Annotated in this window: 111 protein-coding genes, 1 other RNA gene, 1 riboswitch and 1 other annotated feature (1 of these 114 cut by a window edge); of the genes, 69 read left to right on the top strand and 43 right to left on the bottom strand. The window is 53.3% G+C overall.

Features of this window, described 5'->3' with window-relative positions:
• Positions 1 to 436 carry the end of a LysR family transcriptional regulator gene (locus ON16_RS11810; protein ID WP_144032114.1) on the top strand. It extends 533 nt beyond the left edge of the window, so 436 of the gene's 969 nt are visible here — the last part of the coding sequence; the start codon falls outside the window, past its left edge; its stop codon occupies positions 434 to 436.
• A 457-nt stretch (positions 437 to 893) separates the two neighbouring features.
• Here ON16_RS11810 and ON16_RS11805 read toward each other — a convergent pair whose 3' ends face one another.
• Positions 894 to 2,219, bottom strand: coding sequence for a sodium-dependent transporter (locus tag ON16_RS11805; RefSeq protein ID WP_040662693.1), 1,326 nt, complete (start codon positions 2,217 to 2,219; stop codon positions 894 to 896).
• Between the two features lie 66 nt (positions 2,220 to 2,285).
• Positions 2,286 to 2,523: a binding site (T-box leader), on the bottom strand.
• A gap of 371 nt (positions 2,524 to 2,894) precedes the next feature.
• A riboswitch (glycine riboswitch) is annotated at positions 2,895 to 2,975 on the top strand.
• A 199-nt stretch (positions 2,976 to 3,174) separates the two neighbouring features.
• Here ON16_RS11805 and gcvT point away from each other — a divergent pair.
• The 5 genes from gcvT to lpdA all read left to right on the top strand — a co-directional run bounded on the left by gcvT (position 3,175) and on the right by lpdA (position 10,486).
• Positions 3,175 to 5,823, top strand: coding sequence for a glycine cleavage system aminomethyltransferase GcvT (gcvT, locus tag ON16_RS11800; RefSeq protein ID WP_040662690.1), 2,649 nt, complete (start codon positions 3,175 to 3,177; stop codon positions 5,821 to 5,823).
• Positions 5,824 to 5,897: 74 nt separating this feature from the next.
• Positions 5,898 to 6,275: a glycine cleavage system protein GcvH gene (gcvH, locus tag ON16_RS11795; RefSeq protein WP_040662687.1), complete on the top strand. Its 378-nt coding sequence runs from the start codon at positions 5,898 to 5,900 to the stop codon at positions 6,273 to 6,275.
• Positions 6,276 to 6,277: 2 nt separating this feature from the next.
• Positions 6,278 to 7,594 carry an aminomethyl-transferring glycine dehydrogenase subunit GcvPA gene (gene gcvPA / locus ON16_RS11790; protein ID WP_040662684.1) on the top strand — a complete coding sequence of 439 codons (1,317 nt, stop codon included), beginning with the start codon at positions 6,278 to 6,280 and terminating at the stop codon, positions 7,592 to 7,594.
• Positions 7,591 to 8,994, top strand: coding sequence for an aminomethyl-transferring glycine dehydrogenase subunit GcvPB (gene gcvPB, locus ON16_RS11785; RefSeq protein WP_040662678.1), 1,404 nt, complete (start codon positions 7,591 to 7,593; stop codon positions 8,992 to 8,994). The genes gcvPA and gcvPB overlap by 4 nt, the downstream gene beginning before the upstream one ends.
• A 91-nt stretch (positions 8,995 to 9,085) precedes the next feature.
• Positions 9,086 to 10,486: a dihydrolipoyl dehydrogenase gene (gene lpdA / locus ON16_RS11780; RefSeq protein ID WP_040662676.1), complete on the top strand. Its 1,401-nt coding sequence runs from the start codon at positions 9,086 to 9,088 to the stop codon at positions 10,484 to 10,486.
• Between the two features lie 435 nt (positions 10,487 to 10,921).
• Here the strand turns inward: lpdA and ON16_RS11775 are convergent, their stop codons facing one another.
• The 6 genes from ON16_RS11775 to ON16_RS11750 all read right to left on the bottom strand — a co-directional run bounded on the left by ON16_RS11775 (position 10,922) and on the right by ON16_RS11750 (position 17,739).
• Positions 10,922 to 13,459, bottom strand: a complete 2,538-nt coding sequence (locus tag ON16_RS11775; RefSeq protein ID WP_040662673.1) for an ABC transporter permease — start codon at positions 13,457 to 13,459, stop codon at positions 10,922 to 10,924.
• A complete protein-coding gene (locus tag ON16_RS11770; RefSeq protein WP_040662671.1) occupies positions 13,452 to 14,132 on the bottom strand; it encodes an ABC transporter ATP-binding protein in 681 nt (226 codons plus the stop codon). Before ON16_RS11770 ends, ON16_RS11775 begins: the two co-directional genes overlap by 8 nt.
• A gap of 114 nt (positions 14,133 to 14,246) precedes the next feature.
• On the bottom strand, positions 14,247 to 15,164 hold the full coding sequence (locus tag ON16_RS11765) for a sensor histidine kinase (protein WP_040662668.1): 918 nt from the start codon (positions 15,162 to 15,164) through the stop codon (positions 14,247 to 14,249).
• A gap of 1 nt (position 15,165) precedes the next feature.
• A complete protein-coding gene (locus ON16_RS11760) occupies positions 15,166 to 15,843 on the bottom strand; it encodes a response regulator transcription factor (protein ID WP_040662665.1) in 678 nt (225 codons plus the stop codon).
• Positions 15,844 to 16,210: 367 nt separating this feature from the next.
• The gene (locus tag ON16_RS15100; protein WP_051131725.1) at positions 16,211 to 17,509 is read right to left on the bottom strand and encodes a GGDEF domain-containing protein; all 1,299 of its coding nucleotides are present in this window, start codon (positions 17,507 to 17,509) and stop codon (positions 16,211 to 16,213) included.
• On the bottom strand, positions 17,506 to 17,739 hold the full coding sequence (locus tag ON16_RS11750) for a DUF6485 family protein (RefSeq protein ID WP_040662662.1): 234 nt from the start codon (positions 17,737 to 17,739) through the stop codon (positions 17,506 to 17,508). The genes ON16_RS15100 and ON16_RS11750 overlap by 4 nt, the downstream gene beginning before the upstream one ends.
• Positions 17,740 to 18,254: 515 nt before the next feature.
• Here ON16_RS11750 and ON16_RS11745 point away from each other — a divergent pair.
• A complete protein-coding gene (locus ON16_RS11745) occupies positions 18,255 to 19,982 on the top strand; it encodes a methyl-accepting chemotaxis protein (RefSeq protein ID WP_081579681.1) in 1,728 nt (575 codons plus the stop codon).
• A 330-nt stretch (positions 19,983 to 20,312) separates the two neighbouring features.
• Here the strand turns inward: ON16_RS11745 and ON16_RS11740 are convergent, their stop codons facing one another.
• From ON16_RS11740 to ON16_RS11710, 7 genes are all read right to left on the bottom strand, one after another.
• Positions 20,313 to 20,993, bottom strand: a complete 681-nt coding sequence (locus ON16_RS11740) for a GntR family transcriptional regulator (protein WP_040662659.1) — start codon at positions 20,991 to 20,993, stop codon at positions 20,313 to 20,315.
• Positions 20,994 to 21,105: 112 nt separating this feature from the next.
• Positions 21,106 to 22,377, bottom strand: coding sequence for a TRAP transporter large permease (locus ON16_RS11735; protein ID WP_040662654.1), 1,272 nt, complete (start codon positions 22,375 to 22,377; stop codon positions 21,106 to 21,108).
• The gene (locus ON16_RS11730) at positions 22,374 to 22,907 is read right to left on the bottom strand and encodes a TRAP transporter small permease (RefSeq protein ID WP_040662651.1); all 534 of its coding nucleotides are present in this window, start codon (positions 22,905 to 22,907) and stop codon (positions 22,374 to 22,376) included. The genes ON16_RS11735 and ON16_RS11730 overlap by 4 nt, the downstream gene beginning before the upstream one ends.
• A gap of 69 nt (positions 22,908 to 22,976) precedes the next feature.
• Positions 22,977 to 24,029, bottom strand: a complete 1,053-nt coding sequence (locus tag ON16_RS11725) for a TRAP transporter substrate-binding protein (RefSeq protein WP_040662648.1) — start codon at positions 24,027 to 24,029, stop codon at positions 22,977 to 22,979.
• A gap of 34 nt (positions 24,030 to 24,063) precedes the next feature.
• Positions 24,064 to 24,465, bottom strand: coding sequence for an aconitase X swivel domain-containing protein (locus ON16_RS11720; protein WP_040662645.1), 402 nt, complete (start codon positions 24,463 to 24,465; stop codon positions 24,064 to 24,066).
• 2 nt (positions 24,466 to 24,467) lie between these two features.
• The gene (locus tag ON16_RS11715) at positions 24,468 to 25,676 is read right to left on the bottom strand and encodes an aconitase X catalytic domain-containing protein (RefSeq protein WP_040662637.1); all 1,209 of its coding nucleotides are present in this window, start codon (positions 25,674 to 25,676) and stop codon (positions 24,468 to 24,470) included.
• A gap of 65 nt (positions 25,677 to 25,741) precedes the next feature.
• Complete coding sequence (locus tag ON16_RS11710) at positions 25,742 to 26,713, bottom strand: C-terminal binding protein (protein ID WP_040662632.1); 972 nt, start codon at positions 26,711 to 26,713, stop codon at positions 25,742 to 25,744.
• 936 nt (positions 26,714 to 27,649) lie between these two features.
• Here ON16_RS11710 and ON16_RS15825 point away from each other — a divergent pair.
• Both ON16_RS15825 and ON16_RS11705 read left to right on the top strand, forming a co-directional pair.
• A complete protein-coding gene (locus ON16_RS15825) occupies positions 27,650 to 27,793 on the top strand; it encodes a hypothetical protein (RefSeq protein ID WP_158441624.1) in 144 nt (47 codons plus the stop codon).
• Between the two features lie 669 nt (positions 27,794 to 28,462).
• Entirely contained in the window at positions 28,463 to 29,101 is a 639-nt protein-coding gene (locus tag ON16_RS11705; RefSeq protein ID WP_040662630.1) for a hypothetical protein, read from the top strand.
• Here the strand turns inward: ON16_RS11705 and ON16_RS15645 are convergent.
• Positions 29,061 to 29,378, bottom strand: coding sequence for a hypothetical protein (locus ON16_RS15645; protein WP_144032113.1), 318 nt, complete (start codon positions 29,376 to 29,378; stop codon positions 29,061 to 29,063). The genes ON16_RS11705 and ON16_RS15645 overlap by 41 nt on opposite strands.
• 252 nt (positions 29,379 to 29,630) lie before the next feature.
• On the opposite strand from ON16_RS15645, the gene ON16_RS15640 reads away from it, so the two are divergent.
• Together ON16_RS15640 and ON16_RS15635 are read left to right on the top strand one after the other, a co-directional pair.
• Complete coding sequence (locus ON16_RS15640; RefSeq protein ID WP_144032112.1) at positions 29,631 to 30,227, top strand: hypothetical protein; 597 nt, start codon at positions 29,631 to 29,633, stop codon at positions 30,225 to 30,227.
• Between the two features lie 203 nt (positions 30,228 to 30,430).
• Positions 30,431 to 30,697: a hypothetical protein gene (locus tag ON16_RS15635; protein ID WP_144032111.1), complete on the top strand. Its 267-nt coding sequence runs from the start codon at positions 30,431 to 30,433 to the stop codon at positions 30,695 to 30,697.
• Between the two features lie 313 nt (positions 30,698 to 31,010).
• Here ON16_RS15635 and ON16_RS11685 read toward each other — a convergent pair whose 3' ends face one another.
• Complete coding sequence (locus ON16_RS11685; RefSeq protein WP_040663033.1) at positions 31,011 to 31,373, bottom strand: metal-dependent transcriptional regulator; 363 nt, start codon at positions 31,371 to 31,373, stop codon at positions 31,011 to 31,013.
• 306 nt (positions 31,374 to 31,679) lie between these two features.
• Between ON16_RS11685 and ON16_RS11680 the strand changes: the two genes are divergently transcribed.
• The 19 genes from ON16_RS11680 (at position 31,680) to ON16_RS11590 (ending at position 52,926) form a co-directional block, all read left to right on the top strand.
• Positions 31,680 to 32,489 (top strand): class I SAM-dependent methyltransferase, encoded by an 810-nt coding sequence (locus ON16_RS11680; RefSeq protein ID WP_040662618.1) that lies wholly within the window; start codon positions 31,680 to 31,682, stop codon positions 32,487 to 32,489.
• A gap of 113 nt (positions 32,490 to 32,602) precedes the next feature.
• Positions 32,603 to 32,854 (top strand): heavy-metal-associated domain-containing protein, encoded by a 252-nt coding sequence (locus tag ON16_RS11675; protein ID WP_040662615.1) that lies wholly within the window; start codon positions 32,603 to 32,605, stop codon positions 32,852 to 32,854.
• Positions 32,855 to 32,887: 33 nt separating this feature from the next.
• Positions 32,888 to 33,922 carry a helix-turn-helix domain-containing protein gene (locus tag ON16_RS11670; protein WP_051131724.1) on the top strand — a complete coding sequence of 345 codons (1,035 nt, stop codon included), beginning with the start codon at positions 32,888 to 32,890 and terminating at the stop codon, positions 33,920 to 33,922.
• A 121-nt stretch (positions 33,923 to 34,043) separates the two neighbouring features.
• Entirely contained in the window at positions 34,044 to 34,331 is a 288-nt protein-coding gene (locus tag ON16_RS11665) for a DUF6110 family protein (protein ID WP_040662613.1), read from the top strand.
• Between the two features lie 59 nt (positions 34,332 to 34,390).
• Positions 34,391 to 36,460, top strand: coding sequence for a heavy metal translocating P-type ATPase (locus ON16_RS11660; RefSeq protein WP_040662612.1), 2,070 nt, complete (start codon positions 34,391 to 34,393; stop codon positions 36,458 to 36,460).
• 149 nt (positions 36,461 to 36,609) lie between these two features.
• Complete coding sequence (locus ON16_RS11655) at positions 36,610 to 36,900, top strand: DUF2325 domain-containing protein (protein ID WP_040662610.1); 291 nt, start codon at positions 36,610 to 36,612, stop codon at positions 36,898 to 36,900.
• Between the two features lie 210 nt (positions 36,901 to 37,110).
• Positions 37,111 to 38,346 (top strand): GLUG motif-containing protein, encoded by a 1,236-nt coding sequence (locus ON16_RS11650; RefSeq protein ID WP_040662608.1) that lies wholly within the window; start codon positions 37,111 to 37,113, stop codon positions 38,344 to 38,346.
• Positions 38,347 to 38,691: 345 nt separating this feature from the next.
• Positions 38,692 to 40,467, top strand: a complete 1,776-nt coding sequence (locus ON16_RS11645) for an ABC transporter ATP-binding protein (protein ID WP_040662606.1) — start codon at positions 38,692 to 38,694, stop codon at positions 40,465 to 40,467.
• Positions 40,460 to 42,187 (top strand): ABC transporter ATP-binding protein, encoded by a 1,728-nt coding sequence (locus ON16_RS11640; protein ID WP_040662604.1) that lies wholly within the window; start codon positions 40,460 to 40,462, stop codon positions 42,185 to 42,187. Before ON16_RS11645 ends, ON16_RS11640 begins: the two co-directional genes overlap by 8 nt.
• A gap of 562 nt (positions 42,188 to 42,749) precedes the next feature.
• Positions 42,750 to 43,244, top strand: coding sequence for a low molecular weight protein-tyrosine-phosphatase (locus tag ON16_RS11635; RefSeq protein ID WP_040662602.1), 495 nt, complete (start codon positions 42,750 to 42,752; stop codon positions 43,242 to 43,244).
• Positions 43,207 to 44,721, top strand: a complete 1,515-nt coding sequence (locus ON16_RS11630; RefSeq protein WP_040662601.1) for a Y-family DNA polymerase — start codon at positions 43,207 to 43,209, stop codon at positions 44,719 to 44,721. The genes ON16_RS11635 and ON16_RS11630 overlap by 38 nt, the downstream gene beginning before the upstream one ends.
• On the top strand, positions 44,718 to 45,149 hold the full coding sequence (locus ON16_RS11625; protein ID WP_040662599.1) for a YolD-like family protein: 432 nt from the start codon (positions 44,718 to 44,720) through the stop codon (positions 45,147 to 45,149). Before ON16_RS11630 ends, ON16_RS11625 begins: the two co-directional genes overlap by 4 nt.
• A gap of 353 nt (positions 45,150 to 45,502) precedes the next feature.
• Positions 45,503 to 45,988, top strand: coding sequence for a sigma-70 family RNA polymerase sigma factor (locus ON16_RS11620; RefSeq protein ID WP_040662597.1), 486 nt, complete (start codon positions 45,503 to 45,505; stop codon positions 45,986 to 45,988).
• Positions 45,989 to 46,003: 15 nt separating this feature from the next.
• The gene (locus ON16_RS11615) at positions 46,004 to 46,852 is read left to right on the top strand and encodes a DUF4179 domain-containing protein (protein ID WP_040662596.1); all 849 of its coding nucleotides are present in this window, start codon (positions 46,004 to 46,006) and stop codon (positions 46,850 to 46,852) included.
• The gene (locus ON16_RS11610) at positions 46,833 to 47,555 is read left to right on the top strand and encodes a hypothetical protein (RefSeq protein WP_051131723.1); all 723 of its coding nucleotides are present in this window, start codon (positions 46,833 to 46,835) and stop codon (positions 47,553 to 47,555) included. Before ON16_RS11615 ends, ON16_RS11610 begins: the two co-directional genes overlap by 20 nt.
• 432 nt (positions 47,556 to 47,987) lie before the next feature.
• Positions 47,988 to 48,200 (top strand): 4Fe-4S binding protein, encoded by a 213-nt coding sequence (locus ON16_RS11605; RefSeq protein ID WP_040662594.1) that lies wholly within the window; start codon positions 47,988 to 47,990, stop codon positions 48,198 to 48,200.
• Complete coding sequence (locus ON16_RS11600; protein ID WP_040662592.1) at positions 48,197 to 48,781, top strand: 4Fe-4S binding protein; 585 nt, start codon at positions 48,197 to 48,199, stop codon at positions 48,779 to 48,781. Before ON16_RS11605 ends, ON16_RS11600 begins: the two co-directional genes overlap by 4 nt.
• A gap of 62 nt (positions 48,782 to 48,843) precedes the next feature.
• Positions 48,844 to 50,757 (top strand): glycerophosphodiester phosphodiesterase family protein, encoded by a 1,914-nt coding sequence (locus tag ON16_RS11595; protein WP_243441827.1) that lies wholly within the window; start codon positions 48,844 to 48,846, stop codon positions 50,755 to 50,757.
• Positions 50,758 to 51,063: 306 nt separating this feature from the next.
• Positions 51,064 to 52,926, top strand: coding sequence for a DUF4914 family protein (locus ON16_RS11590; protein ID WP_243441826.1), 1,863 nt, complete (start codon positions 51,064 to 51,066; stop codon positions 52,924 to 52,926).
• 192 nt (positions 52,927 to 53,118) lie between these two features.
• On the opposite strand, the gene ON16_RS16020 is transcribed toward ON16_RS11590, so the two are convergent.
• From ON16_RS16020 to ON16_RS11565, 7 genes are all read right to left on the bottom strand, one after another.
• On the bottom strand, positions 53,119 to 53,469 hold the full coding sequence (locus ON16_RS16020; protein ID WP_193372959.1) for a hypothetical protein: 351 nt from the start codon (positions 53,467 to 53,469) through the stop codon (positions 53,119 to 53,121).
• Positions 53,470 to 53,576: 107 nt separating this feature from the next.
• Positions 53,577 to 55,097, bottom strand: coding sequence for a recombinase family protein (locus ON16_RS11585; RefSeq protein ID WP_040662588.1), 1,521 nt, complete (start codon positions 55,095 to 55,097; stop codon positions 53,577 to 53,579).
• 65 nt (positions 55,098 to 55,162) lie between these two features.
• The gene (locus ON16_RS15935; RefSeq protein WP_162829304.1) at positions 55,163 to 55,315 is read right to left on the bottom strand and encodes a hypothetical protein; all 153 of its coding nucleotides are present in this window, start codon (positions 55,313 to 55,315) and stop codon (positions 55,163 to 55,165) included.
• Positions 55,316 to 55,461: 146 nt separating this feature from the next.
• Positions 55,462 to 56,886, bottom strand: a complete 1,425-nt coding sequence (locus ON16_RS11580) for an alanine/glycine:cation symporter family protein (protein WP_040663026.1) — start codon at positions 56,884 to 56,886, stop codon at positions 55,462 to 55,464.
• 341 nt (positions 56,887 to 57,227) lie between these two features.
• Complete coding sequence (locus tag ON16_RS11575) at positions 57,228 to 59,030, bottom strand: methyl-accepting chemotaxis protein (protein ID WP_040662586.1); 1,803 nt, start codon at positions 59,028 to 59,030, stop codon at positions 57,228 to 57,230.
• Between the two features lie 355 nt (positions 59,031 to 59,385).
• Positions 59,386 to 60,447, bottom strand: a complete 1,062-nt coding sequence (locus tag ON16_RS11570) for an HD-GYP domain-containing protein (RefSeq protein ID WP_040662584.1) — start codon at positions 60,445 to 60,447, stop codon at positions 59,386 to 59,388.
• A gap of 337 nt (positions 60,448 to 60,784) precedes the next feature.
• The gene (locus ON16_RS11565; protein ID WP_051131721.1) at positions 60,785 to 61,183 is read right to left on the bottom strand and encodes a polysaccharide deacetylase family protein; all 399 of its coding nucleotides are present in this window, start codon (positions 61,181 to 61,183) and stop codon (positions 60,785 to 60,787) included.
• 375 nt (positions 61,184 to 61,558) lie between these two features.
• Here ON16_RS11565 and ON16_RS11560 point away from each other — a divergent pair, with 375 nt between their 5' ends.
• From ON16_RS11560 to ON16_RS11505, 11 genes are all read left to right on the top strand, one after another.
• Positions 61,559 to 63,139 carry a recombinase family protein gene (locus ON16_RS11560; protein ID WP_040662582.1) on the top strand — a complete coding sequence of 527 codons (1,581 nt, stop codon included), beginning with the start codon at positions 61,559 to 61,561 and terminating at the stop codon, positions 63,137 to 63,139.
• 1,109 nt (positions 63,140 to 64,248) lie between these two features.
• The gene (locus ON16_RS11550; protein ID WP_040662578.1) at positions 64,249 to 65,388 is read left to right on the top strand and encodes an acyl-CoA dehydrogenase; all 1,140 of its coding nucleotides are present in this window, start codon (positions 64,249 to 64,251) and stop codon (positions 65,386 to 65,388) included.
• Between the two features lie 120 nt (positions 65,389 to 65,508).
• The gene (locus tag ON16_RS11545) at positions 65,509 to 66,942 is read left to right on the top strand and encodes a YjiH family protein (protein ID WP_051131720.1); all 1,434 of its coding nucleotides are present in this window, start codon (positions 65,509 to 65,511) and stop codon (positions 66,940 to 66,942) included.
• 47 nt (positions 66,943 to 66,989) lie between these two features.
• Entirely contained in the window at positions 66,990 to 68,168 is a 1,179-nt protein-coding gene (locus tag ON16_RS11540) for a CaiB/BaiF CoA transferase family protein (RefSeq protein ID WP_040662576.1), read from the top strand.
• Positions 68,169 to 68,214: 46 nt separating this feature from the next.
• Positions 68,215 to 69,351, top strand: coding sequence for an acyl-CoA dehydrogenase family protein (locus tag ON16_RS11535; protein ID WP_040662574.1), 1,137 nt, complete (start codon positions 68,215 to 68,217; stop codon positions 69,349 to 69,351).
• A 76-nt stretch (positions 69,352 to 69,427) separates the two neighbouring features.
• On the top strand, positions 69,428 to 70,213 hold the full coding sequence (locus tag ON16_RS11530; RefSeq protein WP_040662572.1) for an electron transfer flavoprotein subunit beta/FixA family protein: 786 nt from the start codon (positions 69,428 to 69,430) through the stop codon (positions 70,211 to 70,213).
• Between the two features lie 16 nt (positions 70,214 to 70,229).
• Complete coding sequence (locus ON16_RS11525; protein WP_040662570.1) at positions 70,230 to 71,225, top strand: electron transfer flavoprotein subunit alpha/FixB family protein; 996 nt, start codon at positions 70,230 to 70,232, stop codon at positions 71,223 to 71,225.
• An 84-nt stretch (positions 71,226 to 71,309) separates the two neighbouring features.
• Positions 71,310 to 73,343, top strand: coding sequence for a urocanate hydratase (gene hutU / locus ON16_RS11520; protein ID WP_040662569.1), 2,034 nt, complete (start codon positions 71,310 to 71,312; stop codon positions 73,341 to 73,343).
• A gap of 209 nt (positions 73,344 to 73,552) precedes the next feature.
• A complete protein-coding gene (locus ON16_RS11515) occupies positions 73,553 to 76,621 on the top strand; it encodes an ATP-binding protein (RefSeq protein WP_040662567.1) in 3,069 nt (1,022 codons plus the stop codon).
• 577 nt (positions 76,622 to 77,198) lie between these two features.
• Entirely contained in the window at positions 77,199 to 77,501 is a 303-nt protein-coding gene (locus ON16_RS11510) for a hypothetical protein (RefSeq protein ID WP_040662565.1), read from the top strand.
• A 58-nt stretch (positions 77,502 to 77,559) separates the two neighbouring features.
• The gene (locus ON16_RS11505) at positions 77,560 to 78,456 is read left to right on the top strand and encodes a C40 family peptidase (protein ID WP_040662563.1); all 897 of its coding nucleotides are present in this window, start codon (positions 77,560 to 77,562) and stop codon (positions 78,454 to 78,456) included.
• Between the two features lie 6 nt (positions 78,457 to 78,462).
• On the opposite strand, the gene ON16_RS15620 is transcribed toward ON16_RS11505, so the two are convergent.
• On the bottom strand, positions 78,463 to 78,768 hold the full coding sequence (locus ON16_RS15620; protein WP_144032108.1) for a hypothetical protein: 306 nt from the start codon (positions 78,766 to 78,768) through the stop codon (positions 78,463 to 78,465).
• A 12-nt stretch (positions 78,769 to 78,780) separates the two neighbouring features.
• Positions 78,781 to 80,187 (bottom strand): CCA tRNA nucleotidyltransferase, encoded by a 1,407-nt coding sequence (locus ON16_RS11500; RefSeq protein ID WP_243441825.1) that lies wholly within the window; start codon positions 80,185 to 80,187, stop codon positions 78,781 to 78,783.
• Positions 80,188 to 80,433: 246 nt separating this feature from the next.
• Here ON16_RS11500 and murC point away from each other — a divergent pair, with 246 nt between their 5' ends.
• A complete protein-coding gene (gene murC / locus ON16_RS11495) occupies positions 80,434 to 81,813 on the top strand; it encodes a UDP-N-acetylmuramate--L-alanine ligase (RefSeq protein ID WP_144032107.1) in 1,380 nt (459 codons plus the stop codon).
• 122 nt (positions 81,814 to 81,935) lie between these two features.
• On the top strand, positions 81,936 to 82,478 hold the full coding sequence (locus tag ON16_RS11490; RefSeq protein WP_040662562.1) for a prolyl-tRNA synthetase associated domain-containing protein: 543 nt from the start codon (positions 81,936 to 81,938) through the stop codon (positions 82,476 to 82,478).
• A 28-nt stretch (positions 82,479 to 82,506) separates the two neighbouring features.
• On the opposite strand, the gene ON16_RS11485 is transcribed toward ON16_RS11490, so the two are convergent.
• Positions 82,507 to 83,106 (bottom strand): 4'-phosphopantetheinyl transferase family protein, encoded by a 600-nt coding sequence (locus ON16_RS11485; RefSeq protein WP_040662561.1) that lies wholly within the window; start codon positions 83,104 to 83,106, stop codon positions 82,507 to 82,509.
• A gap of 260 nt (positions 83,107 to 83,366) precedes the next feature.
• Between ON16_RS11485 and dnaG the strand changes: the two genes are divergently transcribed.
• Positions 83,367 to 85,208 (top strand): DNA primase, encoded by a 1,842-nt coding sequence (dnaG, locus tag ON16_RS11480; protein ID WP_243441824.1) that lies wholly within the window; start codon positions 83,367 to 83,369, stop codon positions 85,206 to 85,208.
• Positions 85,201 to 86,682, top strand: a complete 1,482-nt coding sequence (gene rpoD / locus ON16_RS11475) for an RNA polymerase sigma factor RpoD (RefSeq protein WP_051131719.1) — start codon at positions 85,201 to 85,203, stop codon at positions 86,680 to 86,682. The genes dnaG and rpoD overlap by 8 nt, the downstream gene beginning before the upstream one ends.
• Before the next feature lie 73 nt (positions 86,683 to 86,755).
• On the opposite strand, the gene ON16_RS11470 is transcribed toward rpoD, so the two are convergent.
• The 11 genes from ON16_RS11470 to ON16_RS11420 all read right to left on the bottom strand — a co-directional run bounded on the left by ON16_RS11470 (position 86,756) and on the right by ON16_RS11420 (position 97,634).
• The gene (locus tag ON16_RS11470) at positions 86,756 to 87,094 is read right to left on the bottom strand and encodes a hypothetical protein (RefSeq protein ID WP_144032106.1); all 339 of its coding nucleotides are present in this window, start codon (positions 87,092 to 87,094) and stop codon (positions 86,756 to 86,758) included.
• On the bottom strand, positions 87,091 to 88,818 hold the full coding sequence (locus tag ON16_RS11465) for a phospho-sugar mutase (RefSeq protein ID WP_040662558.1): 1,728 nt from the start codon (positions 88,816 to 88,818) through the stop codon (positions 87,091 to 87,093). Before ON16_RS11465 ends, ON16_RS11470 begins: the two co-directional genes overlap by 4 nt.
• A 13-nt stretch (positions 88,819 to 88,831) precedes the next feature.
• Positions 88,832 to 89,137 (bottom strand): putative signal transducing protein, encoded by a 306-nt coding sequence (locus ON16_RS11460; protein WP_040662556.1) that lies wholly within the window; start codon positions 89,135 to 89,137, stop codon positions 88,832 to 88,834.
• 65 nt (positions 89,138 to 89,202) lie between these two features.
• Positions 89,203 to 89,685, bottom strand: a complete 483-nt coding sequence (gene rlmH / locus ON16_RS11455; RefSeq protein WP_040662555.1) for a 23S rRNA (pseudouridine(1915)-N(3))-methyltransferase RlmH — start codon at positions 89,683 to 89,685, stop codon at positions 89,203 to 89,205.
• Complete coding sequence (locus ON16_RS11450; protein WP_040662553.1) at positions 89,673 to 90,458, bottom strand: MBL fold metallo-hydrolase; 786 nt, start codon at positions 90,456 to 90,458, stop codon at positions 89,673 to 89,675. Before ON16_RS11450 ends, rlmH begins: the two co-directional genes overlap by 13 nt.
• A gap of 196 nt (positions 90,459 to 90,654) precedes the next feature.
• Positions 90,655 to 91,953, bottom strand: coding sequence for a UDP-N-acetylglucosamine 1-carboxyvinyltransferase (murA, locus tag ON16_RS11445; RefSeq protein WP_040663013.1), 1,299 nt, complete (start codon positions 91,951 to 91,953; stop codon positions 90,655 to 90,657).
• A 362-nt stretch (positions 91,954 to 92,315) separates the two neighbouring features.
• A complete protein-coding gene (locus ON16_RS11440; RefSeq protein ID WP_040662552.1) occupies positions 92,316 to 93,116 on the bottom strand; it encodes a hypothetical protein in 801 nt (266 codons plus the stop codon).
• Between the two features lie 24 nt (positions 93,117 to 93,140).
• Complete coding sequence (locus ON16_RS11435; RefSeq protein WP_040662550.1) at positions 93,141 to 94,418, bottom strand: hypothetical protein; 1,278 nt, start codon at positions 94,416 to 94,418, stop codon at positions 93,141 to 93,143.
• 28 nt (positions 94,419 to 94,446) lie between these two features.
• Positions 94,447 to 96,249 carry an ATP-binding protein gene (locus ON16_RS11430; RefSeq protein WP_040662548.1) on the bottom strand — a complete coding sequence of 601 codons (1,803 nt, stop codon included), beginning with the start codon at positions 96,247 to 96,249 and terminating at the stop codon, positions 94,447 to 94,449.
• A 105-nt stretch (positions 96,250 to 96,354) separates the two neighbouring features.
• Positions 96,355 to 97,065: a response regulator gene (locus ON16_RS11425; RefSeq protein WP_040662546.1), complete on the bottom strand. Its 711-nt coding sequence runs from the start codon at positions 97,063 to 97,065 to the stop codon at positions 96,355 to 96,357.
• A 20-nt stretch (positions 97,066 to 97,085) separates the two neighbouring features.
• Positions 97,086 to 97,634, bottom strand: a complete 549-nt coding sequence (locus ON16_RS11420) for an NUDIX hydrolase (RefSeq protein ID WP_040662545.1) — start codon at positions 97,632 to 97,634, stop codon at positions 97,086 to 97,088.
• Between the two features lie 258 nt (positions 97,635 to 97,892).
• Here ON16_RS11420 and smpB point away from each other — a divergent pair, with 258 nt between their 5' ends.
• The 4 genes from smpB to ssrA all read left to right on the top strand — a co-directional run bounded on the left by smpB (position 97,893) and on the right by ssrA (position 100,213).
• Positions 97,893 to 98,297 carry an SsrA-binding protein SmpB gene (smpB, locus tag ON16_RS11415; protein WP_274531952.1) on the top strand — a complete coding sequence of 135 codons (405 nt, stop codon included), beginning with the start codon at positions 97,893 to 97,895 and terminating at the stop codon, positions 98,295 to 98,297.
• A gap of 2 nt (positions 98,298 to 98,299) precedes the next feature.
• A complete protein-coding gene (locus tag ON16_RS11410; RefSeq protein WP_081579678.1) occupies positions 98,300 to 98,839 on the top strand; it encodes a peptidylprolyl isomerase in 540 nt (179 codons plus the stop codon).
• A 39-nt stretch (positions 98,840 to 98,878) separates the two neighbouring features.
• The gene (locus ON16_RS11405) at positions 98,879 to 99,634 is read left to right on the top strand and encodes an SDR family NAD(P)-dependent oxidoreductase (protein ID WP_040662541.1); all 756 of its coding nucleotides are present in this window, start codon (positions 98,879 to 98,881) and stop codon (positions 99,632 to 99,634) included.
• Between the two features lie 214 nt (positions 99,635 to 99,848).
• Positions 99,849 to 100,213: a transfer-messenger RNA gene (ssrA, locus tag ON16_RS15380) on the top strand.
• Between the two features lie 74 nt (positions 100,214 to 100,287).
• Here ssrA and ON16_RS11400 read toward each other — a convergent pair.
• The 6 genes from ON16_RS11400 to ON16_RS15085 form a co-directional block, all read right to left on the bottom strand.
• Entirely contained in the window at positions 100,288 to 101,403 is a 1,116-nt protein-coding gene (locus tag ON16_RS11400; protein ID WP_040662540.1) for a tyrosine-type recombinase/integrase, read from the bottom strand.
• 102 nt (positions 101,404 to 101,505) lie between these two features.
• Positions 101,506 to 101,814 (bottom strand): hypothetical protein, encoded by a 309-nt coding sequence (locus ON16_RS11395; RefSeq protein WP_040662538.1) that lies wholly within the window; start codon positions 101,812 to 101,814, stop codon positions 101,506 to 101,508.
• 205 nt (positions 101,815 to 102,019) lie between these two features.
• On the bottom strand, positions 102,020 to 102,190 hold the full coding sequence (locus ON16_RS15820; RefSeq protein ID WP_158441623.1) for a hypothetical protein: 171 nt from the start codon (positions 102,188 to 102,190) through the stop codon (positions 102,020 to 102,022).
• A 24-nt stretch (positions 102,191 to 102,214) separates the two neighbouring features.
• Complete coding sequence (locus ON16_RS15095; protein WP_051131718.1) at positions 102,215 to 102,964, bottom strand: restriction endonuclease; 750 nt, start codon at positions 102,962 to 102,964, stop codon at positions 102,215 to 102,217.
• 46 nt (positions 102,965 to 103,010) lie between these two features.
• A complete protein-coding gene (locus tag ON16_RS15090; RefSeq protein WP_051131717.1) occupies positions 103,011 to 103,451 on the bottom strand; it encodes an ImmA/IrrE family metallo-endopeptidase in 441 nt (146 codons plus the stop codon).
• Complete coding sequence (locus ON16_RS15085; protein ID WP_051131716.1) at positions 103,441 to 103,827, bottom strand: helix-turn-helix domain-containing protein; 387 nt, start codon at positions 103,825 to 103,827, stop codon at positions 103,441 to 103,443. The genes ON16_RS15090 and ON16_RS15085 overlap by 11 nt, the downstream gene beginning before the upstream one ends.
• Positions 103,828 to 104,022: 195 nt before the next feature.
• Between ON16_RS15085 and ON16_RS11375 the strand changes: the two genes are divergently transcribed.
• The 20 genes from ON16_RS11375 to ON16_RS15810 all read left to right on the top strand — a co-directional run.
• The gene (locus ON16_RS11375; protein ID WP_040662535.1) at positions 104,023 to 104,232 is read left to right on the top strand and encodes a hypothetical protein; all 210 of its coding nucleotides are present in this window, start codon (positions 104,023 to 104,025) and stop codon (positions 104,230 to 104,232) included.
• Positions 104,232 to 104,441: a DUF739 family protein gene (locus ON16_RS11370; RefSeq protein ID WP_040662528.1), complete on the top strand. Its 210-nt coding sequence runs from the start codon at positions 104,232 to 104,234 to the stop codon at positions 104,439 to 104,441. The genes ON16_RS11375 and ON16_RS11370 overlap by 1 nt, the downstream gene beginning before the upstream one ends.
• The gene (locus tag ON16_RS11365) at positions 104,438 to 105,088 is read left to right on the top strand and encodes a 3D domain-containing protein (protein ID WP_040662525.1); all 651 of its coding nucleotides are present in this window, start codon (positions 104,438 to 104,440) and stop codon (positions 105,086 to 105,088) included. The genes ON16_RS11370 and ON16_RS11365 overlap by 4 nt, the downstream gene beginning before the upstream one ends.
• A complete protein-coding gene (locus ON16_RS15615) occupies positions 105,085 to 105,312 on the top strand; it encodes a hypothetical protein (protein WP_144032104.1) in 228 nt (75 codons plus the stop codon). Before ON16_RS11365 ends, ON16_RS15615 begins: the two co-directional genes overlap by 4 nt.
• A 40-nt stretch (positions 105,313 to 105,352) precedes the next feature.
• On the top strand, positions 105,353 to 105,589 hold the full coding sequence (locus ON16_RS11360; RefSeq protein WP_040662522.1) for an AbrB/MazE/SpoVT family DNA-binding domain-containing protein: 237 nt from the start codon (positions 105,353 to 105,355) through the stop codon (positions 105,587 to 105,589).
• A complete protein-coding gene (locus ON16_RS11355) occupies positions 105,586 to 107,016 on the top strand; it encodes an AAA family ATPase (RefSeq protein ID WP_040662519.1) in 1,431 nt (476 codons plus the stop codon). Before ON16_RS11360 ends, ON16_RS11355 begins: the two co-directional genes overlap by 4 nt.
• Entirely contained in the window at positions 107,013 to 107,237 is a 225-nt protein-coding gene (locus ON16_RS11350) for a hypothetical protein (RefSeq protein ID WP_040662516.1), read from the top strand. Before ON16_RS11355 ends, ON16_RS11350 begins: the two co-directional genes overlap by 4 nt.
• The gene (locus ON16_RS11345) at positions 107,234 to 107,836 is read left to right on the top strand and encodes a hypothetical protein (protein WP_040662514.1); all 603 of its coding nucleotides are present in this window, start codon (positions 107,234 to 107,236) and stop codon (positions 107,834 to 107,836) included. The genes ON16_RS11350 and ON16_RS11345 overlap by 4 nt, the downstream gene beginning before the upstream one ends.
• The gene (locus ON16_RS11340) at positions 107,836 to 108,669 is read left to right on the top strand and encodes a PD-(D/E)XK nuclease-like domain-containing protein (RefSeq protein WP_040662511.1); all 834 of its coding nucleotides are present in this window, start codon (positions 107,836 to 107,838) and stop codon (positions 108,667 to 108,669) included. The genes ON16_RS11345 and ON16_RS11340 overlap by 1 nt, the downstream gene beginning before the upstream one ends.
• The gene (locus tag ON16_RS11335; RefSeq protein WP_040662509.1) at positions 108,659 to 109,087 is read left to right on the top strand and encodes a single-stranded DNA-binding protein; all 429 of its coding nucleotides are present in this window, start codon (positions 108,659 to 108,661) and stop codon (positions 109,085 to 109,087) included. Before ON16_RS11340 ends, ON16_RS11335 begins: the two co-directional genes overlap by 11 nt.
• A 28-nt stretch (positions 109,088 to 109,115) precedes the next feature.
• Complete coding sequence (locus ON16_RS11330) at positions 109,116 to 109,577, top strand: CHC2 zinc finger domain-containing protein (RefSeq protein ID WP_051131715.1); 462 nt, start codon at positions 109,116 to 109,118, stop codon at positions 109,575 to 109,577.
• Between the two features lie 4 nt (positions 109,578 to 109,581).
• Positions 109,582 to 111,408, top strand: coding sequence for a DUF927 domain-containing protein (locus ON16_RS11325; RefSeq protein WP_051131714.1), 1,827 nt, complete (start codon positions 109,582 to 109,584; stop codon positions 111,406 to 111,408).
• Between the two features lie 295 nt (positions 111,409 to 111,703).
• On the top strand, positions 111,704 to 112,324 hold the full coding sequence (locus ON16_RS11320; RefSeq protein ID WP_040662506.1) for a DEAD/DEAH box helicase family protein: 621 nt from the start codon (positions 111,704 to 111,706) through the stop codon (positions 112,322 to 112,324).
• A complete protein-coding gene (locus ON16_RS11315; protein WP_040662504.1) occupies positions 112,300 to 113,217 on the top strand; it encodes a DEAD/DEAH box helicase in 918 nt (305 codons plus the stop codon). The genes ON16_RS11320 and ON16_RS11315 overlap by 25 nt, the downstream gene beginning before the upstream one ends.
• Positions 113,214 to 113,363: a hypothetical protein gene (locus tag ON16_RS15815; RefSeq protein ID WP_158441622.1), complete on the top strand. Its 150-nt coding sequence runs from the start codon at positions 113,214 to 113,216 to the stop codon at positions 113,361 to 113,363. Before ON16_RS11315 ends, ON16_RS15815 begins: the two co-directional genes overlap by 4 nt.
• Positions 113,353 to 113,733, top strand: coding sequence for a VRR-NUC domain-containing protein (locus tag ON16_RS11310; protein ID WP_040662501.1), 381 nt, complete (start codon positions 113,353 to 113,355; stop codon positions 113,731 to 113,733). The genes ON16_RS15815 and ON16_RS11310 overlap by 11 nt, the downstream gene beginning before the upstream one ends.
• Positions 113,726 to 114,250, top strand: a complete 525-nt coding sequence (locus ON16_RS11305; protein ID WP_040662498.1) for an NUMOD4 domain-containing protein — start codon at positions 113,726 to 113,728, stop codon at positions 114,248 to 114,250. The genes ON16_RS11310 and ON16_RS11305 overlap by 8 nt, the downstream gene beginning before the upstream one ends.
• A complete protein-coding gene (locus ON16_RS11300) occupies positions 114,243 to 114,608 on the top strand; it encodes a hypothetical protein (RefSeq protein ID WP_040662495.1) in 366 nt (121 codons plus the stop codon). Before ON16_RS11305 ends, ON16_RS11300 begins: the two co-directional genes overlap by 8 nt.
• Positions 114,592 to 114,966, top strand: coding sequence for a hypothetical protein (locus ON16_RS11295; RefSeq protein WP_040662491.1), 375 nt, complete (start codon positions 114,592 to 114,594; stop codon positions 114,964 to 114,966). Before ON16_RS11300 ends, ON16_RS11295 begins: the two co-directional genes overlap by 17 nt.
• A partial coding sequence (locus ON16_RS15810; RefSeq protein WP_040662488.1) for a hypothetical protein occupies positions 114,956 to 115,343 on the top strand: 388 nt, incomplete at its 3' end. The genes ON16_RS11295 and ON16_RS15810, both read left to right, overlap by 11 nt.

Here is a 115,343-nt window from a genome sequence, read left to right as displayed (position 1 = left end):
GGAACGCTGTCTGCCGAAACGTTGGCCTGCCTGCCGGGAGGCATTTCAGCGTGGAGTTGATCTGGTGGATATTCGTACACTGCCAATGATTATCCGCCCCTCTACCAGCCGGGTCCACCACCAGATCGTGGAATATCTGAAGGACAAGGGCTTTTCACCCAGCATTTTGCTGCAATCCACCAACACCAGCGGATTGCTGCCGTTGGTGGCCCAAGGGTACGGCGTCATATTCTGCACGCCTATGCTGCTGCGGATGTTTCAAAAAGAGTACACCGGGCGCATGGAAGGCATGAACATCTTTCCGGTGCGGAACTTTGAACATTGCCATCAGGCCATGCTGGTCTGGCACAAGCGGAAATATCTCAGCACTCCTGTCCGGGAGTGCATGGAGTTGATCCAGAGGATGTTTACATCGCAAAAGCCACAGCTATCCTGATACCCTAAAGTGACCTGAGGGAGTTCGGCACGGTGGCGATGCTACCAACGGGAATAATGTGGGATGGCCGTTCGATAAAAACAGACCTGTTCGCCGGAGAAAAGATAAAGAGATAGACTGGCGCTGTTAAATCCTTCAAGCGAACCGAAAGGCTGGCCTACATTTCAATGCGGCTTAAGACACATCGAGCAAAGGCCCTCATAGGGGTATAAAAAACTACCCACGGAGAGGGCAGTCAGGATTGGAACGTCGCAGGACGTTTATAAGGACAAGCCCAAGGGAGATCCCTTGGGCTTGTGAACAGAATGAGACACTATAAATTGTAGAGCAGTACCACAACAGGTAACGCAGCCGAACAAACCTGCTTATTGCGGCCTTAAAAATCAATAGACAAAAAGCAGAAAAGACACAGCACGAAAGTGTCTCGCGCCAACGTGGCTTTCCCATGTGGTGGACGTCAAAAGGCCACCTTCATAAACAGTGCGACGCAGCAGAGGATGATGGCGAAGGGAACATAGAGATAGCGGCCCGTCCGATACCATCCGTCACCGCGCCGGACAGAACTGCCCTTGTTGATTTCCGCCATTAGATCGTCCTTCTTCATGATCCAGAACCAGGAAATTGAACCGAGAGTTGCACCGATGGGAATGATATAGATCGACACCAGATCCATCCAAGGCCCCCATTGGAAGATGGCCTCCATGTTGAGACCAGCACCCAGACAGATCAGGCAGAGAATTCCCAGCGTGACTTTGCGCCCCAGCTTTGGAAACCGGTGCAGCAGGGATTCCGCAACGGCTTCAAACATATTTTGCAGAGAACTGATCCCTGCGAAGATCATTGCAATGTAAAGAATCACGGCAAAGCACTGCCCGAAGGGAACGTCCTGTAAAATCGTGGGCAGGGTGACAAATAGCAGGCTGGGGCCTGCCCCGACATCCACGCCGTATGAAAAACACGCAGGGATAATCACAAGCGTTGCAACCAACGCGGCAATGGTGTCAAAAAAAGCGGTATGGCGGGCAATGGAGACGACGTCCTCGTGGTCGTCTAAATAAGCGCCATAAACAATCATGCCGCTTCCGGTAATGGAAAGAGAGAAAAATGCCTGCCCCATTGCCCAGATCCACACCATCGGATCTTTTAGCGCTTCCCAGCGGGGAATCAGGAGAAAGCGGTATCCTTCCAGAACGTCGGGGAGCATTGCCACCCGAATTGCCAGAATCACGAAGATGATGAAGAAGGCGGGCATCATAATTTTATTGGTTTTTTCAATGCTCTTTGCACCAAGCAGCAGCGTCAGCAGGGTGCCGATTACGACGATGATATGGAAAGGGACTACGGAATAGGTAGAAAGGGAGAACGACTCAAACCAGGCGCCTGTCTCCACGGACATCAGCGTGCCGGTCAGCGAGTCAAACAGTGCCTTTAAAATGTAAGAAACGATGACGGCATAGCCGATGGCGATACACATGGAACCGGCCAGAGGAAGCCAGGCCAAAAGGCCGCCGGCCTTCCCAGCTCGCGCACCTCTGGTTTTCCATGCGTTTTCGTAAGATCCCAGTGTGCCAGTTTTTGCACGCCGCCCGATTGCAAACTCCGCAGGCAGACCGACATAGCTGAACACAAAAATGAAAAACAGATAGACCAGCAAAAAAGCGCCTCCGCCGTTGCTGCCCAGCTTGTTGGGGAACCCCCACACATTTGCCATGCCGACCGCCGAACCGACAGAGGCGAGAATGACGCCCCATCGACTTCGAAATCCATGTTCCTTCTGTTCCATGTTAATTGCTCCTTTTCAAATCATTCCAAATTAAAATAAAATATCGCCCTCTGTCCCGGTCTAGGGACAGAGGACGATGATTTATCGTGGTACCACCTCTGGTTTGAGCAGTTCTCGCAAAATGCTCCTCTTTGTGTGCAAACACACACGCAACGCTGTATCGGGCGCACCCGGCTTACCCTACTCCGCTCTGTTCAGGCAGCTGCTCAGGAATGTATTCAAACAGTCCGTCTGCATCCTTCCACCGACCGGATGCTCTCTGAAAGACAGATTCTGTTCTACTGGTTTCCCTCTTCGCATTTTATTCATTGCTTTAAACCATAACACATCAGAGAGAAAGAAGCAAGTGGCATTTTTCATTTTGTTTGTAACATGTTTCAAATTGTGTTGAAGTGTTTTGATATCATTCCCGGATAGATGGACAACGGGGAATTGCCCGAACAGGATTTCTGCGTGTCGTCCATCGCCAGATCAATAAACTCGTTGTTCCAGCAGTCCGAAGCTGACGCAATATACACCTTGCTGTTCGGACAGGGTACCTGTGTGATTGATATCCTTCCAAAGGCCTTGACATTGCCCAGCCACTGTGGTAATTTAGAATGCAATTGAAGCAGACGCAACTGCAATTGGCGCAGCCATCCGCTTCGGAGCAGCCTGTAAACTGAATAAGATCGAATGATTAGTCCGGGAGAGTCCGTGCTGGACACGGCACCGAAGGGGTATGCAAAATCTCTCAGGTAAAATGGGTCGGGCTATGACGATGCTTCGAAGAGTACGGCATTGATGCTGTACGCCAAAGGTGCAACTCGAGCTGCCCTCAGATCATGGGCGTGGCGGGGAATCTCTCAGGCGAATGACGGAGGCACAAAGTTCTAAAGGGAACTTTGTGTCTCTTTTTGCGCGCAAATCGGGAAATTCAAAAAAACAGAATTTTTCTTAAAGGGGGAAATCAACCATGAGCGATCTCAAACGCACCCAGCTTTTTGCGGTTCACACGGACGCCGGAGCCTCTATGGTGGACTTCGGCGGATGGGAGATGCCCATCCAGTATCCCGACGGAATCGTGGCAGAGCATTTGTATACCCGCCACGCCTGCAGCCTGTTCGACGTATCCCATATGGGCCGTCTGCTGGTGGAGGGACCGGAGCGGGTGAAGTTTTTGCAGCACGTCCTCACCAGCAATGTAATGGCGCTGGATCTGAATCAGGCCCAGTATTGTATGATTCCCGCAGAAAACGGCGGCGCTGTGGACGATGCGTATCTGTACCGCTTTGAAGAGGAGCGCTTTTTGCTGGTGGTAAACGCCGCCAATACGGACAAAGACCTCAAGCATCTGCTGGAAGCCGTGAAGGAATACGACTGCACCATCACCAACATCACGGCGGACTATGCGTCCATCGCCGTGCAGGGTCCCAAGAGCAAAGAATTGCTGATGACCCTCTCCGGCGGAGAAGCTGTGACCGAGCCGATGAAAAACGCACTGAATACCCTGCAATTTGAGGGCCGCACGGTTCGCGTCGCCAAAACCGGATATACCGGCGAACCGCTGGGTTATGAGGTGTACATAGAAAGCGGAGAGGCTGCGTGGCTGTGGAATCGCTTGGTGGAGCTGGGCGCCAAGCCTGCCGGTCTGGGCGCGCGGGACACTCTGCGTCTAGAGGCCGGCTTTCCGCTGTACGGCCATGAGATGGGAACCGACCCCTCCGGTGCGGTAATCCCAATTTTCTCCGTGCCTCTGGCGCGGCTGGCGGTGAGCTTTTCTTCGCAAAAAGGCGACTATATTGGGCGCAAAGTGCTTGAAAAACAATCCGCCGCCTATCAGAAGATCATGAACCGGGACTTCAGCGAGATGGATGTGCTGCCCAGACGCATCATGCCCATCACGCTGCTGGATCGAGGCGTCATGCGGGCGGGAATGCCGGTCTATCGCGGCGAGGAACAGATCGGCTGGGTCACCAGCGGCACCATGGTGCCCTATTACTGTCACGAAGGGGAGGGACTGTCCACTAAAATTCTGGACGATACAGCCAAGCGTTCCATCGGCCTTGCCTATCTTTCCAGTGATGTGCTGGAGGAGGACTGCGTAGAGGTGGATGTCAGGGGAAAGCGCTTGAAGGCCGTGATTCCTCCTTATCATATGCGGGTGGACGCGCCCCCCTTTGCCCGGCCGATTCTCTATAAGACCGAGCAGGAACAGTCCGCCGCAAAGGATAACGATTTCGAGGCAAAAGCACTGGAGCTTATTCAGAAGGCGTCTGACAATCACCAATGGCGGCAGAAATGCTGCATAAACCTGATCCCCTCTGAAAACAGCGCCAGCCGCGCGGTGCAGCTGCTGTGCGCGTCCGATCCCGCCTTCCGCTATGCCGAGCACAAGAAGATCAAGTCCTTCTACGATCAGGATATTTTCTATTATCAGGGAACCAAGTTTATCGACCGGGTGGAGCAGCTGCTGACCGAGCAGATGAAACAGTATCTGGGCTGCTCCGAGGCGGAAACCCGTGTCATCAGCGGACAGATGTCCAACATGGCTGTCTTCTCGGCCCTGATGGACTGGAAAAACCGTCTGGATCGGAAGCATACGCCCCAGCGGCTGGGCTATGTTTTGAATAACCACATCATCAAGGGCGGGCACCTGTCCGCCCAGCCCATGGGGGCGCTGCACGACTATATCGCTGTGGACCCGGTGACAGAGCGCTCGGCCGTGGTGAATTTCCCGGTGTGCAAGGACAACATTTATAAAATTGACGTGGACGAAACGAAGAACGTCATTGAGAAATACCGCCCGGAGTTGATTATTTTCGGCAAGAGCATGGTGCTGCACAAGGAGCCTGTGGCCGCCATCCGCCAGTTTGTGGATGAGCAGAATATCCCCACCACCATCATGTATGATATGGCGCACGTTTTGGGACTGATTGGAGATCACTTCCAGAAGCCCTTTGAAGAAGGCGCTGAAATCGTTACCGGCTCCACCCACAAGACGTTTTTTGGCCCGCAGCGGGGTGTCATTGGCGTGAATTACCAAAAAGGCGATTTGAAATACGGGCTTTGGGAGACAATCGAGAGCCGCGCATTCCCCGGCAGCGTTTCCAATCATCACCTTGGCACCCAGCTGGGGCTGCTGATGGCCGCCTATGAAATGAACGCTTTTAAGGATTCCTATCAGAAAGCCGTTGTGGAAAACGCAAAATATTTTGCCAAATGCCTGAAGGAGCAGGGGCTGGACGTGGCCGGAGATCCCGCCGTCGGATACACCGAAACCCATCAGGTCATTGTCTCCGTGGGATACGGAAGCGGCCCCGAGGTGGCCGAGCGGCTGGAGCAGAACAATATCATTGTCAACTATCAGGCCACGCCGGATGAAGAGGGATTTACTGCCTCCGGCGCTCTGCGGATGGGCGTGAGCGAGATGACTCGCTTTGGCTTTGGGAAAGAGGCGTTTTCCAGACTGGCCGGACTGATGGCGGACTGCATTCTCCGCGCAAAGGACGTCAGCGCCGAAGTGGAGAAGCTCCGCGCCTCCTATGACACTATGCACTACTGCTTCAGCGACGAAAAGATGCAAACGGCGCTGGAGAGCTTCCTCGGTCAGATTGCTCTGTAATCCGACAGACCCGGTGAAACGCAGAATCCTGCAAATCAATACAGTCAATCTATAAAATATATGGAGGTATCGTTATGAATTATCCGGCAGAACTGAACTATTCCAAGTCCCATGAATGGGTAAAAATGGATGGGGACACTGCGGTGATTGGCATTTCCGATTTCGCGCAAAACGCACTGGGCGACGTGGTCTTTGTAAATCTGCCGCAGGAGGGCGACAGCGTTTCTGTGGGAGAGGCTTTCGGCGATGTGGAATCCGTCAAAACGGTGTCCGATTTGATTTGCCCCGTTTCCGGCGTTGTGTGCGCCGTCAATGCGGATTTGCTGGACGCGCCCGAAAAGCTGAACAGCGATCCCTATGGCACGTGGCTCATTCAGGTAAAGGAACTCAGCGAGCAGGAAGAACTGATCTCCGCCAATGAATATGAGGCGCTCTGCCGCGTGGAGGGCTGAACATGGGAAGCTATGTACCTTCCACACGAGCGGAGCGGCAGGAAATGCTGGAGGCCATCGGCCTGAAATCCTATCAGGAACTGTACTGCGATGTGCCCGAGCAGATGCTGCTGGACCGCCCGCTGGAGATTCCCGCCGGAATGAGCGAACTGGAGGTTCGCCGGACGATGGAATCCATGGCGGCAAAAAACCGAGTGTTTTCCACGGTTCTGCGGGGGGCTGGTTCTTATGACCACTATATCCCCAGCATTGTAAAGTACATTCCCGCCAAGGAAGAATTTCTAACGGCCTATACCCCTTATCAGGCGGAGATCAGCCAAGGCGTGCTGCAATCCATTTTCGAGTATCAGACCATGATCTGCCAGCTCACCGGTATGGCTGTGTCCAATGCCTCCGTATATGACGGGGCCTCTGCCGCCGCCGAAGCCGCCGCCATGTGCCGCGACCGGAAGCGCCGGGTCACGTTGGTGTCCGCCGCCGCCCATCCAGACGTGATCCATACCATCCGCACTTACTGCTATGGCAGTGGGGACGAGATGCGCATTGTGCCCGCACAAAACGGCGTTACCGATTTGGCGGCCTTACGGGAAATGCTGACGGACGAGGTCGCCTGCTTCTATGTCCAGCAGCCTAATTTTTATGGACAGCTGGAGGATGCGCCGGCGCTTGGGCAGTTGGTACACGAGGCCGGCGCGCTGTATGTGATGGGCTGCAACCCCATCTCGCTGGCAATTCTGAAAACGCCGCAGGACTGCGGTGCAGACGTTGCTGTGGGCGAAGGACAGCCGCTTGGCCTGCCCATGGGCTGGGGCGGCCCGTATCTGGGGTATATGGCCTGTACCGGCAAGCTCATGCGCAAGCTGCCGGGCCGAATCGTGGGCGAGACGGCGGATAGTAACGGCCAGCGGGCCTATGTCTTGTCCCTGCAAGCGCGGGAGCAGCATATCCGCCGGGAAAAAGCGGGAAGTAATATCTGCTCCAACGAGGCTTTGTGCGCCCTGACCGCTTCGGTTTATATGGCCGCCATGGGGCCTGAAGGGATCGCGGAGGCCGCGCGGCAATCCATGTCCAAGGCCCACTATTTGGCAAAGGGCTTGTGTGCGATTCCCGGCGTTTCCATGCGTTATTCCGGCGAATTTTTCCATGAATTTGTCACGGAAATGCCGCGCATGGAAGCGGTGCTGTCTACACTGGAGGATGCGGATATCTTAGGCGGACTGCCGGTGGACGGCGGCGTTTTGTGGTGCGCCACGGAGAAAGCGTCCAAGGCGGCGCTGGACAAAACCATTTCCGTCGTCAAGGAGGTATTGGCCAAATGAAGCTGATTTTTGAAAAAAGCGTTCCCGGACGAGGATGCAGCCTGCTGCCGCCCTGCGATGTGGAAACCGTGTATCCATCGGAATACATGAACCGAAAAACCGCTCCGGCGCTGCCTGAAATCAGTGAAACGGAGATTTCCCGGCACTATACAGAGCTGTGCCGCCACACCTATGGCGTGAACTGCGGCTTTTATCCGCTGGGCTCCTGCACCATGAAATACAATCCGCGCATTGATGAGGAAATAGCTGCCCTGCCGGGTTTTGCGGGTGTTCATCCCTTGGCCCCGGCCCATGCGGCGGAAGGCTGCCGGGAAGTGCTGGATACCGCAAAAGCCTACCTGTGCGAAATCGCTGGGATGGACGATATGACGTTCCAGCCTGCCGCCGGAGCACACGGAGAGTTCACCGGTGTACTGCTGATTAAGCAGTACCACGCGTCCCGCGGAGATACAAAGCGAAACAAGATCATCGTTCCGGATTCTGCCCACGGCACCAACCCTGCCACCGCCGCCATGTGCGGCTTTGAGGTGGTGAATATTGCCTCTGCACCGGACGGCTGTGTGGATTTAGAGGCGCTGAAGGCCGTTCTAAACGAAGAAACAGCCGGATTGATGCTGACGAATCCCAATACCGTCGGCCTTTTCGATGAAAACATTCTGGAAATTACCCGTTTGGTTCACGAGGCCGGCGGCCTGTGCTATTACGACGGAGCAAACCTCAATGCCATCATGGGCGTGGTTCGTCCCGGAGACATGGGCTTTGACTGCATCCACATGAACTTGCACAAGACCTTTGCCACCCCCCACGGCGGCGGCGGGCCCGGAGCGGGTGCTGTGGGCTGCAAAGCGTTTCTTGCCGATTTCCTGCCCAAGTCTGCCTTGATGGACGGCGGGGAGCGGATACAGGTGCGCAGCTTTGCCGGGAACTTTTTGGTGGTCGTGCGGGCTTTGGCCTATCTCATGACGCTGGGTCGGGAGGGAATTCCAGAAGCCGCCCAAAACGCAGTGCTCAACGCCAACTATCTGATGCGGAGAATTCAAGGTACGTTTGAACCGGCCTTTGACCGGATCTGTATGCACGAGTTTGTATTGGACCTGTCGGAATTCAAAAAGAGAACGGGCGTCTCTGCGCTGGAGGTTGCCAAATCGCTGATTGATTACGGTATGCATCCGCCAACGATGTACTTTCCTCTCATCGTTCACGAGGCGCTGATGCTGGAGCCAACCGAAACGGAGAGTCGGGCGGCGCTGGATCGGGCTGCGGAGGGATTCTGCAAGCTGTATGCGCTGGCTGACGAAGACCCGAATTTCATGCGCAGCGCACCCCACAGCGCACAGATTGCCCGCCCAGACGAAGTGCGCGCCGCTCGGAATCCCATTTTGAGATGGCGGGAGGCATGATGCAAACTGGGCTGGCCTTTCAAGGAACGGCCAGCCCAGTGAAAAGCAATTTAAAAGTCCTGCCGGATCCCGGCGGAACAGGAGCGTTTATATGAGTGAGTACCAATTGATTGTTATTGGCGCAGGTCCCGGCGGTTATATGGCGGCACTGCGCGCCGCAAAGCTGGGCCTGCGCACCGTCGTGGTGGAGCGGCGGGAGGCGGGCGGTACCTGCCTGAACCGGGGCTGCGTCCCCACAAAAACGCTGCTCCACGCTTCGGAAATCTATCACGACGCCGTTTCCTCATCCGACATCGGCATTCAAATTGAGGGCGCGCGGGCAGACATGAGCGCCATTTTTGCCTATAAGCGCCAAATCTCTCAAAAACTCAGCGGCGGCGTGGAGGGATTATTCCAAAGCACCGGCGTTGCGTTTGTCCAGGGAACCGCCTCCGTTTCGGAGCCGTACACGGTCCATGTGACGGATAACGAGGGGAACGAAACCGTTTTAACAGCGGAACATATTTTGGTTGCCACAGGATCCGTACCCGCCCGGCCACCCATTCCGGGTTTGGAACTGCCGGGAGTTATGACTTCGGATGAGCTGCTGGAGGGGACGGATCATCTCTATCAATCCATTGTTATTATGGGCGGCGGCGTCATCGGTGTAGAATTTGCAACGTTTTACAGCGATCTGGGCTGCGACGTTACCATGATCGAGGGGATGAATCGTCTGCTGCCCACGCTGGACCGGGAACTTGGCCAAAATCTGGAAATGATTTTAAAAAAGCAGGGCGTGAAGATTTTTACCGGCTCCATGGTGCAAAACGTGGAACTGGGGGACGGTGGACTGACCGTGAACTTCACAGCCAAAGACAAAGCAGAGGCCGTCTCCGGCGAGGCCGTACTGTGCGCTATTGGCCGCAGGCCGTATCTGGAGGGGTTGTTTCCCGGAACCTTGCAGCCGGAGATGGATGGCCGCGCCATCCGGGTAGATGCGCGGTATCAAACCAGCATTCCCGGTGTTTACGCCATCGGCGACGTATCCTCTAAAGTGCAGCTGGCTCATGTGGCCTCTGCGCAGGGGGTGGCCTGTGTGGAAATGCTTTGTGGTGCGGAGCCTACCGTTCAAATGAATGTGATCCCCAGTTGCATTTATTGCCGCCCGGAGATCGCCGTGACAGGCATGACGGACGCGGAGGCCAAGACGGCAGGCATCCCCGTCAAGACCGGGAAATGCGTGATGTTCGGCAATGCGCGAACGCTGATCGTGAATTCAGGCCGGTGCTTTATGAAGCTCGTGGCAAACAGCGAAACCCATGAGATTCTCGGCGCGCAGCTGATGAGCAAAAACAGCACGGACATCATCGGCGAAATCAGCCAAGCCATTGCAAACCGCATGACCGTGGAACAAATGCTGCTGGCAATGCGGCCCCATCCCACATTTGACGAAGCTCTGACAGAGGCCCTTGAAGATCTGAAAAACAAGCTGGGCAGCCATGCCCAAATTTGAAATGGTCTGCTAGCAAAAGGCGAGTAGAAATTCGGAAATTTGCACTGGAAAAAAGAGTATAGCAAAGCAAGCCGCTGTATTTCCCAAAATTGAGAAGAAGGCCAGCTGAGCGCAGTGCGGCAGACTTAAGGCAACACCGTACAAAGAACGCCTAGCGGTTTTGCGCACAGCTCGCATGCATATTCTCCGCCATCTTGCACAGAAACTTTTTGCCATACGTCAGCATTGCGGCAAAATTCCGATACAATCTGACGAAAAATCTGACTGCGCAATCTGCACGCAATCTCTGTGCGGTGTTACCTTAATTTATACCGAGAAGCAGCCAACCCACGAACCGTAAAAAGTTCGTGGGCTGGCTTTCTTATAGAGATTCTTCATTTTTCAGCGGAGGAAACATGCTTTTTATGGCGCACAGTCCGATGCCCGTTTAGCCCATTATTCAGCCTCACGAAGCCGCTCGACAATGCTCTGGCGGTCGGTGATGCCGTACAAAACGAGCGGAACCGCCACGCCGAGCAGAAGCAGCACAGGAACCGCAACAAGCAGCGGCCATACCACCATGCGATAACTCAAAAACCAAAGCTGCGTGCAGATTGACCGCACAACAACCAGCGAAATTACAAGACCAAGCACGAGGGCGCACAGACCCGAAAGCCCTGCATAGTATGTTCCCTCATAGCACAGCATTTTTTTAAGCTGCCGCTTGGTCATTCCAACGCTTTGCAGCATAGCAAACTCTTTTTTTCGTGCAACAATACTGGTAAGTACCGCATTGATGAAATTCAGAATGCCAATCAGCCCAATGATACCTCCAAGCGCACCGCCAACCAAAAGCACAGTGCTTCTCATGCCGCCAAAGGAACTGGCGGTTGTTGCTTTGGATTCGTAATTCATCAGCGGTTCCACGCTGGAGGTATATTCCTCGAGGAAGGTTTCCGCAGCAGCCTCCTGCGGGTCAGCGACATTAAAGGCATAGCTCATCACTGCGGGAACATCAACCAGCGTTTTGTAAATCTCTGCCGGGAGGTAAAAGGTGTAACCCCAATAGGATCTGTCGCTGTTGGTATAGGTCTTTATGGCAACATGCCCAAGAACGGTGAAGGTGTGCGAGGTATCAGTCTGCTCGTCAGGTTTGGATGGGTCGGTTGCACGCCAGTTGTGCAGAACCACGGTGTCGCCCACCTCATAGTGGGCAGTCTCCATCTCCACCCGGCCGTTATCGTCCAGATGGACGCCCTCCAGAATATAATTGCCGCTCAGGAGCTTTTTCAAGTCGATTTCGCCGTCTATTAATTCCAGACGCTCCATAGGGAGCCGTTCTAAACCATAGACCGCGCTATAAATGAACCCTTCCTCAGTTTTGTTAATACTGCCGGTGTCAGCGCTGTTTTCGGCAAAAAACATGTTTTTCCGCCCGCCGTACAGCCGTCCGCCTTTTTCAAAACCGTCCAGAGCCTCCACTGTGGAAATCATTTGCTCGCTCAGCTCGTTCTCTGTGCCGTAAAAGTCATTGTTAAAATAGTCTGCATGGGCAATGAGAAAATCTGTATCGGAGAATTTAGAGAGAAACTTATCCATATCAATGCTGCCGGAAAGCGTAATCACAGTATTGAAAAGCACGATGCTCAGTGACAGGCTGATGACAACCAGAATGGTACGCTTTTTATTCCGTCCCACGTTGGACAACGCCATGCGCCCCATTCTTGCGCCGCTCACGCGCTTCTTGCGCCCGCCTTTGGGCACATCGCTCTCCGTATAGCGCACCGCCTCGATGGGAGAAACCTTGCCGGCCATTCGTCCGGGCTTTAAGGTACTGATGAACACTGTTATGAGGGCGAACAGTGCGGAGCCAATAAAAATGAGCGGATTGGGGGAAACGGAAACGGCGCTGCCGGCATAGCTGGAGTTGCCCATCAGCAGCGGCACAAGCGCTTTGCCGGAAAAGAAACCTAAAAACAGCCCAATGGGGATCCCGACGGCGGACAAAAGCAACGCCTGCCTGCGAATAATGCGGCGCAGTTGACTTGCCGTTGTTCCGATTGTTTTCAGCAAACCATAAAAGCGGATATCCCGCACAATGGAGATTTGAAAGATGTTATAAATAATCAGATAACCGGTGAATACAATCAGCAGCAGCCCGCAGCCAAGCCCCAGAATCGTCCCCGTGTCCAAACCGAAGTTGGTGGAAAGATAAGACCAGTTCACATTGCTGGCGACATAAGTGGGGTCCGTTTCGATGGAAGAAAATCCGCTCTCTGTCAGCAGCTTATCCAACTTCTCCTGCAAATTTGTGCTGTTGGGAAACATGATATAGGCGCTGATTGCCCCAGTCATGGAGTAATCGTCGTAGTAGGTGCATTGCAGTTCATCCAAATGTGCATCCACATAGGCGCGAGAGGCGAATACTTGCCCCACATTAAACGCAGGATCGCTCTCCCACCAGCCGCACAGGACAAAATCCCGCGGGATGGTTTCGCCGCGGATGTTCAGCTCCAGACGGACCGGCGCGCCAAGCTCCAGCGGCACACCCAAAAGCTCCAGCGTTTTGGAATCGGCAATCACTTCGTTTTCCTTCTTCGGAAGATGCCCAACCTTTAGCTCGATAAAGGCCAGCTTGAGGCCGATGACATCATTGTACCAGAACTCGGCGTGGCGTTTGAGAAGCGCCTCGTTGTCCACGCTGTCGCACAATGCCATGTCAAATGCGATTTCCTGAATGGAAGAGTTATCCTTTACCGCATCAAACTGCTCCTGCGTCAAATATTTCAGCATTGCGTGGCCGTCTCCGCCTGCCTGCCGCATTGTTGCTTTTTGCAGGCTTTCCACCGTCCCGATTCCCATGGTGAAAATACTGGTGAAAAGAATGGTCGTGAGCGCAATCGCGATAACGGCAATGATATTGCGGGTCTTGTTGGCGCGAAAACTTTTGGCGGAAAGAGTTGCAACGGCTTTTTTGTTGTTTACCTTAATCATGCTGCCCACCGCCTACGATTTTACCGTCCTCAATGCGGATAATACGGTCGGCAAGCTGCGCAATTTCCTCGTTGTGAGTAATCATCACGATGGTCTGGCTGAATTTCTGACTGGTCACCTTCAAAAGCCCCAGCACGTCCTGACTGGTTTTGCTGTCCAGATTGCCGGTTGGCTCGTCGGCCAGAATGATGGCGGGCTTGGCCGCCAGCGCTCTTGCAATGGCCACGCGCTGCTGCTGTCCGCCGGAGAGATTGTTCGGCAGGTTTTGCAGCTTGCTTTGCAGACCCAGTGTGTCAATAATGCTGTCAAGGTAAGCCTTATCGGGGACGTTGCCGTCAAGCTCAATGGGAAGCACAATGTTTTCATATACATTCAGCACGGGTACTAAGTTGTAGTTTTGAAAAACAAATCCGATTTTTCGGCGGCGAAAAATGGTGAGTGCCTCGTCCTTTAGTGAAAAGATGTCCTTCCTGTCCACCGTGACGCTGCCGGAGGTGGGACGGTCAAGACCGCCCAGCATATGCAGCAGCGTGGACTTTCCACTGCCGGACATTCCTACAATGGCGACAAACTCCCCCTTTTGGACAGTGAAATCCACGCCGTCCAACGCATGAACCGCCGTCTCGCCACTGCCATATATTTTCTTTAACTCCTTGGTTTCCAATATATTCATTTTTTGTTCCTCCAAAAAGAAAGTGTGTACTGCATCTCAACAATACACACTTTAACAGATGAATCTTTCCAGAATCTTTCGACAGGAAAGAAAATCTAACAGTTTTGAAAGATTCTAAGGCTGCAACGGAAGAAAAATAGAGAAACAGGCTCCTTCGCTGGGTCTGGACGACACCTTGATATACCCACCCTGCCCGGAAACGATCTGCCTTGCAAGATACAGCCCGATGCCGACCCCCTCCGCTTCACTCACGTCAGGAGAGCGATAAAATCGGCCGAAAATTTTTGCCTGCTCGTCCTCCACGATGCCAATGCCCGTATCCGCAAGATCAATTCGGCAGAAAAGATGATAGACCGTGGTTGAAACTTGGATGCTTCCACCGCGCGGCGTATACTTCACGGCATTGTCAAGAATGTTGTAGATTGCCTCGCCTGTCCACTTAACGTCAGCGCAGGCGGCGGCGTCTGTTTCCGCGCAATTGATGGTAATTTCCTTTTTTGCCGCCTTAGGCGCAATTTGCGCCAAGACGGTATTCAGCATGGGCTGCACGTTTGAAGGCTTTGGCTGAAGCTGAATCACGCCGGCTTCCAGCCGCGAGGTTTTGACCAGCGCACCGATCAGAAAGCTCAGCTTTTCCGCCTGAGTGTTCAAAGCCGCCACGCAGGGCTGGCTTTCTTCGGGCAGCGTTTGCTCACTTAATAGCTGGGCGTACAGCAGAATGTTTGCAATCGGTGTTTTTGTCTGGTGGGAAATGTCCGCAATCAGTGCCTTGATTTCCTCCTTTTCTTCTTGAAGATTTTGAGCGGATACGGTGGAGGCGGAAAGATAGTGGGCCAGTTTGGTTTCCACTGCCGAAAGCAGGCTCTCATCAAACGTCTTTTCAGAAAAACTACCGTTCATGGCAGCCGTCAGCATGGCATTCATGTGTTCTAAAAGATGCTTTGTTTTCCGGTGATAGGCGAATACAATCACGATGGAGAGCGCAGCTGCCAGCAAAGCAGTTGCCGACAAAATCATTTCAAGGGGTGTCATACTACTTCACCGCCCATGTATAACCCACGCCATAGACGGTTTTGATGTATTGAGGATGGGAGGGGGTATCCTCCAGCTTATCGCGCAAGCGCTTTATGGTAACAGAAAGTGCATTCTCGTCCACATATTCCGCGCCGTCGGTCCAAATGCGGTCAAGGAGCTTGCCGCGCTCCAAGGTGATTCCCTTATTTTCCACCAGAAGCCGCAGCAGCTTCTGTTCTGTTTTGCTCAGTTCTATCGGTGTGGTACCCTTGAAAAATTGCATCTGGTCGAAGGCAAAACAGTAGCAATCCTGCCGGAAGACAGAAGAAGTGCTGTTTTCCAGTTTTCGCAGCTGCGTATTGACTCTTGCACGGAGCACAGCGAGGCTGAAGGGCTTGGTAATGTAGTCATCCGCACCCAGTTCAAGCCCTGTTACAATGTCCGTCTCGGTGTCGTTTGCAGTCAATAGAATGACGGATGTGTCCTGCCTGTCAGACAATTCTCGCAGTAGGTCAAGGCCGCTTCCGTCCGGAAGATTGATATCTAAAATGACCAGTCCGATATGGTGGGCAGCAAGATGATTTTTCGCAGCAAACAGCGAGTGACCTTGCACCACATGGACCTGCGCACTTCGCAGAGCCATTGCAATTCCATTGCTGAGCGCAATATCATCCTCTACCACTAAAATTTCAATCACGCAAGTTGCCTCCCCTCAATTTCAATATGAAACGATTTCCGTGTACGGTACACTTGCTCCGCACTCATTGATAAATGCAAGAGCCTGCTTTTACATTCAGTATACCATGCCGTTTCCAGCCTGTTCAAGCGACTTGATTTATGCTGCACGGAATCGACGAAAATAAAATTCAACCGCCCTTTTGAGAGGGGCTGTGCAAAAGACCGATGAACCATTGTAAGCGGTTCTTGGACGTGAGCCTGCATACGGTAAAATCTAAACGGCCAAATTGACCGCTTGCGAGAACGGCTTGGAAACACAGTTCCGATTCAGGAGCATGGAGAAATCCTCTCCGCGCGAAAGAGGCGATGCGGATGCTTTTTGCCAGTCAATTCGCAATGCTTTTCATTTTATTCTTATCATTATACATATCAAAATCCGCGAGCTTTAGCAGCTCGTCCACGTTAAACTTTCCAGATGCATAGGCACACCCATGCGCCATTGAGCAAACAACGCCCGCCTGATTTAAAATGCCCAAATTTTTCTTCCATTTCTCAACAATCTCCAAGAACTCGCCCTTTGCCATATCGCAGCAAATTACTAAAAATTCATCGCCCCCCATTCGGTATCCATGAACCTTTTCCCCTGTAATGGACCGAATGCTTTTTGCCGCTTTCTGGATTAGCGTGTCTCCTGCTGCGTGGCCTTCGATGTCGTTTGTGCGTTTCAGAAAATTGACATCAAAGCTAATGACGCCGATAGAGGAACTTTTACTGTATTCGTCATACATATTATGAAATTTTCGTTTGTTATAAAGCTTTGTCATGGCGTCATGCTCCGCGTCCCAACTTGCTTTTTTGGAAAAGTCAATATATTTTCGCAATTCTGACAGCATGACTTTGATAGAAGAATACAGCAGATACACCTCGTCGTTGCCCTGAAGTGTCACCTCCCGAATTTCAAATTTTTCTACGGCGTAGTCCAGCTCTTTTACTGCCGAAGTAACCTTTTCAAGCGGGTTAATTACAATGCGGTACATCAGAAAAATAAAGGCCCCTATGATTATCGCAAAAATCCCAACAAATGAAAGCAAATACACCTGCATGGAACTCAGCATTTGCGCAGTAATGCTCTTTGTCGCCACACCGATTCCGATATCTCCAACAACATTGCTCTGCTTATCATACACGGCAGTCAGAACCACAAAGGTGTTATGGGTTTTATCACTAAAAAAATAGCTGCCTTCCTCTGCCCAAAATTCCGCATCTTCTTCTGGAATCAGCGCGACAGTTCCAGCTTCTTTCGTGTAATTGATTGCATTATCTGTGTTGACAAGCCAGTAGAGTTCATTTTCATCACCTTTTAGCGTGATATGTATATATTCGATGGATTGAAAATTTGTAATATATTTTTGAACCTCATGGTGAAGCTGCTGGTATCCCTCTGCCGAAAAATCCTTTTCAGTAACAATCTCTTTCCACTGCGCCACGGGAAGCGCTTCGATAGACATGGATATTGTCCTTGCCAGTGAGTGGACGTTTTCCTCGAAATTCTGATATGTAACACGCTGAAGATTCTTGTAGATGAAAAACATGCTGATTGCAAGCAAAACGGCAAATACACTGACCAAAGCCAGTAGTATTTTTTGCTTAATGGAAATAAAGCGTTTTTCTCTTGCTTTTTTCATGGCTGCCCTTCCTTTGAGGCAAGCTCCTTCAGGTACAGTTTAACAAAACCGTTGATTGAGAAGTCTTCGATTCCCGATAGATCATCTTTCACCAGATGGAAAAAGCAACCGGGAATTTCACCTTGCTTCAAATTCTTTTGCACACAGAGGTCACATCCTTGATCGTGGTTGATTGGATTCAACTTACACTCGATATCTCTGCAGGTGCAGAAATGCTTTCTTTTTTCCATATTTAACCCCTCCGCAATAGATGGTCTTATCCGCTGGTTTTTCAACTTTTAAAGCAGATATGCACGTATCGCCTTTTTATTGCATAATACAGTTTTTGTTATTATAACGGATAGCAAACGTTCTTTCAATACAAACGGATAGTTGATTTGTTTCGCTCATCCAATTCTTGCATCGGCCTGTATACCAAGGCTTTTTATAGGATGCCAGATCTCCTATCTGTCATGGTTTTGCCTTTTGTAAATCAGGTATTACAGGCAAGAGGCCTAACAAAAAGATGTGGGAAATATAAGAGAGATTGTGTAAGCGTTTCTTGCCAATTCGGCTTTATTTTTTGATGTTTCCTTAAGATGGTCGCATTTTTTTCGCTTTATTTGTTCTCAATAAGCACGACATTTCAGTGTACTTTACAAAAAACAAATATCATAATATAATGTGTATCCATAACTTTGTCGCATAATTTGCTGGCAAAGGGTGTGCTACATGAAAACAGAGAGATATTGTAGGAGGATATACTATGGAGAGAAAAAAGTCGTTAGCATCATCCAAAAATAAAACAATGAAGCAATCCACAGCCGTAAAAATATTGAGTGGAATTTCAATATTGTCAATTATCCTTGTTTTCGTTATGCTTCTATGGAACAGGAGTTCAAGCAATCGTTTTGACGTTGTTTTAGAAAATAAAGACGCCCTGATAACGAGTGCCGAACGATTTGAGACAGCTTCCGCTAATTTGACACGGGAGGCTCGTTCCTATGCGGCCACGGCGCATAAAGAGCACTACGATAACTATTGGAAAGAAGTAGATACCGATAAAAACAGGGAACAGGCGCTCTCTGCTATGCGTACAATTGGGATTACCGAGGAAGAAGAAGCCATGATTAGCGAAATGGCCGTTCTTTCCAACAACTTAGTTCCGTTGGAAGAGCAAGCCATGACACTGGCTAGTAGAGGAAACACAGCCGAGGCAATTTCGCTTTTATACAGTGACCAGTACGAGGGCAGTGTATCACAGATAAACGCTATCTCGACAGATTTTAATACTTCTATTGAAAATAGAATGCAAGAAAAGCTGGATTCTCTAAGCAATATTATCGACATGTCTTTTTATGCGGTGTTTTTCTGCCTGCTTGTGGTGGGGATCATCCAAATGAGTATTATCTTGTATGTTAACAAGCGCATTATTTCTCCGATATTGGCAATTAAAGAAAATATGCTGCAAATGGCGCAGGGAAATCTTGATACCGCCCTCTTTGTGGAGGCGGACCAAACAGAAATTGGTCAGCTAAGTTTTGCCGTAAAGGATACCAAAGAACGCACAGGGCGTATTATTGATGACATTGGATATGTGATGAAGGAACTTGCGGAAGGCAATTTTACTGTGGAATCAAAGTGCGAGGATACCTACATTGGGGCGTATCAGCCGATTTTGAACTCTATGAAAATACTGAAAGAAAAGCAAGGAGATACTCTTTCCAAAATCGGAATAGCGGCAAACCAAGTTTCCTGCAGCTCGGAGCAGGTTTCAAGCGGCGCTCAGGCTTTGGCACAAGGTGCAACGGAGCAGGCTTCCTCGATTGAAGAACTGTCCGGTGCTATTTCTGACATCAGCAATGAAATTAAAGCAAATACACAGCGCGTTATAGACACGACCCAACTTGTGGAAAATACCGGGGAAGAAATGATTGCTGGCAATGAAAAAATGACCGAAATGGTTTTGGCCATGAAAGAAATCAGTGAGAAATCCGCTCAAATTTCAAACATTATTAAAACCATAGATGATATTGCATTTCAAACCAACATTCTTGCTCTGAATGCGGCGGTAGAGGCCGCCCGTGCGGGAAGCGCGGGAAAGGGCTTTGCTGTTGTCGCAGATGAAGTAAGAAACCTTGCGTCAAAATCATCTGAGGCAGCAAAAAGCACTACCGATTTAATTGCCGACTCCATCTCAGCGGTAGAAAAGGGTTCCATTCTTGCAGATGAAACGGCTGAAAGACTTAAGTCTGTTGTAGGGAATACGGAAGAGATTGTTCAGACTATCAAGAAAATCGAAACTGCATCGGAACAACAATCTGCCGGAGTGGCACAGATAGCAACCGGCATCGATCAAATTTCCAGTGTTGTGCAGACAAACAGTGCTACCGCAGAGGAAAGCGCGGCAGCCAGCGAGGAATTATCAGGACAGGCAAATATGCTGAAATCCTTGGTGGCGCAATTTAAGTTGTATGATACAGCATCCCTGTAAGAAAAGCGGCCAACCCTGAGTTGCCTTCCCCATGGAGCCGCATTTGAAGTGTTTGATCGAAATGCAGACGATCAGAAATCATTTCCATTTTCTATCTTATGAATCAGAGAGCGGGGGAGCGGCTTGCCCGCGAAATAACGGGGCCGATGGGTGAGCGCATTCAGTAGAGGCTGATTCAGGAAATGACGCAGGATTCTTGATGCCAGAACAAAACGCCTATCGTATCCTCTTCCAGCGGCAGAGGATACGATAGGCGTTCTGGGTAGACAGGGGACGAACGGCAACCAGTGCAGACAATGCAGTCTAGGGCAACACCGCACAGAGATTGCCCTAGAGTTCCAGATGCTTTAGCAGGAGGTCAAGCGACCAGCTGAGATGCTTTTCAAGATTATCCTGCAGCTTTTTCAGGTCCCGCTGCTCCAAATATTTCAGCAGGTTCAAATGCTGTCTGGTGCTGTCCTCTAAATCCAGAGAGACATGGAAAGATAGCCGCCGGTAACGATCCACGTTGAAGTAGATCTGTTCCATCAGCAATTCAATATACTTATTATTGGAGCGCTGGATAATCAGGTCATGGAATTGCCCATCAATCTGGCTGAAATCTATACTTTTGATTTTCTCTCCGCTCTGCCGTCTCCGTAACAGATCCTCGAGATTTTTACGCACCTCTTGAATTTCCTCATCCGTGATTTGATAGATTGAGGTTTCGCAGGCCATCAACTCCATGGCTTTTCTGACCTCATAGATATCCTTGACATCCTTAGCCGTCAAAGGCTTCAGAAAAGTTCCGATTCCCTTTCTGATTTCAACCAGTCCCTCCGCCTGAAGTCGGCGAATCGCCTCTCTCACCGGGGTCCGGCTCATATGGAAATAATCTGCAAGCTGGTTCTCACTCAGCAACTCACCGGGTCCAATTTCCTCATTGCTGATCAGTTCCTTAATTCCATCATAGGCCACCTGTGCGTAGCTAGGCTTGTCCGCTTTTTTTACCAGTGCACCATACGTACTCACACTATACACCTCACTTCAAGGTAACCTGAGTAATAGGTTTATTTTAACATTAAAAAGGGTGCCTGTCCAGCATGACAGGCACCCTTTTACCCATATTGCCGTTTCTAATTTTTTATTTCACAAACATTTCGGTCAAAAAAGGCACATAGGTGATAAGCAGCAGCACAACCAGAAGGGCCAGCAGAGGCTTAAGTATCTTTTTTGTCATGTCTTCAATTGGAACCTTGGAGATAGAGGACGCAACAAACAGGTTGATGCCATAGGGAGGGCTGCAGAAACCGATGGCCAGGTTCATGGTCAGCATAATACCAAAGGTGACCGGGTGCATACCCACCCCAATGCAGATGGGGAGCAGGATGGGGGACAGAATAATGGTCGCCGGGATATTGTCGATGAACATGCCAACAACCAGCAGGAAAATATTAATAATCAGCAGGATCATAAACTTGTTGTCGGTAATGCCAAGAATAAGGTTGGCAACCATGGTGGGAATCTGAGCCATGGTCAGGAAGGCCGCAAACACGGTGGAGAAGCCCACCATGAAGGTGGTAGAACCGTTGACCACAATAGCGTCCTTAAACGCCTTATAGGCGCCCTTGATGTTCAGCTCTTTGTAGACAAACACGCCCACGATGAAGGAGTATACCACGGAGATCACAGCGGCCTCAGTGGGCGTAAACTTGCCCGAATAAATACCGCCTAGGATGATAACGGGAGAGAGGATTGCCCAGAAGGCATCCTTGAATGCAATCCATATCTCACGCAGGCTGGAAGCATGATCCTTACCGCCATAGCCATTCTTCTTGGAAACTAAGTAGCAGACCACCATCAGGGCAGCGCCCATCATGATGCCGGGCAGGAAACCGGCGGTAAACAGATCGGTAATAGAAGTACCGGACACCACACCGTAAATCACAAAGGGAATGGACGGCGGGATAATCACACCGATGGTTCCCGCGGCAGCTGTCAGAGCTGCGCTGAAGGACTTGCTGTATCCATGATTCACCATCTCGGGGATCATGAAAGCGCCCACAGCGGAAACGGTAGCCACGGCAGAACCAGAGATTGCGGCAAAGAACATGCACACGATAATGGTTACCATGCCCAAGCCACCGGTCAGATGTCCCACCAGAGAATCGAAGAAGTTGACCAGCCGCTTGGCGATACCGCCGCCGCTCATCAAGTTGCCAGCCAGCATAAAGAACGGGATGGCCAGAAGAGGGAAGGAATCCACGCCGGTGATCGCCTTCTGCGCAATGATGACCAGAGGGATATCAGAGAAAAAATAAATTGCAATCAGGCTTGAAAGACCAATGGCATAGCCAATGGGGACGGTCAACAGAAGCAGTACGAAAAAGCTTCCAAACAGTACGGCTGCACTCATGTGTTCATACCGCCTTTCTCAGACTCGTCAGGCTGGGGTCCAAATAAATTCTTGATATCCACCCATAGCACACTCAACAGCCGCACACAAACCAGTATGGATGCGATGGGGAATATGGAATAGACATAGGTAAGCGGCAGTCCCAATCCAGAGGATACTGCGTGTCTAGCGGCCATAGACTGCATAAGCTCCCATCCATTGACGGCCATATAGCCGCAGAACAGGAACCAAATCATGTCCGCCAAGAAACTGATAAAAGCCTGAACTCGTTTGTTCTTTAGAAAGGAGAAGATCAGGGTCACTCGAATATGCTCATTATACTTCAAGGCAATGCTGCTACCCAGCCAAATTTGCCAGATAAAAATATACCGCGCCAGTTCTTCGGACCAGGTAAGGGAATTTTTGCTCAAGCGCATGATGACTTGCACAAACACCAACAGTACATTGACGATCAGACTTCCGACCAGAAGGTATTCCTCCGCGTGGTCGTAAAAACTGCGGATTCTTCCCAATAAAGCTTTTTTCTCCATGTCAAAGCTCCTTCACATATGTTCCGGCGGGACGGTCCGCAGACCGGACCGCCCCGCCGAGCGCTCTGATTACTTGTTGTATTTATCAGCCATGTCGAAAAGTTCGTTGCCAAACTCGCCTCTGTACTTCTCGTACATGGGGGCCAGAGCGGCCTTGAACTCATTCTTCTGGTCGTCGCTCAAGTAGTTGACTTCCATGCCTTCTTCCTCGAGCTTCTTCACATAGAGGTCGGTGTCCTTCAGCTCCATGGCACGCTGTTCCTTGACAAATTCCGCGGCGGCCTCGCTCACAATTGTCTGCTGCTCGGCAGTCAGCTTGTTGTCAAAGAAGTCCTTGTTCATGATGAAACCCAGGAAGTTGTTGACGTGCTCGGTGACACTCAGGTACTTCTGGACCTCCTGAAACTTAGTGGCGTATATCAGGGAGGGGGGATTCTCCTGACCGTCAACGGTGTGCTGCTGCAAGCCGGTGAACAGCTCGCTAAAGCTCATGGGGGTGGCGCTGGCGCCCAGAGTGTTGAAGAAGTCGATAAAGACCTGATTCTCCATCACGCGCATCTTCAGGCCCTTTAGGTCGTCAGGGCAGGTGATGGGGCGGGCACTGTTGGTCATGCTTCTCAGGCCGTTGTAGGAGTAGCCCAAGCTGTGAATGCCCACGTTCTCCAACTGCTGATTGAAGTATTCGCCCAGATCGCCGTCCATAGCAGCGAAGGACTGCTCGGCGTTGTTGAAGAGCCAAGGCATGTCCATGATGCCGAATCTGGCATCATAGGCGACTAAGACGGAGGTGGAGGGCAGAGCGGCCTCCAGAGTACCCATGGCCACGGACTCGGTAAGTTCGCTGTCGCCGCCCAGTGAGCTGTTGGGATGGATGACAACCTGAATGCTGCCGTTAGAATTCTTTTCCACAGGTTCCTTGAAATACTTCACCAAAGCCTGATGGGTAGAGCGGTCCTCCGCCTCCACATGGCCAATGTCGATCGTTACAACGGAGGAACTGTCGGTATTCTCCTGACCCGCATTCGCAGGCCCCTTGTTGCCAGAGTTTCGGCCACAGGCAGTCAAGCTCATACTCATAACGCTGGCCAAGGCGAGAGCAGTCAATCTCTTAGCAAACTTCATAGCATTGCATTCCTTCCTAATATGTAATTGTTGTTTACAGAATTTCGATCACACCATTATTTGCATCCACGCGTACACGGTCGCCATCCTGAACCGTCTCATAGAACTCGGGACTCACCTTGTCCACCATGGGAACCTCCATGATGATGGCGCTGGACACCAGAACCGTCTCCGGGAACTGCACCACCATGGCGGCGGGCATGTTCTTGTGCATATTAAGCTGAAACAGGCCGTCAGCCTGAACCACGGAACTTCCCTTGCCGCCGGGGAAAATCAGGATTTTGTTGGCGACAGATTTGCCCTCCAAGTCATGAGCCTTCTCGATGACGTCGCCCGTTTCGGGATTCATCAGATAAAACATGATGTGGTCCTTGGAGACAATCGCCTCCGCCTCCACGCAGCCTTCGGAAATCTTATGACAATTGAACTTTTTCATGGTTACTTTACCTCCCCGGTCAGAGCCGCTTCAATGCAGGTGTTCAAATCACGAATGACAAAGTTGATGCCGCGGCGCTGAGGATAGTAGGCACACTTGGGAGACTCCGTTACACCAACCTTGCCCCGCAGGTGACGCCAGCAGGGCTGGTCGGGACAGGTGTCGGCCACGATGTTGCCGCCGGCGGCGGTAATGATCTCATCAAAGCCCATACGGACAGCCATATCCTTCACCAGACTGGAGGTGAGAATCCACATTTCCTTTTCCAGTTTCTTGCCCTCAATCTTGTTGGCAATGTACTTTACCTCTTCCAGAGTGAAATGGGGGCAGCCGAACATGGCAAAGTCGATCTTACGGTTGCCTTCCAGAGAGATCTCTTTGAGAATATCCTCCATGTCCTGATTCGTCAGGACCACCGTTCTCTTGGGAGCCTTGCCGCCGAAGGCGGTTTCCATATCGGGAGCCTCGGGAGTGACGCCCAGAATGTGGTACATGCCGTAAGCACCGGAGGTGTTCAGCTCCGCGCCCAGATTTCTCAGGGCCTCCTTGGTGATCGTCTCACGCGGCATACCGGTGAAAACAGGGATACCATCGCCGATTTTCTTGCCCAGCATACCGAGGATGTGGTAATCGTAGGGAGTCTTCAGGTCGGCCTGAACCTCGACCAGAATGTCGCCCTTGCGGTTCTCGTCCAGCAGCAGACCGTACTCAGGAACGAAGCCGGTCACAGCGGCGCACAATGCGCTGTTGGCGCCCTCACGGTTGCTACGGGCACCCCAAACAGCGTTGACGTAGGGGGTCGCACTGGACTCGGAAAAAGCGATGACCTCCTGATACATGGGTACGTTGGTGTCGATGTAGGGCGTGCAGTTATAGCTCAGCTCAGCGCCGATCGCCTTGTAGGCGTTGTGGGTGCGCTGCATCAAATCCGCAAACTTGGGATCGACCATATCCCTTTTAGTGAAGAAGTCATAGCAGAAACCGGGGTTGACTGTGGGGGTCACGCGGCAGTGGGCGCCCTCGTTGAGCAGCTTTTCGCAGAACCAGAGATCTGCGTCCTGATTGGAAAGAGCCACATGCGCTTTGGTGATAGGTACCATGCGTTCCGCATCAAAGCACTCGCCAATGGCGACCTGAATCTTCATGGCATAGGCAGTGCCTTTGCCATACTTTCCGTCCAGCATATCCTGCTGCATCTGTGTGAGTTTAATTGAAACCGCCTCCTAAAATAATCATTGATTGCTTTATTGGAATCTATTGCTGCTTAAATTACGGGTTAGCCATTTACCAGATCGTCCGGGCGCTCGCCCCGGTACATTTTCATGGCATTACGAAGGGTTCGCATCTTCAGTTCCTGATAGGACTCCACCGAAATATAGGAAACATGGGGCGTAACGATCAGATTTTCGTGTCCAAAAATCTTCTCGTCGGGCGCGGGAGGCTCGTGGGTGATGACGTCTACCACCGCGCCGGCAATCACACCCTGATCCACGGCAGCAATCAGATCGTCCTCCACCAGAATCCCTCCGCGGGCGGAGTTGATGAGCACCGCGCTCTTTTTCATTTGAGAAAAATGATGCATCGACAGCAGATGATGCGTTGCGGGGGTGTACTTTACGTGAACCGTCACAAAATCGGCCTGTGCCAGCCCCTCCTCCAGAGAAACCGGCTCAATGCCCGCCTTCCCCAGCGCATCCGCGGAAGCATGGGGGTCATAACCGACGACCCGCATTCCCAGTGCCTTAGCGCGCGCCGCAACCGTCTGGCCGATCCGGCCGCAGCCGACCACCGCCAAAGTGCAATTGCTCAGACGATGGATGGGGCGATCCACCGCACCGGCTCCCCACAGGCCATTTTTCAGGTTGTCGTTGAAGAAGTCCAGTTTCTTATTAAAGCGGTACATGGCAGCCATCACATAGTCGGCGATGTCCTCAGCGCAGTAACCCTGCACATTGGTAACCGGGATGCCCTTTTCCTTGGCGGCTTTTATATCAATGCGGTCATAACCGCCGCCGTAGACCGCGATTCCCTTGCAGTTCTCCAAACGGTCGATTGTCTCCTTGGGGATGCTGGCATAGACCTGTGCCAGAATTAGATCAGCCCGATAACCAAACTCCTCCAAGTCTGCCTTGTAGTCATAAGTGGAGCGGCGAATCGTACACCCGGGATACTCCTTGGGGAGGACGTCGTGTTCTACCTCGTAGTCACCCCACTCCTCATCAATAATCCAAATCAGGGGTTCTTTCATTGTTCGTCAGATCCTTTCCATCAAGCACTTTTTCTTAGGACTTGCGTTCTCTTTTCACTGCTGTGCCAACTTGTATGCTACATGTATTTTACTTGTATACTTTATCTTGCACTTACATATTACTCTCTTCACGCATTCCCGTCAATCTATTTACTCTACTAATATTTTTGAGCTGCTTTGTGCATTTTTGCCATAATCATTCTTGCTATTTAACTCTGCTTGCCGCTTCTGCACAATGTTTTTGAAATTGTGAGGAGATTCTCGCAGTGCAGGAATTACCCTTGAAAAGAAGTGCTTCTGTCACAAAATGGTATACTTTATATAAGCATCTGGCTGAAGTAATACCAGGAGTTGCACGGCATGCTTTATCCGGGCGGTTGCTTTGGCAGAATTGGTATGGGCGGATATGAGGGGGTGCTGTTTTTTGTGCGGCACTAGGAAATAGTCAGAGGAATACAGCGGTTTGATGAAGCACAGAAACAGAGATTTTCTTTCAAATGAGTCTGCCCGATAATACTTACCGAAACAGAAATCGCTTTCGTCCACAAGGTAATAAGCTGGTTTTTTCTAAGTTCTTTGAAGTATTCTGCATTTGTTACGTTCTAATGTTAGCCTCTCGCATAGGGGCGGGAGCCTTCCTATTTGGTGACGATGCGCGTTTGCTCGGCAATTGGCGCCCCACTTTTTCGGGGTGAGCCGGTAGTCAAAACGGCCTTGTATCGTCTGAACAGCGCTTATTGCCGCAGTTTTTTTATAGGACTTGATGTAGGTTGAGGCCGTGGACATCGCTTCTTATAAAGAGAAATTGCTTTTTGTTTGGACAGCATGATATAATTTACGAAATTTATTTTAAATTTTGAGATGCAACCAATAGTTGCCGGATAGTTAGTAGAGAAGAAAGTGCGGTTCGGTAGAATAGTGGCAAGAGGTGATTCTATGGAACTTGGAGAAAAACTGAAAAACCACAGAATCGAAAAAGGTTTGTCGCAGGAACGTCATACCGGACGCGGTGCTGGTTTTCATCAGGTTTGTGCTGCTGCTGTCCAGCACCATTTGGATGGCGTTTCATCTGCGATATGAGAAAGATCCGGAACAGTGCAGAAAAAACACAAAAATCGAACTGGCGTATGGCCACGGTTCTGCTCATCGTCGCCCTGTCTGCGTATTTCAGCCATTTTACATTCTTAGGATCCGTGCTGCTTCTCGCCATCTGCATCGGCTATGTCTTATGGATCAACCTCAATACATGAATCGCACCTTTGTAAAAAAGAAAACGGACGATTGAAGTTTTATTTGTAGGTAAAGAAGCGGACTGGACAGGTAACCAAGGAGCGAAAATGCTAGAGATTTTGCTTGATTCATTATGGAACGCGCCATGGAAGGCGCTGCCTCCAAAAACTTTCCAAAAGCCTTGCGCTATTTTTTATTTTGGGGAATCGTTACCGTTTTTTCTCTTGTAGCAGCTGTGCTTTATTGTTCTTCTCACTTCGTTTCATCATTATATGGATGAGGGAGAGCAGGAAAAGGTCGCGCATTTGTGCTTTTTAATGGCATATTACCTGTTTATTACCCTGACCCCACCCGGTTCATGCCAACTCGCTATGCACTATATTAAACAAGCCATTGCCTTAAATCCTCTTGAAACATACAAGGGATGGCTGCCGCTCATAGAAAAAGGCAACTAAAAACTACCTTGAAAACAGACGAAAAAGTTGCATTTATGTAATGCAGTTTAAGGAGAGAGCATCCATGAAAAAAATAGATACACAAGGAATTACCTACATAGAGACTTTGGAGGGCAGTAAAGACTGGTATTGGGGAACCGACTATACAAGTGGTGACTTGTATGAAGCAGAAGAACTTTTTAAACAAGGCCATCCTATCAATCAAAACAGGCTTTTGTTTATCCATTATCCAGACGGGAAAACAGTTCAGCCTGTGGTTGCGGGAAAAGGGCAATACTTTGGGCGACCGATTTACTACGACAACCGCATTTATATTCTGATGGTTGATTTTCCAAATGGAAAGATAAAGATACTGCAATTTAATGATGCAACGGAACAAACTTTAGCCTTGGTGGAGATTCCTCTCGCAACGGTAGAAGATTGTTATAATCTGTTGTTGAAAACATCGCCCCTCATGCTGACTAGACAGTCAAGCGATAACAAGTTCCAAATACTGTGGCCGGAGAAAGTGGAATTTAATATTGAAAATACGGAGAGTTTTTACTTTAGAATAGGGGAAAAGCTGTATTTTTCCGCGTGGTATGAAGATCCGGATTACAGAGAAGAGATAATGGTCCGAAACATGGATACAAGCAAAATTGTTGACAGAGTTTCAGGGAGTATCACAGTGATGCCAGATGGTCAAATGTGGATTTTAGGCTAAGAAAATTGCCGGTTTCTGCTTCTGCGGCTATCTTCGCAAAGGCGTAAAAGTTTGTAGAAGCAATATCTTCAGAATTATTACGAAGGGAAACCGAAACCGACGATCCCACGCCACCGGGGGTGCGAAAGGAGCGGGCCGATGCAGTAATTAAAAAAGTTGGCATAAAAGCCAAAAGCAAGCATTGTTCCGCGTTCACACGCATGTCCTTTACAAATAAAAGAAAGAGGTATACGATGATGACAAAGAAACTGGCAAGTTTAGCTTTAGCACTGGTCATGTGCCTGTCTCTGTGTGTCCCGGTGCTGGCGACTGAACAGCAGATCGGATATTCTGATTCATGTATGCTTGAGCGCGGGTATATGCTTTCAAGCAAAATTCTGGATAATGGGCATCTTTTAGTTTCATTGTCTAAAGAGATACTCTGCTTGAATCAACTGAAACTGATTATGAAAACCAAACCCTGATTACCGTTAGTTACAGCAACACAACACGAGCTGCATCGACTCAAGTAATTACTTTTGAGAGTTTTATGGGAAATAGTGCTCTTGATCAAAACAACCTCTCTGAAAATCCTAGTACCTTAGCCGTTAGGGCATACAGTCACTTTGCCGACGTTTCTTTTCGCTCACAAATTGGCACCGACTTTTTCTTTACTCCAACAGCTCAAGTTTTTGTTCGGACCAATACACCGGGTGATTTAGTCGTACAAAGAGTGCAAGTTAGCTCTCTTGGAAACAGTGTGACGCAAGTTGTTTCTTTATTTTCTGTTGTGTTGGGCGTGGTCTTTCCTGAATTATCCATAGTAAAATCTTTTCTGATTGCATTGGGTATTCTTATTGGCGGTAATGCAGTCAGTCAATCTGTTGATTATGCGGATCTTGAAAGCCGCCGATATGGAGAAAGCCTCCGGGCAACTTATAATAACCGTAGTGTTGATTACGTCGAAGGTGCCCGTATCGTTGCGTCCGGAGCAGCAAGTAATGGGAAATATGCTAATCAGACATTTTATGATGGTATGTGTTCGTATAATATTTTGAGTGGAAATCTTGCGCAAGGTCAACAAATTTTCAACAGCTTCTTTAGTGGCTACGGGACGTGCAGAAGTATGACCGTTACCGCTGTCTGACCGCTATCAAACCAGTATTTTGATTCAAAGTGGAGGGCTGTTATATGAATCGTTTCCGCCGCTGGCTTTGGCTTATGCTGATTTTTGTTGGAATTGTACTGTTTCTTTTGTGGTATCATCCAATTTTGGAAAGCGGCATTCCGAAAGATGCCTCAAACTGGGTGGAGAAGCAAACAGGGGCCGATTTTCAAGGATTCTCTTTGATGGAAACGCGACAATATGCACCCTTTCTGCTTCTTCTGGGCCACGGCAACAGCGGCGAATCCGCATATCTGCTGTCTTATGAACAGATTCTGTTTCTCCCTATTTACCGACGCTATATGCTGGTCAGCAACGCAGAGCGGGTATCCACAGGCATCGGTCTTCAGCCCTACGCCTATTCTCGTCTGGAGGCGATGCTTACGCCGCCCTACGACAAAATTCTGGTGCGGGTATGGGATACGGATGGAAGCGTTTCTCTGGTCCCTTAGTGCAACGAGCATGTTGCTCAAATAAGGGAGGTCAGGAAAGCATTCCTTCCGGTTGCCGCTCAACTGAATTCAGCACAAAGGGACAGAGCCGCGGCTCTGTCCCTTATTCTGCCCGCAGGAGCAATGGCAGACTAGTAGCTTTCGGTCCTTCGTCCGACCCACAATAATCACGATGTGAGATTCACTTTTAAACAGGGCAGAATCTCTAGGCTGAGCGGTGTTTTTGCCTCTTTCTCCGACTTGCACTTTAGTGCAAGCCCCGGAAAACACGCAAATGGCAAGCAGGGCAAGTGTGGCCAATTTACCACGCAGCTTATCTTCCTACGTGTTTGCAGAGTGCTTCGAAGGTCTTTTCGCTGATGTCGTGCTCAATTTTGCAGGCGTCCTTCCGTGCGGTTTCCTCGTCTACGCCAAGACAAATCAGATACTCGGTCAACAACTTATGCCGGGTGTACATTCGCTGGGCGATTTCCATGCCGGTCTCGGTGAGGGTGATGTGGCTGTCGCTGTTCATGGTAATATAGCCGCCCTCCCGCAGGCGTTTCGTGGCATAGCTGACGGAGGGCTTGGTCACGCCCAACTGTTCCGCCACATCAAGAGAACGGATATAGCCGTGCTTCTCCTGCATCATCAGCATGGCTTCCAGATAGTCTTCAGAGGCTCTGTGTATCGTCATGGCAAGCTGCACCAACTTTCAGTCTTTAATAGGTACAGGTTAACATACTCTAACCAAATTTTCAAGCAGCAAAGAAAATGGAAAAATAAGCCTTGACATTTTTGGTTAGGGTAGTTAAACTAAAAGACGGTTAGATATTACTAACCAATTGTTTTTCCGTCTGGTTAGTTTATGCTAATCCGCAAGAATATAGGTGGATGGAGTCGCGCCTCGGATCCGGCTATTGCGCATACAAGCGGAGTGCAAACCACTGTATTTCATTTCCACCATCGAAAAAATAGAGCTTTACGCTATGGAGGCAAGAGGATGAAACAATTATCGCAGACGCAGTTAAAACCGGAGTATTCCAACTGGGTTTCCAAATGGATACCCATTACGGGAGGCATAGCAACCGTCCTGCTCGCGGCGGGCTCGGTCACCGTTTTCAGCCTGACCAAGCAAACGACATGGCTTGGTCTGGTGCTGATTGTGCTGGCGGTTATCGCCTGCGTGGTTACCCTCTACATGTTCATTGCCCGGGGAATCCTTTCCTATCATGGCGGCGGCGTTCAGGGCAAAGTTCTGGACGGCGTGCTGTCCCAATTGGAGGCGCTGGGCTGGGACGGCAAGGGAAAGCTGCTGGACATCGGCTGCGGCAGCGGAGCGATGAGTATCAAAGCCGCGAAGAAATTTCCCGATGTGGTTGTCACCGGCATGGACTATTGGGGTGCAGGCTGGGATTACAGCAAAACTCTCTGCGAGAGCAATGCCAAGATCGAGGGCGTCGCGGAGCGGATCACCTTTCAAAAGGGAGATGCCGCAAAACTTGATTTTTCAGATGGGACCTTTGACGCGGCCATCAGCAATTTTGTGTTCCACGAGGTCATGAGCCAGCCGGACAAGTTTGCGCTGGTACGGGAGGCGCTGCGTGTAGTAAAACCCGGCGGATATTTTGTTTTTGAGGATATATTTTTCGCAAAGAGTCATTACGGGGATATTCATAAATTTGTCAAGGCATTGGAGCCTTACACCGCAGAGGTTCATTTTTTGGATATGCGCCGCCCGGACTATGCACCGGTACTTCTGAACACGCCGTTGATTTTGGGGCAGATGGGTATCATCTGCGGCAGAAAATGAGGAATCATGTCTGGAATATACTTTCTGCGAAACTTTGATGTGGCACGTCCTAGCTGGTACGCGGCTCCGCTATGCCAATCAAAGTGCAGTGAAAGAGAGAGGAGACAGGAAAAATGAACCGCATGATTCTAAAAATTGACGGGATGGCCTGCGGCATGTGTGAGTCCCATGTAAACGACGCCATTCGGCGGGCGTTTCCGGTCAAAAAGGTATCCTCCTCCCGCAGCAAGGGAGAAACGGTCATTCTGACCGAGACGGTTATTGACGAGGCGGCATTGAAAGAAGTAATCGGCAAGACCGGCTATACGCTTACCTGCGTCAAGACAGAGCCTTATGAGAAGAAAGGACTGTTTGGTCACATATAGACGGAAGAAAGCGATGCAGGAGGAGGGGATGCCGTGAGCGCAACGGAACGCGAAAAGCAAATATACGGACCCGGCGTAGAAATTGTTCGCCGCGAGAAGGGCTGCACGGTTTACCGGCTTGCCGATGAAACGGGCGAGGCCGTGATGACAAGTTATCAGGTGTTTCCCGGCGTAGATGTCATTTATAACGATGTACATAGACCGGTCTGCGGCACTGATGTACTGCCGCTGGATGGACTGCTGGAAATCGACCACTGCCGCGAGGGCCGCATGGAGTGTGAGGTTTGCGGCGAATATATTTACATGACGCCCGGTGATTTGACTATCCACAGAAAGGTTGGAAACGTTCATAACACCTATTTTCCACTTAGCCACTATCACGGTATCACCGTCGCCCTTGACACAGACTCCGCCTCCCGGTGTCTGAGTTGTATTTTGGAGGATACCCCGGTGAAGTCCTCGGAGCTGATGGAGCGTTATTGTCAAAATCACGCGTGTACCGTCATTCGTGCGCGGCCCGGCATCGAACACATTTTCTCGGAGCTGTATTCCATTCCCGAACAGATTCGGGAGGGCTATCTGAAAATCAAGGTCATGGAACTGCTGCTGTTTCTGGGTGGAACAGACCTTGCTGCCGACGCCGTATCCGATTCGAGGTACTTTCCTGCGGCACAGGTGGAGGCGGTCAAGGCGGCGAAGGAATATCTGACGCAGCACACGGAAAAGCATATCACCGTCAGTGAGCTGGCGGAACGGTTCGGTATTTCACAGACGACTCTGAAAGCCTGCTTCAGGGGTGTCTTTGGGGAATCCGTCTATACCTTTGCCCGGCAGTTCAAAATGCAGAAAGCCGCTGTGCTCTTGCGGCAGACGAATAAAAATGTGATGGAAATTGCGGGAATCTTTGGTTACGACAACGGCAGCAAATTTGCCAAGGCCTTTCGTGATGTGATGGGGGAAACCCCTGACAAATACAGGCGCGCTTCCCGTGCGGATTGGGCGCCGGAAAAAACCGTGAAAAATGTCCGAATGGAGCGGAAGCCAATCAAAAAGATTGGTATCATTTAAACATTTAAGAACAGGACGGTGATCGCATGAAGATTCATAAAACATTTGCATGGCTGACCGTGCTGTGCTTTCTGCTTGCCATCATTGCAGGCTACGAAAAGAAATAAAGGAGGCTGATCGTATGGATTGGTGCAAACTGAAGCTGGTGGCTGGCGGCGCTCTTCTGAGCACGCTGGGATACCGCATTCTCAGGAGCCGGGACGCAAAGAAACTCTATTCCTTTGCCGCCGCCACCGTGCTGCGGGAGAAGGAACACATCATGGGCATTGTGACGGACATCAAGGAGGACTGCTGCGACATTTATGCCGATGCAAAGGCGATAAACGAAAAATATGCCGAGGAAAACGACAAAATAATTGAGGATCGGGCAATCCGCCAAGCAGCTGCGGCGGAAAGCGCCGCAGAATAACCCCAAACAGTCATGGAGAGGCCGCCGCAGGGCGGCTTTTCTTTATAACGGAGGCAGCTATGAAATGCAAAATACTCCATGAATCCAAAGGCAGATTGCGCGTGCATCTGATGCAGACGCGCATGACGCTCGCGCAGGCCGATGTGCTCGAATATTATATGAAAACCGTAGATGGCGTAACGGATGTGCAGGTCTACGACCGGACAGGCGACGCTGTCATTCACTATCTCTGCGGCAGAGCCGCGATCATCAATGCACTGTCCGCTTTTTCCTATGAAAGCAGCGCCGTCTTTGCTCCCGAACATACCGGACGGGAACTGAACCGCGCGTATGAGGACAAAATCGTTTTTACGGTGCTCGGCCGCGCGGTCAGTCGGCTGTTTATTCCGATGCCTGTCCGCATCGCCGCGGCCGCTTTCAAATCCGGCGGTTATCTTTGGAAGGGCATTCGCGCCTTGCTCCGCGGCAGACTGGAGGTAGCGGTGCTGGATGCAACCGCCATCACCGTCTCCATGCTGCGGGGCGATTACGAAACGGCTTCTTCCATCATGTTTTTACTGAAGCTGGGCGGCATTCTGGAAGAGTGGACCCACAAAAAGTCGGTGGATGATTTGGCTCGCAGTATGGCGCTGAATGTGGAAAAGGTCTGGCTGCAGGTGGACGGAACGGAGGTGATGGTCCCCGTTACACAGATTCGTGTTGGCGACAGCGTGGTTATTCGAACCGGCAACATGATCCCTCTGGACGGCAAAGTCATCTCCGGCGAGGCCATGATTAATCAGGCATCTATGACCGGCGAATCCATGCCGGTGCGCAAGACTGTGGGAAGCTATGTCTATGCCGGAACCGCCATTGAGGAGGGCGAGTGCGTCGTCTGCGTGGATAAGGTTTCCGGCAGCGGGCGCTATGACCGTATCGTCAAAATGATTGAAGAATCGGAAAAGCTCAAGTCCATGACGGAGGACAAGGCCTCCCATCTGGCCGACCGGCTGGTGCCATACAGTCTGGGCGGCACCGTGTTGGTCTATCTGCTGACCCGCAATGTCACCAAAGCGCTCTCGGTGCTGATGGTGGATTTCTCCTGCGCCCTGAAGCTGTCCATGCCCATTACGGTGCTCTCCGCCATGCGGGAGTCGGGTTTTTATCACATTTCGGTGAAGGGCGGCCGCTTTCTGGAGGCGGTGTCCGAGGCGGACACCATTGTATTTGACAAAACGGGGACGTTGACCCATGCTGCCCCACAGGTGGCCCAGCTTGTCACCTTTGGCGGCCGGGACGAAAACGAAATGCTGCGCTTAGCTGCTTGTTTGGAGGAGCATTACCCCCACTCCATGGCCAACGCCGTGGTGCAGGAGGCCACAAAGAGGGGACTGCACCACGAAGAACGCCATTCCAAGGTGGAATATGTGGTGGCACATGGTATTTCCAGCCTTGTGGAAAACGAAAAGGTCATCATCGGCAGCTATCACTTTGTCTTTCAGGATGAGGGCTGCCGGATTCCCGATGAGGGGAGGATACGCTTTGACAGTCTGCCCGACGAGTATTCCCATCTCTACATGGCCATCGGCGGAGAACTGGCTGCGGTGATCTGCATTGACGATCCTCTGCGGGAGGAGGCTTCCGCCGTGATTACCAGTCTGCGGAGGCTGGGGCTTCAGAAAATTGTGATGATGACCGGTGACAATGACCGCACCGCAAAAGTTGTTGCCAAGGCCGTCGGCGTGGACGAATATCACGCCGAGGTGCTGCCGGAGGACAAAGCGGAATTTATCCGCGCCGAGCACGAGGCCGGGCGAAAAGTCATCATGATTGGCGACGGCGTTAACGATTCTCCCGCCCTCTCTGAGGCCGACGCCGGAATTGCCATTGCGGATGGAGCGGCCATCGCCCGGGAGATTGCCGATATCACCATCTCCGCCGACGACCTGTTTGCCCTTGTGACCCTCAAAGCACTCAGCGATGCGCTGATGGCCCGCATCCGCGGCAACTACCGCTTTATCATCGCCTTCAACGGTGTGCTGATTGCGCTGGGTGTGGCAGGAGTGCTGCCGCCGGCGACCTCCGCGCTGCTGCACAATGCCTCGACCCTTGGCGTCAGCCTGCACGGCATGACAAATCTTCTTGCATAATATGTCCGTTTGGAGCTTTCTCCGCCCATTTGGAGCGGAGAAAGCTCCTGCTTTTTTATATAATAGTTTCTGTAATGAAATCGTGCCATTAGGCACTGTTTTTTAGCGTTGCGGTTAAGGTTATCTAACTAAAGAGAGGAGGTGAAGCGGTGAGTGTTGTCATTCTGGGAGGAAACGAATGTATGGAGCGCCGTTATAGGGAGCTCTGTGGTGAATATGACTGTCAGGTAAAGGTGTTCACAAAGGCGGCCGGAGGACTGCGGAAGAAACTTGGCGAGCCGGATCTGTTGATCTTTTTTACAAGTACCATGTCTCACAAAATGGTGCGGGGCGCGATGAGCGAAATCAAAGGGACGAATACCATTATCGAGCGGTGTCACACCAGCTCTGCATCTGCACTGCGCGGAATATTGGAAAAGCATACCGGCTTGGAGGCGTAACAGGTCGGAAGAGCGGTTGATGCGCCATTATACGCCGGCGCGGGCGGGCATTAAAACGGGCGCTCTTTCGTCCTGTCCGTTTAAATCAAAAAGCAGATCAAAACTGTGAAAGCGCAGTCTGCAACGAAGCCCCGATGCAATTGGGGTGAAAATCCGCAAGGCGCCGGGCGCGGCTCTGGCGGAATGAGGAATGAGAAAGGAAATAAATCAATGAAAACGGAAAAAAGAGGCGCTGCTGCCCTGATTGCGGCAGTAATGGTTCTTGCGCTGGCGCTGAGTGGGTGCAGTGCGCAAAAAACAACCGTCGGCTTTGTCGGCGGCAGCGGCACAGCGGATGACCCTTATCAGATTGCGACCGCAGAGCAGTTGGAACGGGTTCGCAACGAACTGACAGCAAGCTATGTGCTGACGGCGGATATTGATCTTGTCGGCATTGAGAATTGGACGTCTATTGGAGATGTCAAGCTAAGCGCCACCGATCCGGAAACCGGTGAAGTGGATTTTTCCACAGCCTTTTCCGGCACCTTTGATGGCGGCGGCTATACGATTTCCAATTTAAACTGCACGGCGGCTGACGACAGCATTGCAGCGGGCCTCTTCGGCTGTATGACAGGAACCGTGACCAATCTGACCATGGAAAACGCCGTGGTGATCGGCAGTGAAACGAATATGGCTATCGGCGGCGTGATGGGCTACGGTATGGGAACGGTCACTGACATCACCCTGAAGGGCGATAATACCATTACCGGCATCAACTGCGTAGGTGGCATTGTTGGCGGTAATCAGGGCAGGGTGGACGGCTGCACCGTAGAAAATGCCGATATCGTCGTCATTGGCGATAACGACTTTACGGGCGGACTCATTCAGTGTGATATTGCGGAGTGCGGCGGCCTTGTGGTGGGCGGCAGCTTTATGGGCACTGTGGACAACTGCACCGCAAATGGAACGGTCACAGCCACGGGGAATGAGCCGGTGGGGCTTGGCGGTATTGCCGGATGTATTCAGTGTGCCCCCAGTATTACAGGCAACACCGTGACCGTGAGGATCAATGCAGGCAATGGACATGCCATCGGCGGCCTGTGCGGGTATGCAGGTATGGGTGACGATGGAGACGGAACCATCGATCCGCCTTGCAGCATTACCGATTGCACGGTGAATGTCACCGTCAATGCCAATGGTGCCACCCATGTGGGCGGTCTTGTGGGAACCGGGCTTTACTACTATGGCATGGAGGACCGTTTTACTGTTGAAAACTGCTCTGTGCCCGGTGCCATTAATGGCGCGGTTACCCCGGGTACAGTCGCGGGACGCGCGGTCGGCAGTGAAATCATCAGCTGCAAAACGAATGTTAAAATTGATGGAAAACAAAGCGAGAGCCAGATCGGCACAACAGACCGTATGTATCAGGGCGGCGATCAGTATAGCGACGGAAGCAGCAATGTGTAGGAATTGCTGACCGCCGTCTCCGTACTTATCGGCAGCTTTTTTAGGGTGCGACCTTCAACGCCAAGTATGACGCGTATGATTACTGCGCTGTCATCGTAGGCGGGGAGCGTGCGGACCAGGACTTTCAGACTACTTTTTGTTGATGGGGAAAAACGCCCGCAGCTTTCAAAGTTCGTCTACACCGTCAGGCAAGGAAAAAGTGCCCGACCAAACGGAGCCAAACGATGCGCAACGGAGTGGAAACAGCCGCCCCATTTGCTATAATCAAACCTGTTAGGCATCGAAAGATGCCTTCTTACAGGGCAAATGGTTAGTTGCATCTAATTAAAAAGGAGGGGATTCGGTTTGAAAAAAGAATCCGATCTAAAAAAGCTCTTTGGCTATGCCGGGGCGTACAAATACCTGACGATGTGCTCATGGATACTATCGGTGGTCAGCGCCCTGATGGCGCTGGCTCCCTTTGTGTACATTTGGCGTATCATCCGGGAGGTGTTGGCGGTTGCTCCAAACTTTGGCGCTGCGACCGGGCTTGCCCGCAACGGTTGGATGGCGGTGCTGTTTGCGGTGACGTCCATGGTGGTTTATCTGTGTGGGCTCGTGTGCTCTCATCTGGCGGCATTTCGTGTGCAGGCCAATATTCGTTCTCAGGCAATGCACCACATCGTCAAGCTGCCCATGGGCTTTATGGACGACTTCGGCAGCGGAAAGCTCAGAAAAATCGTCAACGAATCCAGCGCCGCCACAGAAACTTATCTTGCCCACCAGTTGCCGGACATGGCGGGCGCGTATGCAACGCCGGTGGGCTTGCTGGCGCTTTTGCTGGTCTTCGACTGGCGGTTGGGGTTACTGAGCCTGATACCCGTCATGCTGGCGTTTGCCATTATGGGAAGCATGACCGGGGCAAAAATGAAGAAAAAGATGGAGGAATATCAAAACTCTCTGGATACCATGTCCAACGAGGCGGTGGAGTATGTGCGTGGCATCCCGGTGGTCAAGACCTTCGGGCAGTCGGTGTTTTCCTTCAAGCGCTTCAAAAGCTCCATCGACGAATATGAAAAATGGGTGGTTTCTTATACGAAAGACCTGCGTCTTCCCATGACGATCTATACCACGGCCATCAACGCGGTGTTTGCGGTGCTGATTGCGGTGGGGCTGATTGTGACCAAAAATGGGGTCACAAACGACTTCCTTTTGAATTTGTTGTTTTACATCATTATTACGCCGGTTATTACCGTCACCCTCAATAAAATCATGTATTCCAGCGAGAATACAATGGTGGTCGCGGACGCGCTGGAACGCATCAACTCCATTATGGCGGTGCAGCCGCTGTCTGAACCCTCCGCGCCGAAGCATCCGGCGGATAACTCCGTGACGCTGGCAGACGTATCTTTCCAATATAAAGACGCCAAGGCAAACGCGCTCACCCACATTGCCCTTGCCATCAGGCCCGGCGAACACGTTGCCCTTGTGGGGCCGTCCGGCGGGGGTAAGACGACGCTGGCAAGTCTGGTGGCCCGCTTTTGGGATGCAACGGACGGAGAGGTGAAAATCGGCGGCGTGAATGTGAAAGACATGGCAAAAGAGGAGCTGATGAACACAGTTTCCTTTGTGTTTCAGGATTCCAAACTTTTCAAAAACTCCATTCTCGAAAATGTCCGCATGGCAAAGCCGGGGGCTTCCCGCGAGGAGGTGCTCTCTGCGCTCCATGCGGCCCAGTGCGGCGATATCATCGAAAAACTCCCCCATGGCATCGACACGGTGGTGGGCACAAAGGGCATCTATCTCTCCGGCGGCGAGCAGCAGCGCATCTCCATCGCGCGGGTTATGCTGAAGAATTCGCCGATTCTTATTCTCGACGAAGCAACCGCCTTCGCCGACCCGGACAATGAGGTAAAGGTGCAATCGGCGTTCACGGAGCTATTCAAAGATAAAACCGTGATTATGATTGCCCACCGTCTATCCACCGTGACGAGCTGCGACCGCATCTACGTGCTTGATAACGGCATGATTGCCGAAAGCGGAACGCATGAGGAATTGACCGCCCAAAGCGGTATCTATAACGCCATGTGGACGCAGTACGGCAAAGCTGCAAAATGGAAGGTAGGTGCTCTCAATGCTTAAATATTTGCAGCATAAATACGCACTCTCTCAAAAGGGTGCAAAGGACATGGTTTGGGCCTTTGTCTCCTGCACGCTGTCCTATCTGGTGTTGATGTTTCCTGTGGGTCTGCTGGTTTCCCTTGTAAGCGACTTGATGAGCGGAACCGGCACTACCCGGACTGCTTTTTATGTGGTTGGAATCGTAATTTGCCTTGGACTGATCTTGGTTACTACTTATCTCCAGTACAACGCCACCTTCTTCGCAACCTACAAGGAAAGTGGCGTGCGGCGGATCACGCTGGCAGAAAAGCTGCGCAAGCTCCCACTGTCCTTTTTCGGAAAGAAAGACCTTGCCGACCTGACCAGCACCATTATGGCCGACTGCGCCACGCTGGAAACGGCCTCTTCCCACTGGATACCGGAGTTAATCGGCTCTATGATTTCCACTCTGCTCATCGCCCTCAGCCTGTTTTTCTTCGACTGGCGCATGGCGCTGGCTGCTCTGTGGGTGCTGCCCGTCTCGTTTGCCGTCATCCTCACTTCCGCCAAAGCGATGAATCGCAAGCAGGCAAAGCAGATGCAAGCAAAAATGGTTTTTGCGGACGGCATTCAGGAGTGCTTGGAATCGGTGCGGGATCTGAAAGCGAACAATGCCGAGGATGAATATCTGGTGGGGCTGGATGCAAAAATCAAAGATGTAGAAAAGAAAACCATTACCACAGAGCTGGGCAACGCCGTGTTCAACGGCTCCGCCCGCATGATCTTGAAACTGGGCATTGCCTCCACCGCGCTGATGGGCGGCACACTGCTGGCAAACGGAACGCTGGATGTGCTGCCCTTCTTTATGTTTTTGCTGGTGGTTTCCCGCATCTACGACCCCATGATCACAACACTGGATAATTTAAGCGCCATCGTCTCCCTGAACATTCCCTGCGGGCGTATGAATGAGATTTTGGAGTACCCCGTACAGGAGGGCGCGGAGCAGCTTACCAATCAGGGCTGCGACATTGTCTTTGATCATGTGGGCTTCGCCTACAACCAGTCGGAGCAGGTGCTGAAGGATGTCACGTTTACCGCCCGGCAGGGCGAGGTCACGGCGCTCATCGGTCCTTCCGGCGGAGGCAAGACCACCGTATCCCGTCTGGCTGCCCGGTTTTGGGATGCCACCAGAGGTACAATTACTGTGGGAGGCATGAATGTGGCAAAAACCGACCCAGAAACGCTAATGGGGCTGTATTCCATCGTGTTTCAGGATGTGACGCTGTTTAATAATACCATTCTGGAAAATATTCGCATCGGACGCAAGGACGCCAGCGACGAAGAGGTTATTCGTGCGGCAAAGTTGGCGCACTGTGATGTGTTTGCCGATAAGCTGCCCCAAGGTTATCACACCCTCATCGGCGAGAATGGTTCGGAGCTGTCCGGCGGTGAACGCCAGCGCATTTCCATTGCCCGCGCTTTCCTGAAAAATGCACCCATTATCCTGCTGGACGAGGCCACCGCTTCATTGGACGTGGAGAACGAGACACTTATTCAGGAGTCGCTGTCTCAGCTTATCCAGAACAAAACGGTGATGATTATCGCGCATAGGATGCGGACGGTTGCCGGGGCGGATAAAATTGTCGTTCTCTCCGGTGGAGTGGTGTCCCAGCAGGGTGCGCCCGCAGAGTTGGAGGCCCAGAATGGTATCTACCGCCACATGCTGGAGCTTCAGCAGCGCACCGGCGCGTGGAAGATGTAGGCGCTTCACGCGATAAGCAAAGTTTACTCATAGAAAACGCAGAGCCAATAACCATATTTACTATGGTTATTGGCTCTGCGCAGTTACTTCGCTCGCCTATCCAATGCGCTTTTACACAGGACATCGTAACTCGGCGTTTTCCTGTGTTCTCCACAACTGTATAAATACCGCGTTCACGAAATACAAGTTTTACCCCGCCAATCACAAACAAGGTCTTGACAGGGAGAAGCATGCCGATATCCCTCTAAGTCCGAGTTTTGGATTGGAGGAATTTTTGCGTATCGACGGCCATTGCCGACCACCCTGACCGCGAATACCCTCAGCAGATGCTCCGCATACTGGCGGGTGAATCTCTGCCCAATATTCTGCATCTGATGCGCGGGCAGTTCTGTGCCATCGACGGGCACACCGTTTACCTATGGGCGTGTCTTCTCTCTCGCTACCAGAGGCAGTGCTTGCGAGCCGGACGATCCCATGCCCAAGGCAAAGCAATACCGGCTCGACTGCGATACGGATCCATGCTATACTGAGAGCATAAAAACGGAATATTCGGAGAACAACAATGAAAAAGATACTATTCATTTGCCACGGCAACATCTGCCGCAGCCCGATGGCGGAGTTTATCATGAAGGATATGATAAAAAAGGCGGGACTCTCGGACGAGTTTCGGATATCCTCGGCGGCGACCAGTGCGGAGGAAATCGGCAACCCGGTGTATCCCCCCGCGCGGCGGATGCTTACCAAACACGGCATCGACTGTACCGGAAAGACGGCGCGGCAGCTCAAAAATGCCGACTACGATTATTACGACCTGCTGATCGGTATGGAACAGGTAAATCTGCGCAACATGCAGCGCATCTGCGGCGGAGACTATGGCGAGAAGATGCATCTGCTTTTGGAGTATGCAGGCCGTCAGGGGGATATCGCGGACCCGTGGTACTCGGGCGATTTTGATGCGGCGTGGCGCGATATTGAGGCAGGCTGCCAAGGGCTGCTGAAGCGATTGAGGGAAAGAACGGATGGCACAGGAAAGGCAGAGAGTTTATGTTGCGATTGATCTGAAATCGTTTTATGCCTCCGTGGAGTGCATGGAGCGGCAGCTCGATCCCATGACCACAAACCTTGTGGTAGCGGATATGAGCCGGACGGAGAAAACCATCTGTCTGGCGGTTTCGCCGTCTCTGAAGGCATACGGCGTACCGGGACGGGCGCGGCTCTTTGAGGTTGTACAGAAGGTAAAAGAGGTCAACGCCCAGCGTAAGAGCCGGGCGCCCGGACGCATATTTACCGGCGCATCCTGCGACGACACAGAGGTAAAATGCAATCCCTCGCTGGCGCTGGACTATATCGTCGCCAAGCCCAGAATGGCGCTCTATATGAAGCGCAGTACCGAAATTTATAACATCTATTTGAACTACGTCGCACCCGAGGACATCCATGTCTATTCCATTGACGAGGTATTCATGGATGTGACCGACTATCTGCACGCCTACCACTGCACCGCTCGAGAGCTCACCATGACTATCATACAGGACGTTTTGAAGACCACCGGAATCACGGCAACGGCGGGTATCGGGACAAATCTCTATCTCTGCAAGATCGCCATGGACATCGGGGCCAAGCGCATCGTGCCTGATAAAAACGGCGTGCGCATTGCGGAACTGGACGAGGCGACTTATCACCGCCAACTCTGGAGCCACCGCCCGCTGACGGATTTCTGGCGAGTTGGCAAGGGCTACGCCAAAAAGCTGGAGGCCAACGGGATGCTCACCATGGGCGACGTGGCGCGCTGTTCTGTCCGAGACGAGGAACGCCTTTATAAGATCTTCGGCGTGAACGCGGAGCTGCTTATTGACCACGCATGGGGCTGGGAGCCCTGCACCATTGCCGACGTTAAAGCGTACAGGCCGGAATCAAACAGCATAGGCTCCGGTCAGGTGCTGCAATCCCCCTATCCTTTTGACAAGGCAAGGATAATCGTGCGGGAGATGACGGAACTGCTGGTGCTGAATCTGGTGGGCAAGGGTTTGGTAACCGATCAGATAGTGCTGACGGTGGGCTATGACATTGAGAATCTGAGCGACGAGGCGCGGCGCAAAGCCTATACCGGCCCGGTATCTGTGGACCGCTACGGGCGCGAGACGCCCAAGCACGCCCACGGCACGGCGAATCTCGGCTGGCAGACCTCCTCCACAAAGCAGATCGTGGGCAGCGTTTTGGAGCTTTTTGACCGCGTTGTGGACCCAAAACTCACGGCGCGGCGAGTTTATCTCACGGCAAACCATGTAGTGCCGGAGGGCGAGGCTGACCGGCAGCCCGACGTTGAACAGCTCGACTTATTCACGAATTACGAAGCTGAAAAGGAAAAACGTGAACGGGAGGTATCCGCTTTGGAGCGTGAAAAACGGATGCAGCGCGCTATGCTCGCTATACAGGAGAAGTTTGGAAAAAATTCCATTCTGAAGGGCACGAATTTGCAGGAGGGAGCGACGACCATCGAGCGCAATGAACAGATCGGAGGGCACAAAAAATGAGCGAACGATACGACGATATCATTGATCTGCCCCACCATGTCTCTGCCACGCACCCGCAAATGGCCCGGCTTGACCGGGCGGCGCAGTTCGCTCCCTTCGCCGCACTGACAGGCTATGAAGCGGCGGTCGAGGAAATGGCTCGACTGACAGATCGGCACATTGAACTGGACGAGAGCGCGAAGGCGGCTCTGGACGAAAGACTTCAGTTTCTTCAGGGGCATATTGGAGACGAAACCGAAGTCACAATCACATACTTTATGCCGGACAAAAAGAAAGTCGGCGGCGCTTATATTGAGGCATCCGGAACGGTAAAAAAGATTGACGGCTATGAGCGAGCCGTGATAATGTGCGACGGCACAAAAATACCGATAGACGAGATCCTCCAAATCGAAGGAAACCTGTTTCGCTTCCTTGATCCCTTTGCATGATGTGTGCGCGGTATAACAATAAGATAACAGCTTTGGGTCTGTCAGGCCGGGAATTTGAACGGCCCCTCTCGGGCCAAAATGAGTTGATAAAAAGCTGCACAGTAAAAACGCCGCGCGAAAGTGCGGTATTTTTGTATTTGTCAGGGGTTTTGACAAAAATGGGGGGCGAACAAGTTTGACTTTTAAAATCAACCAGAACCTCAACTTGCAGAATGCGTTGTCCTAATCTGCGGGCCGGTCAGCTGCTCTGCTGTAAGTTGTTTTTAAAAATCAAAATTACTTCATCGTTTTTATCATTGCCTGCGTCTAATGGATAAAGCGCTTTGATTTTCTGCGGAAAAGGAGTTCCCGATATGGTGATCAGCCAAGTTGAATATGCACGGCGGGTTCAGGCCGGACGCGGCCAATTTTACCGCATTGCGTATTGCTATGTGAAAAACACACAGGATGCACTGGACATTGTAAGCGAGGCAATTTACAAGGGCCTTTCTTCTCTGCATCAGTTGAAGCAGGCAGATTATTTTGATACATGGATGACCCGAATCGTCATCAATGCAGCGTTGACCCATTTGCGAAAGGCGGTCAATCAGCCAGCGAACAAAGGTGAACTGCCGGAGGATATCCGGGTGGATGAGGCTGCGCTTTCGGTAGAGGCGTCGTTGGATTTATATGAGGCGCTGGAACTGTTGGAGCCGAGTGAACGATCTCTTGTGATTCTTCATTATTTTGAGGATCGTCCCTTCCGTGAAATGGCAGAAATTCTGGACTTGCCGGAACCGACCGTTAAATCCAGACTATATCGAGTTTTAAAAAAACTGAAAGCACAGCTTTCTGCGTAAAAGGAGTGTAAACGTATGACAAATATCGGGAAAAGGAGATACGAAGAAATCCCTATTCCGGATGATCTTGAATGGATTGTGGCGAGAGCCTGTCGACGTAGTTCCCATCGGCGCATTGTTAAGAAATGGCTCACCGGTTTTGCCGCTGTTTTTACGCTGCTGCTTATTTGTGCAAATATAACGCCGCTCTATGCTTCCGCTGCCGAGGTGCCTATTTTAGGCCAGATGGTTCGCGTGTTGCGAATCGGCTCGGGCGGTCATGCCACCGACGATGTCTTTGTGACCGCAAAAGCAACTACAACTGGCGTGGAAATCAGTTTTCACACGAAGGGTGGAAAAGACTCGCAAGTCCCCGTCTATTCCGTCACGCGCAGGACGGCGCCCTTTCGTATGATCCTGCGGCTGCACGGAATTGAGAGCATGGATACCGAATCCCTGCTGACGGCATTTTCCTCGCTTGACGCCGTGGCGGACGTTTACCTGAATGCCTATACAACAGCTGGAGATCAGGGAATTACGGTGGTACTAAACCGGGACTGCGAGTTTTCCGTTGAGGAGAACGATTCACCGGGAACGCTGGTGGTGGACTTTTACGACGGAGAATCCGACCAAAACGCCACCTCGTACTTTTTGCGCAGCGAGGCTATGCCGCTGGGCGAAGAACTGGCTGATCTGACACAGCAGCTTTCCTGGGAAGGTGCAACGCAGGTTAAAACGGCCGCCGGCGAGTATCGCGTCGTGCTTGGAAACTATCGTACGGAGGAGCAGGCGCGCGAAGCAAAGGCTGGCATCGAGGAAAAGTTTGGCAAATCCTTGGGGCTGTCTGTGGCACACGGCGGCACCTATGAAATTCTTGAAAATTAAAGAAAAGAAGGATATTTTTATGAAAAAGCAAGTTCAAATCACGGCACTGTTTCTAACCGCATTGCTGCTTGGCGGCTGCGGAGCCACGAATTCCCCGTCAGAGAGCGCACAGTCGAACCCCGAATATTCTGAGCCGGAAGGCAGCGCATCCGCCAGCGCAAAAGACACGGAGAATTTGTTAAACGACTGGCTTCCGCAGGGCGTTAAACAGGTGATGGCAGAGACAGAGCCTTTGCCGGAACTGGCACGGGCGATTGTGGAAGAGTATGAAATTCCTGAAGAGGAATGGGCAAATACGAAATATTACTATAATTATGTTGACTTAAACGACGATGGAACGGATGAAATCTTTGCCGTAGTCATCGGACCCTACACCAGCGGCACCGGCGGCGATTCCGGAATGTGGCTGATCCCCTATGCCGGTATGGCGGTATCTCAGACGTTTACGCTTATCAGAACACCCATTATCATAAGCGATACCATGACAGGCGGCGCGCACGACCTGATTTTCCAGCGCAGTGGCGGCGGTGGCGAAACGGAATATGTTCGGTTAACTTGCTCGGACGGAACGTACAGCAACCCTTCCGATGCTGAGGTCGTTGAGGATATCAGTAAAGTTGAGGGAACGGCGATTCTTTGCAACGATGTGGCTGCGGATATGGAATCGGGCAATTATCTGACATTGGAAGACGCGAAGGGATAACACTGTGTAACTGCCATGAGGAAGTGCGGGGCGGGCTTTTACAGGAGATTCCCTACTGCTTATGCAGCAGCAATGTTTTCTCTGGCAAACTTGAATTAAAATGGCAAAGGGCCCTTTCTTCGTTATTGAGGAGAGGGCCCTTTTTTAGACTGTATTTCCCAAATTCCAGTTTTATTATTTGCTCGCGTCAAAAGGGAACCTGCGCTCACCTTGATACACGCGGCAGGGTGATGACTGTGTCGAACGCTAAAGGGATAGATCGAAAGCTGTTCCGCGTCAGGGTGGGGCGGTGAATATACCGATTGCGGCACAGCGGGAATGCCCCGAACTGCCGGGCAATATGCCTTGCACCGAATCTGATTCGTGATATTGTCACGGACGCTCCGAAAGATTTACTGTATACTTCTTTTATAAAATCTTGGAGGTGCTGTTGTGCAGAAAACGGGAACGCGCAGGAGAAAAGCGGAGGTGGCCCGGCAGGACTGCGTTGCCTGCGGATGCTGTGTCAAGGTGTGTCCCAATGCCGCCATTCGGGTGGTCAAGGGAGTTTGTGCCGTGGTGGATCAAGAGCGGTGCGTGGGCTGCGGCAGATGCGCGCGGGAGTGTCCCGCATCCGTGATCACAGTGATGGAGGTAAGCGAATGAAAAAACACTGGTATGACTATCTGTGGATCGTTTCTCTGACCTATCTGATCCTCGGCTTTTTCAATATCCTGTTTGCGTGGATCGGCCTGCTGTGCTTTTTTATTCCATTGATTATCGCCATTGCGGGCGGCAGCAAGGCTTACTGCAACCGCTTTTGCGGGCGGGGGCAGCTATTCGCGCTGCTGGGCGGGCGATTTGGCTTGTCCCGCAAAAAGGACCCACCCCAATTTTTAAAAAACAAGTGGTTTCGCTATGGCTTTTTGATTTTCTTCTTTACCATGTTCTTTCAAATGCTTTGGAGCACTTGGCTGGTGTTTGACGGAGCGCAGGAGCTGCGTCAAGTGGTGAAACTGCTGTGGACCTTTAAACTGCCTTGGCACTGGGCGTATCACGGGACGGCAGTTGCGCCGTGGGTTGCGCAGTTTGCCTTTGGCTTTTACAGCGTCATGCTCACCTCCACCGTTCTTGGCTTTTTTACAATGCTCCTGTTTAAACCGCGCTCTTGGTGCGTGTACTGCCCGATGGGGACCATGACGCAGCTGATCTGCAAGGCTAAGTGTGGGGAGAAGAAAATGTATTGAAGGCATGAATCTCATAAATATTTTTGTATTGAGCCGCTACACTATGAAGGGTGTAGCGGCTCATGCTTTCACGTTCTGAAAATCAAAGGACGACGGCTGATACCGCAAATGTATTTGTTCCCGGCGTTTCTCAAATTGTAGAGGTGAATATGAAACAGCTTCTAAAACGCTCCGCAGATATTTCGCTTAAGAATTTGTCAACCCTGCTGTTGTTTGACATTGTGTATAAAGTCTTTAGCTATTCCATTCTTTATGCAGTTACCAGCGACTTATTATCTCTGATCTTAAAAGCGGCGGGGCTCTCTTATTTATCGACCGAGAATTTGTATATTGTGTTCATGAACCCACTTACGATTATCCTTTGCATCTGCATGATGCTCCTAATTACCTTTTCAGTGTTTTTTGAGACAGTGGCATTATATACCTATTGCGAATCTGGCTGGAAGCAGGAGCGAATTTCGATTGCAGCCTTATTAAAGCGCACCTTACTGCAGTGCAAAAAGCTGCTGCAAGTAGAAAATGTATGGCTGTTTTTTGGCTTCGTCCTTACCAAACTGTTGACTATTCTGCCATTTTCGCCCTATATTTTGCGGTGGCTGGGGATTCCGGAGTTTGTGATGGATTTTATTACGCAAAATCCACTGCTGCTTTTGATTTATGGACTGGCTGCGCTGACCGCAAATTTCGTATGTTTTTTGTTCTTGCTGATCCTGCCCGATACGTTGTTCTACGATCAGTCAATAAAAATGGCATGGAAAGAGGGGATGCAGCGCTTAAGGAACAAAAAAGCAGTCACGGTCTTTCGAGCGCTCGGTGCTTTTTTGATATTTGGTGCTGCAGCCATGGCAGTGCTTGGTGTTGCTGTTCTGGGGCTGGCTTTCTATGTAAAGCTCATCGAATCTCCGGCAGATGCCGTTGCTTCTTTTGCGCTTTACTTTCAGCGCGCTGCGCCTGCGGTTGTGCTGATTATGGAGACACTGACCACCGTTTGGTTCTTTTCCGTGCTGATCACGCTGTTTCATCAGTATCGCGAAGATATGCGGCCCGCTGGCAGCAAAAAAGTAAAAACTGGCCTCGGCTGCTATCTAAAACGCGGGACAGCGCTCCTGTGCACCGCAATTGTCCTGCTGATCTTTAGCGAAACGGAGCTGGGCGTAAGTTACCTCCATCAGACTGATACGAAACCGGAAATCGTTGCCCATCGCGGAGGCGCTGCGTTTGCCCCTGAAAATACAATGGCGGCAGTGGAGAACGCAATTGCAATGGGAATTGATATGGTTGAAATTGATGTGCAGCAGCTCAAGGATGGCACTTTGGTTTTACTGCATGACAGCGATTTTAACCGCACCACAGGAAACGGCAAAAAAGTCTGGGAGGTGGGGTATGACCAAGTGCAAACTTATGATGCCGGCAGCTGGTTTTCCCCTGAATTTGCCGGCGAGCCCGTTCCAAGGCTGGACGATATTTTGCGTCGGGCAAAGGGTAACATCCAAGTCATGATCGAGCTGAAGCAGACAGGTCACGAAAAGCATCTGGCGGAACAGGTTGTCGAGTTGATTGAAAAGAATGAGATGCTTGACCAGTGCAGCATCGGCTCGTTAAATCTCGACATTTTAAAGGAGGTAAAAGCCGTAAATCCGAAAATTGAAACGGTTTATATTACACCTCTGATTTTTTCCGGCCAATATGACATGGATTTTGTGGATGCGTTCAGCGTGGAAACCACTGCCATCACGCGGGAGATGGTTGCCACCATGCAGTTCCAAAGGAAGGACGTATATGGGTGGACCGCTAACTCCAAAGAGACGATTCAGAAGAACTTGGAATGTCAGGTAAACGGCATTGTGACAGACAACCCCGAGTTGGTAAAATACTGCACCGCGCAGACATGGGAAAGCCGCCTGTTAGATACCGCGCTTCAAGTGTTTTTTAATGACACGACGACGCAGCGGGGGAAATACGGCACTAGAAGCTAATTACCGTATGGAGCCGGCACTTTCGGATAAAAACTTCTTGCTGCCAGTTCAAAAGCCGGCGCTTTTACGAGGTTTTTGTTAACACTGTCATGACACGCCGATAAACGGAGTGCCTGCTGGGGCGCTCCGTTTTTTGCCCGTTAAAAAAAGTTGAGAAGGTGGGGAAAAGCACGTACCACTCTTGCAAAACGTTGTAGAATATGTTATATTTAATCGGTTGCAATTTCAGACAGATCGGATTTCCAACCGGAAAAAGTTTCTATATACAATCAATGGAAAGCGAGGGGACCAAAACTGAACGAAGTATTGAAGCGCTTTGCCCTGCCGAAGGAGCTGAGCGCCATCGTGGACTGCAGTCCCAGCGTCATCGTGCCGGAGAGCAAGGAGACGCTCTATGAGTTGATTTTCGGCAATGAGCACACCAACCGGATCGACGTGGTGTACGATGTGGAGGGGCGGCCTGTCCACGAGGCGGACGTGGTCCGCTGTAAAAACGGAGCCGTGGTGAATTACACAGAGGATTATATGCGCCGCCGGGACCCGGACTGTATGCGGATCGCCGACGACCAGCCCACGGACAAGCCTAAATTCAAAGACGTTTACGGGAATTCTTTCGACGATGTGCGAAAAGAGACGTTCCACTGGCTTTCTACGCAGGAGCTGATTCTGGTGCCCTTCAAGGCCGGTGGATATGACCACGGTTATGAGGCGGCGCTGGTATGCCCCCGAAACGCGGCGTTTTTCGCTTTTGCCATGTCCCAGCTGCAGGCGTTCGTCAACGTCCGGGAGATGAAGAAGTTCACACCCCGGGCCATCATTTACGTGGCGCCGCCCTTCCGGCACACCGTTTTTAACGGCAAGCAGGTGGTGGTTCACAATCGGAGCCACGACCTCCATGAGATTTTCTCTTACAACCTCTATCCCGGCCCCTCTGCCAAAAAGGGCGTTTACAGCGTCCTGCTGGACATCGGCGAGCAGGAGGGCTGGGTCACGGCTCACGCCTCCGCAGCCCGCATCATTACCCCCTATGAAAACGAGATGGTGATGATGCACGAGGGGGCGTCCGGCGGCGGAAAGAGCGAGCTGTTGCAGGATGTTCGCCGGGAGTCTGACGGACGGGTGCTGGTGGGCGTGAACACGATCAGCGGCACACACCACTATATCAGCATGAGCGATACCTGCACCATTCAGCCGGTGACGGACGACATGGCCATCTGCCACCCCGATCTTCAGCCCGGCAACGGCAAGCTGGCCGTGGCGGACGGAGAGGACGGCTGGTTTGTTCGGGTGGACGGTATCACGGAATATGGCTGCGACCCGCTGTATGAGCGCATCACCATCCATACTAAGGAACCGCTGATCTTCTTCAATCTGGACGGCGTGCCCGACGCCACCTGCCTCCTCTGGGAGCACACGCTGGACTCCACCGGTAAAACCTGCTCCAATCCCCGGGTCATTATTCCCCGCCGGATGGTGGATAATATCGTCACCCAGCCCGTGGAAGTGGACGTGCGGAGCTTTGGCGTGCGGATGCCGCCGTCCACAGCGCAGCGCCCCAGTTACGGCATTGTGGGACTGCTGCACATTCTGCCTCCGGCTCTGGCGTGGCTGTGGCGGCTGGTGGCTCCGAGAGGATACAACAACCCCTCCATCAGCGGCGATTCCCCGCTGGCGGCGGAGGGTGTGGGGTCCTATTGGCCCTTTGCCACGGGACTGCGGGTCAAGCAGGCAAATCTGCTGATGGAGCAGGTTTTGAGCTGTACATCCACCCGCTACGTGCTGATTCCCAACCAAAATATTGGTATCTATCAGGTGGGCTTTGCACCGGAGTGGATTTCCCGGGAATATCTGGCCCGGCGCGGCGGCGTGAACATGCGTATGGACCGTTTGACTCCGGCGCTCTGCCCGATTTTGGGCTATTGCCTGAAGGACATGAAGGTGGATGGCCAGCACATTCCGCCCAAGTTCCTTCGCCCCGAACTGCAGGAGCTTTTGGGCAAAGAGGGCTATGAGGTCGGCGCGAAGATTTTGACCGACTTCTTTGCAAAGGAGCTGCAGGTCTACAACACGGCGGAGCTGCATCCGGTGGGGAAACAGATTCTGGAATGCTTTGCCGCAGGCGGCAGCGTGGAGGATTACTGCAAAATTATCCCTCTGGGGCTGGAATAAGGTCCCGTCTGTGGGGAAATGCTGACGGTTCGGCAAGGAAAATGCTTTCTGACTGGCTTACACAGCGTGGGAAAAGAAATCATATCAAAAAGAGTTCCAAACGCCAAAGGCGTTTGGAACTCTTTTCTAAGTTATCGAGGCTGCGGAGATTCCTAGGGCAATACCGCACAAAGAATGCCTTGCGGCTTTGCCTTAGTCCATTTCCACAGTCGACAGCGCGGTATTTCCCCCAGCAGATGGGGCGGTGCTTTTCGCGGCAGATGGGGCGGTGCTTTTCGCGGCAGATGGGGCGGTGCTTTTCGCGGCAGATGGGGCGGTGCTTTTCGTGGCAGATGGCGTGGTGCTTCCTGCGGCGTTTCCTGTGGACTTTTCCGGGGATGCAATCGCTTTCTGCCGCCCGGTGTGATCAATGGTGTAATCCTGTTTACAGGTTCCATTGACAATTAGTTGAGAAATGGGGATGATGGAATAGCCTTGCCCGATCAGGCATTCAAGAATTCCCGGCAGGGCCTCCGGCGTGTGCTTGGCCGCGTTGTGGAACAAAACAATAGATCCGGGCTGCACCTTGGAGGTGACCCGTTGGGTAATTTCCGATGCGGGGATTTCTTTCCAATCAAGGCTGTCAACTCTGGTATGTATCGAAGTAACAGCTAACGAAAGTCAAACCGGTATTTCCATTCGATATTCAGGCCGTCCCGAAACACATTGATTCGGGAAATCAGCAGCTCCGCCAGACGGCTCTTCTGGGCGAGGGTCATCTTATCCCACTCCGCCGCGATATCCCGAATTTCCTTGGGCGCCGCATCCTGCCGGCAGTTGCAGAGCTGGTCAAGCCGGGATTCCAGCTCTTGCCGCTCGTGAGTCAGAGCAGAAATTTTCTCGTTCAGATACCGCACTGTGATGTCGTCGGACTCCGCCGCCATATCAAGGAGCTTTTCGATACGCGCGTCCACGGCCTCCATCCCGCAGCGCAGATGATTGCGCGCCTGATGATCCGGGGCAGAGGCCCCGCTGCAAAGGGCGCTGTAAGCCTTTGCCCAAAGGAATATGCGGGCTTGGACGATGGCTTCCACAGCGGAGAGACTCCCCAGATTGCCCGCCGCATCGCAGCAGCTGTATGCGGTTCTGCCGGTGCAGTAAAGATAGCGGTATCGGCCATGGTTGCTGGATTTGGGGACCACCGCGTGACCGCACTTGCCGCACTTGAGAAGCCCGGTGAGCCAAGTGAGCTGGGAACGGGTTCGGTTGTCGATCTGGCGGTTGTTGTCCAGCCGTTCCTGACAGCGCAGAAAAAGAGAGGAGGGGATCACGCCGTCGTGGGGAGCCAGCGAAAGCGTGTGATTGGACACATCGGTGAACTTCCGCGTATTCTTGTCGCGTTTGCCATAAAGGTAACAGCCCTTGCCCAGCGTGAAGTCGGCGACCTCATTGGTGAATTTAACACCCTTGTCCCGGTAGTAGTGATACACGTCGGCATCCGCTGTCACAGCCACGGGATTTCGAAGAATCCGGGAAATTTTGCAGGAGTCCCAATCCACGCCGCCGGGCGACGGAATCTTTTCCTCGTTGAATTGCCGGGCGACGGCGCCAAGACTCATCATCTCGTTGCCGTACAGCTGAAACATCTGCTCCAGCGTGCCAACCGTTTCTGGGTTCGGCTCCAGCAGCTTCAGCTTGCCCTGTTCGGAACGCAGTTCAATTTTACGAAAGCCAAACGGAGCCGGACCGCCCAGATACATGCCCTTTTCGCCACGGGCGTAGTAATTGTCCCGAATGCGGATTTGAATGGTTTCCCGTTCCAGCTGGGCGAAGGTCATGACAATATTGAGCATGGCCCGCCCTATGGGAGTCCCGGTGTCAAAAGTCTCCTGCGTGGAGTTGAAGGAGACACCGTACTTGGTGAAAAGGTCCACCAGATTGGCGAAATCCAGCACGGAGCGGCTGATCCGGTCCAGACGGTAGGTGAGGATGCGGTCGATCTTTCCGGCTTTCACGTCGGCAAGGAGCCGCTGAAATTCCGGCCGGTTGATATTGCTGCCGCTGTACCCCTTGTCGGGATAGACGACGCAGGGGGTGTTGTCAGGGAGCTGGCGCTTGCAAAGCTCGATCTGCGTTTCAATAGAGATGCTGTCCTTTTTGTCCACCGATTGGCGTGCGTAAATTGCGACCATAGTACCCCTCCCGTAGCAGGTTGGGCGCACGGCTTTTCGCCGTGCGCCCAACCTGCCGAGTTTTATTACCCGTTTTCAGCACGCAAGTCCGTCAGCAGAGAGGAAATCTCCGCAGCGACCCGGAGCTGGTCTGCTTTTGTGAAGTCCCGGTCCGGAAAAATATCACGAATCTGATATTCCCGGCGGGGAGCGTCCGATTGGTAAGCAGGTGCACCCATGTTGCCAAGCCCCCTTGCTGCACTCTATGCGGGGGAAAGCTGGGATTATGCCTGCGGCGGGCGGCCCGGTGGACTTCTGAGCAAAGCAAGCCGGTCCCCGGGCTTTTGCCCGGGGACCGGCTTGCTGGTGAGAGAAAGAGGAGTGGTTATTTCATGGAGTGCTCCCGCTTCAAAGGAGTGGATTCCTTGTACTCCCGCAGCAGCTTGAAGACCACGGGGGACAGTGCCAGCACCGCGACCAGATTGGGGATCGCCATCAAAGCGTTCAGGGTATCGGCGATGTCCCATGCCAGAGACAGTTCCATCACGGAGCCGATTACGACCAGAATGCAGAAGAAGATCTGGTAAGGCTTAATGATCTTAGGCCCAAACAGGAACTCGGCGCAGCGCGTGCCGTACAGGCCCCAGCTGAGGATGGTGGACCCGGCGAACATGCACAGTCCAATGGCCACCACGATAGAGGCCCCAGGCCCGAATACGGTGGCAAACGCCGCGTTGGTCAGCTGGACTCCGGCGGGAACGCCGTACTCAATGGGAGTGCCGCTCATGAGGATGACCAGAGCGGTCATGGTGCAGATGACGATGGTATCGGCAAAGACCTCAAAGATGCCGAACAGTCCCTGCTGCACGGGACCTTTGGTGTCTGCCGCCGCATGAGCGATAGGCGCGGAGCCCAAGCCTGCCTCGTTGGAGAAGACACCGCGGGAAACGCCACGGGTCATAGCGGTCTGGATGCCGATGCCAACCGCGCCGCCGACCACGGCGGAGGGGTTGAACGCGCCCACAAAAATGGACTTAAACACAGGACCGATATTGCCGATGTTGGCGAAGATCACGACCAAGCTGGAGACGATGTAAACGATGGCCATCACAGGGACTAACTTTTCTGTCACAGAGCCGATACGCTTGATGCCGCCCAGATAGGTCATCGCACAGATCAATGCCATGGCGATACCGGCGCACAAGCAGATGGTGAAGTTGTGGCTGGAGCTGCTGGGAATGACCGTGTTGATGGAGGCGGTGATCGAGGTGGCGATGGAGTTGACCTGCGTCAGGTTGCCGATGCCGAAGGCGGCCAGAGAACCCAGCGTAGCGAAGGTGATGCCCAGCCATTTAAACTTGGGCCCCAGACCGTTTTTGATGTAGTACATTGGTCCGCCGACCCAGTCACCGTTGGCGTTGCGTTCCCGGAAACGGATGGAGAGCGTCACCTCGGAGAACTTGGTCAGCATGCCGACTAATGCGGAGACTTCCATCCAGAATACCGCGCCGGGGCCGCCCATGGCGATGGCGCCCGTGACGCCCACGATGTTGCCGGTGCCCACGGTGGCTGCCAGCGCGGTGGTCACGGCCTGCAGCGGCGTTACACTGCCGCTGCCTGCGGTTTTCTGCGCGTTCTTTCCGAAGCATTTGCCGATGGTGTTACGCATGGCGTGTCCAAAGTGCGCGAATTGGAAGAAACCCATGCGAATGGAGAGGTAGATGCCGCTGCCCACGATCAGAATCAGCATGGGAACGCCCCAGACAACACCGTTGATAACGCCGTTGATTTGCATGATTTTCTCTACCAAACTCATAAATGCTACCCCCTCAAAACAAATTTGCCCCTATGAAACTATCAGGAGCCTCCTCTCTATGCCGCATGGCAATGTATATTCTAGTTATGTGCGATTTTTCACCGTCTGGCAAGGGGTTTTGCCGCCTTTAAGCGGCCTCTGAACGGCAGGCGGAGAATCTAAACGGATTCTTCGCGAAATTTTAGAAGGTGTCAAAATGAGTCGGCGCATATTTTGCATAAAAATAAGGAAAAAACCACCTTCGCGGACTGATTTCTGAACTATTTTTTTATAAAAAAGAGGCGGCGGATACCTAACTGGTATCCGCCGCCATCCCCTTGCGGGGGAGAACCGCATCAGTATTTTCCACCGGCGGAGGAAAGCGCTTTCTCCGATTCGAGGGAAGCTTTATCCGCAGCGGGGACCACATCAGAACGATCACCGGACGCGGCCTTTCTAAGTCGAAACGCGGAAATCAGATCCTGCATGGAAACGGATTGTCCGTTCAGCTCCTCACTTGCCGCCGCGCTCTCCTCAGCGGTGGCTGCGTTGATCTGCACCACCGACGAGATTTGCTCCACGCCCTGATTAATTTGAGTGATGGATTCCGCCTGACCCTGAGAGGCTTTTGCAATTTCATCAATTAAGGTGACGGCTTCCGAGGCGATTGCGGCGGCCTCACCCAGAGACTGAGCCGTTCGGTCGGCAATTTTGGAACCGGCTCCAACGGCCTGAATGGTTTCTTCGATAAGGGCGGAGGTGCTCTTGGCCGCCTCGGCGGATTTCCCGGCCAGATTGCGGACCTCATCCGCGACAACGGCAAAGCCCTTGCCTGCCGCACCTGCCCGTGCCGCCTCCACCGCGGCATTCAGCGCCAAAATATTGGTCTGGAAGGCAATGTCATCAATGATCTTGATAATTTTAGAGATTTCACCGGATTTGTCCATAATATTCTGCATGGCGGAGACCATTTCCCGCATTTCTCCGGTACTGATCTTCAATTCCTCTCCGGCAGAGTTGGCCTTTTCCCGCGCGGCCTGCGCATTTTTTGCGTTTTTCTGAATCTGGGTGGCTGTGTCTGCAATTGAGGCGGACAGCTCTTCAACGGAGCTGGCTTGTTCGGTCGCGCCTTGAGAAAGCGCCTGCGCGCCGTCCGCCACCTGCTCTGCGCCGCTGCGAACCTGCTGGGCGGATTCGTTGATTTGCAGGATTGTACCGTTCAGACTTTCCAAAAGCGCATCCATGTTGTCTTTCAGCTTTTTAAATTGACCGGCGTACTCCATGTGAAGCTCGACGCACAGATCGCTGTTGGCGATGTGGTAAAGAGCGTCGGAGATTTCGTCGATGTAGCCCTGATAGTTGACCAGCTGCTGAATGGTCAGACCGAACGCCTTTGCAAGCTCGCCCACCTCATCCTTGGAGCGGACAGAAAGCTCTACATTGAAATTCCCGGCGGCGATCTGCTCGGCAGCCAGCGCTACTTTTTTAATGGGCTTTGAGATATTCCCGCCAACAACAACCGTCACCGCGGCGGCAGCCAACAGCACCAAAACAGTCAGAATTACAACGGAACGGATGGCGGAAGCCATGCCCTCGTTCAAAATTGCATTGACGGACTCAATGGATACGCCCACGAAGCAGGCGCCAATTGCCTGCCCGGTTCTGTCCAAAAGCGGAACATACCCGGTCATATACGCGGAGCCCAGAATGGTAGCCTCGCCAAAGTAGGTACCGCCTGCATTGAGCGTCCGATAAGCGTCGCCGGAGGAATCGAGCGCGGTGCCGACGACCCGTTCTCCGTTATCATCCTTGATGGTTGTAAGAGTGCGAATGTAGTCGTTCCCATTTTTTGCAAATACAGTGGCGACCACGTTCATGGACTGAGACAAACGGTCAATATAGTCGTTTTCTCCTTCAATGGGCCTTCCGTCAACGTCCACCAGATTTCCCGCAACGTTCAGGCTGAGAGGGCCGAATTGTTCCTCCAAATAGAGCCCTAGCATATTGGCAGCGCCCTTTAGGGTATCTTGTACCTGCATGTCTACAATGTTGTTTGTGACACGAAAGCTCTGCGTGAGCCCAATCGTGCCGATCAGAACAGACGAAGCAACCACCAGAGTAAGGATCACCAGAATCAGCCGTGTTCTCAGTCTTTTCATTATAATACATCTCCTTATTGCTGTCGTTGGTTCCCAAATGCGGATTTTGGGAAGGAAAGACGAGCTTCCTCGAATCGCGAGGTAATAAAGCGTCCACGCAGGCTGATAATTTTTCCTTTTTAAAAGAATAGCGTACTTTGGGTGACTCGTCAACATTTTGCCAAAATTTATATAAATATTGTGAATTGTGTACAAGTCTGGAGAAAAATGCAAATGGTTCAACTCTGTTTACTGAAGCAGCCACGGAAGAAAAAACGGAAATGAAAAAGTCTGAAGGAAAGGTTCTTAACGGACCTTTCCTTCAGACTGCATACGAGAATCGGCTTCGCCGGACACTCGCAGTTTTTTGTTAAAATCATGCGACGCCGCAGATCGTGACATTTAGATAGCTGAAATCGTCTTTCAGTGAAATTTCAAAAGGCTCCACATCGACACCGTCCTGCCGATAAACCCGAATCTTGGGCCGCAGACAGTAGGAGGCATAGTTCTTAACGACCAGCGCGGTCCAGCCGTTGCTCAACGTCACCGAGGTCCCCGCAGGGTACGGAGCGATCTTGCGGGTAAAAGCGCTGACGGCCTGTGGGTCGAACAAGGTGCCCGCGCTGGCCATCACATACTCTACGCCCTCGTTGGGCGGCAGTGCTTTGCGGTAAGGCCGCTCGGAGATCAGCGCGTCGTATACATCTGCCACAGCAGTTACGCGGCCATAGAGGGAAATTTCCGTGCCGCGTTTTTTCATGGGATATCCGGAGCCGTCGAACCGCTCGTGGTGTTCCAGTATGGGTCTGCAATTTCGCGGGGGCAGCCGATATTCCGACAGGATATAGTCATATCCCACGCGGGAATGGGTTTGCACCTGCTCAAATTCTTCCGGCGTCAGCGGGCCGTGTTTTTGAATAATTTCCTTTTTGATAAACACCTTGCCAATATCATGCAGCAGCGCGCCGGTGCCAAGAGAAACTAAATCGCCAATCGGAAAATTCATGGCAATTCCCAAGACGACAGACAGCACCGCCACATTGAGAGAATGGGAATAGGTATAGCTGTCAAAGCTGGATAAATCCAGCATATTTACCATCACGTTCCGATTTCCGGAGAGCTCGTGTACAATATGTTCCACCTGTGCAGTAATATTGGGAGTACGGAGACTTTTGCCGCCGTTTTGAGCGGTGGTGATGATCTTGCGCATTCCCTTCATAGTTTCCATACGCAGTTCTTCGCTGATCATATCAACAACTTCGATGTCCTGCGACAGATCATCGTCGATATAAGCGCCGGGATACCCGCTGCGCTGAATGGCATCAATATATGGTTGAGTCAGAGTGATTCCGCTGGCCAGCATGGTGTTGATGCCCCGATACAGGGGCTTGGCCAACTGCATTCCCTCACGCAGACAATTTGCCGCTACGAATCTCATCTTGACTCCTTTACCGCGCAGCCACAGCCCCTTGCAACCAACGTCGGCGCTTCGGCGGCGCACAGGCGAGGAGCTTTGGCTGTCTGGGCAAGCCTGAAGAAGCTGCCATGCGGGTCTCATCTAAAAGTTCGGAAAGCGTCGGTTGATTCGACTGATTTCCCTAAATTTCATCAAATTTCCACAGTAGAATATTATACTGTCATTTGGTGAAAATGTCAAACAATTCCGATACGCTAAAAGAAATATGCTTCTTAACTGCTGCTAAAATGAAACCAAACCCTTACCGCGATCTTAAAATACGAATTTCCTGTGCGGGGATTTTGCCGCATTCTGCCTTTTACAAAAGGCCGCAGGCGCTATTTACTGCAAGCCAATGGAGTGTTTCAACATCCCACTGGATTGGCTCCATTCCACAATCGCGCACCGCCTGTATGACATGGTTGTCATACTCCCCGTATGGGCAGCGGATCAGGGTGGGACGCACACCGGTGACGGCCTCGGTTTTGTCGCAGCTCTCCTTCAGGTCCGCGGCAATCTGCTCTGCGGACAGCGAATTGTAGTGGTCGTGGTGCGCCGAGTGGCTCATCACCTCATGCCCTGCATCCTTTAGAGCCTTAACAGACTCGGGATACTTATCCACCCAGTCGGCGACCACAAAGAAGGTGGTTTTCACATTGTATTTCGACAGAATGTCAATGAGCGTTTGCGTATCTTCGTTTCCCCAGGGTAACGTCATAATGCGGCAGTCCCAAAACCAATTGAGATCGCCGCATTTTTATTCTTCTTATATTAATACCCTTTGCTACACCGAATTACAAGAAAGTTTTACATCTTTTTATGTCCCAATATGTGCAAACCGGGGCGTATGCGTTTTATTAACCAGCGGTTTCATCGTATAGAGGCAGGAACCGAAGCTGACGCGCGTGGCATGTTTGCCGACAAGCCCTCATAACCTGAACCATCTGGTTTGATTAGGAGGGAATATCCATGTCTCAGACTATGACCCCGTCTGCGCGCACGTCCGCATATAGCATTGACCGCCACTTCACCGGTCAGCGCACTGCTGAGGATGTAGTGGCGGCACTGGTGAAGATTCACAGCTGACACGCCTATGCCCCAGAAGAAAACAAAGTATTTGACCGCCCAATACGAACGCCTGTCACGGGAGGACGGTGACCGTATGGAGAGCGACAGCATTCTCAACCAGCAGAGGCTCATTGAGGACTACTGTGCCCGCGATCCGGAGTTTCAGGCAGTAGGCCACTACTCCGACGACGGATATACCGGTACCAACTTTGACCGACCCGCCTTCCAGAGAATGGTGACCGACATTGAAGATGGCAGGGTAAACTGTGTTGTCGTGAAGGATCTCTCCCGTTTTGGACGGGACTACATCGATATGGGCTACTATTTGGAGCGGTATTTTCCAAGCCATGAGGTCAGATTTATTGCGATCAACGATGGGGTGGACAGTCAGGCCGGTCCCTACAATATGCTGCTGCCGCTGAAAAATGTTTTTAATGCGCAGTATGCAAAGGACATCTCGGAGAAGGTGCGCAGTTCCTTTGAAGTAAAACAGCGCAGAGGCGAATTTGTAGGGGCCTTCACCTCCTACGGCTATGTGAAAGATCCGGCCGACCATAACAAGCTGATCGTTGATCCGGTTGCCGCCAAGGTTGTTCGGCGCGTTTTTGAGATGGCTGCGGGCGGAGTGGGACAGATTCGGATTGCCCAGCAGCTCAACGAGGAAAAGATTCCCTGCCCCAGTGAGTATAAGCGGCTGATGGGCGAGCGGTATACCAACTGCAAGCGGTTGGAGTCCACCCACTATTGGACCTATGCCACCATCCACCGAATGCTGCAAAACGAGATGTACCGGGGCAGTATGGTGCAGCGGCGGTCGATTCGGCCAACTATGCATGGAAGAGCCAAGGCCGCGGACAAAAGCCAATGGATCGTGGTTCCGGATACCCATGAGGTCATCATCCCACAGGAGCTGTGGGATGCGGTTCAGGCGCAGATTACGCAAAACACGCGCGCCCCGGCTTTTGAGCAGAATGTGGGTCTGTTCGCCGGATTCTTTAAGTGCGGAGACTGTGGTCGGGCAATGGTCAAAACGGTCCGGGGCGGACGTATCTGCTACTCCTGCGGGTCGTATCGCCGCTATGGGGCCGGTGTGTGTACCAAGCATTATATTCCGCAGCAGGACCTAGAGAAGATCATTCTGGAGGATCTGAACCGCGTGATTGCCGCAGTTGGTGATTTGGAGCAGCTTGTCGAGCGAAACCGAACGGTTTCAGATACGGCGCAGCGCAAAAGTAAGGAGCAAAAGCGGCTGGAAACCGCGTTGGACAGGGTGCGCCGTCTGAAACAGGGGGCCTATGAAGACTATCGGGACAGGCTGCTGAATCGGGAGGAATTTCTCCGCTACAAGGGGGATTACGATCAGCAGGAGGAAATTTTAGCGCGCCAGCTGACTCAGGTCGAGTCCTCGCCTGAAGAAAACCCACGGAAACAGCCGTGGGTTGAAAACCTGCTGCGTCTGGGCAGGCTGACTGAGCTGGACCGGGCAACGCTGTCCCAGACGGTTGAAGTGATCCGCATCTTTGAGGACAAGCGCATAGAGATCACGTATCGGTTTTCAGACAGCCTCCGGTTTTTGCTGGAAGAGGAACACGAGGAGCCTAGCTGACGAGGCGGGCTCCGAGGCGAATGTGCAAAAGAAAGCGTCCTATCAGCAACGCTGTCAGGGCTGAAGGAAGTTGGATTTTCCGATTTTCGTCGAGACAAAGCCATCCTGCTGAAGAAAAACCTCCTCTACTAAGGGCACCGCAGAATTTGATTTCTCGTGTAAGCGCTCTCTGAATGGCGGCGTGGTCTACGATCAGGGGCACTGTGGCGGGAAGCGCGCTCCAAACCTGAACAATGATGAAGAAAGTGACGTTGCCGCTGATGCGGCAACGTCACTTTTTCTTGCCAAGCTGCGCTAAAAGCGGCCATGAAAGGAGCCGTGCGTCAGATGCTGAAAGGGACCAATCTCTATAAATCTTATCGAATAGGCAAAACAAGACGGTACCGTGAGCCGCCCCCTCACCCACAGCTGTGAAGATCACCGCGCGTTTCGGGATGAGCTGCTGAATGTCATCGAGCGTTTTCTCTGCTGCCATCGTCGCCTTAAAGGGACCCCTTTTTAGAAGTTCAGCATGACCCCCTCTGGGCTGGCAATAGCCTATTGCGCATTTTCCTTCCAAAATAAAAAGCCGGATAAGGGAACAGGTTGAAATGCCCGCCCCCTTATCCGGCTTCTTATGTTTAAACCAATGACACAGCCTTCGAGTGTGCAAAGGCAGTATACCAAACCGGCGAGGTCAGGCCGGTGGACTCGCTTACGGGCTACCCATTCCCCAAAATGGCGAAAAATGCCGTGCGTTTTGCAGTAAGTTTTAGTCATCATACCCAAAAAATGGGAGTTATAAAAAATTTAATTTCATGACAGACGGCAGTTTTAACCGGGAGACTTTTCAACAGTAGACGGAAATTTGACGCTTCTTCCGGCTGCAAATGTAAGATTTCAAAAGGCGAAGGTCGAAAAACTGTGAATTTCGCCGGTGGCGGCGGCCCGGACTGTTTCGGGGCCAAATCGTCCACATCGGAGGAGAAAAGGGGCGTCTGACGAGATGTGCAGACGTTTCAAAGACAGAGGCGCGCTACAATCCAGACAGTAAAAGGCTTTGTTGAGCGCTCAGCCCGATGCTGGAAAACGATTCGACGCAAGCCGCGTCTCAGAAAGGAAAAGAGAGTATGGATTTCGGGTTTAATGACGAATACAAAATGATTCAGAAGATGTACCGGGAGTTTGCGGAAAAGGAGATCAAGCCTCTGGCGGAGGAGATCGACGAAAACGAGCGGTTCCCCAAGGAAAGCGTGCAGAAAATGGCCGACAACGGGATGCTGGGCATTCCTTTTCCCGAAGAGTACGGCGGAGAAGAAGGGGACTACCTCTCCTATGTTCTCGCGGTAGAGGAGTTGTCCAAGGTCTGCGCTTCCACCGGCGTCACCCTGTCCGCCCACACCTCTCTGGGGGCCGCCCCCATTTATGACTGGGGCACCGACGAACAGAAGCAAAAGTTCTTGACTCCGCTGGCCAGCGGCGAGTGTCTGGGCGCTTTCGGCCTGACCGAGCCAAACGCCGGAACCGATGCCTCCCGCCAGAAGACCACCGCCGTCAAGCAGGGAGATCACTATGTGCTTAACGGCTCCAAGTGCTTCATTACCAACGCGGGCGAGGCGGGAATTTACATCGTCATGGCAATGACCGACAAGGAAAAGGGAAACCACGGCATATCCGCCTTCATTGTAGAAAAGGACTGCCCGGGCTTTTCTATCGGAAAGCACGAGAAAAAAATGGGGATTCGCGGGTCTGCCACCGCCAGCCTGATCTTTGAGGACTGCACCGTTCCTGTGGAGAACATGCTGGGCAAAGAGGGCGAGGGCTTTAAGATCGCCATGCATACGCTTGACGGCGGGCGGATCGGCATCGCTGCACAGGCGCTGGGTATTGCCGAGGGCGCGTTGAAAGAGACGATTGCCTATGTAAAGCTCCGTGAGCAGTTTGGAAAGCCCTTGTCCGCCTTCCAGAATACGCAGTTTGTCGTCGCCAATCTGGCCAACCAGATTGAGGCCGCCAAGCTGCTGGTCTACCGCGCTGCATGGTGCAAGGACAATCACCTGCCCTACTCTGTGGAGTCGGCTCACGCAAAGCTCTATGCCGCCGAGACTGCCATGCGCGTCACCACCGAGTGTGTCCAGCTGATGGGCGGCTACGGCTACACCCGCGAGTATCCCGTAGAGCGCATGATGCGCGACGCAAAGATTACCCAGATTTATGAGGGTACCAGCGAGGTCCAGCGCATGGTCATCTCCCGCGCCGCGCTGCAATAAACAAACCGGCTGCACGCAAGGCAAACCCACCCTCCGGCCCTGCCGGTAAGGAACGATGGGATACAACCGAACAGGGCTTCTGTGCTTTCACCATTTTGTCTGAAAGAGAGGAACTTGCTTATGAACGAGAACGACGCCTATGCCAAAGCGAAAGCATCTTCAAGCGCGGAGGACGACCGCGTGGAAAAAGCGCTGGAGGAGAGAGTCGGTGTTGCAGTGGATTACCGTACACTCAATGGCCGTAACCTGCTGAAATTTATGATTTTCTCGGGAATCGGAATCTGGGCGTTCTTCATTCCTGTGACGATTGGCGGGGCAAACTCTGTTCCCATGGTGCTTTTGATCGACGCAGTCAAGGCCCTGCTTGGCCCTGCGGTCATGAATTGGCTGGTTCTGGTTGTCTGTCTGGTGCTGTCCGTCACCTTTACGCTGTCCCGTATTCAAAAAGAGGGGTTTTTTCGGCGGTTCCACGTCAAAGACGGCTGGGGGACCGGAATCCTTTACTACCTGTCGCTACTCTTCGCGGTGATGATCGTCTTCAACGTGGGACCAAAGCAGATTCTGGATTCCGAAGTCGGCGGGCAGGCGATCAGTCTGGCGGGGTCTACATTGTTTACCGTTACCATCGCCGGCTGGCTGGTCACATTTCTTATTGAGTTCGGCGTGCTGGAATTTGTCGGCACTTTGATGGAGCCGATCATGCGCAAGGCATTCAAGCTTCCCGGCCAGTCCGCGGTCACAGCCGTCTCCGCGTTTGTGGCGGCGCCCGCCGTGGGCGTATTCATGACAAACAAGCTGTACAACGAGAACGTGTATACCGAGAAAGAGGCGTGCTGCGTTGCCACCAACTTTAGCGTGGTTTCTCTGGGCTTTTTTGCCCTGCTGGTCTCTATCACCGACACGGTTTATATGTACGGAAAAGTCGTTCTGACCTCGCTGATCGTGGTGTTCATTCTGGCGTTCATTGTTATCCGCATTCCGCCGCTGTCCAGAAGAAAAGACCGCTACGTCAACGGCACGGAGCAGACGGACGCTATGCGGAAATCCGGCCGCTATGACCGCACAATCCTGAAAAAAGCTGTGGGCGCCGCGACCACCAAGGCCGCCGGCACACCGTATTCCGTGTTTCTCACCTCGATTCCCGACGTGTTGTCCTTTGCGGTGAAGATCGTCTCCTTTGTGCAGGCCATCGCGGTCATTGCGCTGTTCATCAGTACCTACACCCCGTTGTTCCAGTGGATCGGGGTCCCCATGACGCCCTATCTTCAGCTGTGCCAGCTGCCCGACGCCGCGGCCATTGCCCCCGCCACGCTGGTGGGTATCGCCGAGATCGCGCTGCCTGTCATGACCATCGCCGGACAGGCCATTGCGCCTATGAGCGTGTTCTTTGTAATCGTGCTGTCCACCGTGCAGATTATCTTCTTCACCGAGAGCGCCAACGCCATGATGCAGGCCGACATGGGACTCAAGTTCGGCGAACTGGTTCTGATCTTCTTGATTCGGACGGTGATCGCCATCCCCATTGTGGCGCTGTTTGCCCATTTGCTCTTTTAAAAACCGCGAAAAACCACAATCATTTATTTTCTCAGGAGGTGTTGATATTGCAGCAAGCGTTAAGCGGGGTTCGGGTGCTGGATTTTTCTCAGGTACTGGCGGGGCCCTTCTGCACCATGAATCTGGCCGACTTCGGCGCGGAAGTCATCAAGATTGAGCGTCCCGGCTCCGGCGACGGCAGTCGGATCTTTGGGCCGTTTGTCAACGGCCAGAGCGGCTATTACACACTGGTCAACCGGGGGAAAAAGGGAATCACGCTGGATTTGAAGCGTGGCCGGGAGATCATTTACGACATGGTAAAGACCTGTGACATCGTGGTGGAAAACTTCAAACCGGGTGTGATGGAGAAGCTGGGCCTCTCCTATGACCACCTGAAAGAGATCAATCCCAAAATCATCTACTGCTCCATCTCCGGCTTTGGACAGGACAGCCCGCTGCGGGACCTGCCCGCCTATGACATCGTGGCGCAGGGAATGTCCGGCATGATGAGCATCACCGGGTATTCCGATACGCCTCCTGCCCGGGTGGGCAGCTCTCTGGGAGATGTCAGCGCAGGGCTATACGCCGTGTTTGGCATCCTGATGGCCCTGTATAACCGGGAACGAACCGGCGAAGGACAGTATGTGGATATCGCCATGCTGGACAGCGTGTTTGCCTTTATTGAGACAAATGTGGTGCGCCACACCATCGGCGGTGTCCATCCCACCCGCGTGGGAGCCCGGCATCCCCTCAGCGCACCCTTTGACATCTATCAGTGCAGCGACGGCATGGTCATCATCGCCGTGGCCAGCGACGCTCATTTTGCCAAGCTGTGCGAGATGATCGGCCAGCCAGATTTGATCAAAGACCCGAAGTTTGACTCCGACCCCCACCGCTCTGAAAACGATGTAGAGCTGAAGGCCATTCTGGAGCGGTTTTTAAAGAATCACACGGTGAGCAAGGCCCGAGAGATGATGGAAAGCCGCTCGATACCCTGCGGCCCGCTGTGTACCGTGGACGATGCGTGTAAAAATCCCAGCATCCTGAAGCGGGATATGCTGGTGGAGATCGACCAGCCCGGTGCGGGCAAGCTGACCATCACCGGAAATCCCGTTAAGCTGTCCAAAACACCTCCCGATCCCCGACATGCCGCCCCGCTGCTGGGACAGGACACCCGCGCCGTTCTGGCGGAATTCGGTTACAGCAAGGAACAAATCGACGCGTGGGAGGCGGAGAAGGTCTTCTGATCCGCCGACAACAATACAGATCAAAATTTTAAGGAGGAATCTCTCTATGGAATTCAAGTATACTGACGACCAAATCGCCCTGCGCCGGGCGGTCCGCGAATGGGCACAGAGCTATCTTGCCCCCAAGGCGGAAGAGATCGACGTGAACAACCGTTTTCCCACCGAGACGATTGTCGCTTTGGGCGAACAGGATCTGATGGGCCTGGCCTATCCCGAGGAACTGGGCGGCGCGGGCTATGATGCCATCTCCGAGGCGATTGCCATGGAGGAGATCTCCGCGGCCTGCGCTTCCACCGGCTCCATCATCACCGGACACTATCTGGGCTTTGACGCGCTGTATCTGGCGGGCAATGCCGAGCAGAAAGCAAAGTGGCTGCGACCCGCGCTGGAAGGCGCAAAATACGCCGCGTTCTGCCTCACCGAGCCTGCGGGCGGGTCTGATATGACCTCCAACAAGACCACAGCTGTGGAAGATGGCGACAGCTATGTCATCAACGGCGTGAAACACTTCATTACCGGCGGCGCACACTGCGACTTCCTGTGCTGCTTTGCCATCACCAATAAAGAGGACGTGCGCCACGGCATGAGCTGCTTTGTGGTGGAAAAGGGGACTCCCGGCATGACCATCGCCTCCGAAGACAACAAGATGGGTATCCGCGGTGCCCGCACGGCCGAGATCGTGTTTGAAAACTGCCGCGTCCCCAAGGAGAATCTGGTGGGCCAGTTGAACGGCGGCTATCGTTTGGCGCTGGACGTGGTGGACCGCGGCCGCATCGGCATCGCCGCCATGTCCGTGGGCATCGCCCAGTCCGCGCTGGATCTGGCGGTTAAATACGCCAAGGAGCGCGAGGTTTTCAAGCGCCCCATTGCAAAGTTCCAAGGCATCCAGTGGATGCTGGCCGATGCCGCCACGCAGGTGGAAGCCGCCCGGATGCTGACCTATTACGCCGCCAGCCTGAAAGAGCAGGGTGTGCCTTTCACCAAGCAGGCCGCCATGGCCAAGCTGTTTGCCGCCGAGGCGTCCCACAAGGTGGTGGATACCGCGCTGCAGGTACACGGGGGCTACGGTTACATGAAGGAATACGCGATTGAGCGGATCTACCGTGACCAGCGCATCACCGAGTTGTTCGAGGGAACCTCTCAGGTGCAGCGGATTGTCATTGCCGGTCAGCTTCTGCACTGATGCGCGGCGCGTTTCAGAGCATTTGATTCCGGTTTGATTGCGGCGCTCCGGCGCCCGCCATAAAGGAGGACAATATATGAACATACTGGTATGTATGAAGCAGGTACAGGACAACGCGGTGGCGCCCAAGTTGGACCCCGCCACCGGGCGGGTTGTTACACAGGGCGTTGAGACGATGGTGAGCCCCTTCGACCTGAACGCACTGGAAGCGGGCTTGAAGCTGGCGGAGGAACATGGCGGAGAGGTTTCTGTGCTGGCGATGGGAGACGAGGAGAGCAAGATCACCCTGCGTATCGGCCTGTCCATGGGGGCGGAAAAGGCGTATCTGGTCAGCGATCCGGCACTGGAAGATTCCGATCCGTGGGCCACTGCCTACACATTGGCCAAGGCGATTTCATCCATCGGAACCTTTGACGTCATCCTGTGCGGAAAACAAGCCATCGACGATGACGCGGGTCAGGTGGGCGCGGGCATTGCCGAGCAGTTGGGCATCTCGCAGATCTCCTACGTCAACGAGATTCGGGAGGCCACCGCCGACAGTCTGACCGCCAAACGGGTCGCTCCCACCGGCGAGGAGGTGGTGCAGGCCGCGCTGCCGGTGCTGCTCACCTGTGAAAAATCCCTGAACGAGCCCCGCTATGCAACGCTGAAACGGACCAGAATGGCCAACCGCATGGAAATCCCCGTGCTGGACTGCGCGGCCATCGGCGCAGACACAGCCAAGGTCGGGAAGAATTCCCCCTCCACCGTTCAAAAGCGCTATATGCCCGCTCCGCGCCAGAGCGGCGAGTTGCTTCGCGGGAATGCAGAGGAGATCGGAAAGCTCGCCGTTGTAAAGCTCGTGGAGCAGAAGGTCATCTGAGAAGGGAGAACAAGATATGTCAAATCAAAACATATGGGTCTGCATGGAGTGCGTGGGCGGGAAGATCGCGGGCGTCTCCTATGAGATGCTGGGTGCGGCAAGAGAACTGGCGGATCAGCTGTCCGGCAAGGTGTCGGCTGTTTTGCTGGGTGCGCAGGTCAAGGAGCAGGCCGGAGAGGCTTTTGCCTATGGCGCGGACCAGGTCTTTGTCTGCGACGACCAGCGGCTGAAGGACTACCGGACCGAGAGCTACTGCAAGGTGCTGGAGCAGCTTGTGCGGGAGCACACGCCGGGGATTCTCTTTTTGGCTGCTACCACCTGCGGTCGGGATTTGTCCGCCCGGCTGTCCAGCCGTTTGGAGTTGGGCCTTGCCGCGGACTGCACGGCACTGAAAATTGTGGAAGGGCAGTTGGTTGCCACCCGCCCCACTTACGGCGGCAACATCATGACCGATGTGACCTTTGCTCCTACGAAAACCGCCATATGCACCATTCGGCCCAACGCCTTCTCTAAGGCTGAACCGGATGCGTCCAGAACCGGGGAGGTCGTCTCCGTTTCTCTGAATATGGAGGATTCGGAGCTGCGTACGCAGGTGAAGGAGGTTCTGGCCAAGGCGGGCGGGGAAATCAGCCTGACCGACGCGCAGATCATTGTTTCCGGCGGTCGCGGACTGGGCGACGCCAGCGGATTCGACCTGATTCGAGAACTGGCCGACACCCTGCATGCCGCAGTGGGCGCGTCCCGCGCTGCGGTGGACGCGGGATGGATTCCCTATGAGCATCAGGTGGGCCAGACCGGCAAGACAGTGGGACCGAAGCTGTACATCGCCTGCGGCATTTCCGGCGCGCTGCAGCATCTGGCGGGTATGAAGACATCTGACGTGATCGTGGCCGTCAATAAGGACGACGAAGCGCCCATTTTCAGCGTGGCGAACTATGGAATCGTGGGCGATCTTTATAAGGTGCTGCCCATCATGATCGAAGAGTGCAAACAGGTGTTTGCCTCCCGCTGAGGCCCGGTGCGCACGAAGAGGCGGATATCTCCCTGCAATTTATATTTAAACACAATGAACTCATATAAATAAGGAGGAATAATTATGGCAATGTTTGATGTTGACAAGGCAATGACGGTGAAGCTGGACTACGAGCTGCCGGAGTATCCTACCTTCGCGGATGGAATCCGCCGCGCTCCCCGCCGGGAATCCCATCTCTCCGAGGCAGACAAGAAACTGGCGATCAAAAACGCCCTGCGTTACATCCACCCGGATCACCACGCCCAGATGGCTGAGGAGTTTGCCAAGGAACTGGAGGAGCACGGCCGGATTTATGGCTACCGCTTCCGCCCGCAGGGCAAGCTATACGGCAAGCCCATTGAGCAGTACAAGGGCAACTGCACCGAGGGTAAGGCGTTTCAGGTCATGATCGAGAATAACCTCGATTTCGACGTGGCGCTGTATCCCTACGAGCTGGTGACCTATGGCGAAGCGGGGCAGGTCTGCCAGAACTGGATGCAGTACCGCCTGATTAAAAAGTATCTGGAGATCTTGACAGATGAGCAGACGCTGGTGGTCATGAGCGGCCACCCTCTGGGCCTGTTCCACAGCCACAAGGGTGCGCCCCGGTGCGTTATCTCCAACGGCTTGATGATCGGTGCGTTTGACGACCAGAAGAACTTCAACCGCGCGGCGGCGCTGGGTGTTGCCAACTATGGGCAGATGACCGCCGGCGGCTGGATGTACATCGGGCCGCAGGGCATTGTCCACGGCACGTTCAACACCCTGCTGGGCGCGGGCCGCCTGAAACTGGGCATTTCCGAGGATGGGAATCTGGCGGGACGCCTGTTCATCTCCGCCGGTTTGGGCGGCATGTCCGGCGCACAGGGCAAGGCCGCCGAGATCGCCGGCGCTGTGTCCATCATCGCCGAAGTGGATGAGTCCCGGATCGTGACCCGCTATACGCAGGGCTGGGTCAGCGAAAAGACCGACAGCTTGGAGCTGGCGCTGTCCATCGCCCAGAAGAAGATGGCGGCCAAGGAACCCTGCGCCATCGCCTATAACGGCAACGTGGTGGATCTGCTGGAGTATCTGTATGAAAAGAACGTCCATGTGGATCTGATGAGCGACCAGACCTCTTGCCACATGGCCTATGACGGCGGTTACTGCCCGCAGGGACTGACCTTTGCCGAGCGCACCGAGATGCTGGACAAGGACCCGGAGCAGTTTGCCAAGTTGGTGGATAAGTCCCTGAAGCGCCACTACGAGATGATCTGCAAATTCCACGATAAGGGCACCTACTTCTTCGATTACGGCAACGCGTTCCTGAAGTCCGTGTTTGATGCGGGCGTTACCGCCGTGTGCAAAAACGGCGAAAACGATCTGGACGGCTTTGTATTCCCCTCCTATGTCGAGGACATTCTGGGGCCCTTCCTGTTTGACTATGGATACGGTCCCTTCCGCTGGTGCTGCCTGAGCCGCAATCCCGACGATCTGGACAAGACCGATGCTGCCGCCGCGGATTACATTCAGGCCCACAACCGCCGCTATCAGGATCACGACAACTACATTTGGCTGCGGGACGCCAAGAAGAACAAGATGGTGGTCGGCACTCAGTGCCGCATCCTGTATTCGGACGCTATGGGCCGCATGAACATCGCGCTGAAGTTCAACGAGATGGTTCGCAACGGCGAGATCGGCCCTGTTATGCTGGGCCGCGACCACCACGACACCGGCGGAACCGACTCTCCCTTCCGCGAGACTTCCAACATTAAGGACGGTTCCAATATCATGGCCGACATGGCTACCCAGTGTTACGCGGGCAACGCGGCCCGCGGCATGAGCCTTGTCGCGCTGCACAACGGCGGCGGCGTGGGCGTTAGCAAATCTATCAACGGCGGCTTCGGCATGGTGCTGGACGGAAGCGAGAATGTGGACGCGATCCTGCGCATGTCCATGCCTTGGGACGTGATGGTGGGCGTTGCCCGCCGGTCTTGGGCGCGGAATGAGCATGCGGTCTCCACCGCAGCCGAATACAACAAGATGTATGAGGGGCAAGACCATATCACCCTGCCCTATATGGCGGAGAACGACGAACAGCTGATCGACAAGGCGCTGAAAAGCGCGGAGAGCAAGTAACCATCACGAACAAATCCACCAAAAAGGGGCCCTGCGTCAGGGCCCCTTTTTCTTTTAATTCAGGTGAAGATGAAAAGGACAGCAAGTTAAACAAAAATTTAATTTGAATTGAAACAAGACTGCATTAATTGTATAATAATACAAATTCCAGTGGAGGGAACGGGACCTCCGTCCCAATTCAAAGAGCATGGCTTTGAGAGGAGACCGGAATGAGTAAAATTGTATACAAACTGTTTGGGGCCCCTCAGATCACCGTAGATGGACGAAGCGTTTTTTTCCCCTATGCAAAAATCAACGCGCTGCTTTATTATTTGGCGGTCAACAAAATGGCCAGCCGCGATGAGCTGGGGGGACTGCTGTGGCCCGACGAGGATGGCGCGGTGGCGCGGAAAAACATCCGAAATGCGATCTACCAAGCAAAAAAATCGCTGGGGGAGGATATCATCATTTCTCCCCAAAAATCGGTTCTGCTCATGAATGAGGCGCTGGACATCGAATCCGACACGGACCTGTTTTCCCGGGCGCCGCAGGAGAATCTGGAGTGCTATCAGGGCGATTTTCTGCAGGGCTTTTTCCTAAAGGAGGCGGACGCCTTTGAATTCTGGGTCACGAAAGTGCGCAGCGGGTTTCAGGAAAAGTTCGCTACGGAATGCTGCTTGAAAATTGAGAGGAGCCTTCAGGAGCGCAACTATGACGGCGTGGAGAATCTGATCCGCCGCCTCATTGAACTGGACGAGTTCGACGAGCGGAACTTTCGCCTGCTGATGCGCCTTTATCAGGACACGGGGCGAAGCGGAAAGGCGGTGGAAACCTATTACGATCTGTCCAAGCTGCTGCACCGGGAGCTTGGCATCGACCCCGATAAAAAGACCAAGGAAATTTACGAGCGTGCGTTGGAGCAGATTGACTTCGGAGGGGAAAAGAGACGCGCCCGGGATACGGCCTCAATTTATGGCCGTTATCAGGAGCTGGCCGCTATGGAAAAGACGCTGAAGGAGTTTCGCCAAAAGCGCGGGGGAACCACTCTTTTAATCACCGGCGAGACGGGCATAGGAAAATCCACCCTGAAGCGCAGGCTGCTGGAAAAAGCCGCGTCGGATTTTTTGATTCTGGAGGTGAGCTGCTATCAGGTGGAAAAAGACTGGCCTCTGCGGATTTGGAGCGCGGTGGTGCGGACCATTTCCCGGTTGATTCAGCGAAACAGACTGATCCCTCCAAATCTGTGGAAAGAGCTGATGTCGGGCGTTTTTCCGGATTTCAGCGAAAATCTGCCCGGTAGTGGTTATGTGCGAACGCCGGAGAGGTGGTCCATGGCGTCCATGGTGCAGATTCTGCGGGAGGGACTGGAGAAAATCTCTGCGGAAAAGCAGGTTATTTTAGCCATCGAGGACATCCAGTGGATGGACGATGAGAGTTTGGCCCTGCTGACTGCGCTTTTGCTGGAAACAGACCCCCTGCGGGTGATGCTGGTGGCAACCTGCGGCCGGGAGCGCAACCGGGCGCTGGAGGACGCGTTGACCGCACTGCGCCGGAGCGGCCGCCTGACCACCGTTTCACTGGAGCGGCTGGATATTGAGCAATGCCACTGCTTTATCGAAGAGGCACTGCCAAAAAAGGAACTGAAGGGCGAGACGCTGGAGCAAGTCTACAATGAGACGGAGGGAAACCCATTTTTCCTCAACGAGTGCGTTGGCCTGCTGCAAAAGGGGCATGAACTGGGTACCATGACGCCGACCGCGCTGGAGGCGGTGCGGAGCCGTCTGCTCTATCTTCAGCCGGATGAGCGCACGCTGGTGGAGCTGCTATCCTTTTTCTATGACGCCACTCCACTCCGGTTCCTCGCGCGGCTGATGGAGCGGGAGGATGAGAGGATGCTCACTCTGCTGGAGACACTGGAGGACAGGGACATCCTGCGGGAAAAGGAACAGGAGGGGGAAACCGCGGTGCTGTTTTCCCACGTCAAGCTGCGGGAATACGTCTATCTGTCTCAGCCCAGCTCCCGGAAAAAGCTAATTCACCGAAAGATCGGTCAGCTGCTGGAAGAGCGTGTAAATGTAAAAAAGCGGGACACCAGACTCAACGCAAAGCTGGTCTATCACTTTTCCGCCGCCGGCGACCGGCTCAAGGCGCTGCAATATCAGATGGATACGCTGAAAAGCTGCCTGAATTTCAACCACGAGATGTTCCCCATCCTGAACAATCTGGAAATGGGGCAGGAGCCTAACGTCTACATGTCCCGGGACCAGATCGGGGAGTTGTTCGGCAATTTGGAGACGGGGTTGAAAGAGGCGCTGAATTTCCCGGGCGACTCCGACGAGCTGAACCTGCTGGAGACGGAATTTTACTATTTGAAGGGGCGTTACCTTATCCGCGAGGGTGAATACGCGGGTGGCGTGGACAGCATTACGCATGTCATTGAGAAGGCCCGGCAGATCGGTAATTTGGACTATGAACTGGAGGGCTGCAAGCAGCTGATCATCTACCATCTGCAGGTTTACAATCTGGAAGAAATGGCCGAATATATTAAGCTGTCGCTGGATTTGGCGGTGAGGTGCAACTATCATAAAGAAATCGGGATTATTCTCCGGCTGAAGGGTTTGTACAACCTGATGGTGGGAAATTACTATCTGGCGGAAAAGCTGTTGACCGAGTCCATCAGTACCCTCACCATCACGGAAACGGTGGCCAAGCGCTACGCCACCAATGTTGCCGCCGCGTACTGTTACATCGGAGAGATTCGTCAGGCGGAGGAGGACTATCCCGAAGCACTGGCGCTGTTTCAAAAGGCCATCTCCCTGTGTACGGGACAGAACGTATCCTCCAGTCTTTCTTATTTTTACATCAACGCGGGGAAAACCGCGTACTTTATGGAATCTTTTTCCGCAGCAAAGTCGTATTTTGAGCAGGCTTACGCCCTGTATGGGCAATTCGATTCCTTCTGGCGCCGCCCGGTTTTGGACGCCTATATGGCGCTTGTGCTGATGCAGGAAGGACAGTATGAAAATGCAAAATGGTGCCTGAGTTCCGCCCAGAACAGCGCCGGAAAGATCAAGGACCCCAGTGAGCTTGGAACCGTTTTGTTTGCCGAGGCGCTCATCCGCCAGATGGCGGACCGGGATGAGGAGATCGGCGCGGTCTTTGCACAGGATCTGAAAGAGAGCGCTGGGCAGTATTACGCGCTGGCGCTGAAAAATCTCAGCAAATACTGCAACCGCTATGAGCGCAAAACTCTGCTCCGGCAGTTTGCCTCGGAGGGGGAACCTGAACAGGATGCCTGATCCACTGACCGCTACAACGCGGAAAAAACCAAAGCACGGTTCGTTGCTTAGAAAAGACTTTTGGGCACGCAGAGGCGGCTGTCCGCGGACAGCCGCCTCTGCGTGTTCTGGCCTTTTCAAAATGTGTTTTAACGCGGAAAAACCCTGCCGCCACAATGACCGCAATCGAACATCACCCCAGGCAGCATCGAAGCTGATGGAACAAACTTTCTGTTGACCCTTGTCAACGCAGTAAATGGGCAGCTGACGATCGGTGGTATAGGCCACGGCAGGGTAGGTTGCCGCATACCCCGCCGTTCCAACCGCCAGCACCGCCGCCAACAGCGCGGCCGCCTTTTTCTTCCAGACAATGATTTTCATAAAATCCCTCCTCAGATGAAAGAGTATATGATTGGGGAGAGCATAAATTGCGCGCAGGGGCGGAAGTGATAAAAAGTACAGAACAGATCGAAATTTGAGTAATGAATTACAGGGCGTATCCGAATAAAATTTCCTCAAAAAACAGGCGCTGAAGAATTGACAAAGTGGAAAAAATCTGTTACAATTCGGTTACAAACTTTTTCAAAGGAGCGTACCGATGGCTGAAAATACGGAACAGGCCGCTGGCCTGACTTACAAGGGGCATCCCCTTCGCCGCGTAGATAACTTCATCTACTACGGCACGATGGCCGAGAAATATATCATTATGATTCAGGTGTTGGATACCAAAAAAGTGCAGGATTTGAATGTAGCGACACGGGTTTCTGTCCAGCTGCAGCTGACGGACCCGGATCTGAAATCTCGGGACCGCGTGGTCAAAAAAAGTGAAAAAGAGAGCCTTTACGAGGCCATGGACATCTCCGCCATCTGGCTGGAGCGCGCATTGGCCGGCAAGCTGTAAGGCGGACGGCTCCCCCCACTTCCCAACAAACGACAAATTCGAAAGGAAGCGTACACTTATGACACACCACGCAGGTAAAGCGGCAGGACTCCTTGCTCTCTCCGCTGTGATGACTATGCTGCTGGCCGCGACGGCCACTGTTTCCGCCGCCGATAATATTGCCATCGGCGTTGGTTGCACCACCGGCTCCAGTTTGCGGCTGCGTTCTGAGGCATCCACTTCTTCTTCCGTTGTCACCCAGTTGGACAAAAGCGTTGCCGTTGCAATTCTCGGCAAGCAGGACGGCTGGTATAATGTCAGCTATGACGGCAAGTCCGGCTATCTTTCCGCCGACTATGTGATCGAGGATCAGGACGGCGTCTTCACCGCCGATGGCCGCGTGAACAGCGACGGCGTGAATGTCCGTTCCTCCGCCTCCGCTGAGGCGGGGTCTGTTGCCACGGTCAACACCGACGCCCCCGTGACGGTGGACGGCTTTGCCGACGGATGGTATGCGGTGACGTGCCAGTATGGTACCACAGGCTATATCCGTAGCGATTTTGTGGATTTGACCTCGGCGGCTTCGTCCAACGCTTCCAGCGTGATCTCCGTTGCCAAGCAGTATCTGGGAACCCGGTATGCTTACGGCGGTGCGTCTCCCAGCGGCTTTGACTGCTCGGGCTTTACGATGTACGTTTTTAAGCAGGTGGGCGTCAGCCTGCCCCACAGCGCCACCAGCCAGTGGCAGAGCGGAGCAGGCCAGAAGATTACCTCCACCTCTGCGCTGCAGGCGGGGGATCTGGTGTTCTTCTGCGATCCCAGCCGTTCGATGGGGAAGGCCTGCTCCCATGCCGGAATTTATATCGGCGATGGGCAGTTCATTCACTCGTCGTCTGCCAGCAGCGGCGGTGTGATTATCAGCAGCTTGGCCAGCGGGTATTACAATACCTACTTTGTGGGCGGTATGCGCATCTGATTTTGTTTACATAACAATGTCCAAGAGTAAGCGGCGCGCCAAATGGCGCGCCGCTTTTTGCTGCCCGCCTTGGGTTTGGTGCCCCGGTATATTGAACAGCTGAACCCAATCTATTCCGCTGAACTGTTTCAAAAATATCTTTTTCAAAACTGAGGCGTCGCTTCTAATGAGCGCTGCCGAGCGCACCTGCGTGGAAACGCCGGGGACGCTGAGGGGCGGTGCGGTAGAAGATATTATTATCAGGAGAAAAACGTCGCGTCCTATGGCATAAAAAATAGAGCCGGAAAGCCCGGAGACATGGCAGAGTGCCATATCTCCGGGCTTTCAAACTGACAGAAAATCCTGCGCCCGGGCTGCGGAGAGCAGCGCGGCTGTTTCGTTGGGGAGGTCGCCGTCTACCACGGCGGAGAGCAGCCGGTTCAGCGCTGTGCCGATCTCTGGGCCGCGAAAACCAAGCTCCATCAAATCCCGACCGCTCACAGCCAGCTGTTTCAGGGAGAAGCAGGCGTTCTGCGTCAAAAGCCCATCCAAAATCTGTGTGCCTCGTTCCAGCTCCCGGAGACGAGTCCGAAACTCCGGAGCCTGTCCCAGATTATCCGCCCGCTTTACCTCGGTCAGCTGCCGCAGCCGCGTTTCTCCCAGCTTCATCAGCGCCCGGCGAACGCCTTTTTCCGTCCGAGGAATGTCCCGGTCGTGCCACAAAACCAGTGTGGTCACGGCTTCCCGGGTGGCGTTATCAAATTTCAGCCGCCGCAAAATGGCGTCTGCAATCTGGGCGCTGACGGCGGGATGCCCGTAAAAGTGTCCGCCCCGCTCGTCCCGGGTGAAGCAGGCGGGTTTGCCGGCGTCATGGAGCAAAACCGCCCAGCGCAGCACCGGCTCCGCCGGAACCGCGTCCAGCGCGTGGAGGGTGTGCTCCCAAACGTCGTAGCAGTGATAGCGGCTGTGCTGATCAAAACCCACCATGGGCAAAAGCTCCGGGAGCACTGTTCCCACAACCTCTGGGAATTCACGCAGTGTCTCCGCTGCCGCAAAACCGCACAGCAGCTTTGTCAGTTCAACCTGTACCCGCTCCGCCGCTATGCCGCGCAGCAGTTCCCGACAGCTCCGCAGCCCGCGGGCTGTCTCCGCTTCCACGGAAAAACCCAAAGCGGCGGAAAACCGCAGGCACCGAAGAATGCGCAGCGCGTCCTCAGAGAACCTCTTTTCCGGGTCCCCCACGCAGCGCAGAATACCTTCGCGCAGATCGGCCTGTCCGCCAAAGGGGTCTGTCAGCTGGTCCCGTAGATCTACCGCCATGGCGTTCACCGTGAAGTCCCGGCGGCTCAGATCGTCTTCCAGCAAGCGCGTAAAGGTTACGGAGTCGGGGTGGCGGCTGTCGGCATAGGTTCCGTCGGTGCGGAAGGTGGTCACCTCCACGCGGAGAGAACCCTCCCGGACGGTAACCGTGCCGTGCTGGAGCCCGGTGGGAAAGGCGCGGCCCGGAAAGAGCGCCATCGTCTCCTCGGGAAGAGCGGAAGTGGCTGCGTCCCAGTCCTCTGGAACCCGGCCCAGAAGCGAGTCCCGCACACAGCCGCCCACGCAGTACGCCTCATAGCCGCCGCTCTCCAGCACATTTAAAACTGATTTTACGGGTTCTGGAATGTCCACTTGGATCACCTGACTTCCTTTTTCTTGAGAACAGGTCCGCGCCGCCGCAAAAGAGGCGGCCAGCGGCCTTTTCAGTTGCATTTTTTAATATCTCATAGTATAATATGCTCTTTGAGAAAGTCTTTCAATCCCGCAGATGCGAAAACGGGGAGCGCCGCTTGTACCGCTTCAAGATTTTGGATGAATCATCAGCGCTTTGCGGGAGGTTCAAAGGATTATTTTGGCGGATTGCGCACTGCGCAGGCTATAAAAAACCACGATACAGATTATAATACAATAAACATTGTCCCATTTGCAAGCCATTGCAAGAGAAGGAGCGAACCATTTATGATGAATAATCTAAAGCCGATCAGCGCTTACATGGTTTCCGGCAAGCGGGTCCATCTGGTGGGAATCGGCGGCGTGTCCATGTGCCCGCTGGCCGAAGTCCTGCAAGGAATGGGCCTTGTGGTCCATGGGTCCGATATCCATGAGAGCGATGCGGTGAAGCATTTGAAGTCCTTGGGAATCCATGTGGATATTGGGCATAGCGCGGAAAATCTGGGGGATTGCGATTTCGTGATCCGTACCGCCGCCGTCCATGACAACAACCCGGAGATTTCCGGCGCGGTGACTCGGGGGATTCCGGTCTATGAGCGGGCGCAGGCATTGGGAGCCATCATGCGCCGCTATCCCAACGCCCTTTGCGTCTCCGGTACCCACGGAAAGACCACCACTACCTCCATGTGCACCCACATCTTCATGGCGGCGGAGGCGGACCCCACGGTTATGATCGGCGGTACACTGCCCATGCTCCACTCCGGCTATCGGGTGGGAAAGGGCGATACCATCATCCTGGAATCTTGTGAATACTGCAATTCCTTCCTGTCGTTTTATCCCACGGTGGCGGTGATTCTGAACGTGGAGGCCGACCATTTGGATTTTTTCAAGGATCTGGAGGATATTGAGCACTCTTTCCGCCGGTTTGCGCAGCTGGTGCCGGACGGCGGGCGAGTGGTGGCCAACGCGGACAACGCCGGGGCCATGGCGGCGCTGAAGAATCTGGGCCGTCCCGTGTTCACCTTTGCTCTCGATCACGCGGCCCACTGCACCGCGGAAAATCTCCGGGAGGAGGACGGCAAGCAGGTCTTTGACGTGACGATATACGGCAAGCCCTATGCCCATGTGACGCTGCCGCTCCACGGCAGACATAACGTTCTCAACGCTCTGGCCGCCGCGTCTTCTGCCTATGTGCTGGGGCTTCCCGGCTCCGCCGTGGAGCAGGGCTTGGCTGATTTCACCGGTGCGGGACGGCGGTTCGAGCGGAAGGGAACGTTTCACGGCGCAGATGTCTATGACGATTATGCCCACCATCCCGACGAGCTGCACGCCTTGCTGACTATGGCGAAGGAACTGCCGTATCACCGGGTGGTATTGGCGTTCCAGCCTCATACCTATTCCCGGACCGCCAAGCTGTTTGAACGCTTTACTGAGGAGCTGAAGCTGGCGGACGTGGCGATTCTGGCGGAGATTTACGCCGCGCGGGAGACGAATACCATCGGTATCAGCTCCAACGACCTGTGCAAACAAATTCCCGGCTCGGTATACTGCTCCACACTGGAGCAGGTGACGGAGCAGCTCCGCTCTATTGCCCAGCCCGGGGACCTCATTTTGACCGTGGGTGCGGGAGATATCTACCGGGCCGGAGAAAAGCTGCTGGCGGAATAAGCGGCGATTGCTCTCAGCCGCGGCAAACGCGGACAGAAAGCACAATCTAAATAAGAACACCGCGCTCCCCGCGCCGCACTGCGGCGCGGGGCTGCCGCAGTCAGAGAGAGGATAGAAAGAACATGACAATCACGCCGTTAAGCCACAATACCCGCCCAGAGGGCGTGCTGCTGCCGCAGGAGGCCGCCGCCTTTGACCTGCTGGAAGAACTGGGGATTGCGTATGACCGTGTTTCCAGCGAAAGCGCCGATACCATGGAAAAATGCGCGGAGGTGAGCGCGGTTTTGGGAGTGCCTATCTGCAAAAACCTCTTTTTGTGCAACCGGCAGAAGACCCAGTTTTATTTGCTGGCCATGGGCCCGGATAAGCCCTTTCACACCAAGGATCTCAGCGCCCAGATCGGCTCTGCGCGGCTTTCCTTTGCACCGGAGGAACAGCTCTGGGAGCTGCTGCACTGCACCCCCGGATCTGCCACCATTCTGGGATTGATGAACGACAAGAAGCACGCCGTCCGCCTTTTGATGGAGCGGGAGGTCTATGAGGCAGAATATCTCAGCTGCCATCCCTGCATCTGCACCAGCAGCTTAAAGCTGAAAACAAAGGATATTTTGGAAAAGTTCTTGCCCCACACCGGACACGATGTGACGGTGGTGGATTTGGCGTAAAAAAGGATAAGCCTGCCGCACGGCAGGCTTATACCATCTGTTCAAGGGAAAATTTGCGGATTTTGCCCAGTCCTTCCTCACTGCGGGTGGCTACACCGGCGACATATCCCTGAAAGGTGTCCACGTAGTAAAAATATTCGCCGTATTGCAAGGGAGTTTCTCCCTCCATCATGGTGCTCACACCCGTGCCGCTGCGCTTGAAGCGGGCTTCCCGCCGAACCCAGCTCTGAAAAAAGGCTTTTTCCGAGGCCACGTCCGCCAGCCGTTTCATGGCCCGCTCGGACACCGGACGAATTTTTTCAATATCCACGCCCACCGGCTCGTCGGAAAGGCCCACCAGCACCGCGCCGGAGGTGTGGCTCAGATTGAAATGGACGGTGGGGAAGGCTGGAAATCCGGGCTTTCCCTGTGCGGTCAGCCCGATTTCGGGAAGGTCCTTCCAGCGATACAGTTCCCACAGCGCCTGACGTAGAATGGCATAGGCGCACAGCGGTTCCCGCCACTTGACGGAGTCATGGACGCGGAGAATCCGCTCCCGCCGCTCCGGCGGCAGCATGGACAGCAGCGCGTCGTTCTCCCGCTGAGACAGCGGGCGATCCAACAGCGCCGCCCAAAGCTCCACAGCCATGATTTCACCTCTTTCTCTCTATCGTACAGCGGTTCAGCGGCCCAAGCATCCCGGTGCTGCGTGGTCATCCTTGCGCCAAAACGCACGGCCTTCATTCGATTGCTGCCGCTGTTTCTAAATCTTGCTCTAAGACTCTATTTTAACGGGGAAACAGGGAACTGTAAAGGCAAGAGAGAAAACTTTTCTTAAAATTTGCAAAAAAAAGAGGAAATTGAAGCCCCACGGGGTATAAATAAGAGACTGAGCCGGATTGCGCCGGTATGACAGACTGCGATTTTGGCAAGACTGACCGGAAGGGGGTAGTTCCGTTGTCGTTTCCGCAGAACTTTTTGGACGAGCTGACGGCCCGCAGCGATATTGTGGACGTGGTGGGAAACTACGTCCAGCTGACGAGGCGGGGGACGAATCTCTTTGGCCTTTGCCCGTTTCACAGTGAGAAGACGGGGTCTTTTTCCGTCTCTCCCGATAAGCAGATTTACTACTGCTTCGGGTGTAAGAAGGGCGGCGGCGTAATTAACTTTATCATGGAGGAGGAGAACCTCTCCTTCCCGGATGCGGTGCGGTTCCTCGCCAAACGGGCCAACATGGAGGTCCCGGAGGAGGAGGGCGACCGGGAGGCGGGGCGCAGACGCCAGCGTCTGCTGGACCTGAATCGGGACGCGGCCCGGTTTTATCATCAGATGCTCCAGCAGCCGGAGGGTCGGGCGGTGCAGGACTACTTGGACCGGCGGCAGATCAAAAAGGCCACGGCGGTCAATTTTGGACTGGGCGCGTCACTGGACCGGTGGGACGCGCTGATTACTGCCATGACCCACAAGGGGTACACAAAGGCGGAGCTGTTGAGCGCGGGTCTTGCCGTCCAGAATAAGAACGGCGGCATCTATGATAAATTCCGCAACCGTCTCATGTTTCCCGTGATTGATGTGCGGGGAGACGTGGTGGCCTTTGGCGGACGGGTGCTGGATAAGTCGGAGCCAAAGTATATGAATTCCTCCGAAACGCCGGTATACAGCAAGCGCCGGGAACTGTACGCGCTGAATCTGGCGAAGAAATCCAAGCGGCCCAACATCATTTTGTGCGAGGGCAACATCGACGTGGTGACGCTTCATCAGGCGGGGTTTGACAATGCGGTGGCCTCCATGGGTACGGCGCTGACGCAGGAGCAGACCCGGCTTTTGAGCCGGTACACCAAGGAATTGGTGCTGTGCTACGACAACGACAACGCCGGAAAGATCGCGACGGAGCGAGCTTTGCAGATTCTGAACAATTCAGAGTTTGCCGTTCGAGTCCTTCAACTGCCCAACAGAAGGATGGACGACGGAACCATGGCCAAGCAGGACGCGGATGATTTCATCAAAAACTTCGGGTCCGGGGCTTTTGAGCGGCTTCTCTCCGGCAGCGAAAACGGGATTGAATTCCGCTTGGCCCAGACGGCGGGGAAGTATGACCTGACGGACGACCAGCAGCGGCTGGGCTACGCCGAGGAGGTCAGCGCACTTCTGGCGGGGCTGGAGAGCCCCGTAGAGCGGGATATCTACACGGTCCGGGCGGCGGAAGCGGCAAAGCTGACGCCGGAGGCCATGCGGTTGGAGGTTCAAAGAGCGTTTAAGCGCCGTCTGAGCAAGGAGAAACGGGCGCGGGAGCGCCGGGAGCTGAATCCTACGATGGAGCTTCAGCCCAAGGTGCGGGCCATGCATTATACCAATGTACGTTCGGCCATGGCGGAGGAAGGCGTTTTGCGGCTGCTTCTGCTGGACGACAGTTTGTTCCCGGCGGAGCTGCCGCTGCGGGAGGACGAATTCTCCTCTCCGTTGCTGGGAAAGGTTTTTTCCCTCTTGTGGCAACAGAAGGAGCAGGGGAGCGCACCCCGCCTTACTTCCCTTGCGGGGGAGTTGAGCGGGGAAGAGATGAGCCACATGACGAATCTCTGCCAGAAGCCGGAATCCGTCGCCAACGGGCGGCAGGCACTGACAGATTACATAACGGTCATCCGCGGAGAGGCGGAGAAACGGGCCGGGGCGGGACTGGTGGACCCGCTGCTGGCAGTTACGGAAAAGTTCAAAGATCAGAAAAAAAGCAACGGAGGAAAGCAACATGGCTAAGAAGAAAGAACTGACTCGGGAGGAATTGCTGGAGCAGCAAGCCAACGTCCTCCTCGCCGCCCAGATGGCGGCTGAGGCGGAAAAAACGGGAAAGCCGGGAAAGAAAAGTGAAAAGGGCGTTGAGGAGTCTGCTGCCGTCATGACTGACGAGGAAGCGAAGAAGGCCGGGATCCTCCGTCTGGATGACAAGCAGGTGGCGGCACTGCCCGCCGCCGCATGGCTCACCAACAATGAGAAGCTGCGGGAGCTGCTGTACAAGGCGCAGAAAAAGGGCAAGCTGGATTCCGGCGAACTGGCGGAGTCTTTGGATAACCTGAATCTGGAAGGCGACCAGATGGATCAGCTCTATGATTCTCTGGAAGCACTGAACATTGATATCAGCACCGACGAGGACATTCTTCCCGAACTGCCCGACGACGGCCCGGCGGCGGAGGAGATCGCCGACGTAGAGGAAGAGGAGCTGGTGGACCCCAATTCTCTGGTGGGGAACTTTGCTATTGACGATCCCGTGCGGATGTATTTGAAAGAGATCGGCAAAGTACCCCTGCTCTCTCCTGATGAAGAGGTGAGTCTGGCGCAGCGGATGGCTGCCGGCATGGAGGCAGAGCAGAAGACGAAGGAACTGGCCCGCCAGCGCGAGGACGGTGAGCCTGTCACCATCACGGCGGAGGAAGAAGAGGAGATTAAAAAGGCGCTGTACAGCGGGGAGACTGCCAAGCAGAAGCTGGCGGAGGCCAACCTGCGTCTGGTGGTGTCCATTGCCAAGCGGTATGTGGGCCGCGGAATGCTGTTTTTGGATTTGATTCAGGAGGGCAATCTGGGCCTCATCAAGGCAGTGGAAAAGTTCGACTATACGAAGGGCTATAAGTTTTCCACTTACGCGACGTGGTGGATTCGTCAGGCCATTACCCGCGCCATCGCGGATCAGGCTCGGACAATCCGGATTCCTGTACACATGGTGGAGACAATTAACAAGGTGATTCGCGTCAGCCGCCAGCTTTTGCAGGAGCTGGGCCACGATCCCAGCCCTCAGGAGATTGCCATTGAGATGAACGGCGGTGTGGCCGCATGGGAAAAAGTACGGGACGACGAAAAGAAGCGGGCTGTTGAGCGCATTCGTGAGATTTTGAAAATTGCGCAGGAGCCGGTGTCTCTGGAAACGCCAATCGGTGAAGAGGAAGACAGCCATCTGGGCGACTTTATCCCCGACGAGGGCGCGTCGGAGCCTTCCGAGGCCGCGTCCTATAAGCTCCTGCGGGAGCAGCTGATGGATGTTCTGTCTACCTTGACCCCCAGAGAAGAGCAGGTTTTAAAGCTGCGCTTTGGCATTGAGGATGGCCGCGCCCGGACGCTGGAGGAAGTGGGCAAGGAGTTCAACGTCACCCGCGAGCGTATCCGGCAGATCGAAGCAAAGGCCCTGCGCAAGCTGCGCCATCCCAGCCGCAGCAAGAAGCTGAAAGATTTTCTAAATTGATTAAATTTGCGCCGCTTGATTGACGGCGTAGAGAAAAATAGCGCCCGCTCCCATTTGGGAGCGGGCGCTATTTTTATAGATACTTCGATAAAGCGGACCGCAGCTCCTCGTCTGATGGAGGAACGTTCCAAAACAGCGGCGTTCCGTTTGCCGTCAAGACCGGCAGATAGCGGGAATCCGCGTCGGCCAGCGCCGCGTGGTTTGCCCGGCAGCCGGGACAGTAGGAGGGCTGGCAGACGCTCTCAAAGCCCTGAGCCGTGATAGCGTCCTCATCCATCTCCTTTTCCGTCGTGCAGCAAAGGCCGATTTCTCGGCTGATGGTTTCCACCCGCTCCAGATAGAAATCGTTCCGCGGGCAGGCGGAGGCATACAGCCGCAGAGCCACGGCACCTTTTTCCGCAGATGCACTCATTTTTGCAGTGCCGCTGCCCAAGCGCCGTATTTTTCCAGATTCTTGGCGCAGATGTCCTTGTCGGCGCCGAGGGTCAGAATATAGACCTTGATCTTCGGTTCCGTACCGGACGGGCGAACCAGGATGGTAGTGCCGTCCGCCAGCTCAAAGCGCAGTACGTTGGACCCGGACAGTTCCATCGTGCTCTTTGTACCGCTGACGCAGTCGGTCACTGTGCCGTCGGCATAGTCCTTGCGGACGGTTACCTGCACGTCGGCAATGGAAGCGGGCGGGTTTTCCCGCAGGGATTTCATCAGAGCGGCCATGTCCTTCAGACCATCCAAACCCGGCATCACCAGATTATAGGTCTTCTCGGCGTACTGACCGTATTTCTCATACAGCTTTTCCAGCGCGTCAAACAGCGTCATTCCCTGAGAGGCGTACCACGCGGCCATCTCCGTGAGCAGCATGGAGGCGGTGACCGCGTCCTTATCCCGGACATAATCGCCCAGCATATAGCCGTAAGACTCCTCATAGGAGAAGATGACCTTTCCCTCGCCGGCGGATTCCAGTGCGTTTTTCTTCTCCGCCATGAACTTGAAGCCGGTGAAGGTGTCAAAGCATTCCACGCCGTTCATCTCCGCAACCTTGCGGGCCATCTCCGTGGTGACGATGGTTTTCAGCGCCACAGGATGCTCCGGGAGCTTTCCGGCTCGCTTCATGGCTCCAATCAAATAGTCCAGCAGCAGCACGCCGGTCTGGTTGCCGGTCACGGGGCGGAATTCGCCGCTCTTGTCCCGCACCATGATGCCTACCCGGTCGCTGTCCGGATCGGTGCCCACGATGAAGTCCACATCGTTCTGCTTCGCAAGGTCGATGGCCAGATAGAATCCCTCCGGGTTTTCCGGGTTGGGGGAAACCACGGTGGGGAAATTGCCGTCAATCTTCATCTGCTTCGGCTCGCAGAGGATGTGCTTCACGCCCAGCGTCCGAAGCGCCTCCGGCACTAGCTTATACCCGCAGCCGTGGAAGGGGGTGTATACCAGCTTAAAGGTGTCCGCCACCTTGGCGACGCTCTCTTTGTCGTTAATCATGGCGGCGACCTGCGCCATAAACTTCCGGTCAGTCTCGTCACCCAGCACGGTGACGCGGCCGGATGCCAGCGCGTCTTCCCACTTCATGGTCTTTACGCCGGAGAAAATGTCGATCTCCGTCATCTTTTTGGCAATGGCCTCCGCATGATGGGGCGGCAGCTGTGCGCCGTCCTCCCAGTAGACTTTATAACCGTTGTACTCCTTGGGATTGTGGCTGGCGGTGACGTTAATGCCCGCGATGCAGCCGTATTCCCGCACGGAAAAGGAAAGCTCCGGCGTGGGGCGCAGAGACTCAAAAATCCGCACGGACACTCCGTTGGAAACGCACACGCAGGCAGCCTCCCGGGCAAATTCCAGAGAGTGGTTGCGGCAGTCCATGCAGATGGCCACGCCCCGCGCCGCCGCGTCGCCGCCCTCCGCCAGAATCACCTCGGCAAAAGCCTGCGTGGCGTGGCGGATCACATGGATGTTCATATTGTGCAGACCCACGGCCATGGTACCCCGCAGTCCGGCGGTGCCGAACTCCAGCGGGCCATAAAACCGGGCCTCGATTTCCTTGGGATCGTTTCTCAGCGCGGACAGCTCATTTTTTTCCGCCTGCGACAGTGCGGAACTTTTGAGCCATTTTTCGTATTCCTGCATGAAATCCATAGGATTCCCTCCTTTATTCTTCGCCGCCCGATGGGGCGGGATGGTCCAAAATTTCTTTGGCGTCCTCCAGCTTGGACTGGGGTACGTAAATATCCACGCCCCGCCCGGCAAATCCGAAAATGACCTTGCCCAGAGAGCCGGACTTGAACGCGGGGATCTCGCAGCTGCTCAGCATGGACAACAGCACGTCCGCCCCGCCGCCAAGCTCTGACTGCGCCGCGATCAGCAGCGCGGCCTGTTCCGGCTGGCCGTCCGGACCGGTGGGCCAGTGTTCCGGCAGATCGCCTTGCCGAAATCCCCAACTGCCTTCGTCTTTCATACAATTCCTCCTTGCATACAAATAAGCAAAACTGGTATGATCTTTTGGGCGAACAGCTCAAAATCTCATTTGTGATATCGGCTTCCTGCCTGAATCTGATAGGCCCGGTAGATTTGCTCCAACAGCATTACCCGCGCCAGATGGTGGGGAAACGTCATGGGCGACATGGAGAGCTTTAAATCGGCCTTGGCCTTCAGCGAGGGGTGCAGACCCACGCTGCCGCCGATCAGAAACGTCAACTGGGACGCACCAGAAACGGCAAAGCCGTTCAGCGTCTCTGCCAAAGCGGGGGAACTCAGCTCCTGTCCCTCAATGCACAGCGCGATCACCGCTCCGGATTTCGGCAGCTTGCTTTCCACCCGCGCGGCCTCTTCCGAAAGGGCCTGCTCAATCTCGGCGGGGGAAGGGGATTCGCTCAGACGCGCCTCCGGCAGCTCCTGAATCTCCAGCTTGCAAAACCGGGACAGCCGCTTCACGTATTCCGCCACGGCGTCCGCATAAAACCGCTCCTTTAGTTTTCCCACGCACAGGATGGTTACCTTTTGCATACGACCTCCACTGCCTCGTGGCAAGGCCCTGCACAGCTCCGGGGTGCCACGGACAGGGCGGGCGCTTCGCCTGCCTCTGCCAAGGCGGCGGAAACAGCGCAAAGCGCCGCCTCCGGCGTGTTGTTGTCCTTGCTCAGATGGGCCAGAACAATTTCTGTCGTCCCGCTCCGGCTGCACGCCACGGCAAACTGCGCCGCGGCATGGTTGCTGAGATGTCCCTCATCGCTTAAAATACGCCGTTTCAAATAGTAGGGATACGGCCCGCTTCGCAGCATATCCACGTCGTGGTTGGACTCCAAAACCAGCAGTGGCACGCCGGAGAGGGTGTCCGCGGCCGCGTCGGTCACATATCCCGTGTCGGTCAAAAGGCCAAAGTCTCCAACGCGAAAACCGGCGGAGCCGGGAGCGTCGTGAGAGGTGGGGAAGGAGTCCACATCGCACCCGTCCACGGTAAACCGTTCGCCGGGCACAAAGGGAGACAGACGTCCATCTATTCCCGCCAGCTTCCGCCGCAGTTCCTGACCGGCCGCTTCACTGGAAAAAATGGGGCCGCCCCACTGCTTCAAGAGAGTTTGCAGACCTGCGATATGATCGGTGTGGGTGTGGGTGATGAGAATGCCGGAGAGGTCGTCCAAGGTTCGGCCCAGCTCCCGCAAAGCGGTTGTAATGCGTCGGCAGGAGATTCCCGCGTCCACCAGCAGGCACACACCGTCCTGCTCCAACAGAGCGGCATTGCCGGATGAACCGCTGGCAAGTGTATGTAAAGTAGTCAAAAAAAGTCCCCCGTGCGTCTAAAATGTGAAATGGATAGCGCTGCGTAAATTGGCAGCCAAAATAGAAAAACGCGTCCGTGATGGAGGCGGTCGACGAAAGTCGGCGACCTTCATCGCGGACGCGAATATTGACAACTCCTCGAAAACCGCAAAGCCTTCGTGCCGGAAACGGATGGAGCGGATGTTGCTTCCCCGCTCAGCCGATGTGGGCCTCCAACTGCTCGTTATCACCCGGTTCTTCAACCACGCGGATATCGGCCCCGAGTGCCCGAAGCTTGTCCACAATGCCTTCGTAGCCCCGCTCGATATACTGCACGCAGCTGACTTCCGATTCCCCTTTTGCAGCCAGCGCCGCAATGACCAGCGCTGCGCCGGCCCGCAGATCGCAGGCCTGAATGGGCGCACCGGTGAGATGGTCCACGCCCTGAACCACGGCGGTCTTGTCGTCCACCTGAATGGTGGCGCCCATGCGCTTCAGCTCGTCCACATAGCGGTACCGGTTGTTCCAGACGCTCTCTGTTACCAGTGAGGTGCCCTCGGCAAGAGCCAGAACCGTGGTCATTTGGGGCTGCATATCGGTGGGGAAACCGGGATAAGGCATGGTTTTCACGTTGGTCTTGTGCAGCGGCTCGCTGCGGCGAACCAGAAGCGTATCCTCCCGCTCCTCAACCTCCACGCCGCACTCCTGCAGCTTGGCGGTGATACAATCCATGTGTTTGGGGATAATATTCTTCACAAGAATCTGCCCGCCGGTAGCAGCCACCGCCGCCATATAGGTTCCGGCTTCGATCTGATCGGGAATGATGGCATAGGTTCCGCCGCTCAAGCGGGAAACACCCTGAATCTTAATGGTGTCGGTGCCTGCGCCCCGGACGTTAGCGCCCATGGAGTTCAGGAAGTTGGCGAGATCCACGATATGGGGTTCCTTTGCCGCGTTTTCAATAACAGTATTGCCCTCAGCCAAGACGGCGGCCATCATAATATTCATGGTTGCGCCAACGGATACCACGTCCAAATAGATGTTGGCCCCATGCAGCCGCTGTTGTTCGCAGGATGCATGAATAAACCCGCCCTCCACCACAACGTCCGCACCCAGAGCGGTAAAGCCCTTGATATGCTGATCGATGGGGCGGACGCCAAAGTTGCAGCCGCCGGGCATGGCGACCTCGGCTTTGGCAAAACGGCCCAGAAGAGAACCAATCAGGTAATAAGACGCACGAATACGACGCGCCAACTCATAGGAGGTGCGCGTGGAACGGATATGGGTGCAGTCAATCTCCACAGTGTGGGGATTGATGGAGCGGACAACCGCGCCCAGCTCGTCCAAAATAGTCAAAAGCAGGTGCACATCGGAGATCTGAGGGATATTTTCAATGCGGCAGACGCCATCTACCAGCAGTGCGGCAGGGAGAATTGCCACAACAGCATTTTTTGCGCCGCTGATCTCCACTTCGCCAAACAGGGGCTTGCCGCCCCGAATTACATATTTTGTCAAACCCAAAACCCTCTCTTTTACATCAAGGCAGATCGCCTGCTTTCATTGTACCCTTTGACGGGACTTCCATACCTGAAAACAGGAGATCGAAACAGTCCATCTTTTACTACGGCATAAAATTTAACTGTGGTTATATGTGCCAATTCCGTCTCCCGCAATGCGATCAAGAGCCGCCGGGCAGCTCCGTGGAAAAGGGAGACAGTGCGTACAGCAATAACATAGCACATTTTACCACACATTACAAGAAACGCAATCAAAACTTTCACGAAAAGCAAAAGAAATCAAGCCCTTCGCCTGAAAAAGAACATTTTTGCATCTTACATAAAATTACAATTTCAAAAATATCCCAGAGTTACCTCGGCCTACCTGTGTGTGACTTCGCCAGTGGAACAGTTGATGTAATAATCCACCGTATCTGTGGTCACGCACCAGGAGGGGGTCAGCGTCAATGTGGAGGCGGTATTTTGAAATTCATAGCAGGGATAGAGCCCGTTAACGGTGCTGACCACCGCGCCAGAGGTGCGCCGGGCCACCAAAAATATGGTCAGCGCAGTGGACGCGGTGAGCGGCGTGTCGTCTTGGGACACGGTGAAGTTCGTGGGCAGGAAAGTACCGCTGACGGAGCGCAGGACATTGTTTTCCGCCAGAAATGTGATGGTGCAGTCCTCCACGGGATAGCCTTGGCAGACCTGCTGCACGGTGACAGCGCCGCTGCCGGAGGCGTCAAACCACTGGTCGGGGGGATCGATGCCGTAATTGCGGCAGAACTGCCGGCCTAAAATCGAGGGGCCTTTTCCCAATTCCCCGGTAATTTCAAAAACGCCGGAGGCGCGGAAAACAGCCCGCCCCCGCCCGGAGGTGTAAGTCATGATTCCGCCGCCCTCGTCGGCAGTGGTCAGGTCTTCTCCCAGAAAGGTGGCGGCCATGGATTTTTCCGCCGCGGTGTCCCGTTCCATGATCAACGCGGAGGGCGGCGGAGAAAAGGAGACGGCTTTCTCACTAAGAGTCACCCCCTCGGCTGCAAAAAGAGAAACCAGTTCTTCCGTGGCCTGATGCTGGGATGTGATTTTCTGCGCCTGCCGCATGCCCAGTGTTCCGAGGAGGAATACATTCACCAGCGCGAGGGTAAGGATGATGATGTTTTTCAGCCGGTAAGTCTCCATTCCTCGTTCTCCTCTTTGTCCTATTTACTCCGCAAGCCATTGCGCGGAGGCACTGCCGCCGCTGTCTACATAGTAGATGGCAAGCTCCTTGCCGGGATATCTGCGGGCAATCGACAATGCCTGCGCCAAAGGGAGAAGCAGATGTGCACGTTCTCCCGTGGTGTACTGCCGCACCCGAAGAGTCAGACGGGCGATTACAGGACCTTCCAGTGTGATCTCGGCGGCGGAAGCCCGATCCGCAAACCGGATGGGAAGCCCGTTGTACTGATAGCCAAAGCGCAGTGTTGTTGACGTTTCACTGGATTGTAGCTCCTGTAAATAAAGACTGGCGTCATTTTGTGAGGGAAGCAGGTCTCCCAGCAGCCGATAGGCCCCCACAACAGCTTCCGCCTCTGTCGGCGTTTCCCCTACGCAGTCGATTTGCAGCGTTCCGCTGCCACCCTGATAGGAAATTTCGCCGTCAGGGCGAATGCGCAGCGTCCGGTCACCCTCCAGAGCTACCTCCGCGCCGGAGGGTTCCGTATATCTGGAATTGGTGTGAGGGTTGAAGGCCAGCCCAGACATCAGTCCGCTGGCGTCTGTAATGGCGCTGGACACGCTCAGGCTGGATGGTGTGGTGAGCTGCTCGGAAAACAGAGAGAACGGATCGACGTGGCTGTACTTCTCCGGCTGATCAAAGGCGAACCAAGCGCTGCCCAGCGGATACTCCGTTACCGTCTCTTTGAGACTTTTGGCGGTGAGGGCGGTGGAGCAGATGGAGAACACGTCGCCGCCGTCCCAGATAAAGAGACGGACTTTGTCCTCCTCGGCCTGAAGGAGAAGACGGCGGGCCGAAAGATCGCCGCCGGTCCAGTCAGCGTTCACCAGACCCGCGAGAAGGGACAGGGGCAGTGCACTGTCAAAATCATAGTAGATGGAGCCGTCATAGTTCGTAGTGCTGCGCAGGGCGGATTGAAAATCCTCCGCACTGCATTTTTTCAGGGAACCGGCAGAGCCTAGCGCTTCCATCAGGAGGTTGCCCGGCTGCAAAAATTCTTCGCTCTCCGTGGTCAGAAAAGGGCTGGCCCAGCGGCCATAGGCTCCGGTGACGGCAATGCGCACCGGCATGGCAAGATCGCTTAGTCCCGAAATGCTCTGCGTTTTCTGGGCGGAGCCGGAGGAGAGCAGGCCGGAAAGATATCCGGTTTCGGAGTGCAGATTATAAATTTGCATTTGGACAAACAGCGCCACGGCGGACACGGTCAACAGCACGATGGCGATATTTTGCAGCAGATTCCGCCGCTTTTTTGTGTGCTGGCGCATGGTCGCGCTCCTTTCTGCTGCGATGGCTTCACGCCTGCAAGTCTTCCAACCGGATGGGCAGCGTCAAACGAACTGTGGTACCCGGCCCGTCATGCCGGGCCAAACGGATCGTCCCGTGGTGCCGTTCCACAATCTCTTTGGCGATGGAAAGTCCCAGACCGGTGCCGCCGGATTCCCGGGAGCGGGCTTTATCCACCCGATAAAACCGCTCAAAAATGTGATCCCGGTCCTTTTCGGGAATGCCGATGCCATCGTCTGAGACTTCCATCCAAACGTGCTCTCCCGCGGTACCGGCAGTGACCAGAATGTGACCGCCATCCGGCGTGTATTTAATGGCGTTGCCCAAAATATTCATCATGACCTGCTCCAGCCGCTGGCGGTCGCCAAAAATCAGGGGCAGAGACTGGGCGGGCTCCAGCTTCAACTCGTGACTTCGGCGCTTGGCTTCCAGAGCGTTGGCCCGGACCACGCTGGAAATGGAGGCGCCGAAGTCGAAACGGGAAAAGTTCATTTCCGTGTTGCCTGCGTCCAGCCGGGACAGAGTCAGCAAATCCTGCACGATGTGGGTCATGCGGTCCGTCTCCGTGATGATAATATCCAAAAAGCTGTCGGCGGTGGCCTGCGGAATGTCGCCGCCGCTGTCCCGCAGAGTCTCTGCATAGCTGCGGACGTTGGTGAGGGGGGTGCGCAGCTCGTGGGATACGTTGGCGACGAATTCCTTGCGCCGCTCCTCGCTGCGGTGGTGTTCCGTCTCGTCGTGAAGCACCACCAGTACGCCGCCGCTGGCCTTGTCCGAAAACGGGGCAAAGTACAGCTCCAAGGTCTTGTCCGACACCATCATTTCCGCGTCGGCATAGTTGGGCCGCTGCAATGTCAAGATTTGGGCCAGCGGATACACGGAGCCGAACAGTTCGTCAAAGACTGTCTCCTTCGGAATGGAGCGCTGAAGCAGCTGGGTGGCGGCGGGGTTGCAGTGGATGAGTGTTCCGTCGTGGTCAAAGGCCACCACGCCGTCAGTCATGTGGAGAAACAGCGTGTCCAATTTGTTCCGCTCGTTTTCCACGGCGTTGAGGCTGTCCTGCAAAACGTCCGCCATGTGGTTGAACGTGCCGGTGAGAATGCCGATCTCGTCCGGAGACTCCACCGGCAGTTTGTTGCCAAAGTCGCCGCCCGCCAGACGTTCGGCACCCTCCGTCACCTTTTCGATGGGGCCGACAAGAGTTTTGCTCAGAAGATAGCTGAACAAAACCGAGATCAAAAGCCCGATCACCAGCGCCTGCATAATGATGGTGAACAGCTGGCTGTTCAGGCTGGAGACGGTGGCCCGGCTGTCCAGAATATAGATGATATAACCGTTTTCTCCGCCGGAGAGGGGAATGGCCACATCCATGTAGTCTGCGGTCAGATCACTTTTGTCGCCAACTTTCCCGTTGAGGGCGGAGAGGAGGTTGGGTGTGGCGGCCAGGGTTGTGTCGATCTCGTCGGATTTCACCAAAACCGCACCGGAGGAGCCGTCCAGAATATAGTAGTTCCGGGTGCGGTAGTCAATGCCCAGCTTGCCGGCGTTGGCGTCCAGAATATCCTGCATCTGGTTCGCGCCGTCAGCCACCTCAGCAGCGGACAAAAGGTCGGACATGAAGCTGGCGTTTTTGGCCAGAGCAACGCCGTCCGCCTCCACGTCGGAGCCGAACATGTCGTTCATCTGTTCACGAAAGCTGTCGATGTAAAAGCTGGAAACGTTGGTGGTCAAAAACGCGCCCACCACCGCCATCAGCGAGGTAATCAGAAGCAGCATGATGAGCATCAGCTTCATATGAAGACTTTTGAACACGGCTGACGCCTCTTTTCTCCGCAAATTCTGGGGCTGCGCCCACCAGCCGCGCCGCCGCGCGGTTTTTAAAAATGTACTCAAAGGAAAGGAGGAGCAGTTTCCCCCTTACGTTGAAAAGTAATACCCTGCGCCGCGCCGCGTAAGTATGTAACGCGGATTGGCAGGGTCCGTTTCAATTTTTTCCCGCAGACGCCGGACGGTCACATCCACGGTCCGGGCGTCGTCGCCCACGTACCCGTAGTTCCACACCTGTTCCATCAGGTCAATGCGGGCATATACCTTATTGGGATGGCTGGCAAGAAACGTTAAAAGCTCATATTCCCGCTGGGTCAGCTCGATCACGGTTCCGGCGCGGAAAACCTGATGGCTGTCCGTGTTGATGGAGAGATCCCCCGCCACAGTCATAGCCCCTTCCGCGGCGGAGGCCGCGGCGGGCGCACTCATAGCGGTGCGGCGAATGTTGGCTCTCACGCGGGCCACCAATTCCCGCATGGAAAAAGGCTTTGTGATGTAGTCATCCGCGCCGATCTCCAGCCCCAGCACTTTGTCGGTTTCCTCCTCGCGGGCCGTCAGAATCACCACAGGCACATGGTTGTGGCTCTCCCGCAGGGCACGGCACACGTCGAATCCGTTCATCTTCGGCAGCATTACGTCCAGCAGAATCAGATCCGGCTTTTCCTCCTGCGCTTTTTTCAAACCGTCTTCGCCGTCATAGGCCTCCAGCGTGGTGTAGCCCTCCCGCTGGAGATTGAAGCCCAGAATGTCTACGATATTTTTTTCGTCCTCAACGATTAAGACTGTTTTTCCCTGTTCCATGGAGTCTCCTTCCTCAGATCTCAAAGATTCAGCAGAATTTTCGTTTTCAGCACGGCGGCGATGGTTTTTCCGTCCTCAATCTCGCCCCGGACGCAGCGGTGAACCATCTCGTCGAAGGGAATGCGCTCCTGCACGAGGAATTCGTCCTCGTCGGGATGGGTGTTCTCCATATGGAGTCCTCGCGCCAGAAACAGATACAGTTCTTCGCCAAGACACCCCGGAGAGGGAATCAGCTTTCCCATGGGCGTAAAGGTGTCGGGAACCGCGCCGGTTTCCTCTTTCAGCTCCCGCAGTGCGCCTGACGCCGGGTCTTCGCCCGGCTCCAGCTTTCCCGCCGGAATCTCCAGCAGTGCCTTGTCAAACGCATAGCGGTACTGCGTCACAGTCAGCACGTTATTTTCGTCGTCCAGCGCCACGATGGCGACGCAGGGGCAGTGATCCACCACCTCGCGGACGGCGGCCTTTCCGTTGGGCAGCCGCACCTGATCCACATGGACATTCAAAATCTTCCCGGCGTAGATATCCTGCCGGGAAACAAGGGTTTCTTTTAAATTTTCATACACTTGCATATGCACCTGCAATTCTTTTATTTAGCGTCGCCTCTGCCGCGATTGTACCACAGGCGCGCGGCGCCGTTAATAGTCGCTCTGCGTTTATTATAACAAAGAACAGAAAAGATGACAATGTTTCTTTTACTTGAAGAATGGGCAGGATTATGTTAAAATACCAGCATCTGACACGGCGAAGCCCGGAAGGAGGCGCTTTCCACGGAGAAAAAGGGAATTAAGATCGCGGCGCAGAACCGCAAGGCGTACCACGACTACTTCGTGGAGGAAAAATACGAGGCGGGCATTGAACTGTTCGGCACGGAGGTGAAGTCCATCCGGGCCGGAACGCTGAATCTGAAGGACGCATGGTGCTCCATTCAAAGCGGCGAGCTGTTCGTCAACGGTATGCACATCTCCCCTTATGATAAAGGCAATATTTTCAACAAGGACCCGGAGCGGGTCCGCAGGCTCCTGATGCACAAAAAGGAAATCCGAAAGATGCAGGAGCTTGTCAAGCGTGACGGATACACGCTGGTACCCCTGTCCGTATATTTTAAGGACGCGAGGGTGAAGCTGGAGATCGGCGCGTGCAAAGGTAAAAAGAACTATGACAAGCGGGACTCCATCGCCAAGCGGGACGCGGAGCGGGAGATGGACCGTCACATGAAAGAGAGGAATCGGTAACAATGTCTGAAGTGAAAAATCCCATTGCAACCATTACGATGGAGAACGGCGCAGTGATGAAAGCCGAGCTGTACCCCGACAAGGCCCCCAACACGGTAAACAATTTTATTGCTCTGGCCAATTCCGGCTACTATGACAAATTGATCTTCCACCGCTGCATTCCCGGCTTTATGATTCAGGGCGGCTGCCCGCAGGGCACCGGCACCGGCGGTCCCGGTTATACCATCCACGGGGAGTTCTCCGGCAACGGCTTTGCGCAAAACGATCTTGTCCACACGCTGGGCGTTCTCTCCATGGCTCGGACCATGGCCCCTAACAGCGCCGGAAGCCAGTTCTTTGTCATGGTGGACGATGCACCCCATCTGGACGGACAGTACGCCGCCTTTGGCAAGGTGCTGGAGGGCGCAGACGAGGCCGTTCGTATCTCTGAGGTGAAGACGGATTTCAACGACAAGCCCAAAACGCCGGAGGTCATTGCCTCCATTCGCGTGGATACAATGGGTGTTGAGTACCCGGCACCGGAGAAAAAGGCCGAGCGGTAAGCGTGACCGCCCGATATTGATCGGAAGGAAGTGCCTTTTATGAAAATTGCGATTGTCACCGGTGCGTCTTCCGGCTTGGGTCAGGAATTCGCCCGCCAATTAGTGGCGGAGTATCCGGAGGTGGAGCAGCTTTGGTTGATTGCCCGGCGAAAGGATAAACTGGAAGAGGCGGCCGCGTCTTTGTCCCGGCCTGCGGTGTGTCTGGCACTGGATCTCTGCGATCCCATGAGCTTCACCGCGTTTCAGGAAAAACTCCTTTCGGAACAGCCGCAGGTACAGCTGCTGGTAAATAACGCGGGCTGCGGATATCTGGGCAATCTGGGCGAGACGGACACGATGCTGGAGACGCGTATGATTGACCTGAATCTGCGGGCGCTGACCGCCATCACGAACCTGACGATCCCCTATATTCCCCGGGGCGGGCGGATCATCAACGTGTCCTCCATTGCGGCGTTCTGCCCCAATGCCCGGATGACAGTCTATTCCGCCACAAAGGCATTCGTGTCCCACTTTACCGTGGGACTGAACGAGGAACTGCGCAAGAAGGGCGTTTCCGTCACCGCAGTCTGCCCCGGGCCCATGGCTACGGAGTTTTGCGATGTGGGAAACATCACTGGCAATTCCAAAATGTTTGAGATGCTGCCCTATTGCGATCAGGTCCGGGTGGCTCACGGAACCCTGCTGGCGGCAAAGCGCCGCCACACGATTTATACGCCCACGGTTTTTTATAAGGCTTTCCGCGTTTTGGCCAAGGTGACCCCGGTTAAGTTGATGGTCAAATTTACAAGAACATAATTTTTAAAAAAGTCACGGAATTGTAACACACTTCGGTGGAGAGGTGTGTTACAATTCCAGATAGCAAATCTCACCTCAACCCAAAATCGCCAATGCAACCACTTCCTGATTCAAAATAAATGTAGCGTGTTTGTTTTGAAAGAGGAGGGGCAGCGGAATGAACGAACTTTTCCAGAGGGCAAAGCGAGGGATATGGAGCTTGCTCCGACGATAGGGGGGTGTACCGGTTTCGACGGGGATATGGAGGCGAGACCAGCGGGCGGATGCGCCTGTCATCCTAAAAACGGGCAAATTATAAATTAAACAACAATAATACTGTTGCTTACGCTGCCTAACTAAAGGCAGCCGTCCGACCCGGAAGGACCGCGAGCCGGGAAGGGCGTCGTTTAGCGGTAAATGTGCGTACGCAAAGCTTTGCGCGTGCCATAAATTATGAAGCTCACCTGACCCGCCGGCGTGACGGCTTGCCGGCGGAGAGGGGAACGGGGAGAGTAAGACTCCCAAAATAACCGCCTGCGCCCGGAGAAAGTCTCGTTAAAGTGTTTTCGGACGGGAGTTCAACTCTCCCCACCTCCACCAAAAACACCCCTACAGCCGCAATGGCTGTAGGGGTGTTCTGCGTCTTGGATAACCCACCTGTTAACCCGTTCTTATTATTTTGCGGAGCTGATAACCTGTTTGAACGCGTCATCTATATACTGAGCTGCAAGTTCCATATCCCCTGCTTTTTGGTGACCATAGGTGCCTTCGGTGTCCATGTTCTCGCTGTGACCTATGACCATCTTCTTCAGCCCCTCCGGCATCTCGCAGTTGACGCTGACAAAGGTGTGGCGCATTTCGTATGGCGTGACCTGCTTTATTTTGTTGTATTCGCAGTATTTGTACCAGCGTTGCCGAAATCTCTTTTGAATAACAAAATCACCGTCAGTATCGGGGAACACGTACTTTGAAACAATGCCAAGCTGACGCAGTAGCTCTTTTTGAGCATCAAGCTCTTTTTGTGCCAGAGCACTTATTGAGATTGTCCGGATCGCATTGGAGTTTTTTCCGCCTGTTGTGTTCTGGGCGTCGTTGATAGAGCGTCGAACAGTGAGCTTTGAACCGGAGATATCACGCCATTGAAGGCCAGTGCGCTCACCCGGCCTGATTCCGGTCAGAACAGAAAAGCGATAGGCATGGATATGAATATCCGGTACAGCTTTGCCGTAACGCGAAGTCATGTCAGAAGAAAAGAGCGTCTTGATATCATCGGTGTCCACAATTTTTTTGTTTGGCCTCTTCGCCCCGTTGGGAATATTCAGGTCTTCTGGATGCATGATAGTGACTTTTTCCTTACGACAGTATTTCATAAATGCAGAGATCGTTGCCCGGATGTTAGAGAGCGTTTTCCACGCGAGAGGTTTTTTGCCAGATTTATATGCCCGGTCTATGATACGCTGCAAGTCATTCTCGGTCAGCCGTCCAATGCGCTTAGCTCCGATTACAGGCTTCATATAGCGTTCAATATAGTTGCCAATTTGCCTGCAGTTTTCGTATGCAGAAATGCTCTTTACGCGATCATAGTACTGATCCAGCAACACAGAGACTTTTGTGTTTTCGCCAATGGTCACAGCCTCGAGCCATTTGTCAGCGGCACGCTCGGCTGCGACTTTGCCCTTTTTTCCGAGCGTGGATGATGTAAAGGTGCGGCGGGTGCCGTCAGACTGTACCTTAATCTGCCAGCGGCTATATTTTTCCAGCCATACAGCCTCATTTTTTCGCTCACTCACTTGCAAAATCCTCCAAATCTGTTAAGATAAGAGGGCAGACGGCCTACAAAGCATCTGCCCTCGTCCCGCCTCTGGTGTTAGCGCACCGGAGGCGGGATTTTTTTATTCCGCTTTCTTTAGGTCGTTGATCTGTGTGGTGTGCATTCGGATGATATCTTTCAAGAATGCGATCTCCTCGCGCATTGCGTCCATTTCGCTGCGGGTTACCAACTTTGCGTTGATGGATGTGATTCCTTCTGCGATCGCTTGAATTTGCGGAAGAACCATGTTTTCCTGCGTGACCTCGACCTTGGCGACGCGGCCTTTGAGGTCAGAAACGTCATCTTTCAGGCAGGAGACGTCCATTGCCAGATTTCCCAGTATTTCACCCTGCTTCTCCAATAGGGATAAAATCTTTTCTTCGTTGTTCATAATCGAATCTCCTTTAATTTTTAACGTCTTCCGGCAGATAGGTCTTCTTTGTATTGCTTAGCGTAAGCTTTCGCGTAATCGCCCAGTGAATCAAGACTTTGAAACAGGGCGATCCTGTTGGATGGATGCGCGAAAAGAACGTCTGGTAGGCGATGCTGCTCTCCTTGAATAGCTGGCGTCTTCAACCTCAATTTTGCAGAACAGCTCATTGTAGTTTTGAACGTTTTTTGCGATTGCTGTAAAGGGACAACATTAAATCTGCCATTTTATCAGCCTCTTCTTGCGTAAATTCTGTTACGCCCTCTTCAAAAGTGATGTGGAACTGGCGCATTCCGGTTCGTTCACCAATGTATCTGTATAATTCGTCAATGTTCATATATTTACCTTCCTGCTGTTTCAATCAAACAGATTTCTTCATTGATTCGATTATCTCGCAGTCCCATAAGAAAATACCAGCCTCTTCGGCGAGTATCTTTGCAGCATGCGTAAACACGCTGTTTGTGGCAACCACGCCTACATGTGCACCGTAATGAATTTTTGCTCCACACACTTGCTGCACGGCATCGATTCCGACCATGGAAGTATAGTACTTGCACTGCACAACATACTTGACGCCTTCTTTCTCGGCGGTAATATCTCCGCCGTAGTCCCCACTCTTGGGAGTAACAACAACCTTTTTAAATCCGTTCGCAGCAAGTACCTTAGAAAACTCATTTTCGAACTCGAAGCCGTCATGCGCTGGTGTAGAATTGTGCGCCTTGAATTTTTCTGCGTCCTTTTGTATCTCTGCGAAAATTGAGCTTTCTTTTGCATCAAAACGCTTTGCATAGTCAATTACGCGGTATTCTGTATCAAGGAGTGCTTTTGAGTATTCGTGGGCACTATTGGACGCCGACTTAATTTTATCGAGTGATGCGCGTTCGTGCGTTTCAATTTGAGCCTCTCTATTTTTTAGGCGTTCGCTATATTGTTGCAGAATAATGCGGTACTTTTGCAAGTCGGATATGTGCTGCACAGTCTTCGAGCCAGCACAAGAATCTGTGGGTTCATTCTGGCGTTCTTTAGGTGTAGATGGGGCGTTCTTGTAGAATTCCTCATAATCTCCTCGCAGACTGAACGGGAAATTTTTTAAACTGTCCAATAATCCCATTGCAACACGCTCTTTTCCATAAAGTTACTGTTCTTTGGCGGTGCGGCTACATCGGCAAATAATCTTTGCAGTCCAGATTACCGTAGACGTGCAAGCAGACAGCTTTGCGTGCGAAATCCTCTGTCACTCCGAAACGCTCTGCGAGAGCGTAGTATGTATCACATCCGTCCGCTATGGCCTCGTCTAATTCATCTGGCGGTATTAGCCTTTGAATAGCCCATTTATCAGCCTTGTTTTCGTGCATCTGAACTATATCACAGGTTGCGTATTTATTATAAAATGCTCCACGTTCGCAGTGCCCAAGTTCGTGCGCCATGCACTCAGTTTCCATCGCTATGCCATCCATCTTCCACGGGTCTATTGCGATAGCACAACTTCCATCCGGAAGCAAAACCGACAAAGATGGAGATTCCTGCATGGAGAACCAGTCAACATCAATTTTTTTACTTTCTGCGTATTCATATAAGGAAACGAGATTATTTCCCATTCTCCTGTTGCTTCCTCCTTTGCGCAATCTTAAAGCGGAAATAGTCCTGTGCATCCTGCCACATCGCGTCGCGGTCTTCCTTCGTCAATGTAGGGTCAGCACCATTAAAGAATGCGGCCTTAATATCTTCCTCTTGAATACCCTTGCCAGATTCGGCAGGGGTATTTTCTTTTTCTTTGCCGGTCAAAAGGTAGTCAACAGATACGCCGAAGTAGTTTGCAATTTTATTTGCCGTTTCTGCGCTCACGCCTTTTTTTCTACCCATTTTTAGATCCGTCATTAGTCCACGGCTGATTCCTAAGTCATTACACATTTTCCCGGGTTTCGTTTCATTTAACGCGCAGAGCTCTGAAATGGTTTCATACAATGTACCCATACAAGTACCTCCGATTTTGTGCAAGCAAACAAAAGTACTTAATTAAATACATAAGTACTTGACTTGTACACGAACAAGTACTAGTATAAATACATCAACAGTACTCGTTCGTGTGCTTATTGATTGGTGGTACATTCATATTAGTACATTTACGCGTACTTGTCAATCGCATTATATAGGAGGTGAACTATACCAATGGCACAACTTACTGCATATGGGAAGGAAGTCAAGAAGCGTCTGATCGATATCGGGCAGCCGCAGGAGTGGCTTATCGGTCAGGTAAAAGAAAAGACGGGTCTTTTCTGTGATGCCGGGTATCTTTACAAGATTTTCACAGGTGAGCGCAATGCCCCGACCATCGTGGCCGCCATCAGCGAAATTTTGGATATTAAGGAGAGAAATTGATGTATCGATACTTAGCTGGCCGCTTGAAGCAGCTTGGCTATCACCAGTACGACCTCGAAAGCATTCTTGGCATCAAAGCCCCTGCCGTTAGTTGCAGGTTTACCGGGCGCGTACCTTGGACAATCGACGAGATGTACAAGCTACTGGAAGTATGCCAAGCACCGCCAGAAGACCTGCACATCTACTTCCCAAAAGGAGGAAACCAATGAGCCAGAAATCTGAAAAAATTCACTGCCATTTGGAGCGGCAGGACGACGAGCTGAGATATCAGGGGCAAAGGATTGACGCTCTTGAAATCAAAATCGCCACCGACTACGCCGCCGCAAGCCGCAAGGCTCGGGACCGGGTGCGGCAGGCCGAGAACACCGCCCGGAAGTGGCGCTGCTGCACATGGCTGGCTGTCATTTCGCTGATGCTGTGTGTGGCGCTGTGCCTGACAATCAAAGTCAAGGCGGACGCGAACAAGCCCGATACCGGAATCACGGCATCGGAACCGCAGGAGGACTACGAAAATACCAGCATCGAAGCCGCCTTGCTGGAAAAAGCCAACGTCATTGAGGACTGCACGGTCACTTGGTACACAGAGGCTACCTGCGGCAAGAAGCCCGGAGACCCGGCATACGGAATCACCCGCAGTGGTATGCCAGTGGTTGAGCATCTTACCTGCGCCGTTGATCCCGATGTTATCCCGCTGTACTCTGACGTGTTTGTTCAGTATGCGGACGGAACTATCGAACAGCTATGGGCGACAGACACCGGCGTGACCGGGAATGCGGTTGATATTTACACGCCTGATTACGACTACGCCATCCAGTGCGGGCGGCAGAGCTTGACCGTGTGGTGGGTGGGGCCATGAACGCCAATAACCGCCGCCACTTCACCACCCTTCTGCCGTGCCGCTGCGGTATGGAGCCGATGCGCGTCTACTGCGACGCGACAGGCCTATATGCCGTCAAATGCGACTGTGGGCGGCATACGAAAGGATTTACCACGATTGCAGGTGCAAGTAGAAGCTGGAACAGTATGAATAAAAAAGCGCCGCCCCCGGTGTGCAAGACCGAGGACGGCGTAGGAAAATGAGATTACGCCCATTATCGGGCAGAAAGCGAGATTTGTCAAGATGAAAGATACTGGGATGATTCGGAATATCGACCCGCTGGGGCGTGTTGTTATTCCGAAGGAACTGCGGAAGAACCTCGAAATTGAAAAATGCGATCCCATCGAAATCTTCACAGACGGTTCAAAAATCGTTTTACAGAAGCATCAGCCAGGGTGCATTTTCTGCGGTGAAATTACTGAAAACGTGTTTAAGGGCAAGTATGTTTGCTCCGCGTGCGCAAAGGCGGTGTCAAGATGAAGACCACTAAAATCATGATCAAAAATCTATTTGGCATCAAAGAAGCCACCTTGGATGGAAAGTCTGTGGAGATCTCCGGCCCCAAGGGCAGCGGAAAAACCTCCGTTCTGGACTCCATCCGCTACGCGCTCACGAACCGTTCCGACCGGGATTACATCATCCACCAGGGCGCCGACGAAGGCGAGATCATCATTGAAACAGATTCTGGCCTTACTATCGACCGAAAAGCCCGCACCACCAAGGCGGACTCTGTAAAGGTCAGGGACGGAAATATGCTGCAGACACGGCCGGCCGAGTTTCTAAACGGCATTTTCACGCCGCTGCAGCTGAACCCGGTGGAGTTTACGCAACTCAGCCGGCAGGAGAAAAACAGAGTCATTCTCTCTCTCATTGAATTTCCCTGGGACACCAATTGGATTCGGGAGCAGTTCGGAGAGATTCCACAGGGTGTCGATTATTCCAAGCATATTCTTGAGGTTCTGGCTCAGATTCAGGCTGAGAATGGAACCTATTTTCAGAGCCGCCAGAACCTGAACCGGGATATCCGGAACAAGATGGCGTTCATTGCTGATATTTCCAAGGACATTCCGGATCACTACGATTTTGAGAAGTGGAATACCTATCCCACCGGTGAGAAGTACCGGGAGCTTGCCAAGCTAAAAGAAAGCAATAGCGTGATTGAGCGAGCAAAGGCATTCCGCTCCAGCTATGAATCCAAACTCCGCGGTATCCAGGGCGAGCATGACATGGCCGTGGCTGCCATCGACAAGGATATTTCCAGAGAGCGAGAAAACCTTACCGGTACAATCGAACGGCTGCGGGCGGAGATCAAGGCCGCCGAGGATAAACTTGGCGGTCTGGAGCAGCGCCGTGATGAGCGGGTTGCTGTTGAGGACTCTAAGCTTGAGGCCTCACGTGCCAAGCTGGAAAAAGACGTCGGTGTTGCAGATGAATATTCTGGACGGGAGCCAGTGGATACCACTGCGCTGCAGGAGGAGATTGACGCCGCGGAAGCCATGCAAAAGCACCTCAATGAGTATAAGCGCATGGTTGGGATGCAAGATGAGACTGATGCGCTTCAGGCAGAGGCAGATGAGCTGACTCGCAAAATTGAACTTGCCCGGGAGCTTCCCGCGCAGATTCTGGCCAAGGCCACCATCCCTGTTGCCGGTTTGACGGTGGAGGACGGTATACCACTGATTAATGGTCTGCCTATCAGCAACCTGTCTGATGGCGAACTTTTGGAGCTGTGTGTTGATATCACCGTCAGCAAGCCCGGACAGTTGGGCATCATCCTGGTCGACGGCGCTGAACGCCTGGACAAGGATAGCCGGAAGCGCCTGTACGATAAGTGCAAGGCCAAGGGCCTACAGCTGATTGCCACCCGTGTCACCGATTCTGAAGAACTGGAGGTTACTGAGCTGTGACCCCTTCAGAAAACATAAAGCACGAGGCCGCTGAGATCACCGGCCGCCTCGGCTATTACATTCCTCCGTATCGTCTATCTTCCCTGATGAAGACGGCGCAAAGAATCACGGATCTATTGACACGAAGCGATGTCTGTATGTCCTACGCAGAATGCCAGATTATTCTGACCATTGTGAATGGGGCAATCGACACCGCCACGGGAAAGGATGAAAACTCATGAGCGAACAGAAGACCCATTGGAAAAAGGTCGTTTCAGATCCCAACTTCATCGGCGAGGGCGATTTTCAGGAAGGTGAGGAGAAAGTTCTCACCATTGACCATGTTGTTGCAGCGGAAACGGTAACGACCGCCGAGGGAAAGTCCAAGAAGGCCGTAGTCCACTGGAAAGAACCAGGCATCAAGCCGATGATCCTGAATGTGGCCCGCTCCAAGAACATTGAGAAGGTTTCTGGCAGCGGCTATTTTGAGGACTGGCCTGGAGTGAAAATCCAGCTTTACATTGAACATGGCATTAAGGCCTTCGGCGAGGTTGTATCTGCTGTGCGTGTCCGCCCTTTTAAGCCCCGCATCCAGCAGCAGGCCCCCATTCCTCCCTGCACGGACTGCGGGAAGGAGATTGCTCCATATATGGGCAAAAGCGCGGCATACATGGCGGCTTATACATTGAAACACTTCGAAGCCCCTCTGTGTGCAGACTGTGTCAAAAAACGGAAGGCCGCGGAACAAGCGCCTGCTGTGGATTCGGAGCCGCCGGAAGAAACGGATCCTGTGGCGGAGGAGTTCCCGGCGGCTGATCCTGAAACTGGGGAGGTTCTGTGATGGTGCTGACATCTGAAAACTATTTTTCCCCTGAGATGCAGATGGCCTACATGGGTTCTTCACAGTTCAAGGCATTCCAAAAATGCGAGGCTGCGGCGCTGGCAGAGATCAGAGGCGAGTATGTTAGGCCATCTACGACGGCCCTGCTGGTTGGCTCCTACGTGGACGCGCACTTTGAGGGGACGCTTCCGCTGTTCAAAGCGCAGCACCCCGAGTTATTCAAGCGGGACGGCGGGCTAAAAGCTGATTATATTCAGGCGCAGAGCATCATCGACCGCATGGAGTCCGACCGGCTGTATTCGCTGCTGATGTCTGGGAAAAAGCAAGTCATCAAGACCGGAATCATTGCAGGTGTTCCGTTCAAAATCAAAATTGATAGCCTGTTGGATGCCGACACCTGCCAGCAGATTGTGAGTGAGTTTCCGCAGGCCGCTGCGGCACTTGGATTCTGCGACGGGGCTATTGTGGATCAGAAGGTTATGAGTGATATGCAGGACGTTTGGAGCGATGAGGATCACCGCCGTGTATCGTTTGTTGAGGCATGGGGCTATGACATTCAGGGAGCCATCTATCAGGCCGTGGAGGGCAATATGCTGCCGTTTGTGCTGGCGGTCGGAACCAAAGAGGACTCACCAGATCTTGCGGCCCTGTTCATTTCCGACGCCGATCTTTCCGCGAAGCTGGCGGAAATTGAGGATGCTGCACCGCGGTATCAGGCCATCAAAGAAGGCAGGATCCCTCCGCGTCGATGCGAGCATTGTGCCTACTGCCGCATGACCAAACACCTGAGTGGGATCATCAATTATAAGGAGCTGTCTGAGGATGCTGAATAAAATCGCCCTCATGGGTCGTCTCACCCGGGACCCCGAACTGCGTCGCACCGGAAGCGGCACTGCCGTTACATCGTTTACCTTGGCTGTTGACCGGAACTTCAAGTCTCAGAGCGGCGAGAAGGAAACGGATTTCATTGATATTGTCGCTTGGCGCACCACAGCCGAATTTGTCAGCAAGTACTTCACCAAGGGCCGCATGGCCATTGTGGAAGGCCGCTTACAGCTTCGCGACTGGACCGACAAAGAGGGCGGAAAGCGCCGCTCTGCGGAGGTCGTGGCCGACAATGTGTACTTTGGGGACTCAAAAAAGGACGGAAACGCCCCAAGTGGATCCGACTTCCATCCCGCCGGTGTTCCGGTGGACGTTCGTGCTGATGATTTCCAAGAGATAGAAGACGATGGCGAACTCCCATTCTGATGCCGCTGCAGTCAAGGAGCGCCTAACAATGCAGGAGGTCGCAGAACTGTATGGCTTTCTGCCAAACCGCGCCGGGTTCATTCAGTGCCCATTTCACAGCGGGGACAAGCACGGCAGCCTTAAAATCTACCCGGGCGCCGGCGGATGGCACTGCTTTGGCTGCGGCGCTGGTGGCAGCGTGATTGATTTTGTGGCACGTTTGTTTGATATCGGTTTTTCGAACGCTTGCGATAAACTCAATGCCGACTTTTCTCTGGGGCTTACCGGGAAAATTCCTAGCAGGGCGGAGAAATCTGCTCTGCTAGAATCCCGGCGGCGCGAAGCGGCTAGAAAGGCTGCTGCCGATGCGGAATATAAGCGACAGGCAGCCAGATACCGCTATTACAGGGATGTCGCTGAAAACGCAGACCCTCAGAGCAACTTGTTTGCCGAGGCCGTAAAGGCGCTTGACCCGCTGGAATACTGGCTGGATGAAAATTTAGGAAGGTGATTGCGTGGGTGATTGGAAATTTGAAAAAGAAGATTTCCTTACAACAACCCCCTATGAAGAACTTTATAAAACGGCAAAGAACCCATTTGTTCACGCCGCAATGATGGAGGAGTTGACCGCCTACGCAAAATCGCAGGGGTTCCAGGCATTTAAGGGAATGTACAAACAATACGTTGCGGGTCTAAAGGCACAGAACGATACGGTCTATATCAACAATGTCACAGAGTTTTCAAATCAGCCGATCCAGTTGGATGCCGGGGACTGGACGGCGGACGATTCTGGTGTCAGCCGAAAAAATGGGTACGGCGTGGAAATTGCCTGCCCTCATCCAATTCTCCCGGCTGAGCGCTTGGTGAACATTGACACTGGCGAGGAAAAGCTGCAGCTGTCATTCCGGAAAGGATCTATTTGGAGGAAAATCATTGTCGAAAAATCCGTCTTGGCCAACGCCAACAAGGTCACGGAGTTATCTGGTATCGGTGTGGCTGTCACCAGCCAGAATGCTAGATCGTTCGTGGAGTACATCTCCGATCTAGAGAACCTGAATTACAATCTGATTCCCGAAAAGAAGAGCATCGGCCGGTTTGGATACATACCAGATGAGGGATTTTCCCCATTCGTGGACGGTCTGATTTTTGACGGAGATGCTAACTTTAAGGCTATGTTTCAAACGGTCCGACACCACGGATCTGAGAGCAAATGGATGGAAGTTGCGTCGCAAGTGCGAACAATGTCCGCCACAGCAAGGATCATCCTGGCCGCCAGTTTCGCATCAGTTCTGTTGGAGCCGCTCAACTGCCTGCCGTTTTTTGTTCACCTTTGGGGTGTGGATTCTGGCACCGGTAAGACGGTCGCTTTGATGGTGGCCGCCAGCGTGTGGGGTGATCCGGCGGTCGGAGCCTATGTCAAGACCTTCGACGGTACGGTCGTCGGCATGGAAAAGACGGCAGCCTTCCTAAATAATCTTCCGCTCTGCCTTGACGAGCTTCAGCTTTCCAAGGACAGCCGAGGACGCAGTAACTTTGATGTCTACAAACTTGCACAGGGTGTGGGCAGAACCCGTGGAAATAAGGCTGGAGGCGTTGATTTAACGCCCACCTGGCGTCTGTGTATCTTGACCACGGGTGAGAGCCCTCTGACGGCCCAGAATGCTGGAGCGGGGGCCGTAAACCGCGTAATCGACATTGAGTGCAAATCCTCTCACGCAGTCATTCAAGACGGAATGAGAGTGTCCGGAGTAGTGAAGCGCAATTTCGGATTTGCGGGCAAAAAATTTGTTGAGGAGCTTTACAAGCCCGGCGTGATCGAAGAGGTCACAGAGCGATACCGAGAGTTGTTTCGAGATCTTTCTGATAGAGATACAACCGAGAAGCAGGCTATAGCAGCTGCGTCCATTGTGCTGGCTGATGAGCTGGCCTGCAGGTGGGTGTTCCATGGAACAGAGCATCCAATCACTGTCGCGGAGATCTCTGAATTTCTTGCCAGCAAGGCCGCGGTCAGTGCTGGCGACAGGGGATATAAGTTCTTGTGCGACTGGGTCACGCAGAACAGCAATAAACTCTGCGGAAGATCAGAGAATATCGAAGTGCTCGGTGCCATCGAAGATAACCGGGCCTATATCATTCGCGGCGTTTTCGAACGCATCCTTCAGGATGAGGGATATTCCACCGCCGCAATGATCAGCTATCTCAAGGCCGAGCATCTCATCGAGACACGCGGGAGAGCGAACACAAAAGGCAAACGCATCAACGGAATTCCTACGGAATGCTTCTGTCTGAAGCTTCCGATGGTTGATATGGAAGACGAACCGAATGATGAATTGCCGCTTTGACTGTGGAATTTGTGGAACTCCGTGGAACAACGTGTTCCACGCCGTTTACTCTTAGAGCCGCAATGGTTGCAAGGAATGAAAAACTGACCGTGGAACTGTGGAACAAAAAATACATCGCTATATAGGAAATAAAAAATATCCGCTTTATATGGTATATGTGTGCTCGCGCGTAGGAACTTTGAAAAAATGTTCCACAGTTCCACACCTAACGTAAAACCACTGTGGCGCAATGCTTTGAACCGTGGAACAACGTGTTCCACGCCGTTCCACATGTTCCACGTTTTTTGGAGGAAATATGAACCTGAGAGATTATCAAACCGAGGCTATTAAAGCCATTGAGACGCAGCCGCCCGGCGCGTATCTTGAGCAAATGGCAACCGGTCTTGGTAAAACAGTTACTTTTGCCAACATCCCGCGGCATGGAAATCGGATGTTGATTCTCAGCCACCGGGAGGAGCTGGTGGAGCAGCCCCGAAAATACTTTGACTGCTCCTATGGCGTCGAGCGTGCCAGCTCTCACAGCAACGGCGAAGAAGTCGTGAGCGCATCGGTTCAGTCCATGTTCCGCCGGCTGGATCGGTTTGATCCGACTGAGTTCGGACTGATTATCTGCGATGAAGCGCACCACGCCGCAGCCAATACTTACCGCACAATCTTTGATTACTTTAAGCCTGAAAAGCTGATCGGTTTCACAGCGACGCCGAACCGCGGCGATAAGGTCCGTCTGGATAATGTGTTTTCCAAAATCATTTTCCAGCGAGATTTGAAATGGGGAATCCGAAATGGCTGGCTTTGCAATATCACCTGCCGGCGCGTGGATATCGGATTTGACTTGTCCGCTGTACATACCCGGCAGGGTGAGATTATGCCCCAGGTGAACTGGACGAGGCCATGGAGGGGACCGCAGATGCGATAGCTCAGGCCTATCGAGATTTGGCACACGGCGCCACGCTGATCTTCGCCGTGTCTGTGCACCAGTGTGAGGAGATCGCCAACAGAATCCAGGGGGCTGTGGTGGTGACTGGTAACACGAAAAACCGCAAGGCCATCATCGACGATTTCACTGCCGGTAAGATTCCCTGCATTGTCAACTGCATGGTCTTTACCGAGGGAACGGATATTCCACGCGTCGAGACGGTCATTGTGGCACGTCCCACGCAGTCTGAGGCGCTGTATGCGCAGATGGTAGGGCGCGGTTTACGGCTCTACCCCGGGAAGGAAAAGCTGCTGCTGATCGACTGTGTTGGTATTACCGGCCGAAAGAGCCTCTGCACGGCACCCTCTCTGCTGGGAATCGACATGGAGAATGTGCCAGCCAGAAAGCAGGATGAGATCGAGGGGGATCTGTTTGAACTGCCGATCAAGATTGCATCTGCGTCCGATACCCCGGAGAGCTGGATTAAGAACATTCAGATCGTTGACCTCTGGGCGCAGGAACAGCAATATCAGACCCACGATGTCAACTGGTTTAAGATGCCGGACGGGTCCATGGTTTGTTCCTTACTGAACAGGCAAAAGCTCACTATCCCGTGCCCGGACAGTCTGGGCATGGTTAACATGGCAGATGGAAGCCGCATCGGTATGCAGGAGGCGTTTGATCGGGCATATCTCAAGCTGAAAAACATCTACCCGCAGCAGGCGTATATCTGGGATTTGAACGCTGTCCGTTCCTGGGGAAAACGTCCGGCATCGGACAAGCAGATGAAGATTATTCAGCACCGCTGCAAAGGATTTGACGCCACCGGCCTCACAAAGATGCAGGCCAGTCAGATTCTGAACCGGATTATGAACGGAGGAAAAGCATCGTGAAGCTGAAGATTTCAAAACCCGATGACCGCGATGCAGTCATTGTGATCCTTGCCAGAAATGGATATACCGTCCGTCAGGGTCGCGAGAAAAAGCCCGGGGACAAAGCGCCAACATCGTTTGTGGAGGTGGTTAGAGATGGCGAGTGAAGCCCAGCACCAAGCCGCAGTAATCAAATGGTCGCAGCAGCCGTCCATCCGCAGCCAGTGGCCGGAGCTGGCACTGCTGTTCCATATCAAAAATGAAACGATTGCCGATGCGAAGCAGATTGCCATAGATAAACGACAGGGCGTCAAGAAGGGTGTTCCTGACCTGTGCCTACCAATTCCACGCGGGCGGTTCCACTCTCTGTATATCGAACTCAAAACTGAATCAGGACGTCTTTCTGAAGAACAGCGCTGGTGGGGAGAATGCCTAACCGCTCAGGGAAACTTCTGGGAATGCTGCCATGGCTGGGAGTCGGCGGTTTCAGTTTTGGAATGGTATCTATCGCTTTCGGAGGGCAATAAAGATGAATGAAATATGGAAGCCCATTCCCGGATACGAGGGGGATTACGAAGTTAGTTCGTATGGAAAAGTGAAAAGTCTAAAGTATGGGAAGGAACGAATCCTGTATCAGGAAATTCTCACCGGAGGATATGCCTATGTCAAATTATGTAGGCAGAACAGAAAAAAGCAATTTCGAGTTCACAGGCTTGTGGCTATGGCATTTATTCAAAATCCAAATCCCACGCTGCTTCTGGAGGTCAACCACAAAGATGAAAACGTCTCTAATAATCATGTTGATAATTTAGAGTGGATAAGTCCTTCTAAAAACAAGTCCTTTGGGACGAGAAATGTTAGAATCTCGGATTCCAAGAAAAAAACAATAGAAAAATTAGATCCAAAGTCAGGAAATGTTGTTGGAAGCTTTTTGGGGGCTGTGGCTGCGGCGAAATCCTGCGGATTGCATTCTGCATCGAGCATTAGAAAATGTTGCCGCGGAGCGGTTCGCTTTTGTGACGGATATGAGTGGAGGTATGCGGAAAATGGCTGAATTTGCGTTGCCGTATGAAAAGGCTGCCATGCGCGGTGACCCGATGCCGGACGATCTGTGCATCTACGATCAGGCGGCGTTTCAGGCGCTGCGATGCCTGTACAAGTCCTTCCGGGATAAAGTGCTTGACCGCGATTCTGCGGCGGTAGAGAAGAAAAAAATTCTGAAAGCGCTAGACGACGCGACAAAACAAGCAATTTTTCAGGACAATCTTGCATTTCACCAGTCCGAGGTAAACCGGCTGACGGAATCGGCAAAAGCCGCTGTGCGGAAAGACCCGACGCCGGAGAATGCCTTGCAGTTGGTGCGGGTTCTGGATGGGATGGTTAAGGAGGGCATGGATGATAAAAATCAATAAATCACCCTGCGTTGGGTGCAAAAGAAGAAAAACGCCATGCGCAGGGTTCGGATGTCTGGAATTCAAAAAATGGGTGCATAAATCATGGCCTGTTGTGGTTAGGGGTATGAGAAGGGCGCAGTGGAGTAGGCGTGTTCCGCCGGTCGAAAAAGAACCCCCGATCAGAGACAAAACAGGCGGAGGCAGAAAGGCGCGCCGTGTTGTTTCAATTGGGGACAACGGGGAAGAGACTACATACGAATCGGTTCCAATTGCATCTAAGCAACTTCATGTGGCAACTAGCCTAATCTACAACGCCATAAACGGAAAGGCGCAAACAGCCGGCGGTTACCGGTGGAGGTATGACGATGGAAAATGAAAAGCTGATTGCGGCGCTGCGGTATTGCGATGCCGTTGTCAATGACACGGTAAATACGGGGAGTTGCAATTTCTGCCCGTACAGAGATCATTGCAGCGATTTGGACAATGAAGCCGCCGACGCGTTGGAACGCCTGACCGCCGAAAGCGCCGAAAAAGACGCGGAAATTAAGCGGCTGAAAGAGCAAGTGCAGTATAATCATGACTGCTATTTTTCAGAGTTTGCGGAGAAAAATCGCCTGCAAGCGGAACTGGATGCGGCGGTGGAGGATATAGAAAAAATGATGAGGATTTGCGAGAAGGGGTCTTGTCATTTTTGTGCTGATGGTGATTGCACAAATTCTCCAATGTGCACACCAAAATGGCGCGGCCCTCAGG

Origin of the sequence: Oscillibacter ruminantium GH1, from assembly GCF_000307265.1 — a bacterium.
In the GTDB taxonomy this organism is placed as follows: Bacteria; Bacillota; Clostridia; order Oscillospirales; family Oscillospiraceae; genus Oscillibacter; species Oscillibacter ruminantium.
This window is presented reverse-complemented; position numbering and strand designations above follow the sequence as displayed.

Excerpts from the sequence above, each read along its gene's own strand:
- murC (WP_144032107.1), top strand. The coding sequence starts at position 80,434 with ATGATGAATAATCTAAAGCCGATCAGCGCTTACATGGTTTCCGGCAAG.
- ON16_RS11530 (WP_040662572.1), top strand. The coding sequence starts at position 69,428 with ATGAACATACTGGTATGTATGAAGCAGGTACAGGACAACGCGGTGGCG.
- ON16_RS11310 (WP_040662501.1), top strand. The coding sequence starts at position 113,353 with ATGGCGAGTGAAGCCCAGCACCAAGCCGCAGTAATCAAATGGTCGCAG.
- gcvT (WP_040662690.1), top strand. The coding sequence starts at position 3,175 with ATGAGCGATCTCAAACGCACCCAGCTTTTTGCGGTTCACACGGACGCC.
- ON16_RS15825 (WP_158441624.1), top strand. The coding sequence starts at position 27,650 with ATGGAACTTGGAGAAAAACTGAAAAACCACAGAATCGAAAAAGGTTTG.
- rpoD (WP_051131719.1), top strand. The coding sequence starts at position 85,201 with ATGGCTAAGAAGAAAGAACTGACTCGGGAGGAATTGCTGGAGCAGCAA.
- ON16_RS11660 (WP_040662612.1), top strand. The coding sequence starts at position 34,391 with ATGAAATGCAAAATACTCCATGAATCCAAAGGCAGATTGCGCGTGCAT.
- gcvH (WP_040662687.1), top strand. The coding sequence starts at position 5,898 with ATGAATTATCCGGCAGAACTGAACTATTCCAAGTCCCATGAATGGGTA.
- ON16_RS11630 (WP_040662601.1), top strand. The coding sequence starts at position 43,207 with ATGGCACAGGAAAGGCAGAGAGTTTATGTTGCGATTGATCTGAAATCG.
- ON16_RS15100 (WP_051131725.1), bottom strand. The coding sequence starts at position 17,509 with ATGAAAAAAGCAAGAGAAAAACGCTTTATTTCCATTAAGCAAAAAATA.
- ON16_RS11320 (WP_040662506.1), top strand. The coding sequence starts at position 111,704 with ATGAACCTGAGAGATTATCAAACCGAGGCTATTAAAGCCATTGAGACG.
- ON16_RS11300 (WP_040662495.1), top strand. The coding sequence starts at position 114,243 with ATGGCTGAATTTGCGTTGCCGTATGAAAAGGCTGCCATGCGCGGTGAC.
- ON16_RS11765 (WP_040662668.1), bottom strand. The coding sequence starts at position 15,164 with ATGACACCCCTTGAAATGATTTTGTCGGCAACTGCTTTGCTGGCAGCT.
- ON16_RS15620 (WP_144032108.1), bottom strand. The coding sequence starts at position 78,768 with ATGGCACTCTGCCATGTCTCCGGGCTTTCCGGCTCTATTTTTTATGCC.
- ON16_RS11735 (WP_040662654.1), bottom strand. The coding sequence starts at position 22,377 with ATGAGTGCAGCCGTACTGTTTGGAAGCTTTTTCGTACTGCTTCTGTTG.
- gcvPB (WP_040662678.1), top strand. The coding sequence starts at position 7,591 with ATGAAGCTGATTTTTGAAAAAAGCGTTCCCGGACGAGGATGCAGCCTG.
- ON16_RS11680 (WP_040662618.1), top strand. The coding sequence starts at position 31,680 with ATGAAACAATTATCGCAGACGCAGTTAAAACCGGAGTATTCCAACTGG.
- ON16_RS11355 (WP_040662519.1), top strand. The coding sequence starts at position 105,586 with ATGAAGACCACTAAAATCATGATCAAAAATCTATTTGGCATCAAAGAA.
- ON16_RS11585 (WP_040662588.1), bottom strand. The coding sequence starts at position 55,097 with ATGGTCGCAATTTACGCACGCCAATCGGTGGACAAAAAGGACAGCATC.
- ON16_RS11345 (WP_040662514.1), top strand. The coding sequence starts at position 107,234 with ATGAGCGAACAGAAGACCCATTGGAAAAAGGTCGTTTCAGATCCCAAC.
- ON16_RS11535 (WP_040662574.1), top strand. The coding sequence starts at position 68,215 with ATGGAATTCAAGTATACTGACGACCAAATCGCCCTGCGCCGGGCGGTC.
- ON16_RS11610 (WP_051131723.1), top strand. The coding sequence starts at position 46,833 with ATGAAATTCTTGAAAATTAAAGAAAAGAAGGATATTTTTATGAAAAAG.
- ON16_RS15090 (WP_051131717.1), bottom strand. The coding sequence starts at position 103,451 with ATGGGAAATAATCTCGTTTCCTTATATGAATACGCAGAAAGTAAAAAA.
- lpdA (WP_040662676.1), top strand. The coding sequence starts at position 9,086 with ATGAGTGAGTACCAATTGATTGTTATTGGCGCAGGTCCCGGCGGTTAT.
- ON16_RS11545 (WP_051131720.1), top strand. The coding sequence starts at position 65,509 with ATGAACGAGAACGACGCCTATGCCAAAGCGAAAGCATCTTCAAGCGCG.
- ON16_RS11485 (WP_040662561.1), bottom strand. The coding sequence starts at position 83,106 with ATGGCTGTGGAGCTTTGGGCGGCGCTGTTGGATCGCCCGCTGTCTCAG.
- ON16_RS11725 (WP_040662648.1), bottom strand. The coding sequence starts at position 24,029 with ATGAAGTTTGCTAAGAGATTGACTGCTCTCGCCTTGGCCAGCGTTATG.
- ON16_RS11750 (WP_040662662.1), bottom strand. The coding sequence starts at position 17,739 with ATGGAAAAAAGAAAGCATTTCTGCACCTGCAGAGATATCGAGTGTAAG.
- ON16_RS11600 (WP_040662592.1), top strand. The coding sequence starts at position 48,197 with ATGAAAAAACACTGGTATGACTATCTGTGGATCGTTTCTCTGACCTAT.
- ON16_RS11420 (WP_040662545.1), bottom strand. The coding sequence starts at position 97,634 with ATGCAAGTGTATGAAAATTTAAAAGAAACCCTTGTTTCCCGGCAGGAT.
- gcvPA (WP_040662684.1), top strand. The coding sequence starts at position 6,278 with ATGGGAAGCTATGTACCTTCCACACGAGCGGAGCGGCAGGAAATGCTG.
- ON16_RS11360 (WP_040662522.1), top strand. The coding sequence starts at position 105,353 with ATGAAAGATACTGGGATGATTCGGAATATCGACCCGCTGGGGCGTGTT.
- ON16_RS15935 (WP_162829304.1), bottom strand. The coding sequence starts at position 55,315 with ATGGGTGCACCTGCTTACCAATCGGACGCTCCCCGCCGGGAATATCAG.
- ON16_RS11615 (WP_040662596.1), top strand. The coding sequence starts at position 46,004 with ATGACAAATATCGGGAAAAGGAGATACGAAGAAATCCCTATTCCGGAT.
- ON16_RS15095 (WP_051131718.1), bottom strand. The coding sequence starts at position 102,964 with ATGGGATTATTGGACAGTTTAAAAAATTTCCCGTTCAGTCTGCGAGGA.
- ON16_RS11550 (WP_040662578.1), top strand. The coding sequence starts at position 64,249 with ATGGATTTCGGGTTTAATGACGAATACAAAATGATTCAGAAGATGTAC.
- ON16_RS11335 (WP_040662509.1), top strand. The coding sequence starts at position 108,659 with ATGCTGAATAAAATCGCCCTCATGGGTCGTCTCACCCGGGACCCCGAA.
- ON16_RS11425 (WP_040662546.1), bottom strand. The coding sequence starts at position 97,065 with ATGGAACAGGGAAAAACAGTCTTAATCGTTGAGGACGAAAAAAATATC.
- ON16_RS15645 (WP_144032113.1), bottom strand. The coding sequence starts at position 29,378 with ATGACCAGTGCTAAAGCTAAACTTGCCAGTTTCTTTGTCATCATCGTA.
- ON16_RS11465 (WP_040662558.1), bottom strand. The coding sequence starts at position 88,818 with ATGGATTTCATGCAGGAATACGAAAAATGGCTCAAAAGTTCCGCACTG.
- ON16_RS11635 (WP_040662602.1), top strand. The coding sequence starts at position 42,750 with ATGAAAAAGATACTATTCATTTGCCACGGCAACATCTGCCGCAGCCCG.
- ON16_RS11305 (WP_040662498.1), top strand. The coding sequence starts at position 113,726 with ATGAATGAAATATGGAAGCCCATTCCCGGATACGAGGGGGATTACGAA.
- ON16_RS11710 (WP_040662632.1), bottom strand. The coding sequence starts at position 26,713 with ATGAAAGAACCCCTGATTTGGATTATTGATGAGGAGTGGGGTGACTAC.
- ON16_RS11805 (WP_040662693.1), bottom strand. The coding sequence starts at position 2,219 with ATGGAACAGAAGGAACATGGATTTCGAAGTCGATGGGGCGTCATTCTC.
- ON16_RS11375 (WP_040662535.1), top strand. The coding sequence starts at position 104,023 with ATGGCACAACTTACTGCATATGGGAAGGAAGTCAAGAAGCGTCTGATC.
- ON16_RS15640 (WP_144032112.1), top strand. The coding sequence starts at position 29,631 with ATGGGAAATAGTGCTCTTGATCAAAACAACCTCTCTGAAAATCCTAGT.
- ON16_RS11410 (WP_081579678.1), top strand. The coding sequence starts at position 98,300 with ATGTCTGAAGTGAAAAATCCCATTGCAACCATTACGATGGAGAACGGC.
- ON16_RS11330 (WP_051131715.1), top strand. The coding sequence starts at position 109,116 with ATGCAGGAGGTCGCAGAACTGTATGGCTTTCTGCCAAACCGCGCCGGG.
- ON16_RS11650 (WP_040662608.1), top strand. The coding sequence starts at position 37,111 with ATGAAAACGGAAAAAAGAGGCGCTGCTGCCCTGATTGCGGCAGTAATG.
- ON16_RS15615 (WP_144032104.1), top strand. The coding sequence starts at position 105,085 with ATGAACGCCAATAACCGCCGCCACTTCACCACCCTTCTGCCGTGCCGC.
- ON16_RS11665 (WP_040662613.1), top strand. The coding sequence starts at position 34,044 with ATGGATTGGTGCAAACTGAAGCTGGTGGCTGGCGGCGCTCTTCTGAGC.
- ON16_RS11315 (WP_040662504.1), top strand. The coding sequence starts at position 112,300 with ATGGAGGGGACCGCAGATGCGATAGCTCAGGCCTATCGAGATTTGGCA.
- ON16_RS11340 (WP_040662511.1), top strand. The coding sequence starts at position 107,836 with ATGGTGCTGACATCTGAAAACTATTTTTCCCCTGAGATGCAGATGGCC.
- rlmH (WP_040662555.1), bottom strand. The coding sequence starts at position 89,685 with ATGCAAAAGGTAACCATCCTGTGCGTGGGAAAACTAAAGGAGCGGTTT.
- ON16_RS11500 (WP_243441825.1), bottom strand. The coding sequence starts at position 80,187 with ATGCAACTGAAAAGGCCGCTGGCCGCCTCTTTTGCGGCGGCGCGGACC.
- ON16_RS15635 (WP_144032111.1), top strand. The coding sequence starts at position 30,431 with ATGGAAACGCGACAATATGCACCCTTTCTGCTTCTTCTGGGCCACGGC.
- ON16_RS11510 (WP_040662565.1), top strand. The coding sequence starts at position 77,199 with ATGGCTGAAAATACGGAACAGGCCGCTGGCCTGACTTACAAGGGGCAT.
- ON16_RS11490 (WP_040662562.1), top strand. The coding sequence starts at position 81,936 with ATGACAATCACGCCGTTAAGCCACAATACCCGCCCAGAGGGCGTGCTG.
- ON16_RS11395 (WP_040662538.1), bottom strand. The coding sequence starts at position 101,814 with ATGAACAACGAAGAAAAGATTTTATCCCTATTGGAGAAGCAGGGTGAA.
- ON16_RS11640 (WP_040662604.1), top strand. The coding sequence starts at position 40,460 with ATGCTTAAATATTTGCAGCATAAATACGCACTCTCTCAAAAGGGTGCA.
- ON16_RS11470 (WP_144032106.1), bottom strand. The coding sequence starts at position 87,094 with ATGAGTGCATCTGCGGAAAAAGGTGCCGTGGCTCTGCGGCTGTATGCC.
- ON16_RS11570 (WP_040662584.1), bottom strand. The coding sequence starts at position 60,447 with ATGAGATTCGTAGCGGCAAATTGTCTGCGTGAGGGAATGCAGTTGGCC.
- ON16_RS11370 (WP_040662528.1), top strand. The coding sequence starts at position 104,232 with ATGTATCGATACTTAGCTGGCCGCTTGAAGCAGCTTGGCTATCACCAG.
- ON16_RS15085 (WP_051131716.1), bottom strand. The coding sequence starts at position 103,827 with ATGGGTACATTGTATGAAACCATTTCAGAGCTCTGCGCGTTAAATGAA.
- ON16_RS11505 (WP_040662563.1), top strand. The coding sequence starts at position 77,560 with ATGACACACCACGCAGGTAAAGCGGCAGGACTCCTTGCTCTCTCCGCT.
- ON16_RS11730 (WP_040662651.1), bottom strand. The coding sequence starts at position 22,907 with ATGGAGAAAAAAGCTTTATTGGGAAGAATCCGCAGTTTTTACGACCAC.
- ON16_RS15820 (WP_158441623.1), bottom strand. The coding sequence starts at position 102,190 with ATGAACATTGACGAATTATACAGATACATTGGTGAACGAACCGGAATG.
- ON16_RS11515 (WP_040662567.1), top strand. The coding sequence starts at position 73,553 with ATGAGTAAAATTGTATACAAACTGTTTGGGGCCCCTCAGATCACCGTA.
- ON16_RS11775 (WP_040662673.1), bottom strand. The coding sequence starts at position 13,459 with ATGATTAAGGTAAACAACAAAAAAGCCGTTGCAACTCTTTCCGCCAAA.
- ON16_RS11685 (WP_040663033.1), bottom strand. The coding sequence starts at position 31,373 with ATGACGATACACAGAGCCTCTGAAGACTATCTGGAAGCCATGCTGATG.
- ON16_RS11770 (WP_040662671.1), bottom strand. The coding sequence starts at position 14,132 with ATGAATATATTGGAAACCAAGGAGTTAAAGAAAATATATGGCAGTGGC.
- ON16_RS11675 (WP_040662615.1), top strand. The coding sequence starts at position 32,603 with ATGAACCGCATGATTCTAAAAATTGACGGGATGGCCTGCGGCATGTGT.
- ON16_RS11295 (WP_040662491.1), top strand. The coding sequence starts at position 114,592 with ATGATAAAAATCAATAAATCACCCTGCGTTGGGTGCAAAAGAAGAAAA.
- ON16_RS11720 (WP_040662645.1), bottom strand. The coding sequence starts at position 24,465 with ATGAAAAAGTTCAATTGTCATAAGATTTCCGAAGGCTGCGTGGAGGCG.
- ON16_RS11620 (WP_040662597.1), top strand. The coding sequence starts at position 45,503 with ATGGTGATCAGCCAAGTTGAATATGCACGGCGGGTTCAGGCCGGACGC.
- ON16_RS11460 (WP_040662556.1), bottom strand. The coding sequence starts at position 89,137 with ATGAAAGACGAAGGCAGTTGGGGATTTCGGCAAGGCGATCTGCCGGAA.
- ON16_RS11705 (WP_040662630.1), top strand. The coding sequence starts at position 28,463 with ATGAAAAAAATAGATACACAAGGAATTACCTACATAGAGACTTTGGAG.
- ON16_RS11595 (WP_243441827.1), top strand. The coding sequence starts at position 48,844 with ATGCTTTCACGTTCTGAAAATCAAAGGACGACGGCTGATACCGCAAAT.
- ON16_RS11405 (WP_040662541.1), top strand. The coding sequence starts at position 98,879 with ATGAAAATTGCGATTGTCACCGGTGCGTCTTCCGGCTTGGGTCAGGAA.
- ON16_RS11560 (WP_040662582.1), top strand. The coding sequence starts at position 61,559 with ATGCCCCAGAAGAAAACAAAGTATTTGACCGCCCAATACGAACGCCTG.
- dnaG (WP_243441824.1), top strand. The coding sequence starts at position 83,367 with ATGACAGACTGCGATTTTGGCAAGACTGACCGGAAGGGGGTAGTTCCG.
- ON16_RS11440 (WP_040662552.1), bottom strand. The coding sequence starts at position 93,116 with ATGGAGACTTACCGGCTGAAAAACATCATCATCCTTACCCTCGCGCTG.
- ON16_RS11525 (WP_040662570.1), top strand. The coding sequence starts at position 70,230 with ATGTCAAATCAAAACATATGGGTCTGCATGGAGTGCGTGGGCGGGAAG.
- ON16_RS11435 (WP_040662550.1), bottom strand. The coding sequence starts at position 94,418 with ATGCGCCAGCACACAAAAAAGCGGCGGAATCTGCTGCAAAATATCGCC.
- ON16_RS11745 (WP_081579681.1), top strand. The coding sequence starts at position 18,255 with ATGGAGAGAAAAAAGTCGTTAGCATCATCCAAAAATAAAACAATGAAG.
- ON16_RS11625 (WP_040662599.1), top strand. The coding sequence starts at position 44,718 with ATGAGCGAACGATACGACGATATCATTGATCTGCCCCACCATGTCTCT.
- ON16_RS11365 (WP_040662525.1), top strand. The coding sequence starts at position 104,438 with ATGAGCCAGAAATCTGAAAAAATTCACTGCCATTTGGAGCGGCAGGAC.
- ON16_RS11565 (WP_051131721.1), bottom strand. The coding sequence starts at position 61,183 with ATGACGTTACCCTGGGGAAACGAAGATACGCAAACGCTCATTGACATT.
- hutU (WP_040662569.1), top strand. The coding sequence starts at position 71,310 with ATGGCAATGTTTGATGTTGACAAGGCAATGACGGTGAAGCTGGACTAC.
- ON16_RS11575 (WP_040662586.1), bottom strand. The coding sequence starts at position 59,030 with ATGAAAAGACTGAGAACACGGCTGATTCTGGTGATCCTTACTCTGGTG.